At 65.0% G+C, this 113,716-nt stretch carries 104 protein-coding genes and 1 other RNA gene (2 of these 105 only partly in view); 36 read left to right on the plus strand and 69 right to left on the minus strand.

Annotated features, from left to right (window positions below):
• On the minus strand, window positions 1–325 hold the beginning of the coding sequence (locus tag HAP40_RS33095; protein WP_166813363.1) for a TetR/AcrR family transcriptional regulator. Its footprint begins 356 nt before the window's first position; only the first 325 of its 681 coding nucleotides appear in the window; it begins with the start codon at window positions 323–325; its stop codon lies beyond the left edge, outside the window.
• Between the two features lie 272 nt (window positions 326–597).
• Here HAP40_RS33095 and HAP40_RS33100 point away from each other — a divergent pair, with 272 nt between their 5' ends.
• The gene (locus HAP40_RS33100) at window positions 598–1,584 is read left to right on the plus strand and encodes a phosphatase PAP2 family protein (protein ID WP_166813361.1); all 987 of its coding nucleotides are present in this window, start codon (window positions 598–600) and stop codon (window positions 1,582–1,584) included.
• 106 nt (window positions 1,585–1,690) lie between these two features.
• Here the strand turns inward: HAP40_RS33100 and HAP40_RS33105 are convergent, their stop codons facing one another.
• Window positions 1,691–1,855 (minus strand): Flp family type IVb pilin, encoded by a 165-nt coding sequence (locus HAP40_RS33105; RefSeq protein WP_166813359.1) that lies wholly within the window; start codon window positions 1,853–1,855, stop codon window positions 1,691–1,693.
• Between the two features lie 409 nt (window positions 1,856–2,264).
• Here HAP40_RS33105 and HAP40_RS33110 point away from each other — a divergent pair, with 409 nt between their 5' ends.
• Window positions 2,265–3,755, plus strand: a complete 1,491-nt coding sequence (locus HAP40_RS33110) for a hypothetical protein (RefSeq protein ID WP_166813357.1) — start codon at window positions 2,265–2,267, stop codon at window positions 3,753–3,755.
• Between the two features lie 53 nt (window positions 3,756–3,808).
• Here the strand turns inward: HAP40_RS33110 and HAP40_RS33115 are convergent, their stop codons facing one another.
• Both HAP40_RS33115 and HAP40_RS33120 read right to left on the minus strand, forming a co-directional pair.
• The gene (locus HAP40_RS33115; RefSeq protein ID WP_208024915.1) at window positions 3,809–4,762 is read right to left on the minus strand and encodes an ABC transporter substrate-binding protein; all 954 of its coding nucleotides are present in this window, start codon (window positions 4,760–4,762) and stop codon (window positions 3,809–3,811) included.
• A 130-nt stretch (window positions 4,763–4,892) separates the two neighbouring features.
• The gene (locus HAP40_RS33120) at window positions 4,893–6,647 is read right to left on the minus strand and encodes a cache domain-containing protein (protein WP_166813355.1); all 1,755 of its coding nucleotides are present in this window, start codon (window positions 6,645–6,647) and stop codon (window positions 4,893–4,895) included.
• A 286-nt stretch (window positions 6,648–6,933) separates the two neighbouring features.
• On the opposite strand from HAP40_RS33120, the gene HAP40_RS33125 reads away from it, so the two are divergent.
• Window positions 6,934–7,791, plus strand: a complete 858-nt coding sequence (locus HAP40_RS33125) for an alpha/beta fold hydrolase (RefSeq protein WP_166813353.1) — start codon at window positions 6,934–6,936, stop codon at window positions 7,789–7,791.
• 362 nt (window positions 7,792–8,153) lie between these two features.
• Here the strand turns inward: HAP40_RS33125 and ftsH are convergent, their stop codons facing one another.
• The 10 genes from ftsH to tolQ all read right to left on the minus strand — a co-directional run bounded on the left by ftsH (window position 8,154) and on the right by tolQ (window position 20,588).
• Window positions 8,154–10,079, minus strand: a complete 1,926-nt coding sequence (gene ftsH / locus HAP40_RS33130; RefSeq protein WP_008546307.1) for an ATP-dependent zinc metalloprotease FtsH — start codon at window positions 10,077–10,079, stop codon at window positions 8,154–8,156.
• A 265-nt stretch (window positions 10,080–10,344) separates the two neighbouring features.
• On the minus strand, window positions 10,345–11,403 hold the full coding sequence (gene tilS / locus HAP40_RS33135; protein ID WP_166813351.1) for a tRNA lysidine(34) synthetase TilS: 1,059 nt from the start codon (window positions 11,401–11,403) through the stop codon (window positions 10,345–10,347).
• An 82-nt stretch (window positions 11,404–11,485) separates the two neighbouring features.
• The gene (gene ybgF, locus HAP40_RS33140; protein WP_166813349.1) at window positions 11,486–12,565 is read right to left on the minus strand and encodes a tol-pal system protein YbgF; all 1,080 of its coding nucleotides are present in this window, start codon (window positions 12,563–12,565) and stop codon (window positions 11,486–11,488) included.
• A gap of 187 nt (window positions 12,566–12,752) precedes the next feature.
• A complete protein-coding gene (gene pal, locus HAP40_RS33145) occupies window positions 12,753–13,241 on the minus strand; it encodes a peptidoglycan-associated lipoprotein Pal (protein WP_035704649.1) in 489 nt (162 codons plus the stop codon).
• A 271-nt stretch (window positions 13,242–13,512) separates the two neighbouring features.
• The gene (locus HAP40_RS33150; RefSeq protein ID WP_166813347.1) at window positions 13,513–14,253 is read right to left on the minus strand and encodes an N-acyl amino acid synthase FeeM domain-containing protein; all 741 of its coding nucleotides are present in this window, start codon (window positions 14,251–14,253) and stop codon (window positions 13,513–13,515) included.
• Between the two features lie 199 nt (window positions 14,254–14,452).
• On the minus strand, window positions 14,453–16,783 hold the full coding sequence (locus HAP40_RS33155) for a putative bifunctional diguanylate cyclase/phosphodiesterase (protein ID WP_166813345.1): 2,331 nt from the start codon (window positions 16,781–16,783) through the stop codon (window positions 14,453–14,455).
• A 236-nt stretch (window positions 16,784–17,019) separates the two neighbouring features.
• Window positions 17,020–18,369: a Tol-Pal system beta propeller repeat protein TolB gene (tolB, locus tag HAP40_RS33160; protein WP_166819244.1), complete on the minus strand. Its 1,350-nt coding sequence runs from the start codon at window positions 18,367–18,369 to the stop codon at window positions 17,020–17,022.
• Between the two features lie 41 nt (window positions 18,370–18,410).
• Window positions 18,411–19,370 carry a protein TolA gene (locus tag HAP40_RS33165; RefSeq protein ID WP_166813343.1) on the minus strand — a complete coding sequence of 320 codons (960 nt, stop codon included), beginning with the start codon at window positions 19,368–19,370 and terminating at the stop codon, window positions 18,411–18,413.
• Between the two features lie 5 nt (window positions 19,371–19,375).
• The gene (gene tolR, locus HAP40_RS33170) at window positions 19,376–19,828 is read right to left on the minus strand and encodes a protein TolR (RefSeq protein ID WP_166813341.1); all 453 of its coding nucleotides are present in this window, start codon (window positions 19,826–19,828) and stop codon (window positions 19,376–19,378) included.
• Window positions 19,829–19,871: 43 nt separating this feature from the next.
• Window positions 19,872–20,588 (minus strand): protein TolQ, encoded by a 717-nt coding sequence (gene tolQ, locus HAP40_RS33175; RefSeq protein ID WP_028180156.1) that lies wholly within the window; start codon window positions 20,586–20,588, stop codon window positions 19,872–19,874.
• A gap of 592 nt (window positions 20,589–21,180) precedes the next feature.
• On the opposite strand from tolQ, the gene HAP40_RS33180 reads away from it, so the two are divergent.
• Window positions 21,181–21,468: a hypothetical protein gene (locus HAP40_RS33180; protein ID WP_166813339.1), complete on the plus strand. Its 288-nt coding sequence runs from the start codon at window positions 21,181–21,183 to the stop codon at window positions 21,466–21,468.
• A gap of 16 nt (window positions 21,469–21,484) precedes the next feature.
• Here HAP40_RS33180 and HAP40_RS33185 read toward each other — a convergent pair whose 3' ends face one another.
• The gene (locus HAP40_RS33185) at window positions 21,485–22,195 is read right to left on the minus strand and encodes an SDR family NAD(P)-dependent oxidoreductase (protein WP_166813337.1); all 711 of its coding nucleotides are present in this window, start codon (window positions 22,193–22,195) and stop codon (window positions 21,485–21,487) included.
• 29 nt (window positions 22,196–22,224) lie between these two features.
• Window positions 22,225–22,992: a serine O-acetyltransferase gene (locus tag HAP40_RS33190; protein WP_166813335.1), complete on the minus strand. Its 768-nt coding sequence runs from the start codon at window positions 22,990–22,992 to the stop codon at window positions 22,225–22,227.
• A 280-nt stretch (window positions 22,993–23,272) separates the two neighbouring features.
• Here HAP40_RS33190 and HAP40_RS33195 point away from each other — a divergent pair, with 280 nt between their 5' ends.
• Window positions 23,273–24,439, plus strand: a complete 1,167-nt coding sequence (locus HAP40_RS33195) for an acyl-CoA desaturase (RefSeq protein ID WP_166813333.1) — start codon at window positions 23,273–23,275, stop codon at window positions 24,437–24,439.
• A gap of 119 nt (window positions 24,440–24,558) precedes the next feature.
• On the opposite strand, the gene HAP40_RS33200 is transcribed toward HAP40_RS33195, so the two are convergent.
• From HAP40_RS33200 to HAP40_RS33215, 4 genes are all read right to left on the minus strand, one after another.
• Window positions 24,559–25,050 (minus strand): DUF2852 domain-containing protein, encoded by a 492-nt coding sequence (locus tag HAP40_RS33200; RefSeq protein WP_145632732.1) that lies wholly within the window; start codon window positions 25,048–25,050, stop codon window positions 24,559–24,561.
• A 121-nt stretch (window positions 25,051–25,171) separates the two neighbouring features.
• Window positions 25,172–25,921 carry a TetR/AcrR family transcriptional regulator gene (locus HAP40_RS33205; protein WP_166813331.1) on the minus strand — a complete coding sequence of 250 codons (750 nt, stop codon included), beginning with the start codon at window positions 25,919–25,921 and terminating at the stop codon, window positions 25,172–25,174.
• A gap of 128 nt (window positions 25,922–26,049) precedes the next feature.
• A complete protein-coding gene (locus tag HAP40_RS33210) occupies window positions 26,050–26,415 on the minus strand; it encodes a YciI family protein (RefSeq protein WP_166813329.1) in 366 nt (121 codons plus the stop codon).
• A 58-nt stretch (window positions 26,416–26,473) separates the two neighbouring features.
• Window positions 26,474–26,878, minus strand: a complete 405-nt coding sequence (locus tag HAP40_RS33215; protein ID WP_166813327.1) for a YciI family protein — start codon at window positions 26,876–26,878, stop codon at window positions 26,474–26,476.
• 400 nt (window positions 26,879–27,278) lie between these two features.
• On the opposite strand from HAP40_RS33215, the gene HAP40_RS33220 reads away from it, so the two are divergent.
• The 4 genes from HAP40_RS33220 to HAP40_RS33235 all read left to right on the plus strand — a co-directional run bounded on the left by HAP40_RS33220 (window position 27,279) and on the right by HAP40_RS33235 (window position 31,142).
• A complete protein-coding gene (locus HAP40_RS33220) occupies window positions 27,279–28,943 on the plus strand; it encodes a methyl-accepting chemotaxis protein (RefSeq protein ID WP_166813325.1) in 1,665 nt (554 codons plus the stop codon).
• Between the two features lie 352 nt (window positions 28,944–29,295).
• Window positions 29,296–29,736 carry a DUF2846 domain-containing protein gene (locus tag HAP40_RS33225; protein ID WP_166813323.1) on the plus strand — a complete coding sequence of 147 codons (441 nt, stop codon included), beginning with the start codon at window positions 29,296–29,298 and terminating at the stop codon, window positions 29,734–29,736.
• 58 nt (window positions 29,737–29,794) lie between these two features.
• The gene (locus tag HAP40_RS33230) at window positions 29,795–30,583 is read left to right on the plus strand and encodes an SDR family NAD(P)-dependent oxidoreductase (protein ID WP_166813321.1); all 789 of its coding nucleotides are present in this window, start codon (window positions 29,795–29,797) and stop codon (window positions 30,581–30,583) included.
• A 121-nt stretch (window positions 30,584–30,704) separates the two neighbouring features.
• Complete coding sequence (locus HAP40_RS33235; protein ID WP_166813319.1) at window positions 30,705–31,142, plus strand: hypothetical protein; 438 nt, start codon at window positions 30,705–30,707, stop codon at window positions 31,140–31,142.
• Window positions 31,143–31,305: 163 nt separating this feature from the next.
• Here HAP40_RS33235 and HAP40_RS33240 read toward each other — a convergent pair whose 3' ends face one another.
• Window positions 31,306–31,530 (minus strand): hypothetical protein, encoded by a 225-nt coding sequence (locus HAP40_RS33240; protein WP_166810873.1) that lies wholly within the window; start codon window positions 31,528–31,530, stop codon window positions 31,306–31,308.
• Between the two features lie 155 nt (window positions 31,531–31,685).
• On the opposite strand from HAP40_RS33240, the gene HAP40_RS33245 reads away from it, so the two are divergent.
• Window positions 31,686–32,051 (plus strand): hypothetical protein, encoded by a 366-nt coding sequence (locus tag HAP40_RS33245; RefSeq protein ID WP_166813317.1) that lies wholly within the window; start codon window positions 31,686–31,688, stop codon window positions 32,049–32,051.
• A 128-nt stretch (window positions 32,052–32,179) separates the two neighbouring features.
• On the opposite strand, the gene HAP40_RS33250 is transcribed toward HAP40_RS33245, so the two are convergent.
• From HAP40_RS33250 to HAP40_RS33265, 4 genes are all read right to left on the minus strand, one after another.
• A complete protein-coding gene (locus HAP40_RS33250; RefSeq protein ID WP_166813315.1) occupies window positions 32,180–32,593 on the minus strand; it encodes a VOC family protein in 414 nt (137 codons plus the stop codon).
• Between the two features lie 30 nt (window positions 32,594–32,623).
• The gene (locus HAP40_RS33255) at window positions 32,624–33,163 is read right to left on the minus strand and encodes an SRPBCC family protein (protein ID WP_166813313.1); all 540 of its coding nucleotides are present in this window, start codon (window positions 33,161–33,163) and stop codon (window positions 32,624–32,626) included.
• A 185-nt stretch (window positions 33,164–33,348) separates the two neighbouring features.
• Window positions 33,349–34,632: an RNA polymerase sigma factor gene (locus tag HAP40_RS33260; protein ID WP_166813311.1), complete on the minus strand. Its 1,284-nt coding sequence runs from the start codon at window positions 34,630–34,632 to the stop codon at window positions 33,349–33,351.
• Window positions 34,629–34,997: a YciI family protein gene (locus tag HAP40_RS33265; protein ID WP_166813309.1), complete on the minus strand. Its 369-nt coding sequence runs from the start codon at window positions 34,995–34,997 to the stop codon at window positions 34,629–34,631. The genes HAP40_RS33260 and HAP40_RS33265 overlap by 4 nt, the downstream gene beginning before the upstream one ends.
• A 140-nt stretch (window positions 34,998–35,137) precedes the next feature.
• On the opposite strand from HAP40_RS33265, the gene HAP40_RS33270 reads away from it, so the two are divergent.
• A complete protein-coding gene (locus HAP40_RS33270) occupies window positions 35,138–36,103 on the plus strand; it encodes a 2-hydroxyacid dehydrogenase (protein WP_166813307.1) in 966 nt (321 codons plus the stop codon).
• A 206-nt stretch (window positions 36,104–36,309) separates the two neighbouring features.
• On the opposite strand, the gene HAP40_RS33275 is transcribed toward HAP40_RS33270, so the two are convergent.
• Window positions 36,310–36,954 (minus strand): TetR/AcrR family transcriptional regulator, encoded by a 645-nt coding sequence (locus HAP40_RS33275; RefSeq protein ID WP_166813305.1) that lies wholly within the window; start codon window positions 36,952–36,954, stop codon window positions 36,310–36,312.
• Between the two features lie 116 nt (window positions 36,955–37,070).
• On the opposite strand from HAP40_RS33275, the gene HAP40_RS33280 reads away from it, so the two are divergent.
• A complete protein-coding gene (locus tag HAP40_RS33280; RefSeq protein WP_166813303.1) occupies window positions 37,071–37,715 on the plus strand; it encodes a glutathione binding-like protein in 645 nt (214 codons plus the stop codon).
• A 109-nt stretch (window positions 37,716–37,824) separates the two neighbouring features.
• Here the strand turns inward: HAP40_RS33280 and HAP40_RS33285 are convergent, their stop codons facing one another.
• From HAP40_RS33285 to HAP40_RS33340, 12 genes are all read right to left on the minus strand, one after another.
• A complete protein-coding gene (locus tag HAP40_RS33285; protein ID WP_166813301.1) occupies window positions 37,825–38,592 on the minus strand; it encodes a substrate-binding periplasmic protein in 768 nt (255 codons plus the stop codon).
• Window positions 38,593–38,629: 37 nt separating this feature from the next.
• On the minus strand, window positions 38,630–38,995 hold the full coding sequence (locus HAP40_RS33290; RefSeq protein WP_166813299.1) for a c-type cytochrome: 366 nt from the start codon (window positions 38,993–38,995) through the stop codon (window positions 38,630–38,632).
• A 72-nt stretch (window positions 38,996–39,067) separates the two neighbouring features.
• Entirely contained in the window at window positions 39,068–40,786 is a 1,719-nt protein-coding gene (locus HAP40_RS33295; RefSeq protein WP_166813297.1) for a pyrroloquinoline quinone-dependent dehydrogenase, read from the minus strand.
• A gap of 427 nt (window positions 40,787–41,213) precedes the next feature.
• Window positions 41,214–42,518, minus strand: coding sequence for a TRAP transporter large permease (locus HAP40_RS33300; protein WP_166813295.1), 1,305 nt, complete (start codon window positions 42,516–42,518; stop codon window positions 41,214–41,216).
• Window positions 42,519–42,549: 31 nt separating this feature from the next.
• A complete protein-coding gene (locus HAP40_RS33305) occupies window positions 42,550–43,143 on the minus strand; it encodes a TRAP transporter small permease subunit (protein WP_166813294.1) in 594 nt (197 codons plus the stop codon).
• Window positions 43,144–43,153: 10 nt separating this feature from the next.
• Complete coding sequence (locus HAP40_RS33310; RefSeq protein ID WP_166813292.1) at window positions 43,154–44,155, minus strand: TRAP transporter substrate-binding protein; 1,002 nt, start codon at window positions 44,153–44,155, stop codon at window positions 43,154–43,156.
• A gap of 40 nt (window positions 44,156–44,195) precedes the next feature.
• Window positions 44,196–45,854, minus strand: a complete 1,659-nt coding sequence (locus tag HAP40_RS33315; protein ID WP_166813290.1) for a hydantoinase B/oxoprolinase family protein — start codon at window positions 45,852–45,854, stop codon at window positions 44,196–44,198.
• Between the two features lie 2 nt (window positions 45,855–45,856).
• Complete coding sequence (locus HAP40_RS33320; RefSeq protein ID WP_166813288.1) at window positions 45,857–47,941, minus strand: hydantoinase/oxoprolinase family protein; 2,085 nt, start codon at window positions 47,939–47,941, stop codon at window positions 45,857–45,859.
• 141 nt (window positions 47,942–48,082) lie between these two features.
• On the minus strand, window positions 48,083–48,904 hold the full coding sequence (locus tag HAP40_RS33325; RefSeq protein ID WP_166813286.1) for an NAD-dependent protein deacetylase: 822 nt from the start codon (window positions 48,902–48,904) through the stop codon (window positions 48,083–48,085).
• A 94-nt stretch (window positions 48,905–48,998) separates the two neighbouring features.
• Window positions 48,999–50,798 (minus strand): cation:proton antiporter, encoded by a 1,800-nt coding sequence (locus HAP40_RS33330; protein ID WP_166813284.1) that lies wholly within the window; start codon window positions 50,796–50,798, stop codon window positions 48,999–49,001.
• Between the two features lie 120 nt (window positions 50,799–50,918).
• Window positions 50,919–51,755 (minus strand): SDR family oxidoreductase, encoded by an 837-nt coding sequence (locus HAP40_RS33335; RefSeq protein WP_166813282.1) that lies wholly within the window; start codon window positions 51,753–51,755, stop codon window positions 50,919–50,921.
• A gap of 73 nt (window positions 51,756–51,828) precedes the next feature.
• Entirely contained in the window at window positions 51,829–53,148 is a 1,320-nt protein-coding gene (locus tag HAP40_RS33340) for a solute carrier family 23 protein (protein WP_166813280.1), read from the minus strand.
• A 142-nt stretch (window positions 53,149–53,290) separates the two neighbouring features.
• Between HAP40_RS33340 and HAP40_RS33345 the strand changes: the two genes are divergently transcribed.
• Window positions 53,291–54,619, plus strand: a complete 1,329-nt coding sequence (locus tag HAP40_RS33345) for a dicarboxylate/amino acid:cation symporter (RefSeq protein WP_166813278.1) — start codon at window positions 53,291–53,293, stop codon at window positions 54,617–54,619.
• Window positions 54,620–54,790: 171 nt separating this feature from the next.
• Here HAP40_RS33345 and HAP40_RS33350 read toward each other — a convergent pair whose 3' ends face one another.
• The 10 genes from HAP40_RS33350 to HAP40_RS33395 all read right to left on the minus strand — a co-directional run bounded on the left by HAP40_RS33350 (window position 54,791) and on the right by HAP40_RS33395 (window position 64,775).
• On the minus strand, window positions 54,791–56,404 hold the full coding sequence (locus tag HAP40_RS33350) for an ABC-F family ATP-binding cassette domain-containing protein (protein WP_166813276.1): 1,614 nt from the start codon (window positions 56,402–56,404) through the stop codon (window positions 54,791–54,793).
• 168 nt (window positions 56,405–56,572) lie between these two features.
• Window positions 56,573–56,920, minus strand: coding sequence for a RidA family protein (locus HAP40_RS33355; protein ID WP_027545617.1), 348 nt, complete (start codon window positions 56,918–56,920; stop codon window positions 56,573–56,575).
• Window positions 56,921–56,935: 15 nt separating this feature from the next.
• Window positions 56,936–58,057: an NAD(P)/FAD-dependent oxidoreductase gene (locus HAP40_RS33360; RefSeq protein WP_166813274.1), complete on the minus strand. Its 1,122-nt coding sequence runs from the start codon at window positions 58,055–58,057 to the stop codon at window positions 56,936–56,938.
• Window positions 58,054–59,472, minus strand: coding sequence for an NAD(P)/FAD-dependent oxidoreductase (locus HAP40_RS33365; RefSeq protein ID WP_166813272.1), 1,419 nt, complete (start codon window positions 59,470–59,472; stop codon window positions 58,054–58,056). The genes HAP40_RS33360 and HAP40_RS33365 overlap by 4 nt, the downstream gene beginning before the upstream one ends.
• Window positions 59,469–59,765 carry a (2Fe-2S)-binding protein gene (locus HAP40_RS33370; RefSeq protein WP_166813270.1) on the minus strand — a complete coding sequence of 99 codons (297 nt, stop codon included), beginning with the start codon at window positions 59,763–59,765 and terminating at the stop codon, window positions 59,469–59,471. Before HAP40_RS33370 ends, HAP40_RS33365 begins: the two co-directional genes overlap by 4 nt.
• A gap of 27 nt (window positions 59,766–59,792) precedes the next feature.
• Entirely contained in the window at window positions 59,793–60,989 is a 1,197-nt protein-coding gene (locus tag HAP40_RS33375; protein WP_246741226.1) for an NAD(P)/FAD-dependent oxidoreductase, read from the minus strand.
• An 8-nt stretch (window positions 60,990–60,997) separates the two neighbouring features.
• Window positions 60,998–61,804, minus strand: coding sequence for an ABC transporter permease (locus HAP40_RS33380; RefSeq protein ID WP_166813268.1), 807 nt, complete (start codon window positions 61,802–61,804; stop codon window positions 60,998–61,000).
• Complete coding sequence (locus HAP40_RS33385; protein ID WP_166813267.1) at window positions 61,801–62,676, minus strand: ABC transporter permease; 876 nt, start codon at window positions 62,674–62,676, stop codon at window positions 61,801–61,803. Before HAP40_RS33385 ends, HAP40_RS33380 begins: the two co-directional genes overlap by 4 nt.
• Window positions 62,673–63,713 carry an ABC transporter ATP-binding protein gene (locus HAP40_RS33390; RefSeq protein WP_166813265.1) on the minus strand — a complete coding sequence of 347 codons (1,041 nt, stop codon included), beginning with the start codon at window positions 63,711–63,713 and terminating at the stop codon, window positions 62,673–62,675. The genes HAP40_RS33385 and HAP40_RS33390 overlap by 4 nt, the downstream gene beginning before the upstream one ends.
• A 27-nt stretch (window positions 63,714–63,740) precedes the next feature.
• Complete coding sequence (locus HAP40_RS33395) at window positions 63,741–64,775, minus strand: ABC transporter substrate-binding protein (protein ID WP_166813263.1); 1,035 nt, start codon at window positions 64,773–64,775, stop codon at window positions 63,741–63,743.
• 272 nt (window positions 64,776–65,047) lie between these two features.
• On the opposite strand from HAP40_RS33395, the gene HAP40_RS33400 reads away from it, so the two are divergent.
• Together HAP40_RS33400 and HAP40_RS33405 are read left to right on the plus strand one after the other, a co-directional pair.
• Window positions 65,048–65,974, plus strand: coding sequence for a LysR substrate-binding domain-containing protein (locus tag HAP40_RS33400; RefSeq protein WP_166813261.1), 927 nt, complete (start codon window positions 65,048–65,050; stop codon window positions 65,972–65,974).
• 52 nt (window positions 65,975–66,026) lie between these two features.
• Window positions 66,027–66,740 carry a type 1 glutamine amidotransferase gene (locus HAP40_RS33405; protein WP_166813259.1) on the plus strand — a complete coding sequence of 238 codons (714 nt, stop codon included), beginning with the start codon at window positions 66,027–66,029 and terminating at the stop codon, window positions 66,738–66,740.
• 187 nt (window positions 66,741–66,927) lie between these two features.
• Here HAP40_RS33405 and HAP40_RS33410 read toward each other — a convergent pair whose 3' ends face one another.
• From HAP40_RS33410 to HAP40_RS33445, 8 genes are all read right to left on the minus strand, one after another.
• Window positions 66,928–67,395, minus strand: coding sequence for a DUF1348 family protein (locus HAP40_RS33410; RefSeq protein ID WP_166813257.1), 468 nt, complete (start codon window positions 67,393–67,395; stop codon window positions 66,928–66,930).
• 94 nt (window positions 67,396–67,489) lie between these two features.
• Window positions 67,490–67,939, minus strand: a complete 450-nt coding sequence (gene ybgC, locus HAP40_RS33415; RefSeq protein WP_166813255.1) for a tol-pal system-associated acyl-CoA thioesterase — start codon at window positions 67,937–67,939, stop codon at window positions 67,490–67,492.
• Between the two features lie 68 nt (window positions 67,940–68,007).
• On the minus strand, window positions 68,008–68,928 hold the full coding sequence (locus HAP40_RS33420; protein ID WP_166813253.1) for a metallophosphoesterase: 921 nt from the start codon (window positions 68,926–68,928) through the stop codon (window positions 68,008–68,010).
• Window positions 68,929–69,034: 106 nt separating this feature from the next.
• Window positions 69,035–69,904, minus strand: a complete 870-nt coding sequence (locus HAP40_RS33425) for a DUF6869 domain-containing protein (protein ID WP_166813251.1) — start codon at window positions 69,902–69,904, stop codon at window positions 69,035–69,037.
• Between the two features lie 97 nt (window positions 69,905–70,001).
• Window positions 70,002–71,036 (minus strand): Holliday junction branch migration DNA helicase RuvB, encoded by a 1,035-nt coding sequence (gene ruvB, locus HAP40_RS33430; protein WP_208024914.1) that lies wholly within the window; start codon window positions 71,034–71,036, stop codon window positions 70,002–70,004.
• 20 nt (window positions 71,037–71,056) lie between these two features.
• A complete protein-coding gene (gene ruvA, locus HAP40_RS33435) occupies window positions 71,057–71,674 on the minus strand; it encodes a Holliday junction branch migration protein RuvA (RefSeq protein WP_028182470.1) in 618 nt (205 codons plus the stop codon).
• Window positions 71,671–72,198: a crossover junction endodeoxyribonuclease RuvC gene (gene ruvC, locus HAP40_RS33440; RefSeq protein ID WP_166813247.1), complete on the minus strand. Its 528-nt coding sequence runs from the start codon at window positions 72,196–72,198 to the stop codon at window positions 71,671–71,673. Before ruvC ends, ruvA begins: the two co-directional genes overlap by 4 nt.
• A gap of 192 nt (window positions 72,199–72,390) precedes the next feature.
• Window positions 72,391–73,137 carry a YebC/PmpR family DNA-binding transcriptional regulator gene (locus tag HAP40_RS33445; protein ID WP_166813245.1) on the minus strand — a complete coding sequence of 249 codons (747 nt, stop codon included), beginning with the start codon at window positions 73,135–73,137 and terminating at the stop codon, window positions 72,391–72,393.
• A 224-nt stretch (window positions 73,138–73,361) separates the two neighbouring features.
• On the opposite strand from HAP40_RS33445, the gene HAP40_RS33450 reads away from it, so the two are divergent.
• The 5 genes from HAP40_RS33450 to HAP40_RS33470 all read left to right on the plus strand — a co-directional run bounded on the left by HAP40_RS33450 (window position 73,362) and on the right by HAP40_RS33470 (window position 81,372).
• Window positions 73,362–75,107 carry a methyl-accepting chemotaxis protein gene (locus HAP40_RS33450; RefSeq protein WP_166813244.1) on the plus strand — a complete coding sequence of 582 codons (1,746 nt, stop codon included), beginning with the start codon at window positions 73,362–73,364 and terminating at the stop codon, window positions 75,105–75,107.
• A 181-nt stretch (window positions 75,108–75,288) separates the two neighbouring features.
• Window positions 75,289–76,713 (plus strand): methyl-accepting chemotaxis protein, encoded by a 1,425-nt coding sequence (locus HAP40_RS33455; protein WP_166813242.1) that lies wholly within the window; start codon window positions 75,289–75,291, stop codon window positions 76,711–76,713.
• 677 nt (window positions 76,714–77,390) lie between these two features.
• A complete protein-coding gene (locus tag HAP40_RS33460) occupies window positions 77,391–77,855 on the plus strand; it encodes a (2Fe-2S)-binding protein (protein ID WP_208024858.1) in 465 nt (154 codons plus the stop codon).
• A gap of 8 nt (window positions 77,856–77,863) precedes the next feature.
• Window positions 77,864–80,032, plus strand: coding sequence for a xanthine dehydrogenase family protein molybdopterin-binding subunit (locus tag HAP40_RS33465; protein ID WP_166813238.1), 2,169 nt, complete (start codon window positions 77,864–77,866; stop codon window positions 80,030–80,032).
• Window positions 80,029–81,372 carry a c-type cytochrome gene (locus tag HAP40_RS33470; protein WP_166813236.1) on the plus strand — a complete coding sequence of 448 codons (1,344 nt, stop codon included), beginning with the start codon at window positions 80,029–80,031 and terminating at the stop codon, window positions 81,370–81,372. Before HAP40_RS33465 ends, HAP40_RS33470 begins: the two co-directional genes overlap by 4 nt.
• Window positions 81,373–81,644: 272 nt before the next feature.
• Here HAP40_RS33470 and HAP40_RS33475 read toward each other — a convergent pair whose 3' ends face one another.
• Window positions 81,645–82,742 carry a cyclase family protein gene (locus HAP40_RS33475; RefSeq protein WP_166813234.1) on the minus strand — a complete coding sequence of 366 codons (1,098 nt, stop codon included), beginning with the start codon at window positions 82,740–82,742 and terminating at the stop codon, window positions 81,645–81,647.
• A 114-nt stretch (window positions 82,743–82,856) separates the two neighbouring features.
• Between HAP40_RS33475 and HAP40_RS33480 the strand changes: the two genes are divergently transcribed.
• Window positions 82,857–83,924 (plus strand): CobW family GTP-binding protein, encoded by a 1,068-nt coding sequence (locus tag HAP40_RS33480; RefSeq protein WP_166813232.1) that lies wholly within the window; start codon window positions 82,857–82,859, stop codon window positions 83,922–83,924.
• A 7-nt stretch (window positions 83,925–83,931) separates the two neighbouring features.
• Here HAP40_RS33480 and HAP40_RS33485 read toward each other — a convergent pair whose 3' ends face one another.
• From HAP40_RS33485 to HAP40_RS33505, 5 genes are all read right to left on the minus strand, one after another.
• Window positions 83,932–84,756 (minus strand): TIGR00282 family metallophosphoesterase, encoded by an 825-nt coding sequence (locus tag HAP40_RS33485; RefSeq protein WP_166813230.1) that lies wholly within the window; start codon window positions 84,754–84,756, stop codon window positions 83,932–83,934.
• A complete protein-coding gene (locus HAP40_RS33490) occupies window positions 84,734–85,330 on the minus strand; it encodes a 5-formyltetrahydrofolate cyclo-ligase (protein WP_166813228.1) in 597 nt (198 codons plus the stop codon). The genes HAP40_RS33485 and HAP40_RS33490 overlap by 23 nt, the downstream gene beginning before the upstream one ends.
• Before the next feature lie 173 nt (window positions 85,331–85,503).
• A non-coding RNA gene (gene ssrS, locus HAP40_RS33495) (6S RNA) lies at window positions 85,504–85,664 on the minus strand.
• 209 nt (window positions 85,665–85,873) lie between these two features.
• Window positions 85,874–86,257 (minus strand): cell division protein ZapA, encoded by a 384-nt coding sequence (locus tag HAP40_RS33500; protein WP_060737138.1) that lies wholly within the window; start codon window positions 86,255–86,257, stop codon window positions 85,874–85,876.
• Window positions 86,254–86,574, minus strand: a complete 321-nt coding sequence (locus HAP40_RS33505; RefSeq protein ID WP_014439722.1) for a DUF4164 domain-containing protein — start codon at window positions 86,572–86,574, stop codon at window positions 86,254–86,256. The genes HAP40_RS33500 and HAP40_RS33505 overlap by 4 nt, the downstream gene beginning before the upstream one ends.
• 371 nt (window positions 86,575–86,945) lie before the next feature.
• Between HAP40_RS33505 and tkt the strand changes: the two genes are divergently transcribed.
• The 8 genes from tkt (at window position 86,946) to HAP40_RS33545 (ending at window position 96,497) form a co-directional block, all read left to right on the plus strand.
• Window positions 86,946–88,931 (plus strand): transketolase, encoded by a 1,986-nt coding sequence (gene tkt / locus HAP40_RS33510; protein WP_166813226.1) that lies wholly within the window; start codon window positions 86,946–86,948, stop codon window positions 88,929–88,931.
• 148 nt (window positions 88,932–89,079) lie between these two features.
• A complete protein-coding gene (gene gap, locus HAP40_RS33515; RefSeq protein WP_166813224.1) occupies window positions 89,080–90,087 on the plus strand; it encodes a type I glyceraldehyde-3-phosphate dehydrogenase in 1,008 nt (335 codons plus the stop codon).
• A gap of 146 nt (window positions 90,088–90,233) precedes the next feature.
• Window positions 90,234–91,430 carry a phosphoglycerate kinase gene (locus HAP40_RS33520; protein ID WP_166813222.1) on the plus strand — a complete coding sequence of 399 codons (1,197 nt, stop codon included), beginning with the start codon at window positions 90,234–90,236 and terminating at the stop codon, window positions 91,428–91,430.
• Window positions 91,431–91,487: 57 nt separating this feature from the next.
• A complete protein-coding gene (gene fba / locus HAP40_RS33525) occupies window positions 91,488–92,555 on the plus strand; it encodes a class II fructose-bisphosphate aldolase (RefSeq protein ID WP_027561126.1) in 1,068 nt (355 codons plus the stop codon).
• Between the two features lie 243 nt (window positions 92,556–92,798).
• A complete protein-coding gene (locus HAP40_RS33530) occupies window positions 92,799–93,824 on the plus strand; it encodes a class I fructose-bisphosphate aldolase (RefSeq protein ID WP_166813220.1) in 1,026 nt (341 codons plus the stop codon).
• Window positions 93,825–93,827: 3 nt separating this feature from the next.
• Window positions 93,828–94,532, plus strand: coding sequence for a thiamine phosphate synthase (locus HAP40_RS33535; protein WP_166813218.1), 705 nt, complete (start codon window positions 93,828–93,830; stop codon window positions 94,530–94,532).
• Window positions 94,533–94,540: 8 nt separating this feature from the next.
• Window positions 94,541–95,614 carry a tetratricopeptide repeat protein gene (locus tag HAP40_RS33540; RefSeq protein ID WP_166813216.1) on the plus strand — a complete coding sequence of 358 codons (1,074 nt, stop codon included), beginning with the start codon at window positions 94,541–94,543 and terminating at the stop codon, window positions 95,612–95,614.
• Window positions 95,615–95,711: 97 nt separating this feature from the next.
• Window positions 95,712–96,497: an inositol monophosphatase family protein gene (locus tag HAP40_RS33545; protein ID WP_166813214.1), complete on the plus strand. Its 786-nt coding sequence runs from the start codon at window positions 95,712–95,714 to the stop codon at window positions 96,495–96,497.
• Between the two features lie 74 nt (window positions 96,498–96,571).
• On the opposite strand, the gene HAP40_RS33550 is transcribed toward HAP40_RS33545, so the two are convergent.
• From HAP40_RS33550 to HAP40_RS33560, 3 genes are all read right to left on the minus strand, one after another.
• Window positions 96,572–99,733: a multidrug efflux RND transporter permease subunit gene (locus HAP40_RS33550; protein WP_166813212.1), complete on the minus strand. Its 3,162-nt coding sequence runs from the start codon at window positions 99,731–99,733 to the stop codon at window positions 96,572–96,574.
• A gap of 160 nt (window positions 99,734–99,893) precedes the next feature.
• Window positions 99,894–101,090, minus strand: a complete 1,197-nt coding sequence (locus HAP40_RS33555) for an efflux RND transporter periplasmic adaptor subunit (RefSeq protein ID WP_208024913.1) — start codon at window positions 101,088–101,090, stop codon at window positions 99,894–99,896.
• Window positions 101,091–101,322: 232 nt separating this feature from the next.
• Window positions 101,323–102,351: an SAM-dependent methyltransferase gene (locus HAP40_RS33560; RefSeq protein ID WP_166813208.1), complete on the minus strand. Its 1,029-nt coding sequence runs from the start codon at window positions 102,349–102,351 to the stop codon at window positions 101,323–101,325.
• 167 nt (window positions 102,352–102,518) lie between these two features.
• Here HAP40_RS33560 and HAP40_RS33565 point away from each other — a divergent pair, with 167 nt between their 5' ends.
• The 3 genes from HAP40_RS33565 to HAP40_RS33575 all read left to right on the plus strand — a co-directional run bounded on the left by HAP40_RS33565 (window position 102,519) and on the right by HAP40_RS33575 (window position 105,155).
• A complete protein-coding gene (locus tag HAP40_RS33565; protein WP_166813206.1) occupies window positions 102,519–103,535 on the plus strand; it encodes a flagellar motor protein MotA in 1,017 nt (338 codons plus the stop codon).
• Between the two features lie 145 nt (window positions 103,536–103,680).
• Window positions 103,681–104,709: a peptidoglycan -binding protein gene (locus HAP40_RS33570; RefSeq protein WP_166813204.1), complete on the plus strand. Its 1,029-nt coding sequence runs from the start codon at window positions 103,681–103,683 to the stop codon at window positions 104,707–104,709.
• Complete coding sequence (locus HAP40_RS33575; RefSeq protein ID WP_166813202.1) at window positions 104,709–105,155, plus strand: GNAT family N-acetyltransferase; 447 nt, start codon at window positions 104,709–104,711, stop codon at window positions 105,153–105,155. Before HAP40_RS33570 ends, HAP40_RS33575 begins: the two co-directional genes overlap by 1 nt.
• Window positions 105,156–105,363: 208 nt before the next feature.
• Here HAP40_RS33575 and HAP40_RS33580 read toward each other — a convergent pair whose 3' ends face one another.
• Window positions 105,364–107,214 (minus strand): ABC transporter ATP-binding protein/permease, encoded by a 1,851-nt coding sequence (locus HAP40_RS33580; protein WP_166813200.1) that lies wholly within the window; start codon window positions 107,212–107,214, stop codon window positions 105,364–105,366.
• Between the two features lie 188 nt (window positions 107,215–107,402).
• Between HAP40_RS33580 and rpmE the strand changes: the two genes are divergently transcribed.
• Window positions 107,403–107,630: a 50S ribosomal protein L31 gene (gene rpmE / locus HAP40_RS33585; protein ID WP_166813198.1), complete on the plus strand. Its 228-nt coding sequence runs from the start codon at window positions 107,403–107,405 to the stop codon at window positions 107,628–107,630.
• 165 nt (window positions 107,631–107,795) lie between these two features.
• On the opposite strand, the gene HAP40_RS33590 is transcribed toward rpmE, so the two are convergent.
• Together HAP40_RS33590 and HAP40_RS33595 are read right to left on the minus strand one after the other, a co-directional pair.
• A complete protein-coding gene (locus HAP40_RS33590) occupies window positions 107,796–108,305 on the minus strand; it encodes a DUF1465 family protein (protein WP_166813196.1) in 510 nt (169 codons plus the stop codon).
• Window positions 108,306–108,828: 523 nt separating this feature from the next.
• Window positions 108,829–109,020, minus strand: coding sequence for a DUF1192 domain-containing protein (locus HAP40_RS33595; protein ID WP_166813194.1), 192 nt, complete (start codon window positions 109,018–109,020; stop codon window positions 108,829–108,831).
• A gap of 114 nt (window positions 109,021–109,134) precedes the next feature.
• Here HAP40_RS33595 and HAP40_RS33600 point away from each other — a divergent pair, with 114 nt between their 5' ends.
• The 3 genes from HAP40_RS33600 to HAP40_RS33610 all read left to right on the plus strand — a co-directional run bounded on the left by HAP40_RS33600 (window position 109,135) and on the right by HAP40_RS33610 (window position 113,641).
• On the plus strand, window positions 109,135–110,133 hold the full coding sequence (locus tag HAP40_RS33600; RefSeq protein WP_166813192.1) for an NAD(P)H-quinone oxidoreductase: 999 nt from the start codon (window positions 109,135–109,137) through the stop codon (window positions 110,131–110,133).
• A gap of 151 nt (window positions 110,134–110,284) precedes the next feature.
• The gene (locus HAP40_RS33605) at window positions 110,285–113,161 is read left to right on the plus strand and encodes an EAL domain-containing protein (protein ID WP_166813190.1); all 2,877 of its coding nucleotides are present in this window, start codon (window positions 110,285–110,287) and stop codon (window positions 113,159–113,161) included.
• Window positions 113,162–113,383: 222 nt separating this feature from the next.
• Entirely contained in the window at window positions 113,384–113,641 is a 258-nt protein-coding gene (locus HAP40_RS33610) for a hypothetical protein (protein WP_166813188.1), read from the plus strand.
• Between the two features lie 67 nt (window positions 113,642–113,708).
• Here the strand turns inward: HAP40_RS33610 and HAP40_RS33615 are convergent, their stop codons facing one another.
• On the minus strand, window positions 113,709–113,716 hold the end of the coding sequence (locus HAP40_RS33615; protein WP_166813186.1) for a hypothetical protein. Its footprint extends 241 nt past the window's final position; 8 of the gene's 249 nt are visible here — the last part of the coding sequence; the start codon falls outside the window, past its right edge — the gene reads right to left on this strand; it ends in the stop codon at window positions 113,709–113,711.

Genomic DNA, 113,716 nt, shown 5'->3' on the forward strand with positions numbered 1-113,716 from the left:
GTCTGCGCTGCGACAGTGTATGCACCGCGACCGTGGTGACGGCGGCCGCCAGCGCCGAGGACGGCCCCGGCGCGGCATCGGCCGCCCGCCGGATCGCCGCGAGCTCGTCGCGGGAGACCTCTGCAATGAGCTCGGAAATCAGCTCGGCCTTGGACGGAAAATAACGGTAGACCGTGCCGGCCGCGACGTTCGCGCGGACCGCGACCGGCGCAATCTGCACCGCCGCCATCCCGCCTTCCGCCGCAGCCTCCCGCGCCGCCGCCAAGATCGCACTGCGCCGGGCCGCAAGGCGCTTCACCACTTGATGCGTCCGCCGATAAACCATGGCGCGCTTCCTGTCCCACACGCCAGCCGCACGCCCTGCGGCCAAACGCTTCGTCACGTCGAATGATGCAAATCGCCCCGCAAGGACTGAACAACTATTCAGGGTGGATGACAAGATGGAAATGACTGAAGCGTCACGCGATTCCGTAAAACCATAGGGGACGCCTAAAAGCACCTCGCAGAGGTTGTAATTTTGATAACTACACTTCTTACCACGATCTTAAAGCGGGGTCCGTAACCGTACCGCGGTAATGCAATCCCGGTCGTTGTAACATGATCGACGCGGACTCCCGGAACGCCTGGCGGCTCTTCCATCTGAACTGGTTTCCGATCGGCGGGATGGCTGCCCTATTGGCACTCGGCCTCCTTTTTACCGGACTTGGACTCGAGCCGGTCGCCTACGGGGTGACATTGGCAATTGCGGCGTTACTCCTCGCTGTTGCCTATCGCCATCTGATCATCAACGGCGACCTTGCTGACCCGAAGCTGCTGTTTTCGCTCGGCACGATCGGACAAATCATTCTCACCTGCGCCATCGTCGGGCCGCTGAGCTACGTCGCCGGCAAGCTGAACTGGCCGCTTCAGGACCAGACGCTGCTTACGATCGACCGCGCGATTGGCCTCGATCCCGAACCGATCGCACATTACGTCAACGACCATCCGTGGCTCGCGCACAGTCTTGCGCGCAGCTACGGACTGATCAAGCTACCGCTGCTCGGCATTCCCATCGTGCTGGCGCTGACAGCGCGCTATGTGCGGCTGCAATTGTTCATGCTCGCGATGAGCGTCGCGCTTGCGGTCACCATCGCCATCTCCGCCATCGTGCCGGCGATCGGCACCTATTACGGGCTGCAACTGCCGGCCGCGCATTTTCCTGAAATCAACACCGCGGTATATGCCGGGCAACTGCGCGACATCCTGGCGCTTCGCGATGGCAGCCTGCACGAGCTACGGCTGTTCTTTCTCTCGGGCATCGTCTCGTTTCCGAGCTTTCACGCCGCATCCGCCGTGCTCTACGTATGGGCATTGTGGCCGGTGCGCTGGATCGCTGGCATCGCGGCCCTACTCAACGCGCTAATGATCGCAGCAACGCCGGCGATCGGCGCGCACTACGTCATCGACATCGTTGCCGGCATTGCGGTCGCCGTCGCATCGATTTGGGTGACGAAAATATGTCTGGAATGGCGCGGGCGGAGTTCGCATCCCGACGCGAAGACATCGCCTGCCTGGCAGCGCGGTCTCGAGATGGAGGCGCGATGACCCGGCCGGCATCTGCCGGATCAGGCGATGGCCGCTCCAGACCCCGCCCCAAAAGAAAAGAGCCCCGTCAGGGACGGGGCTCTCGAAACTCTGAAGTCGTCAAGACTTACTTCAGGCTGGTCGAGATCGAGCCGAACTTGGTGTTCAGCGAGCTGCCGAGGTTGTTGACGACGGTGATGATCGCGAGCGCGATGCCGGCGGCGATCAGGCCGTATTCGATGGCGGTGGCGCCGGATTCGTCTTTCACGAAACGCGAAACGAGGTTCTTCATAGACTGCTCCAAAGAGTAAAGGGCTACAAACTGGCCTGGTCTTTTCGGCTTCCCAGCGCCGCCCGACCATGCGGCCGAACGTAGAGACAAAGAATTGCGCCGCAGTTAATTCGACTGCGTAAACACGAAGCGGATTGCACGTATTGGCCGATGGTAAACCGAAATTGAAAACAATCGGTTAAATCGCAAATATCCGCGACAATGATGCGGCGCGCGATTTACCCGAAGTTATGATCGCCCGTGCTCCAATGCCGCCCGCTCGACTGAAGCGCGATGAGATGATGAGTTCGTCGCACTTCAGGTCGTTTGTTCGAGCATGATCGTCTCGGAAAAACCGCACCACGCTTTGCGCTCACGCGGCCCTCCGGATCGTGCTCGACCGGCAAGAACAACAGGACGACGAGGCGGCATGTCCCTTTCCTTTGCCAACAGCATTGCGGTGCAGAGCCGCGCGCGGTCCCTGGTGCCGCTGTGCGTCGGGGCCGGCGCCTATCTCTTCTTCCTCTTTGTCGGCGACACGCTGCTTCAGGACTCCGACTCGTTCTGGCAGATCAAGATCGGGCAATGGATCCTCGATCACGGCGCCATGCCGCAGACGGATTTCTATTCCTTCACGCGGACGGGCGCGCCCTGGATTTCGACCTCGTGGCTGTCGCAGGTGATGTTCGCATTCTCCTACGCGCAATGGGGCTGGGCCGGGCCGGTGATCCTCACCGCGCTCGGCGTCGCACTGTCGGCCGCAATCTTCGTCTATCTGCTCGATGCGCAGATCGAGGTGCCGCGCGCGGTGCTGTTTGCGATGCTGGCGCTGCTGTTGTCGCTGCATCACGTGCTGTCGCGTCCGCATATCCTGGCACTGCCCGTCATGGTGGCGTGGATCGGCCTGCTGATGGCGGCTGCCGATCGCAGGAGCGCGCCGTCCTGGACCTGGCTGCCGCTGATGGCGCTGTGGGCCAATCTGCACGGCGGCTTCGTGCTGGGCCTTGCGCTGATCGGTCCGATCTCGCTCGAGGCGGTCGAGCACGCCGAGAAGGGAAAACGGCTCCAACTGTTCCTGCGCTGGGTGCTGTTCGGCGTCGGCGCGCTGATCGCGAGCTGCTGCACGCCTTACGGCTGGAAGACGCTGATGGGCGCGACCAACATCCTCAGCCTCGGCGAGCTGCTGTCGCTGATCTTCGAATGGATGCCGGCGAACTTCGCCACCTTCACCTCGTTCGAAGGCGCACTGCTCGGCCTGATCGCACTCGGTTACTATCGCGGCCTCGTGCTCTCGGCCCCCAGGATCTTCCTGATCCTGTTCCTGACCTGGAGCGCGCTGACCCATGTCAGGAGCATCGAGGCGTTTGCCTTCCTGGTGCCGCTGGTGCTGGCAAAGCCGCTCGGCGAGATGTTCGGCCGCCCGCCGGTTGACGCCGCTGACGGCGACCGTTGGCCGGCCCGCTACATCACCGCACTCGGCGCGCTGATGATCGTGGCCGCGAGCTGGACGTCGACCTCGCTCTATATGGGGCACCACCGTTTCACCTTTACGATGACGCAGACGCCGGTGGCGGCAGTCGACCTGCTCGAGAAGCTCAAGGTGCAGCGCATCTTCAACGCCTATCAGTTCGGCGGCTATCTGATCGCGCGCGACATTCCCGTCTTCGTCGACGGCCGCGCCGAGCTCTACGGCGAGAAGTTCGTGATGGACTTCTTCAAGGCGACCGAGGGCAAGAAGCCCGAGCTGCTGCCGCGCCTGCTGGATGAGCACAAGATCGACGCGACGCTATTGGTCGCCGATGCGCCAGGTCCGCAGATCCTCGACCAGCTCAAGGGCTGGAAGCGGATCTATGCGGACGACATCGCGGTGATCCATGTGCGGGAGAATGCGCAAGGAGCGGCGACGACGGCCTCGAAGTGAGGCGCAGCCTCAGGCGTACCTCTCGGACGACGCCCCCCGTTCGGAAGCGTCGTTTACTCGATCACCTCATCTGCGCCGGCAACGAATGCAGAGGAGAACGCAAGACCCAGCAGTCTTGCTGCCTTCACGTTGATGACGAGCTCTACCTTCGTCACGAGCTGGACTGGAAGGTCGGAAGGCTTCTCACCCGACAGGATCCGTCCGGCATAGACCCCCGCGCGCCGGTGCGACTGCATGAAATCTCCGCCATAGCTCATCAAACCTCCAGCCACGGGAAAGTCCCGGGTCTGTGTGATTGCGGGCACGCGATACTTTACCGCGAGAGCGGCCAACCGCGAGCTGCGAAAGGCAAAATAGGGGTCGGAGGTAAATACGAGTCCACCTGCTCCGTCCTTGGCCAGGGCAGCGAACACAGCTTCGAACTCATCTTCCTTGCTTGCGCCCAAAACTTCCAGGCGAACACCCAGAGTGTCAGCGGCAGCGTGAAGCTTCTGCAATTGTGACTGTGCGGTCGGACTTGTCGGGTTGGTGACGACCATCAGCTTCGTCGCCGTGGGCATCAGGTCGCGCATGAATTCAAGCCGCTTTGGCGAAACGTCGACACTCAAGCTCGAAACCCCCGTGATGTTCCCGCCCGGCCGCGACAGGCTATCGACCACGTGCAGCTGGACGGGGTCGCCGCCCATCTCGAAAACGATCGGCTTGGTCGTACTCGCAGCTTTCGCGGCAAGCGCCACGGGCGCGCCGCCGGGAGCGACAAGCACATCCACATTGCGGGCGGCCAGTTCGCCAGCCAAGGCAGGCAATCGAGAGTATTGTCCGCTAGCCCATTGAAAGTCGATCTTGACGTTGCGGCCCTCGACGAAACCGGCCTCCCCTAGTCCCTGGTGGAAAGCCTGAAGTCGACTGGCAAAGAGCTCGGGCGACTCCGGACAAAGATAGCCAATGACCGGCACAGAGGGCTTCTGCGCATGGGATTTGGTCGTCCCCGCCGCGACGCCTGCCATCAAAAGCAGGACATCACGCCGCTTGATGCGGCTTCGTAGCGTTCCTGCTCGAGAGTTGGTGCACTTCATGGCTACCCGCTGCCGTCAGCCGATTGGCCGAGCATAGCCCCGAACGCTCAAACAGTCCTGCTCATCCGGCGGACGACCGGCCTCTCCCAGAGAGAGAGTCGAAGGATATCCCGAAGACCGGAATGGCTTCGTCATATCCCTTGATTTCGCGGTGCCCGAGATCCGCAACGGGCCGCCTGCCTTTGACGCCGGCGGCGACTTTGGCGTCGATCAGGATTTCCTTGTCTGCGGCAGATGCGCACAGCCGGGCCGCGAGATTTACGACGCTGCCAATGGCGGTGTAGTCGAGCCGATCCTTGTAGCCGATCCGGCCGACAGTCGCAGGCCCGCTGGCAAGGCCGATTCCGAAGCCAACGTGGTAGCCATGCAATCGCCAGCCGGCGATCAGGGCTTGCACATTCCTCTGCATGTCGACGGCGAGATCGATGGCTCTCAACGCAGGCTCTTCGATTGGGACAGGTGCGTTCACCAGGACCATCAGCCCATCTCCGGAGAAGTTGATCAGCGTTGCTTCGAATTTCGCGATGACCCCGCCCAGACTTTCATAGTACTCCGACAGCACCCTCATCACCTCCTCAGGCGCAGCTCCCGCCGAAAACGCCGTGAAACCTCTCAGATCGCAGAAGACAACGACGACTTCCGTACGGCGGCCGTCCAGCACACTGTCGTCGCCGGCTCGATCGACGAGATCGGCGACCTGAGGGGCAAGGAACCGCCTGAGCCTGGCTATGCGCTCCTGATGCTGCTGCGCCAGCTCCAACTCGGAAGCCATTCTGTTGAAACTGTTCGCAAGGCGCTGAAACTCGTCCCCGGTGTGTATCGAGATGCGGTGGTCGAGCGCCCCGGCACCAATCCTCTCCGTGCCCTCCTCGAGCAATTTGATTGGCTCCGTCATGCGGTCCGCCAGGGCATAGGCCAGAGCCCCTGCGAGCAGGCTGCTTATTGCGAGCAGCATGACGGTCCGCCACAGGGCGGCATAGATCGGCGCATAGGCTTCGGATAACGGCTGCTCGACCACGACTGTCCAATCGGTGCCCTGTATGGGAGCCGCGCTCGCAGCTACATAATGTCCTTGCGCATCCCGGCTGGTTGCGAACCCCCGTCCCGGCCCGATTGCGTCCCGCACGGCCCGAAAGCGCTTGGAGGTCGCTTCCTCCGCTCCGCGCAGAACGAGGCTGATGTCGGGATGGGCGATAAGGCGGCCCGATCGGTCCAGGATGAAGGCGTAGCCGGTCTTTCCAAACTTGATCGCCGAGATAACGTCCCAAATCAGCTTGAGGTTGACTTCGGCCACGACGACGCCGACAGCCGGCCGGTTGCCGACGATCGCAATCGTCAGGTACGGTTCGGAGCCTCGATTGTAGCTGACGTCGCTGAACCAGATCTGAGCTGCCCGGGCACCGACAAAAGCAGGATCGGCTGACCGGTCCGCGCGGCTCTCAACTCGATTGAGGCCGATCCGCGAGATGTAGAGACGCTCCAGACCATTGCCATCGAGGAGCGTGAGACTGGCGATGGCAGGCGCCTGTCGAAGGAGGCGCAACGCGTCGGTTCGCCGGCGCTCGTCGGGCTCCTCGGTCCACGGAAGCTGGACCAGCCAGCCCAGCTGAGTTGTGATGCCTTGGATGAATTCGTGTATTTCGGCGGCCGCGGATGCCGACTGGAGACCAAGCCACTGGTCAAGCCGTGCGCGCTGATCGCGATAGCCGAACCAGCCTTCGATGACGCCGTTGAAAGCCAGCGGGGTTGCGACAGCCACGAAAAGCGCGAGCAAATATTTATGAAAGAGGCTGCGAAACCGATCTTGAGGAATCATGATCCGGTCTCCTGTACAATCACAACAGATACTATGGCTTAGAATAACATGTCACTCCGCCCTCCAGCTCAAGATCCGGACGCGCCCTGCTCGCGATCTCCGGCGGGGCGATGACGCAGCAGACCCAGCGCGCGTCCGCTTGAACCCGGACGTTGCGCGGTGACATAGACCGCCTCTGTCCGCCTAAGGATCACGCGGCTTCACATCTCGGTGGTGGACCATGTTGCGACGTGAGGCACCCGCCAGCGATGCGGTAATATCCGATGGTCGAACAGGAAGGCGTCTCATGCGGCTCCGCAATCTGGTCATCGCACTTCTCGTCATGGTCTCGATTGGGGCGGCGCATGCGGCCCCGCAATGGCTGAGCCTGCCGCCGACACCGACCTTGCCCAAGGCGGCCCAGAGCGGCCTCGCACCCATCAACGGGGTCAAGATCTGGTACGCAATGTTCGGCCGCGGGCAGCCGGTGCTATTGCTGCATGGCGGCCTCGCCAACGCCAATTATTGGGGCCATCAGGTCCGCGCGCTGCAACGGCACTATCAGGTCATCGTCATGGAGAGCCGCGGCCATGGACGCAGCAAACGTAACCAGGAGCCCTTTGGCTACGATCTGATGGCGTCGGACGTGGTTGGTCTGCTCGACCATCTCAAGATCAGGAAGGCAGCGATCGTGGGCTGGAGCGACGGTGCGATCATCGGCCTCGACATCGCCATGAAGCACCCGGAGCGGGTGAGCAGGCTGTTCGCCTTCGCGGCCAATTCGGATCCGTCAGGCGTTGCGGACATCGCGACGAGCGACGTCTTCAATGCCTACATCGCCAGGGCCGGCGAGGAATACAAGCGGCTCTCGCCGACCCCGACCGAATACAAGAGCTTCGTCGCCGACATCACCAAGATGTGGGAGAGCCAGCCGAAATGGACGGCGTCCGACCTCGCGACGATCAAGGTCCCGACCTGGATCGTGGACGGCGATCATGACGAGGCGATCAAGCGCGAGAATACCGAGTTCATGGCGGCGAACATTCCGGGCGCTGGCCTGCTGATTCAGCCCGAGGTCAGTCACTTCTCGTTCCTGCAGGATCCGGAGCAGTTTAATGATGATGTGCTGCATTTTCTTGGGCGTGCTGAAGCAGCGGCGAAGTGAGATGTCGTAGGGTGGGCAAAGCGCAAGCGTGCCCACCATTTCGATCGCGCATGTCGAGAGATGGTAGGCACGGCGCTTGCGCGCCTTTGCCCACCCTACGAAACTGCCGTCGGCTCGCGCAATGACGAGACTGCGGCTATCACCGTGCGTCTCTCGTGTCCCGGACGCGCTGCAGCGTACAACGCTGCTGCGCAGAGCCGGGATCCAGAAAGCTGCAACGAAGGATGCGGAGACATGGGCCCCGGCTCTGCAGCGCACCGCCGAAGAGGCGCTGCGCCGCGTCCGGGGCACGAAACCTGAACTGACCGACAAAAAACGCGGCGTTGCCGCCGCGTTTTGCAATTTGGCCTGGCGCCTAGAGCTTACGCCTGGGGCTGCGGCTCGAGGCCGGGATCCGCATCGGGCCGCGGGCGCGGCGACTTGCCGGCCGGAGGCACGGCGGAGGCGCGCGGGGTGGTCGGCTCGAGCACGGACTCGCGGTTCGGCTTCTTGCCCTTCAGGAGGTCGACGATCTCGTCGCCGGTCAGCGTCTCGAACTCGAGCAGGCCCTTGGCCAGCGCCTCGAGGTCGGCGTGCTTCTCGGTGAGGATGCGGGTCGCCTCCTTGTAGCCTTCCTCGACCAGGCGCTTGATCTCGGAGTCGATCTTCTGGACGGTGGCTTCGGACGCGTTCTGCGTGCGCGACACCGACATGCCCAGGAACACCTCGTCCTGGTTCTCGCCATAGGAGACGGTGCCGAGCTCTTCCGACAGGCCCCAGCGCGTCACCATCATGCGGGCAAGGCGCGTGGCCTGCTCGATGTCGGAGGCGGCACCCGAGGTCACCTTCTCGCGGCCGAAGATCAGCTCCTCGGCGACGCGGCCGCCCATCATGATGGCGAGGCGCGAAGTCATCTGCTCTAGCGACATCGACAGCTTGTCGCGCTCCGGCAGCTGCATGACCATGCCGAGCGCACGGCCGCGCGGGATGATGGTCGCCTTGTGGATCGGATCGGTCGCAGGCACGTTGAGGCCGACGATGGCGTGGCCGCCCTCGTGATAGGCCGTCAGCAGCTTCTCTTCCTCGGTCATGACGAGCGACTTGCGCTCGGCGCCCATCATCACCTTGTCCTTGGCTTCCTCGAACTCGGCCTGGGTCACCATCCGCTTGTTGCGGCGGGCGGCGGTCAGGGCAGCCTCGTTGACGAGATTCATCAGGTCGGCGCCGGAGAAGCCCGGGGTGCCGCGCGCGATGGTCTTGAGGTTGATATCCGGCGCCAGCGGCACCTTGCGGACGTGGACCTTGAGGATCTGCTCGCGGCCGACGACGTCGGGGTTGGGCACCACGACCTGACGGTCAAAGCGGCCCGGACGCAGGAGCGCGGGATCGAGCACGTCGGGACGGTTGGTCGCGGCGATCAGGATCACACCCTCGTTGGCCTCGAAGCCGTCCATCTCGACCAGCAACTGGTTCAGCGTCTGCTCGCGCTCGTCATTGCCGCCGCCGAGACCGGCGCCGCGGTGACGACCGACCGCGTCGATTTCGTCGATGAAGATGATGCAGGGCGCGTTCTTCTTGGCCTGCTCGAACATGTCGCGGACGCGGCTCGCGCCGACGCCGACGAACATTTCGACGAAGTCGGAGCCCGAAATGGTGAAGAAGGGCACGTTGGCTTCACCCGCGACCGCACGCGCGATCAGGGTCTTACCGGTGCCGGGCGGGCCGACCAGCAGCACGCCGCGCGGAATGCGGCCGCCAAGGCGCTGGAACTTGCCGGGGTCGCGGAGGAATTCGACGATCTCCTGGAGGTCCTGCTTGGCCTCGTCGACGCCGGCGACGTCCTCGAAGGTGACGCGGCCATGCGCTTCGGTCAGCATCTTGGCGCGCGACTTGCCGAAGCCCATCGCCTTGCCGGCGCCGCCCTGCATCTGCCGCGACAGGAAGATCCAGACGCCGATCAGCGCGATGAAGGGCAGCCAGGAGACCAGGAGCGAGACGAACCACGGCACGTTGTCGCCGGGGGGCTTCGCGGTGATCTGGACCTTGCTGTCATAGAGGCGCTTCACCAGCGTCGGGTCGTTCGGCGCATAGGTCTGGAAGCTCGAGCCGTTGGTGAAGGTGCCGTGGATGTCCGGCCCCTGGATCACGACGTCGCGCACATTGCCGCGGTCAACCTCGCTCAAAAGCTGGGAGAAGGCGATGTCCTGCGAGGACGCGCGCTGACCTGGATTCTGGAAGAGCGTGAACAACGCCAATAGCAGCAAGACAATGATGACCCAGAGGGCGAAATTGCGCAGATTGGCGTTCATCGATCTTCCTTCGTGGCCGCGCGGATCGCGGCCTGAGTCCTTGGGCAGTAGGAGGAAATCCCCAAGGAATCCTCTCGGTTAGACGCATACAATCTAGGTGCCGCCCCGGTCGCTGCCAAGGGAACGAGATGGGACTATTTATCCCATCTTAGCGCGATTCCCGCTGAAATAATGGCGCCCGAGCCGGGGTTTTTCCTGCCTGGTTAAGGTGGCCTGATGGCACGAGCGCGAATTGGCCGGTGTCATGATCCGACCTCACGCAGCATTATGAACCCTTGCGCCGCCGGGCCGGCGCCGGCGCGATCTCGATACGCCCGCCGGCCAAGCTGATCAAGGCTCCCGCCAGGGTCTGCTTCAGGACAGGCCGGCCATTTGCGGCAGCACGGGGGCTCGCAGCGATCGCCCGGTCGAGCGCGGACATCAGGGTTTCGACCTTGCCGAGTTCCGCCGGGCCCTCATGCCCCAGCGCGTCGATGGCCCGCAGCAGGAGCCGCAGCCGGACCTCGTCCGGCAGGACGGCAAAGGCCGAGGCCTCGAAGCTTCGAATGCCAGCCTGCGGCGCAACGTCGCGATTCCGCAAACGCAGGAACCGCTCGGCGCCGTCCGCCAGCACCTCGACCGCCGCATTGGCGCGCGCCAGCCGTGCCGCGAGCCGCACGAGCGTGCGGGCATCGCCGCCCTCGGCCGCGAGAAGCGGCAGCAGCGCGCGCAGCCGCGGGCGGGTGAAGGAGGTGTCGCGATTGGTGGGGTCGTCGGCAAAGCCGACCTTCGCCCGCTTCAAAGTCGCGATCAGTTGCGCCTTGGGGACATCGAGCAGCGGCCGCGCCAGCACGATGCCCTCACGCTCGCTGACTTCTGCCATCGCCGACAGCCCGGCAAGTCCGCTGCCCCTGAGCATCCGCATCAGCAGGGTTTCGGCCTGGTCGTCACGGGTGTGGGCGGTCAGCACGTGGCTGGCGCCCACGGCCCGCGCGGCTTCGGCGAGCAGGCGGTAGCGCGCCTTGCGCGCAGCGGCCGGCAGTCCCGTCTTCGGCTTTGGACCGCGCCAGCGCAGGGTCCGGTGCGGCAGTCCGAGCGCGGTCGCCAGACGCTTGACCTCGCGCGCCTCACGGGCCGCTTCCGGGCGCAGGCCGTGATCGACGGTGACGACGGTGAGTTGCGGGCCGCGCGCGAGGCCGCGCCGCCAGCGCGCCGCAAGCCACATCAGCGCCACCGAGTCCGGCCCGCCGGAGACGGCGAGCAGCAGCGCCGGCGCGGCTTTCAGGCCCGCGAAGAGTCGCCTTGCCTCGCGCACCGAGATCGGAGAATTGTCGTCGTCTGACATGACGCGGCCCAGCATCGTCGGCGGATGGTCCGCGATGTTTAGCGCAGCACCATCCGCATTGTCAGGGCCCGGACGCCGGGCGTCAGCACTTCACCCGCTTCTGCTCGCGATCGACCGCGGCTTTGACCCCGGCGGAGGCGCGCGGATATTTGCGGCCGACCTCGCCGAAGGCGGCGCAGGCGGCCTCCTTCTCCTTCAGGGCGGCGAGCGACTGGCCAAGCCGCAACAGGGCATCCGGCGCCTTGGCCGATTTCTCGTATTTGGTGGTGACGGCGAGGAAGGCTTCCGCGGAATCGCGGTATTGCTGGCGCTGGAAGTAGCTCTCGCCGAGCCAGTATTGCGCGTCGCCGAGCAGCGGATCGCTCGGATATTTCTGCGCGAAATTCTTCATGGTCTGCTCGGCGAGCGCATAGTCCTTGCGCTGCATGTAGCCGATGCCGAGGTCGAACTCGTCGCGTGGCGTCGCCGAGGGCGGCAGCGTGGTCAGGCCCGCACCGCCCGATTGCGCGGGATAGCCGGACTGGCCCGGCGGATAGCCGGGCTGCGCAGCCGGCGGAGCGGCCTGCTGCTGATAGCGGGGGCTGGTGTTGGCGAGATCGAGCGGCTCACCGGCGCCGCGGCCGCCGGGTGCCCCGCTGGGCGCTCCCGCCGGCATCGGCTGCTGGCCCCCGCCAAGCGCGCGCGGCGCGCCGGGGGCGCTCGGGTTCTGGCTCGGATCGAAGGCATCGCCGCGGCGGCGCGTGCCGGGTACGCCCGGCGCCGGCTGCTCCTGAACGATCGGCGCGGGCGCGGCGATCTGCGGCTGCTCGTAATTCGGCTGCACGGCCTGCTGCTGCGGCGGCTGCTGGCGATAGCCCGGCGCGACCTGACTGGGTGCGATCTGGGCTGGCGGCATCGCCGAGACGTTCGGCGCCTGTCCGGGCGCGGCCTGCGCGCCGCCTTCGAGCGCCCGCAGGCGTTCCTCGAGCTGGCGATTGCGATATTGCAGCTCTTCGTTCTGGCCGGTGAGCTGGCGCAGCTGGTTCTCCAGCCGCTCGATCCGCATCTCGGGATCGGCATCGTCCGACTGCGCAAAGATCGATTGCGCAAGCGCGGGCGAGCACAAAGAGAGCAGCGCGGCGGTCGCCACGGTGCCGGTAAAGATCTTAAATCTGGATGACATCTTGCCCTGACGACAACAGCGAAATGGCCTGCGACGGAACATTCGACGCGCCACAGATTGAAGTGCAGTACGCCAAAAATGTGACTGGTACCAAGGGGTTTCTATCACAGAATGCTGAAACGAAACCGGCGCCCCAGGGGGCGCCGGCATAATCGGTTTCTGAAGATGAACGGCGCCTGACTGACGGTCAGGAGCTGGCGTTCAGGACGGTGACGGCGCGCCGGTTCTGCGACCAGCAGGAGATGTCGTTACAGACGGCGACCGGCCGCTCCTTGCCGTAGGAGATCGTGCGCATGCGGTTCGGGTCGATGCCGCGCGAGGCGAGGAACGAACGCACCGACTGGGCTCTCCGGGCGCCGAGCGCGATGTTGTACTCGCGGGTGCCGCGCTCGTCGGCATGACCTTCGATGGTGAAGCTGTAGCGCGGATAGGTCTGGAGCCACTGCGCCTGCTTCTCGAGGGTCACGATCGCCTGCGGGGTCAGATCGGTCTGGTCGCTTTCGAAGAACACGCGGTCGCCGACATTGACCACGAAGTCCTGCTGGCTACCCGGCGTCGCCGCGTTGGCCATCGCATCCGTCGCAGCATTCTTGTTGGCGCAGGCGCCCATCGACAGCGCGACGGCAAGCACCGCGACCAGCTTCAATCCCTGGAGGATACGCATAGGATGTTTCATTCCGGAGCCTCCACGCTCGCGTTAGTCCACTGCTGTCCGGTCTACAGGGGGTTGGTTAAGCGAACGTTCCGTCAACCTTGACGGAACCTTGCCTCAGCCGCTCAAATGCCCCCAACCAGCGAAAAGCAACCGTCATGGTTAATGGTTTGTAAATGTGGCGCAAGGGTGAAGGCAAGCCGCGCCAAGTGGCAGAAGTGCCGTTTTTTGCTGGAGTTCTAGGCGGAAGGCTGATGCGGGGCGCCGGAGGCGGCCCGCGACGCTGCGTTGGGAGTCAGGCGTGAATGGCGTCCGCCACGAGCACCGGCCGCTGTGCGACGGAGCGTTGCGGCACCTGGCGCTGCCCGCCGCGGCCGAACAGCATCCGCCGCTCGAAGGCCGTCGACCGCATGATCGGATAACGCTCGAACACTTTCTTGCGGAAGGTCGGGAAGTCCGCCGCCATCAGCCCGAAAGGCTTGGTGAGGCCGGGAACCAGACGGGGCTCGGCAATGGTCTGGTGCAGGAACACCCGGCGATAAAAGGCCTGATGCTCGGCGCGCACGATCGCAAGGCCGAGATCGGCATTGAAATGCTCGCAAGCCATGTAGGCGAGGCGCGTCGTCAGATAGGGCAATTCCGGAACGCGCTTGACCTGGTCGGGATCGGCGACGAAGCGGGTCGGATCGATCATGACCTCGCCGCGGTCGAGCCGCGGCAGCACGATCTCGGGAAAGACGTCGGCCGAGGTGGACTCGCGCCATTCCGAGGTCAGCACGCTGATGCGCACGGAGCTGCAGAGCTCGCCGTTGAGATAGACGCCGAAGGTCCACGCGTTCGGCAGTTCGTCGTAGCGGTCGGTGACCCGTGCGTCCGCCGAGTCCTTGACGGCGCCTTCACGCAGATAGGCGCGGTAGCGGAGATTGTAGATCTCCTCCTTCTCGTCTGCCGTCTCTGCGAGATGGTAGTCGACGTCGGTGAGGAGTTCGGCCCCTCGTCCAACAGCCGATATGACCGCTTTGGCCGAGGACTGCATTCCGACTCCCTTACCCGCACCACTCACTGAAAAACGCACGCAGGCCGGGAGCTTTCTCCAGAACAACTTCAACGCGCGTGATGATTTATTAACAGCTTCTTAATATCGATGCAAAGCAATCGAACGGTTAGGGTTAACCCCCCGTAGCACTACGGTACCCAGCAACAGGCTGAAACGACAGGAATTTTGCGAAGCGGATTCAGGCGATGGAGCGCGAGCCGACCAGCTGGAGCGGGCTCTCGCCGCGGCGCCCATGCGAGGCGTTGAGGAGCTGGCGCATCCGCACCGCGGGCACCGGACGGCTGAACAGGTAGCCCTGCCCCTCGGACACGGTGCCGTCGGCGCTGATCAGCTCGAGCTGCTCGTTGGTCTCGATGCCCTCGACCACGACGGCCATGCCGAGATCGGCGGACAGCCGCGCCACGCCGCGCAACAGCGTCAGCGGCCGGTCGGTGTCGATGCCTTCGAGGAAGGAGCGGTCGATCTTCACCTTCTGCATCGGGAAATTGTGCAGGTAGCTGAGGCTGGAATAGCCGGTGCCGAAATCGTCGAGCGAGATGCGCACGCCGAGCGCATGCAGTTGCGACAGGATGTCGTGGGTGAGCTGGGTGTTGCGCAGCAGCGAGGATTCGGTGATCTCGATCTCCAGGCGGTGTGCCGGCAGCCCCGAGACCTCGAGCGCGTAACGGATCTCGCTCAGCACGTCGCGCTGGTGGAATTGCTGCGGCGAGAAGTTGACCGCGACGCTGACGCCCTCCGGCCACTTCATGCATTCCATGCAGGCGCGGCGCAGGATCCAGCGGCCGAGATCGACGATCAGGCCCATGTCCTCGGCGACCGGGATGATGTCGACCGGCGAGACGGTGCCGCGCACCGGATGATTCCAGCGCAGCAGCGCCTCGCAGGTGGTGATCTTGCCGGACTTCAGATTGACCAGCGGCTGGTAGAACAGCTCGAACTCCTCGTTGGCGAGCGCCTTGCGCAGGTCGAGCTCGAGGATGCGGCGGGCCTCGACGGTTGCCGCCATCTCGTCGCGGAAGAAGCAGAAGGTGCCGCGGCCGTCGGCCTTGGCGCGGTACAGCGCCATATCGGCGTTCTTGAGCAGCGTGTCGGCGCTGGTGCCGTCCGGCGAGGTCAGCGCGATGCCGACGCTGGCACCGATCTCGACCAGATGGTTGTCGATGCGGTAGCGCTCGCTCAGCCGCTCGACGATGCGGCGGGCCAGCGCCGCCGCATCCTCGGGCGACGCGAGGTTCTGCTGGAACACGACGAACTCGTCGCCGCCGAAGCGGGCGACGAAATCCTCGGGCCGCAGCATCTCGCGCAAGCGGTTGGCGACCGCGCACAGGAGCCGGTCGCCGCAGGGATGGCCGAGCGTGTCGTTGACCTGCTTGAACTGGTCGAGGTCGACGAACAGCAGCGCAGAGAGCCGTTCGGAATGGCTCGATTGCGCCAGCAGCCGCTCGATCTCGTCGCGGAAGCTGACGCGATTGGGCAGTGCCGTGAGCTCGTCATAGCGGGCGAGATGGCTGATCCGGGCTTCGGCGTTGGTGCGCTCGGTGATGTCTTCCAGCAGCAGCACCGTGCCGCCGCCGGTCATCGGCTGGAACGTCCAGGACAGCGTGCGGCCCCGCGTCTGATCCGGATCGGCGGTGACGATCTCGCGGATCCGCGCCTTCTCGATCTCGGACAGGATCTGATCGCCGCTCGCCGCCGAGATCGATCCGGCGGCGACGCAGGCCGACGCGATGTCTGCGGCGGTGGCGCCGCGCTTGACCAGGTCGTCGGGCAGCGCCATCAGCTCGCTGAAGCGGTGGTTCATCACGGCAAGGCGCCCGTCTGCACGAAACATGCACAGGCCGTGCGGCATGTTGTTGAGCGCGGTATCGAACTGGCTTGCCAGCGCGGATTCGCGGAAGCTCGAGGTCAGCGCCTTGACGAAGATCGCGTGCAGGCTGAGGTTGATGTTCTTCAGCGCGATGAAGAACAGCACGAGAATGATCGCGAGGCCGATATAGTAGAAGCCGCCATGCAGCAGCAAGGCGAGCGACATCGGACCGCAGGCGAGCGCGACGTGCCACTGGATCACGCGCGGCTGGCCGTAATTGCGGGCGGCGCCGCCGGCGGTGTAGCCGACCGTGACCGAGACGCAGAGCATGTTCGCGACCGCGTCGTCGTTGTTGAAGATGACGACGAAGCACCACAGGCCGATGACCGCGGCATAGAGCAGCGCGCCGGCCCAGTAGCGCGGCTCCAGATGCTTGGCCTGCTCGAAGCTCAGGCCCGGCATGCGGTTCTCGTAGGGCCGCATCTGAAACGCACGCGCGGTGCCGATGGCAATGATCAGAAACGCGATCGGCCACAGCAACACGTCGCCGGTCTTGAGCGCAGTCATGACCGCGGCCACGGCCGCGGAGGCCGAGCCCAGGAAGATCGCCCAGAAATTCTGAACCATAGAGTTGATGAGAGCGGCGTAGAGTATCGGCTCCAGCTCGTCTCGATCGCTCTGCTTCTGGTCGGCCAGCTGCATTTGGCTAATTACGCGTCCTGTTTAGCGCGTACTCTTACCCAAGCCAGATGAAGCCTTTCTGAGGGAACATCGTTAAAGTCGAGTTGTTTTTCGGCAATAGCGAACCTGTTTCTGCTGATATTTCAAGCAACTAGGCAAGCCTTGCCGGGCTCAAGGTGAAGGAAAGCTTGCTTTCCTCGCCGAACCCGAAAAAATCGCGCGCTTTTTCGATAACAGCGCGCGTCTGACGGCGTGATTTATTGACCCGCGGTCGAGGACAATAACGGCGACCATGCCGGGTCGGAGGCAAAGCCCGGCGTCGGCACCTTGAGCTCGTTGCGGCCGGAGATGTCGACGCTGTACAGCGAGGGCCCGCCATTGCCGCCGGGATCGCGGAAGAACATCAGCACACGGCCGTTCGGCGAGAAGGTCGGACCTTCATTGTGGAAGCCGGAGGTGAGCAGCCGCTCGCCGGAGCCGTCCGGCTTCATGACGCCGATCGCGAACTGTCCGCCGCCCTGCCTGGTGAAGGCGATGTAATCGCCCTTCGGCGACCACACCGGCGTCGAATAGCTGGCGTTGGTGTCGTCCTTGGAGAAGGAGATCCGCTGCGCCTGCCCGCCGCCTGCGGCCATCACGTAGATCTGCGACCTGCCACCACGATCGGATTCGAAGCAGATGCGGGTGCCGTCCGGCGAATAAGACGGAGACGTGTCGATCGCAGGCGTGTCGGTGAGGCGCGTGGTCGAGCGCGAGCGCAGATCCATCACGAACAGGTTGGAGTTGCCGCCCTGCTGCAGGCTCATGATGACCCGCTGGCCGTCGGGCGAGAAGCGCGGCGCGAAGGTCATGCCCGGGAAGTTGCCGACGATCTCGCGCTGGCCGGTCTCGATGTTGAACAGATAGACCTTCGGGTCGCCCTGGCCGAACTCCATGTAGGTGATCTCTTGCGAATTCGGCGAGAAGCGCGGCGTCAGCACGAGATCCGAGCCACGGGTGAGGTAGCGCACGTTGGCGCCGTCTTGGTCCATCATCGCGAGCCGCTTGACGCGGCGCTCCTTCGGCCCGCTCTCGTCCACGAACACCACGCGGCTGTCGAAATAACCCTTCTCGCCGGTCATCCGCTCATAGATCTGGTCGGAGATGATGTGGGCGATGCGCCGCCAATATTCCGGCGAGGTGAAATATTGCTGGCCGGCGAGCTGCTGGCCGCTGATCACGTCCCACAGGCGGAATTCGGCCTTGAGCCGTCCGTCCGGCTGCCGCGTCATGCGGCCGGTGACCAGGGCCTGCGCGTTGATCGTCTTCCAGTTCTGGAATTGCGGCGCGACGTCGATGTTGCTGATGCGCTCGATGAAGGCGGCCTGGTCGATCGGGGCGAACAGGCCCGACCGCTTCAGATTGTTGGTGATGACTTGGGTGACGCCGTTGCCGACGTCGCCGTCGGACGGCGAGCCCGGCACGAAACCGGTGATCGCGATCGGGATCGGCTGGAATGCCGTGGGATCGATACGGAGGCGGCCGTCCTGCCCTTGAGCGAAGGCGCGTCCGCCCCCGAGCATCGCGAGCGTCGATCCGGTCAGGGTCATGAAGCGGCGGCGGTTCATCGATCGAGCGTTATTCATTGCAAAATTCTTTGGTTCGGATGTCACAACATATCTTTCAGGCCGAAAGTCATCGGAATGAGCTTCCAGCTCTCGTACTGCTGCTTCGGCATGAACGAGTAGGCCTGACACTGCACGATGGCGCGCTTCGCGCTCTCCGCCACCGCCTGGGCGATCGACCGTGACGGTCCCCTCACCGCGACCACGATGGGTTCGGAAGCGAGCGAGCCATCGATCTTCATGGAGATGTCGATGTCAGCCTCGTATTGATCAGCATCCTGCCCGTTATAGGTGGGCGTGAAGCAATGCTTTATTTTCTCAACGAACGCACCGCGCCAGGTCGCAACGTTATTGGAGGCCGTGCCCGTCGCCGCCCCCAGCGAAGCCGACGCATTCAGCGCCGAGCCGGTCTGTTCGTGCCGGGTCGCGGCGCGCTTGTCGAGGTCGCGCTGGATCTGCGCGGGGTCGAAGGTGCGCTCCTTCGGCTTCGGCTGCTGCTGCGGCTGCACCGCCGCGACCTTCTGCTCCACGGGCTTCGGCGGCGGCTTCTTGGTGTCCAGCTTCTTCTGCAGCTCGGCGATCGGATCTTCCTTGGCCGGATCAGGCTTCTTTTCCTGCGGCTTCGGCTCTTCCTTCGGCTTGGCCTCGGCGACCGGCTTCGGCGGCTCAGGCTTCTTCTCGACCGGCTTCTCGACAGGTTTTGGCGGCGGCTCCGGCGTCGAGTTGGTCTTGATCAGCTCTTTCTTCTCGGTGACCTTGCCGACGGCGTCTTCCTCGGGCTTGGCTTCCGCGATCTTCTCGACCTTGGGCTTCGGCTCTTCCTTCTTGCCGGTCTTCTGCCCCGCCATCATCTTGGCGAGCTGATCGGTGGAGATGATGTCGACCGGAAGCGACTCCTCCGGCGCGATGTAGGCCCTGCTGCTAAAGGTGACGAGGCCCCATCCCAGCACGAGGATGTGGAGGGTAATCGACGCAACGAGTGTCTTGTCGACCTTCACCTTCACTGGCTTTAAGACCCCTGATCCGCTTCCGTGACGAGGGCGAGCTTCTTGAATCCGGCGCCGGACAGCAGGCCCATCACCTTGGCCACCGTGCCGTAATCCGCCTTCTTGTCGGCGCGCAGATAGATGCGCTCCTCGAGCCCGCCGCGTGCGTCCGTGATCGCCTTCAGCTTCGGCACCAGATCGTTCAGCGCCACCTCGGCGTCATTGATGAAGACCTTGCCCTTGATGTCGACCGACATCTGCAGCGGCTTCTGGTCGTTGTTTTCGAGGCTCTTGGCCTGGGTCTGCGGTAGGTCGAGCGGCACGCCGACGGTCAACATCGGCGCCGACACCATGAAGATGATGAGCAGCACCAGCATCACGTCGACCATCGGCGTGACGTTGATCTCGGCCACGACGGGCTTGCGCCGGCCGCGACGCCCGCCGCCTCCGGATGAACTTGCGACGTTCATGCCCATGGTCTGGTGCCCAAATTGCCCTTCACATTATACATGCCGTCCCTCAGCCCCGCTCGTCGATCTGACGGGACAGGATGGCTGAAAATTCATCGGCGAAGCCTTCGAGCCGCTGGGCCTGCCGGTTCACCTCGGAGGTGAACTTATTGTAGAAAATAGTGGCAGGAATGGCGGCGATAAGGCCGACGGCGGTCGCAAACAGCGCTTCCGCGATACCGGGCGCCACCACCGCCAGAGACGTATTTTTCGACGCCGCGATCGACTGGAAGCTCGACATAATGCCCCAGACGGTGCCGAACAGGCCGACGAAGGGGCCGGCGGAGCCGACGGTCGCGAGCACCAGGAGCCGGCGTTCCAGCCGCTCGACCTCGCGCGCGATCGACACGTTCATCACCTTGTCGATGCGCATCTGCAAGCCCGCGACCGAGCGGGCATGGCTCTCGAACGAACGCTTCCACTCGCGCATGGCCGCGACGAAGCAGGCAGCCATGGAATGCGTCGGCTTGGCCGAGAGCGTGCGATAGAGTTCCTCAATCGACTCGCCGGACCAGAAGGCCTGCTCGAACCGGTCCATCGAGCGGCGCGTGCGCGCGTAGAGAAAGATCTTGTCGATGGCGATCGCCCAGACCCAGACCGAGCAGGACAAAAGCCCCAGCATCACCGCTTTCACGATCCAGTGAGCCTGCCAGAACAGCGCAATCAGCGACACGTCGGCGGAGGCAGCAACCGGAAGGGCTGACTGAGCCACGTCGGCCGGATTCATAAGCAGTATCCTCTCAAGGCGATCGTTACCTAATGTCCTTCGGCCAACAAATTGGGCCGGTGGTCCCCAACAGCCGCGCTAGAATCCGCGCGGCCGGCAAGCCTGCTCAAAGCCTTGTCTTTCTGGGGTGCAGGGCTCGTCCAAAGCCGGCCGCCTGCATTCCCTGCCAAGATGTCAAAACTAAGGGCCTTGACCCCAGTTTTGACCTTCGGGCTCCGGGCACGCCTGTCCACACTTACCAGAGCCCGCCGATGGTTAATGCGGGGTTACCAGGGAGGAAATTGGCTGCGAGAAAGATAGACAGCACAGGCGGTTGGACGGGGAACGAGACCCTTGGGCGCCTTATAGGGATGGCTCCGCGCCTTTCCGATCCGCCGGCTCCTCGAACTGGTTCCACAAGTCATCCTGGCTCGTGGAGCCGGGACGAGCCTGGCGGAACCGAGGCCCTCGCTGTGCCATGTGCGACGTCGCTTCGCGCGAGCGGTGGCACAGCTCTATTGTTTTTGCCGGCAAACCGCCTGAGAGTGTCGGATAGGCCGCTCATCAACCGATAGTAGCGCCGAATGAGCTGCCCGTCATAGGGGAGGTCTTCATGGAACAGATTCTGATCAACCTCGTCGCAGGTGCGCTTGGTGGTGTTGGCGCTGGCAAGTCTTCGCCCACATTTGACCTCGGAATGGCCGGCAACATCATTTCCGGTCTGGTCGGCGGCGGAGTACTCGGCCAGGTCGTTACGTTGTTGCTTCCGTCCGTCGCGGCCGCCGCGCAATCGGGAAATCTGAGCATCGGCGGTGTCGTGTCACAGCTTATCGCCGGAGGCGCCGGCGGAGCGATCCTCACCGCTATCATTGGCGCCATCAAGAACAAGGCTGCCGCCTGATCCTTCGGGCCACGCCCTACCACTTCTCCTTCGAGGTCCGCACATCGAGCTCGAACGACCAGGCGCGTTCGGGCTGGCGGTAGAGAAAGGTGAAGGCGTCGACAATGCCTTCGATGTCGATCAGGCTGTCCTCGCGGCCGGCGGCATTAGGAAAGCGCGAGAAGATCTTGTCGCCGGCAATGGCACCGTCGACCACGACATGGCCGACATGAATGCCGTCGCCCGCATATTCCTTGGCCATGGCCTGCGCCAGCGTGCGCAGGCCCGCCTTTGCCGAGTTGAAGGCACCATAACCGGAGCGGCCGCGCAGCGAAGCGCTGGCTCCTGTGAAGAGTAGCGTGCCTGTCTTCTTCGGCACCATGCGGCGGACCGCCTCGCGGCCAAACAGAAACCCGCCGAAGCACGCGACGCGCCAGGCTTTTTCGAAATAGTCGGCATCCATCTCGATGATCCTGCCGGGCGTGTTGTTGCCGGCGTTGTAGATGGCGAGGTCGAGATTGTCGCCAGCGGCATCGAACAGAGCGACGATGTCGTGCTCGCTGGTCGCGTCCGCGACGATGGGCACAGCTTGACCGCCCGCCTTCGCGATGTCGTCCGAAACGGCCTGCAGCGCGGGCAGCGTCCGGCCCGCGACAAGCACCTTGAGTCCATCGGCAGCAAAACGCTTGCAGAGTCGGGCGCCAAGCCCGCGGTCCGGTCCGACGCCGATCACGATTGCCGTCTTCATTTGCAGGTCTCCTGGAGATCGATGTGGGCTCAGGCCGCCGAAGCGGGTTTGGGGCAATTGGTGAGCCGCGCGGGATTGCCGATTGCGGTGCAGCCGGCGGGCACATCGCCGGTCACGACCGTGCCGGCGCCGATCTTGGCGAAATCACCGACGCTGATGTCGCCGAAAATGGTCGCGCCGGAGCCGATGAACACGCCGCGGCCCACGCGTGGAGAGCGCGCCGGCAATTGGCTGCTCCGGCCGATGCTGACGTTTTGAAGGATGGTGACCTCGTCGCCGATGACGACATTGGCACCGATGACGATGCCGGTGGCGTGGTCGAGATACACCGACGATCCAAGGCTTGCGGCGGGATGAATGCTGACCTGCAGGACGTTCGACGCCTCGTTCTGCAACAGCAGCGCCGCGTCGCGCTGGTCATGATGCCAGAGCCAGTGCGAGACGCGCCAGGCCTGGAGCGCGACGTAGCCCTTGAAATGCAGCAGCGGCGGCAACAGGCCGGCGACGGCGGGATCGCGGAGCACGACGGCCCGCAAATCGCGGCCGGCCGCTTCGACCAGATCCGGCTGGCCGCGAAAGGCGTCGCGGGAGAACGCCGTGAAGCGCTCGCGTTCGGCCGCGCTGCCGCCCAGCCGTCGTCCGATCAGGTCGGCCAACGCGGCGGTAAAATCGTCATGGGCAAGAACGGCACCGGCAAGTGCCTTGCCGAACACCGGATCGGCCGCCGCGGCGCGCTGCGCCTCGCCCCGAATCTCCTGCCAGAGCGTCTCGCTCGCCATGAACGCTGCCTCCGCCATCATTGCCGCCTGCGGTGTTTTGACGCTTCCTTGTCGCTGAAAGGATATAGGTTGCGCGCAGCCCGCGTGCCAAGCACGCCAACGGCACGCACAGCCGCCCGAGCCTCATGCTCCCCGTGGGGCTACGAGCTTGCATGCCAGGCCGCCGCGACCATATAGTCCGCCGGTTCTCGGCCGAAGCCCGCGGTGGTCCGCCATCCGCGGGTTTTTCGTACCCGGCGGTCGCCCGCGGCCGAAGCGAACTTTTCGAGTCCACGTCATCCAAGGTCACGCTGAAAATATGTCGCCCAACGCCCCCGCCGACGACCACCACGACGACATCATGTATCCTTCCGCTATCCCGTTCCTGCTGGTCCATCTCGGCTGCATTGCGGCGATCTGGACAGGCGTCACCTGGCAGGCCGTCGCGATCTGCGGGTCACTGTATGTCGTACGCATGTTTGCGATCGGCGCCGGCTACCATCGCTATTTCTCGCATAGGGCTTTTGCCACCAGCCGGGTGTTCCAGTTCATCCTGGCCTGCCTTGCGCAAAGCACCGCGCAGAAGAGCGTATTGTGGTGGGCGGCCAAGCATCGGCACCATCATCTGCATTCCGACACCGAAAAGGACGTGCATTCGCCGCGTCAGCGCGGCTTCCTGTACAGCCATCTCGGCTGGATCTTCTACCGGCAGCACGATGCGACCGACCTCGTGAAAGTCGGCGATCTCGCCGCCTATCCGGAGCTGATGTGGCTGCATCGGCTGGAGCTGCTGCCGGCCTTCGTTCTTGCAGGACTCTGCTTCCTGGTCGCGGGATGGTCCGGTCTGGTGGTCGGCTTCCTGTGGAGCACGGTGCTGGTCTATCACGCGACCTTCTGCATCAATTCGCTCGCCCATGTGCATGGACGCAAGCGCTACGTGACGGGCGACGATTCCCGCAACAACTGGCTGCTCGCGTTGTTCACGATGGGTGAAGGCTGGCACAACAATCACCATGCCTATCAGAGCAGCGTGCGGCAGGGCTTTCGCTGGTGGGAAGTCGACGTCACCTATTACGTCTTGACCGTCTTGTCGTGGATCGGCGTCGTCTGGAACATGAAGGCACCGCCCGAACAGGTCCTGCGCAACGAGCAGCCGCTCGGCGCGCGGGTGATCAATCGGGCGGCCCGCGAGCTTGCCGGACGGTTCGATGCGCAGACCCTGGCGCATGCGATCGCATCAGCGCGGAGGCGGGCCGACCTCGCCCAGTTGCAGCTGCCGTCGCTGCACGACATCCTCAATCGCGCGCATGAAGGTGTCGACGCGCTGACGCATCTGCATCTGCCGAGGATTCCGACCCGCGAGGAGTTTCTCGCGGAAGCCAAGGCGATGTTCGCGCGAACGCGATCGCTCAACGAGATCGTCGACCACGCCTACGACCACTTTCTGGCGTCGGTTCGCGCACAGCTCGCGTCGACGACGACCTGAACGTCGCGGCTCCCCGCCTCGCTGCCCCCAAAACAAACCGCCCGCCTGCGGGTTGCGCAGGCGGGCGGCTCGGGGCCATCAGGACTTTGGGGGCATGTGCCTGAAGGCTTTGAGAGGTGTCAGCCCTGCTGCTGGTCGGTCGGCGGCGGGGTCGGACGGGTCTTGTGCTGCGCCATGAACTGGTCGAACTCTTCCTTGTCCTTGGCGTGACGCAAACGGTCGAGGAAGTTCTTGAACTCGACCTGCTCCTCCTCGAGCCGGCGCAGCGTCTCGGAGCGATATTCGTCGAAGGCGCGGTTGCCCGAGGACGGCGGGCCGAAGCCGAAGCCGAAGCCGCGGCGCTCCATGCGGTCGCGCATGCGATCCATCTTGTACTGCATCCGCTCCATCTTGTTCTGCCAGCGATCCTGATGGCTCCAGCACGACATTCTTCTGCTCCCGAGTGTGAAAAAGAGAAGGGCAAGTCCGATCGGCCACCAGATGATGAAGCCGAGAATGGTCACGGCGATCCAGCCGGGATGCCAGGGCGTATCGAGCATGCGAGGACGCTCGTACTGTTGGTATTGATCCGAGGGGCCGCGCCATCGATTGACATCAGCGGTGTAGGCCATTTCCCATCTCCATCACGGCACCAAGGCCGTTGTGAATGTAAATAACATTTACATAGCTAGACGATCCCGCGATTTTGTCAAGCCGGCTGCAAGACACGCCCGCGTGATTGTTAGCGTAATTTTATTTCGGCTTGCCCCAAGGGCCGCCCGGAGAGCCGCCAGGCGCGCCAGAACCGGAGGACGCCTCCGGTGGCACGGGCGGCGGCTCGGCGCTCTTGCCTGCAGGCCGACGGTCGGTCGGGAAACCGAGGCCGCGCAGATAGATCAGCACCTCGGCCTCCAACAGCTCGTCCGGCGACATCGGCAGTTTTCGTCGCGCGGCATCGCCGCGGGAAAATAGCGAGGCCACGCCATGCGCCATCGACCAGATGTGCAAGGCCATCATCATCGCCGGCGGCCGCGGCGTGCCCGGCGGCGTCAGGGCCGCGAGCCGCTCGGCTGCGGCGCGAATGATGTTGAACGCCCTTTCGCTGGCGGCCTGAAGCGCGGGATTGGCATCCACCGGCACGCCCGATTCGAACATTGCGTTGTAGAAAGCCGGCTCCTCGCGGGCAAAGGCGAGATAGGCCTTGCCGACACGTTCGAAGGCGGTGACCGTATCGGGGCGTCCGTCATTCCAGGCCGCGGCCAGGCGCGCCTCGAACTGCTCGAAACCGCGCTGGGCGATCGAGGACAGCAGCTCCTCGCGGTCGCGGAAATGCCGATAAGGCGCTGCCGCGCTGACGCCGGCCATGCGCGCGGCATCGGCAAAGGTGAAGCCCGCCGCGCCCTTCTCGGCGATCAGGCCGAGGGCGGCCTGCAACAGGGCCTCTTTCAGATTGCCGTGGTGATAGCCGCGCTCGGCGCGGCCCTGCTCCTTGCGCCAGCTCATGTGAACGACCTTTACATGAGCCGGACGTGAAGGTCACTAGCGGCGATGGAGCGTGGTGAACCCGTACTTCCACGGGTACCGGGCCGATGCGCGCCCGCATCGAGACCGGAAAACGCTTTGGCCCGCGGCTAGAGCTGCGGAATGGGCAGCACGGGCATGACCTCGATCGCCTCGCCCGGAAAGATTGCAAAATGCGGGTGGTTCTCGAACAGTTTTGCGGCTTCCTCCTGCGAGGCGGCACGCACCACGGTGAAGCCGGTCAGCGCATTGCTGATCTCGGTGATGCCGCTCGCGTCGATCCTGCGGGTCTTGCCGAGCGGGCCGCCCATCTCGACGATCACGGCCTGGTGCCTCTCGACCCAGCCGTGCCAGGCGGCCATGCCCTCCTGTTCCCTTGCTTTCCGTTCGGCCTCGGGCAGCGCGCGCCAGGCCGCCATTTTCGGACCTGTCACGCTGCCGAGATAGACGGCGAGGAATTTGTGCTCGGTGCTCATCGGTGTTCTCCCTGTTGGTTGATTGACGACAGCCGCGATCTCATCGTGGCCGTCGTGGCTACTTCTTCAGGCCCTCGAATCCGGCTGCGGCCTTCTGCACGTCAGGTGGAAAGTCGCTCATCTCGTGCACCTGCCGGATCTCGATGATTTCGTTCGGCGAGGCCGGACACTTCTTCGCCCAGGCGATCGCCTCGGCGCGCGAGGCCACCTCGATCATCCAGTAACCGCCCAGCACTTCCTTGGCCTCGGCGAAGGGCCCGTCCGTGACGATGGGATCACCGGTCGCAAACGAGACCCGCGCGCCCATCGAGGGCGGATGCAGGCCTTCGAGCGTGATCAGCACGCCAGCATCCTTCAGCGCCTCGTTGTAGCGCATCATCGCGGCAACGCGTTCGGGATCGAGTTGCACGTCGGGCGGTGCACTCTCGTAGCCGAGCGGGATCATCAGCATCATGAATCGCATGGGTCGTGTCCTGGGTTTGGATCGTTCCGGGATGTGCGGCAGGCGGCGGGCCGGCGCTCACCTCCAAGACGAACGAGCTGTTACGGTGCCGACAAGCGGGTCGAAATTATTTGGTGCCCACCCGACCGGGCCGCGATTGCCAGGCGCCGCGGCAACGAGAGCCGAAAAAATAGTGCATACGCGCTCCCGTACAATTACGGCCGCGCTATGAACTACGCCGTGCATATAGGGCCAAAACCCTCATTGGTTGAGGTAGATGCGCAGCGCACGTGCCGCCACCGAAGCGGCTGCAGCGCTTCAAGAATTTACCGTTTGCTCAAGAAGGTCAGGCAAATTTTGTCTTTGGAAGGACCGTACGACAAATCCTTCACATCATTCACCGGGCTATTGCGGGGCATACGTGTTCAATTTTCAAAGCAAGAAAGTCAGGCACGCCGTCGCGGAGGTCGAGGCACTCGACCGGTCGCAGGCCGTGATCGAATTCGGCCTCGATGGCACCATCCTGGATGCCAATGACAACCTGCTGAAGATGAGCGGCTACACGCGGGCCGAGATCAAGGGCAAGCATCACAGCATCTTCGTCAGCCCGGCCGAGCGCGAGAGCGCCCGCTACCGCGATTTCTGGGCCAGCCTGAACCGCGGCGAATTCCAGACCACGCAATACAAGCGTTTCGGCAAGGGCGGGAAGGAAGTCTGGGTCCACGCCTCCTACGCGCCGCTGCGCGACGAGAAGGGCAAGGTGGTCAGCTTCATCAAATTCGCCACCGACATCACGGCGTACAAGATCAAGACCATGGAGGATTCCGGCAAGATCGCCGCGATCAACCGCGCGCAAGCGGTGATCGAGTTCAACATGGATGGCACCATCGTCACCGCGAACGAGAACTTCCTGAACGCGATGGGTTACTCGCTCGACGAGGTCAAGGGCAAGCACCACAGCATGTTCGTGACGCCGGAGGACCGCGCGGGCGCGGCCTATGCCGCGTTCTGGGCCAAGCTGAACCGCGGCGAGTTCGAGGCGGCCGAATACAAGCGGCTCGGCAAGGGCGGCAAGGAAATCTGGATTCTGGCGACCTACAACCCGATCCTCGACGAGACGGGCAGGCCGTTCAAGGTGGTGAAATTCGCGACCGACGTCACCGCGCAGAAGATGAAGGCGGCCGACAATGACGGACAGCTCGCCGCCATCCAGAAGTCACAGGCGGTGATCGAGTTCAACATGGACGGCACGATCCGCACCGCCAACGAGAATTTCCTCCAGGCGATGGGTTATTCACTGGCGGAGATCAAAGGCCAGCACCACTCCATGTTCGTCGAACCGAACGAGAAGAATTCGGCGAGCTATCGTCAATTTTGGGAGACCCTCAACCGCGGCGAATACCAGGCCGCCGAATACAAGCGGGTCGCCAAGGGCGGGCGGGAGATCTGGATCCAGGCCTCCTACAATCCGATCTTCGATCTCAACGGCAGACCCTACAAGGTAGTGAAATATGCCACCGACATCACCGCGCAGGCGATCGGCCGCAAAAAGGCCGACAATGCGCGCGGGCTGATCGAGGCGGTCGCAGCCGGCAGCGAACAGATGAGCGCCTCGATCCGCGAGATTTCCGAGACCATGGCGAAGTCGCGCGAGACCTCCAAGGTCGCGACGACGAGAGCCGAATCGGCCGACAACCAGGCGCAGAAGCTGGCCGCCGCTGCGCAAGCCATGAGCGGCATCGTCGAGATGATTTCGGGTATCACCAGCCAGATCAACCTGCTCGCACTCAACGCCACGATCGAATCGGCGCGCGCGGGCGAAGCCGGTCGCGGCTTTGCGGTGGTCGCCTCCGAGGTGAAGAGCCTCGCGAACCAGGCCAAGCAGGCGACCGACACGATCACCTCCGAGATCGACGCGCTCAACGTCATCTCGGGCGACGTCGCCAGCTCGCTCACCGCGATCAAGGCCGCGATCGCCGGCGTCAACGAGTTCATCGCCTCCACCGCCGCCGCCGTCGAGGAACAGAGTATCGTGACGTCGGACATGTCGGCCAACATGCAACGCGCGTCAGCGGAGCTATCGTAGAATCCCGCTCTCTCCCCCGTCCTCCTGATGCGCTCGCACTGCAAAGCAGTGTGAGCCTCTAGGAATGAATCGGCCCCGGAAGCAGCCAGCCGTCGCCCTTCGAGGGCCGCTGAAGAAGCGGCCGTCTCCGTGACAACGGCTTCGCCGCTGCGCGGGGGCGACGGTGATAGAGCACGAAGCTCTACCCGCATCGCGTCATGGAATCCGTGCCCGATCGACCATTCATCATTGCTGTGCCTAGCGATCGAAAGCGGTTGCACAATCAATGCGTGTATGGCCTATAGAGCCTTGGGGACGAGGAAGCAGCGAGGCAATTGCTCGCCGTTTGCTGTCGATTTTGGGGTGGGGAACTATGAGAACGAAGATCGGGGCGTTGCCCCTTTTGCTTGTTGGATTTTTATTGGCAAATTGCGCGAGCCCACGTGGCCTCGATGAACCGCCCTTGCAGCTACCGCCATTGAAACCGGGTTACGGCCGCGTCTACTTCACCCGGCCGGGCGAATTTGCGGGGTCGGCTGTTCAGCCCGAGATCCGGATGAACAATGAAGTCGTCGGCAGGTCTGTGCCTGGCGGGTTCTCTTTTGTCGACCGCCCCCCGGGGAAATACGCCGTGACAACCGCAACCGAGGTGGAAAATGCGGTGACGTTCCAGTTGGCTGCGGGCGAGACGAAATACATCAAGACAGCCGTGACGCCCGGCATCCTTGTCGGCCACGTTACGCCGACGCTCGAATTCCCCGAGCAGGGACAATCCGACATAGGCCGCCTCAGATACGTCGGCACCAAATTCTGATCCCTTGCGCGGGACCGACTAAGCTGTCATGCCGCAGTCCCGAGCAAAGGACCGCGTCATGACCTCCTCTCCCGCCAAAGTCGCCCTCGTCACCGGCGCCGCCCGCGGAATCGGGCTTGCGACCGCGAAGAAGTTTCTCGCCGAGGGCTGGCGCGTGGCGTTGCTCGACATCGAGGGCGATCTGCTCGGCCGCGCGGTCGCCGAGATCGGCCGGAGCGAGGCGACGCTGGCGCTGACCTGCGACGTTTCGGATGCGACCGCGGTCGGCGCTGCGATGACGACGCTCGAGCGGCGGTTCGGCCGGCTAGATGCGCTCGTCAACAATGCCGGCATCGCGGTGTTCGCGCCGCTGATGGAGACGTCCGAGGCCGACTGGCGCCGCGTGCTCGAGGTCAATCTCACCGGCCCGTTCCTCTGCACCAAGGCGGCGGTGCCCTTGATGCGCGACGGCAATGGCGGCGCCATCGTCAACATCACCTCGATCTCGGCGGTGCGCGCCTCGACGCTGCGCTCGGCCTACGGGACCAGCAAGGCGGGCCTCGCGCACCTCACCAAGCAACTCGCAGTCGAACTCGCCTCCCTCAACATCCGTGTCAACGCGGTCGCGCCGGGGCCTGTCGACACAGCGATGGCGAAACAGGTGCACACCAAGGAGATCCGCGCCGACTATCACGACGCCATCCCGCTCAACCGTTACGGTCTGGAAGAGGAACTCGCGGAGGCGATCTACTTCCTGTGCTCGCCCAATGCGAGCTACATTACCGGCCAAATTTTGGCCGTTGATGGCGGCTTCGATGCCGCGGGTATCGGTTTGCCGACACTGCGCGGCCAGCGGCGCAACGGCTAGGCACGGAATTGCGGGCAAGGGCGCGCAAGCACCGTGCCCACCACTTCTCCAAATTTGCGGTGCCAATGGTGGGCACGCTACGGTTTGCCCACCCCGCGGAATCCAGCTTCTGGAGTGTTCCATGCAACGTGCTGCTTTCGTCAAAGCCCTGATGCTTGCAGCCACGCTGCTCGCCTCTGCGCCCGCCGCCGCTGAAATCCGCATCATCCAGTCCCCGGGTGGACAGGTCGGGCCGTTCCTCGATCTGTTCGAGAAGGTGCGTGAGAGCGGCGAGCGCGTGGTGATCGACGGTCCCTGCCTGTCCGCCTGCACGCTGGTCCTGAGCATCGTGCCGGGTGATCGCATCTGCGTCACCAAACGCGCGGTGCTCGGCTTCCATGCCGCGCGCTCGGTCGACCGGCGCGGGCGCTTCTATGCCGAGCCGGAAGCATCTGTCGCCGTGCTTGCCGCCTATCCCGGCCCGGTTCGCGACTGGATCAGCCGCCGTGGCGGCCTGTCCTCGCGATTACTTCTGCTGAAGGGACGCGATCTCGCCGCGATCTATCCACGCTGCCGCTGACGAACTTGGCAGCCGCGACGAATGGGACCTGCACGAGTGTGACGTGAGTGAGCTCTGTGAACCGCGTCACACAAAAACTGGCTGTTCCGAGGCCATACGGGGGGTTCCCTGTGCTCGCACGCATCGTGCGCACCGGGGCTATTCGCCAACGCGTTGGCTGCTTTCAATAAAGAGTCTGAATCACCGGCACCAGCTTCATGCTGGCGCAGATGAGCATCCCCCAAAGAGCAAAATTGATCTGTAGCGCCGCCGCCATCGGTCGCTCCCCTTCCAAGTGACGTCCATCCCAGTTTGTAGCTTTTATGACTTCACCAATAGCGATTCTGACGTGCAGATCACAGCCCAATATTGCGTCAATTGTTGTGCGATGCAGTTCGCAGTGTTTCACGAAGCGGCCTCACTGCTCCCGCAATGTGATGCGAATCGCGAGTTCATTGCTCAGCCATGCTGGCCAACAGGTTTGCCTTAAGTTCCATTTGACCGCGCGATGCAAGCTTTCCCACGCGGGATCTTGCCCATCGCGCATCGAACTTTGGGTCCGGCATGGTACGATACGGCTTCATCTTGCTCACTTTCTGCACAACGCTGCTTGGATGTGCAGTCGCACCGGCGCAGGAGCGTCGTCCGATCGCATGGGATGGCCTCGGCCAGGATCCCAACAAAGGCGCCAACCGCGCTCATGTCGCGAAACGGCGCGCACCGACGGACCCTGCCCCCGCGGAGAGTGATCCCAATCAGGAGCGGGAACGCATGCTCGGCACCTTGCGGCCCTATTCCGAGGCGTGGTGGGCGGTCCATGACGAGATCGAAGCGGAGAACGACAGGCAGCTCGGCACCAAGCTCGTGATCTGCCCAAGCTGCGTGCAATCGCCGCCGGCGGGCGAGGAAGTGACCGGATCAGTCCGGTAAGAACAACGGCCGATTCAAGCGCCACGGAACGACTCCGCGCTCCGTGACGACTTTGATGCGTCCCCCTCTCCCGCGGCGTTGAGAGAGGGGAATCGCAACTCAACAAGACGCGCGCGCGGGTGCGCCCGTCACATTCCTTCGGCCGGGCAGTTCACCATCCAGGGAATGCCGAACTTGTCGACGCACATGCCGAAGCCCTTGGCCCAGAACGTCTTGCTGAAGGGCATGTTGACGGTACCGCCATCGGCGAGCGCGTTGAACTTGCGCTCGCCATCCGCGGGGTCCTTGACCGTGAGCGAGATCGCGAAGCCCTGCGGCTTCTGAAAATGCTCGGCCGGCGAGTCCGAGGCCATCAATACGCTGCCGTCGGGCAGCGACATCCGCGCATGCATGATCATCTTCTCGCGGCCGGGTGTAGCCGGCACGTCCGGCGGTGCGTCCGATGAACGCATCATCGCCTCGATCTTGCCACCAAGGACCTTGGCGTAATAGTTGAAGGCGGCTTCGCAATTGTCCTGATAGAATAGATAGGGATTGAGCATCGTTTCTCTCCTCTTCGTTGGTCGTGAGGCTCATTGCTTCTCGGTGAGCTTTTTCAGGCTGGCGAGGCCGGACTCAAAATCCTTGCCGATCATACTGTCCATGTTGATGAACACCTGCATCACCTTGGACAGGAACGGGGCCGGACCATACATGGCCCATGTGACCAGTGTGGCATCGCCTTGCGGCACAAAGGTGAACTCGGCGGTGTTGTGGCCCTCGAACGGCCGCTCGAAATCGAGCTTGATGCGGAGCTTCGAGGGTCCGCTCGCCTCCAGGATCTCCATGTGGCCGGCACCGACATTGCTGTTGCCGTCCCACGCATAGGTCGCGCCCTTGCCGTCGGCGGTTCCGCCAAAGGTCCGCTTCATGGCGGGGTCGCGATTTTCATAGGGCGACCAGGCAGTCCAGCGGCGGAAATCGGCGACCACCGGATAGATCGCATCGGCCGGCGCTTTCACGGCGAGACTGCGCTCGACGCGGAACGTGTCGGGTTTCGTCAGGGCGAAGACGAGGAGGCCCGCGATTCCGGCCGCGAGCAGCATGGCGATGACGGCAATGGCTTTCAACATGGATGACTCCCTGGATACGGAGTTAAGACGAAGGAGGATGGCTGGGGCCGACAATGGATGGAATGCTTTTTTTGATCGTCATTCCGGATGGGCCGAAGGACCAGACCTCAGGTGCGCAATTGCGCACCGGGGAATCTTGAGATTCCGGGTTCGATGCTTCGCATCGCCCCGGAATGACGGGGCCCCTACTTCGCCTTCGCGCTTTCCTTCTTCGGCTGGCTGTCCCGGATCAGGCGATCGAGATGCATGCGGATGTGAGCGGCTTCGGCCGAGGTGTTGGCAAGCGCGATGGCGCGGTCGAAGGCGATGCGGGCATCGTCGTTGCGACCGAGCTGCATCAGGAAGGCGCCGCGCACGCCATAGAAATGAAAGTAGTTGGCAAGCTTCGGCGCCAGCGGCTCGATGAGGTCGAGCGCGGCCTGCGGCCCGCGCACCTTGGAGACCGCAACCGCACGGTTGAGCGTCACCACCGGCGAGGGCTGCACGATTTCGAGCGCGCCGTAGAGCAGGTCGATCTGCGTCCAGTCGGTCTCCTCCGGCGTCGCTGCGCGCGCATGCAGCGCGGCGATCGCGGCCTGGATCTGATAGGGTCCGCTGCGGCGATGGCGCATCGCCTTGTCGATCAGGGCGAGGCCTTCCGCGATCATGGTGCCGTTCCACAGCGAACGGTCCTGGTCGTCGAGCAGGATCAGCGACCCGTCCGCGGCAAAGCGCGCGGCGCTGCGCGCATGTTGCAGGAGGATCAGCGCCGTGAGGCCCATGATCTCCGGTTCGCTCTGGAACAGGCGCAGCAGCAGCCGCGCCAGCCGGATCGCCTCTTCACATAGCGGCTTCCTGATCTCGGCGGTGTCGCCGCTCGCCGAATAGCCCTCGTTGAAGATCAGGTAGATCATCGCCGCGACACCGGCGAGCCGCTCGGAGCGCTCGACGGCACCGGGCGCTTCGAACGGCACGCCAGCGTCGGCGACCTTCGCCTTGGCGCGCGTGATGCGCTGCTCCATCGCCGCTTCAGAAACCAGGAAGGCGCGCGCGATCTGCTTCACGGTGAGGCCCGAGACGATGCGCAGCGCCAGCGCGATTTGCTGCGTCGCCGGCAGCTGGGGATGGCAGCAGATGAACATCAGCCGCAAGATGTCGTCGCGGTAGTGCGAGCCGTCCAGCCGCTCGGCGAGCGCGCCTTCGGCATCGTCGAGGTCGGAGATCGCCTGGTCGTCTTCGGGCAGGGGCTGCTGCTTGCGGGCGCGGCGCACCTCGTCGATCGCGACGTTGCGGCCGACCATGATCAGCCAGGCCGCGGGATCGCGCGGCGGCCCGTTCTGCGGCCAGGTCTTCAGGGCGCGGAGGCAGGCGTTCTGAAAGGCTTCCTCGGCCGTATCGAGATCGCGGAAATAGCGCAGCAGTGCGCCGACAGCCTGGGGGCGCGCTGAGGTCAGCGCAGTCTCGATCCAGGCGGTGTCAGCTTCGCTCACGTCAGATTCCCTCCGGGCCTGAACACGCCGACGGGACGCACCTCATAGGCGCCGCCGGGATTGGCCGCACCGAGATCGCGCGCGACGTCGAGGGCATCATCGAGGTTCTTGCAGTCGACGATGTAGAAGCCGAGCAGCTGCTCCTTGGTCTCCGCATAGGGCCCGTCGAGCACCAACGGCGGGTCTTCCTTGCGCAGCGTCGCCGCCGCCGTGGTCGGCAGCAGCCGCGCTACGGGCCCGAGCCGGCCTTGGCTGGCGAGCTTCTCCTGCACCACGGTGAGCTTCTTCATCACGGCCTCGTCCTGCTCCTTGCTCCAGGAGCCGACGAAGTCCTCATCGTGATAGCAAAGGATGGCATAAAGCATAGGCGACACTTTCCTCGTCTGTTCTAAAGACGCGCCAATATGCCCCGCCCCGACAGGGCTGCGGAAAAAATTTGCAAGAAAAATCCGTTGGATCGTGCCAAGGAGAGCCTACTCAAGCGGAACCTGACGAGGCACTTCGAATGACCATGGGCACACTGGCCGTCCTGATCAACAGCACGCAGCAGAACTGGTCGCCGGAGCGCTGGAAAGCCCGGTTCGACGCGGTCTGCGGCGGCCGCCGCGTGGTGCTGCAGCCGTATGGCGGGCTCGACCCGGCCGAGGTGCACTATGCCGCGGTATGGAAGCCCGTGCCGGGCGATCTCGGCGCGTTTCCAAATCTGCGGGCGATCTTCAATCTGGGCGCCGGCGTGGACGCGTTGATGGCGGACAAGAGCCTGCCCGACGTGCCTCTGGTGCGCGTCGCCGTGCCCGACCTGACCAACCGCATGACCGAATATGTCGTGCTGCACGTGCTGATGCACCACCGCCAGGAGCTTTATCTGCGGGACTCGCAACGTGCCAAACGCTGGGAGCCGAAATATCAGTGGCCTGCGAGCGCGATCACCGTCGGCATCATGGGATTGGGGACGCTAGGCACTGACGCGGCGGACGTGTTGCGGCGGCTCGGCTTCCGCGTCACCGGCTGGAGCCGCAGCCCGCGGACGATCGAGGGCGTCGAATGTTTCCATGGTGCCGCGCAGATCGAGGCATTCCTGCGCGCGACCGACATCCTGGTGTGCCTGCTGCCGCTGACGCCTGATACGCATGGAATCCTCAACCGCGACGTCTTCACAAAGCTCAACCGCAACAGCCCGCTCGGCGCGCCCGTGCTGATCAACGCCGGCCGCGGCGGCTTGCAGAACGAAGCCGACATCCTGGCCTGCCTCGATGACGGCACGCTGGGTGCCGCCTCGCTCGACGTCTTCGTGCAGGAGCCGCAGCCGCGAGACAGCCGGTTTTGGACCCACCCCAGGGTGGTGCTGACCCCGCACAATGCCGCCGACACCGACGCGGACGCGATCTCGGCCTATGTCGCCGAGCAGATCGCGCGCTTCGAAGCGGGCGGCGTGCTGGAGAACGTGGTGGATCGGACGCGGGGGTATTAGAGTTCGCCGATACACCCACGCTCGCGTCGTCCTGGCGAAAGCCAGGACCCATGACCCCAAGAAGAAGTTGCTGCGCGACATTCTAACCCCGAGCTTTCGCCAAACCGTATTCGGTGGCTATGGGTCCTGGCTTCGCCAGGACGACGTCGGGAAATTTGCTCGCGCGACATACTCAGCGTCGTCCCGGCGCACGCCAGGACGACAGGTCAGCGTTTGCCTCCCACCATCACGTCGATCGCACCGTTGACGATCGCTTCCAGCTCCTTGCGCGAGACGCGCGCACGCGAGCGTATGGCGATGGAATGCACCGTCGAGGATGCGATCTGCGCCAGCACGACCGGATCGGCGGTTTCCGGCAACTCGCCGTTTTCCTTGGCGCGGCGGAAGCAGCTCGTGAAGGCCTTGTCGAGTTCGGTGAGGCCGTCGAGCACCATGGCGCGGATGTCGGGATCGCTCACCGCCTCGGACGCCGCGGTCACCACCGTGAAGCAGCCGCGCGGGCCGGTCTCGCCGGACAGATAGATGTTCAGCGCGGAGGCAAAGATGCGCTCCAGACGCTGGCGCACGGGCATCTCCTGGCGAAAGATCTCGACCATCGCTGCGCGCGCTTCCTCGCGGTAGCGCTGGTAGCTCTTGATGTAGAGCTCGCGCTTGTCGCCGAAGGCGCCATAGAGGCTCGGCCGATTCATGCCGGTGGCCTCGCTGAGATCGTCGAGCGAGGTCGATGCAAAGCCCTGTTTGCGAAACAGGTCGAGCGCCTTGCCGAGTGCAATGTCGGGCTCGTAGGCGCGCGGGCGGCCGCGTCGCTTGGGTTCATTGGCAGCAGCTGGCGGCTTCGATTTTTGTACCATTTCGCAAAATAATCCTTGACCGCCTTCATATTATGCAAGATGGTACAAAAATCAATCTGGCCAGGTTGAGCGACACTCCGAAAGTCACATCGAGGAATTGCCCAAGGAGGCTACAGATGGATCTCTATTTCTCGCCGCTCGCCTGTTCGATGGCGACCCGCGTCGCGCTGTATGAAGCCGGCGCCGAGGCGAATTATCTCGAAGTCGATCCGCCGACCAAGAAGGTGCTGAACGACGGCTCCGACTTCCGCACCGTGAACCCGATTGGCCTGGTGCCGACGCTACGCACCGACGAGGGCGTGTTGCTGACCGAGAACGCGGCGATCCTGCAATATGTCGCGGATCGTTTTCCGCAATCCGGCCTCGGCGCCACCGCCGGCATCGAGCGCACGCGGCTGCATCAATGGCTCTGCTTCATCGGCACCGAGCTGCACAAAGCCCTGTTCATTCCCGTGCTCGACCGCAAGGCGCCGCAGGAGGCCAAGGCCTATGCTCTGGAGAAGAACCTGTCGCGGCTCGACTATCTCGACAATCATCTCGAGGGACGTGACTTCCTGCTCGACCATTTCAGCGTTGCCGACGCCTATCTGGTCACGGTCATCAACTGGACCATGGCGACGCCGCCGATCGAGCTTGCGAAATGGCCGAACCTGAAGGCGTATTACGAGCGCCTGCGTCAGCGGCCGTCGATCGCGAAGGCCATCGCGGAGGAGTTCGAGCTGTACAAGGCCGAGCAGGCGCGGAAGAAAGCGGCGGCTTAGCGGCATTCGCATTAGCTTGCCGTCCCAGCCAGCGCGGCCGGGACGGCGGGCGACTGCGGAGAGCCCGTGACCAACCTCCCAGAACTCTCGAGCGGATGCTGACCCGTAGCTATCTCGGCGCTTGCAGTACGACACCGTAGCGGCCGTAGATCCGATCGATCGAGCCGTCCTTTCGCAACCGTTCAAGAGCGCCATCGATGGCTTCTCGCAACGCATCATCGGGACGGACCATGCCGACGGCGACGTTCCAGTTGAGATTGGCCACGCTCTCGTCGCGATCCAGGATGCGAAGCGGCTTGTCCGGATGCGTCAGATTGAAATAGCTCGCCGCTGTGGGCGTCACCGCAGCAGCATCGATCTCATGGTTTGACAGGGCGTCGAGGCTGTCGCTCTCGAAGCCGAAGGTCGACGTAGGCACGTGCCGTTGGCCGATGATCATCGCCGCGACGGATCCGACTTGCACCCCCACCTTGGTACGCTCGTTGAGGTCCCGGAACGAGGTCAGCGTGCTGGATGGCGGCACGGCGAGTGCGACGCCCGTGCGATAATATGGCTTTGAGATCCTCAGGCGGGTTTCGCCCTGCGCCTCGCGGTCGGCGATGGCATCGAGAAGAATGTCACAGCCGGCGCTCCGCATCTGGTATTGGGTGATGATCCAGTCGAGCCGCAGCGAGACACCGAGCTCGCGTGCCAGCGCATGTCCAAATTCAACCTGAAAGCCGGGAGGATCGGCGGTCTTGCTCGCAAAAGGAAGCGAGTTCGGATGGGCGCATAACCCGAGCGCGCCGGACGAACGGATCGCATCCAGGGTTCGCGCCTGCGCCGGACTCACCAGCCCGATGACGACGCCGACAATAAGCGGGAGAACCGTCTTCATTCCGCATCCTCGCATCGACAGGAACTGGTCTTGGTGATCAACCCTCGCGCGGCTTCAAGGCGCGGATATATTTGACGATCAGATCGATCTGCGCGTCGTTGAAGGCCCCGCCGAATGCCGGCATCGCGCCGGACTTGCCGATCTTGATCCGGCTATGCAGAAAGTCGTCATCGCGCGGCGAATTCATCAGCTGCGGTCCCTTGCCGGCGGCCCGGCCGCCATCGGAGTGACAGAAGCCGCAAGTTCCCGCAAACAACTGCTCGACGTCGAATGTCCCGTTCTCGGGTGAAGGAGTAGGAGACTGCGCTTGAACGGGTGCGGCAGAGAGCAACGACGCGCTCACCATTGCCGATCTCAGCGCGGTGAGCTTCTTCAAATGCTGTTTCAAGGTATCCAGCTCCATGTCATGAAGCGCGCCCGCAACGTCATCGCACGGGGAGCAGGCTTGCGCCTGCCCCCTGCAATTTGCGATGATCTATTTCAGGCTGAAGACGATAAGCGCGCCGTCGTCACGCGGCATGCTCTTGTAGACGCCGCCGAAGTTGGGCGCATACTCGTCGGCCAGCATCCCGCCGAAGCCTGCGGCCACGGCAATGTACTGTTTGCCGTTGACGGAATAGCTGACGATGCCGCCCTGATGTCCGGTGCCGTTGTTGTGATTCCACAGCTCGGTGCCGGTCTCCGCATCGTAGGCATGGAGGATGCCGCGGGAGTCGGGCACGAACACGAGATTGCCCGCGGTCGACAGCACGCTCCCAAGCGGCGGCTCGGGATAGCGAACCTCCCACTTCTTGGCCCCGGTGATGGGGTCGCGCGCGTCGAGATGTCCATAAATCTCGCCGCCCGGAGGTGGCGCCATCTTGAACTCAGCGCCGATGTTGAGCTGGACCTGGGGCGCAGTGACCGGCGTCGTCTTCTGAATGTCGAGCGTCATGCACCATTCCTGGCCGATCTTGTAGTAGAGACCCGTCTTTGGATTGTAGGATCCGGCGTTCCAGCTGATGCCGCCCCCAATGAATGGACACAGCGGCGGCTCGGTGACCTTCCCCGCGGTGAAGTCACGACGGCCGATCAGGGCGCCCGTCTTGGGGTCGATATCCTTGACGAAATTGATGTTCTCAACCAGGCGCCAGACGTTCTTCACGCCAAGATTGCGGTCGTAGACGAAGACGAAGCCGCCCTTGTTCGGATGAACCACGTATTTCTGGCCGTCGCGCTCGAGCATCACGAACTCGCCGACGGAGCTGTCGAAGTCCCAGGCGTCGTGCGGCAGCTCCTGATGATAGGATTTCAGCTTGCCGGTATCGATGTCGAGCGCGATCACGGAGCTCGTATAGAGATTGTCGCCGGGACGCGCACCTTGCGTCTTGTAATCGGCGCCCGACCAATCGTAGAGCGGCGCCGGATTCGCGGTGCCCCACAGGATGGTGTTGGTCTCGGAGTCGTAAGTGCCCGGCATCCAGCCGCCGCCCCCACCCGTGCGCCAGGATTCGTTGCCCCACGTCTTCATGGCCTCGTCGGTGCCTGCAACCGTCAGGAATTCCCACTTCTTCTTTCCAGTTGTGGCATCCACGGCGAAGATCGGGCCGCGGCCCGGCCATTCACCGCCTTGCGCTCCGATGATCACCGTGCCCTTTGCGTAAAGCGGCGCACCGGTGAAACCGACCGTGAGCTTCTGCGAGTCGATCAGCCTGGTTTCCCAGTGGACCTTCCCCGACTTCATATCCAGGCCAAGAAGCCTGCCATCCATGGTGCCGACAAAGACCTTGCCCTCGCCGATCGCCACGCCGCGATTGTAGGGAGAATGGGTCTGGCGGGCGATCAGCGCCTCATCCAGCTCCGGAAAATGCGACCAGATCACCTCGCCCGTCGTGCCGTTGAGCGCGAAGACCCGGCTGTACGAACCCGAGTAGTAGAGCACGCCATCAGCCACCAGCGGCATGGATTGCAGGCCACGGGTAGAGCGTCCGGGAATATGCATCCAGGCAACGCTCAAATCTTTGATGTTGCCCGCATTGATCTGCGCGAGCGGGCTGTAGTGATAGGACTTGTAAGAGCCGTGATAAGTCAGCCAATCGTTCTGACCGGCATTCTCGATCCTCGCAGTATCCACGGTTTGGGCCAACGCCGACGAAACGATCAGTGTTGCGCCAGCAACAAGGGGTAAACCAGAATTAGACCAACGCCTTTTCATCCGTTCCTCCCGCTTTTTTAGTTTGTTGAACTTGCGTCTTACCAACGCCGCCGCGAAGGATGTGAATAGCTCGCTATATGTCGGTTCCTCTCCATTGCATGCGAGCTGCCAACAGGTCTCGCCCTCTCTCGGCGAACATCGCCAAGGGAGTTACATGACCGGACTGGTTGCTGTTGCGCTTCCGCTCGCTTTCAAAAAGTACGCCGGATGACGGGAAGCGAAAAGATGAAATGCGCGCCCGGCGCGAATTTGACGCGCAGCGCGAGCCAAGAAGGTCAGATGCACTTACCGTTCATCGCCTCGGATGCCGCGGAGGCGCTTCCGCGCCTCGCCAGACGATGGCGGCTGCACTAGCGGGCGCAACATCCTGCCGTCATCAAGGCATCGACCGTTCGAGACGCAGCCAACCATGCTCGCCAGTGACCGGTTACCCGTACAGCACGCGCGGCAGCACCGTGACGATGCCGGGCCAGAGCGTCAGCAGCAGCACGAAGCCGATCATGATCACCAGATAAGGCAACGTCACGCGCGCGATGTAGCCGAGACCGTCTTCGGTGAGCCCCTGGATCACGAACAGGTTGAAGCCGACAGGCGGGGTGATCTGCGCCATCTCGACGGCGAGCACCAGGAAAACACCGAACCAGATCTCGTCGAAACCGGCGCCCTTCACGATCGGCAACACGATCGGCAATGTCATCACGATCATCGAGAAGCCGTCGAGGAAGCACCCGAGAACGAGATAGAAGAGCACCAGCACCACGATCAGCATGAAGGGCGACAGTCCAAGGCCCTTGACGAAGGCCGCGACCGCCTGCGGGATGCCGAGGAAGGCGGCGGCGTTGCCGAGGATCGAGGCGCCGAGCACGATCAGCGCGATCATCGAGCAGGTGACGACCGAGCCGATCAACACGTCGCGCATCACCTGCTGCGACATCGATCCCTGCGCCCAGGCGACCAGCGCGGCGCCGAGCACGCCGACGGCGGCCGCCTCCGACGGCGTCGCGAGCCCGCCATACATCGAGCCGAGCACGCAAGCGATCAGGAACAGCGCCGGCGCGAGATCCTTCAACGCGGCGAAGCGCTCGCCCCACGGCACCTGCGAGAGCTTTGCTTCCGCCTCCGGCACCATCATCGGGTTGAGCGTCGTGTGCAGCATCACCCAGGCCATAAAGGTGCCGGCCAGCAACAGGCCGGGCAGCAAGCCGGCGGTGAACAGCTTGAGGATCGAGACGTCGCCCAGCACGCCGTAAATGATCATGATGTTGGACGGCGGGATCAAGAAGCCGAGCGTACCGGCGCCGGCGAGCGAGCCGATCGCAATGTCCCGTGAATAGCCGCGGCGCAGGAGCTCGTTGAGCGACATGCGCCCGATCACCTGCGTGGTCGCCGCCGACGAGCCGGAGATCGCCGCAAAGATGGTGCAGCCGATCACGTTCACATGCAGCAGGCGTCCGGGCAAAAGCCCCGCCCATGGTGCAAGCCCCTGAAACAGCGAGCGCGACAGGCGGGTGCGGAACAGCAGCTCACCCATCAGGATGAACAGCGGCAACGCCAGCAGCTCCTGCGTGGTCAGGATATTCCAGGCATATTGCGGCAGCAGCTTGTCGAGCGGGATCGAGCGGAACATCGCGAGCAGCAGCGTCGCGGTGAGCGCCAGCGTCAGGCCGATCCAGACGCCGCAAGCCAAAAGCGCGAACAGGATCGCGAACAGGGCGACAACTTCGATGGTCATGCGATCCAGTATCCGAAGGCGGGCAAAGCGATCATTCGACGGGCGAGGCCTTCATGCGGTGATCCTCGAGCGGAAGGCCGAGCACAGCCTGGATCGCGCGCGCCAGGAACTGAAGCGTGAGCAGCAACATGCCGAAGGTGACGACGGCCTCTGGAAACCACAGCGGCGTATCGCTGGAGGTCGAGACCTGGCCGCGCACGTAAGCGCCAAAGGCGAACTTCGCCATCGCCGAGGTCAGGAACGCCATGAAGGCGAAACCGGCCGCGGCCGACAGGATCTCGAGCGCGCGCTGCACCGACGCGGGCGCGTTCTTGAGCAGCAGCACGACACGGATGTGGCCGCCGACCCGCAGGGTCATGGCGGCGCCGAAAGTGAAGGACGCCGCCATCAGATAGGACGAGTATTCCCAGGCGATCGAGATCGACGGCGGGAAGAACGACAGGAAGTTCGAGAGGAAGCGCGTTGCGACCTCGCACAGCATCAACAGCGTCAGCATCAGAAGACAGCCACCGCCGATCCAGCCGTCGAGCCGGCCGAGACGGTCGATGCCGTCGAGCAGGATGCGCAGCGGCACCGGCGCCGCTGCGTTGAGACTCCTGGAAGCTTCGGGCGAGACGCTCACCACGGCGTCCCCCTCAGCCGCGCTTCATTTCGGCCAGATAGGCCCGCACCGGCTTGTCGGCCGCCGGCACGCGCTTGAGGAACGCGTCGAGCTGCGGCGCGGTCTTGCCGCGGATGTCCTTCATCATGGCCTCCGAGACCGGCACCACCTCCATGCCGCCTTCCTTGAGACGGTTGAGGCTGTCGACGTCGGCCTTCAGCGAATTCGCCCAGAACGCCGGCTCCATCTTCGCCGCGGCATCGGCGACCTGCTTCTGTTGATCGCCGGCGAGAGCCTTCCAGGAATCCAGATTGACGGTGAGCATCTGCGACGACCAGACGTGGTTGGTCGGGTAGACGTATTTCAGGAACTCCCAGAATTTTCCGTCGACACCGGAGACGGACGAGGTGGACACCCCCGAGACCGCACCCGAGGCCAGCGCCGGTATGGTCTCGCCCCAGGGGATCATCACCGGAGCCATGCCGACCACAGCCAGCATGTCGACGGCGTTCTTGTCGGGCACGCGGATCTTGATGTTCTTGAGGCCCTCGACGTCGGCGACCTTGACCTTGAGGTGCAGATACTGCGTCGGCCACGGCACGATGTAGAGGATCTTCTGGTTGTTGCGCGCGGCGACCTTCTCGTATTCGGGCCGCACATATTTGTGCAGCACCTTGAGCTCGTCCATCGAGCCGCACAGGAAGGGAATGCTCTCGACGCCCATGAAGGGCTCGTCGCCGACCTGCTGGATGTTGAGAACGTCGGCGAGCGGCACGAGACCATCGCGCACGGCGCGCAGATGCTCGGGGCCCTTGAAGCCGAGCTGGCCGCCGGGCTTCACGGTGATGCTGACCGTGCCGCCGGTCTGCTTCTTCACCTCCTCGGCAAAGGCAAAAGCGTTCTGGGTGTGGAAGTTGCCGTCCGGCCAGACCGTGGACATGTCCCAGTTCACGCTCGCCGCCTGGGCGCGGGTGGAGACGTGGCCGGCCGCAAGCAGCGTCGCTGCGCCCGCGGTGAAGTTTCGTCGCGTGATCATTGCACCCCCTCCGTTTGCTATTGCACGAGACGCCGGCGCGTCACCGAGCGTACCCGTAAACTGCAGCCGCATTGTCCGAAGACACGAAGCCGCTCTCGACGTCGTCCTTGACTGCCGCGCGCTCGCGCGTCGCGGGATCGCCGATGCCGGCGCCGCCGGGGGTCAGCACCACCAGCCGGTCGTCCGGCGGCACCTGCTGAAAGCCTTTTCCGCGCAGCTTCTTGCCGGATTTGAGCCCGACATAGCCGGCCTCGCCGTTACGGCCGCCGTCGCGCCCGCGCGGCGGATGATCGATGCGGTCGAACGCGGCCAGAATGTCGAACGACGCATCGACGCCGCTGCCGACCTCGATGATCTGACCGAGCCCGCCGCGGGTGCGCCCTGCCCCGCCGGAATCCGGGCGCAGCTCCTTGCGCCAGAAGATCAAGGGCGTCTGCGTCTCCGCGATCTCGACCGGCGTGCCGCGCACGCCGCTGGGATAGGCGGTTGCCGACAGCCCATCCTTGCCGAAGCGCGCGCCGGTGCCGCCATTGGAGGTCACCGCCATCGAGAACCCGTAATTGCCGCCGGCGCCGCTTCGCGTCTGCCCGCGAACGTTGAGATTCCACAGGCACGATGTGCCCTCGGCCGGCACACGCTCGGGAATGATCTGGCGCAGGCAGCCGAACACGACGTCGGGCAGCATCTGGCCGATGATATGGCGCGAGGCGACCGGCGCCGGCTTCGGCGCATTGAGGATCGCGCCCGCCGGCGCCGACACCGTGAGCGGCGAAAGCGAGCCGGCATTGTTCGGGATCTGCGAGGCGACGACGCAGCCGAGGCCGAACACGGTATAGGCCGTGGTGTAGGACAGGGGCACGTTGATGCCGAACCTGGAGGCGGCCGAGGTGCCGTCGAAATCGACGTGGATGCCTTCATCCGAGATCGTCAAGGTCGCGGCAAGCGTCACCGGCGCGTCGTAGCCGTCGACGGCCATGGTGTTGCGCCAGCTCCCCTTCGGCAGCTTCGCGATCTCGGCGAGCACGGCCTCGCGCGAGCGGTCGCAGATGTAGTCGCCGAGCTCATCGAGCGTGTCGATGCCGAACTCGGTCATCATCTCGACCAGGCGCTCGCAGCCGACGTCGTTGCAGCCGGCGAGCGAATAGGTGTCGCCCTCGGTGTCGATCGGCAGCCGCGTGTTGGTGCGGATCATCGCCATCAGCGTCTCGTTGACGACGCCCTGGTCGATCAGCTTCAGCATGGGAATGTAGAGGCCCTCCATGAATACGTCGGTGGCATCGGGCCCGAAGCCGATGCCGCCAATGTCCATGAGATGGCTGGTGCAGGAGAACAGCGCGACCGGCTTGCCGTCCTTGAAGCAGGGCGTGGTGACGACGAAATCGTTGAGATGGCCGGTGCCCATCCAGGGATCGTTGGTGATGTAGGCATCGCCCTCCTTCATCGTCTCGATCGGAAAATGGGCGATGAAATGCTTGACCGATTCCGCCATCGAGTTGACGTGGCCGGGCGTGCCGGTTACCGCCTGCGCCAGCATGCGGCCCTTGAGGTCGAACACGCCGGCGGAGAGATCGCCGCATTCGCGCACGATCGGGCTGAAGGCGGTGCGGAGCAGCACCTGTGCCTGCTCCTCGACCACGGCGATCAGCCGGTGCCACATGATCTGGAGGTCGATCAGGCTCGCGCCGCTTGCCTTGCTCATGATCAGGCCGCCTTTCGTTCCATGACGATGCTGCCGGCACCGTCGATATGCGCGTCAAAACTGGTGGACACGAAGGTCGAAGTCTCGTCCTCCGCGATCACGGCGGGGCCCGCGATGGTCGCGCCCGGCGCCATGTCCTCGCGGCGATAGAGCGGGATCTCGATCACCTCGCCTGCCCGGCCGTCGAAGAATTTGCGGCTGCCGATGGCTTTTGCCGCCGGCTTGCGCGCGACGGCTGCGACGGCGGACGGATTGCGTGCCTCGGTGGTCGCGAGCACTGACCAGCTCAGCACCTCGATCGCCGCACCCGGGATCGGCCGCTCGAACATCGCCGAATAATCCGCTTCGAACTTCTGGCGCAGGCCGGCGAGATCGGCCGTCGTCAGCCGCCGGTTCGGCAGCTCGACCGAGATCTCGTGACCCTGGCCGACATAGCGCATGAAGGCGGCGCGGCGCTCGCGCACCGGCGCGCCGGCCGCACCAGGCTCGACCAGCGCCCGAGCTTCGCCCGCCATCTCCTGCAGGAGATCGGAGACCGCCTCGGTGTCGAAATCATCGAGGCGGACATGACGGCTGCGCACCAGTTCGTAGGCGATGGGCGCGGCAAGAAAGCCGACGGCCGAGCCGACACCGGCATTGGACGGCACGATCACGCGGGAGACGCCGATCTTCTCGGCGACGCGGGCCGCATGCAGCGGCGCAGCGCCGCCGAAGGCGATCAGCGTGTGCTGGCCGACCACGGCACCGCGCTCGACCGCATGCACGCGCGCCGCGCTCGCCATGTTCTCGCAGACGACCTCATGCACGGCATAGGCCGCGGTTTCCGCCGACAGGCCGAGCGGCTCACCGACGTCGCGCAGCAGCGCCTGTCTTGAAAGCTCCGGATCGAGCTTGATGGTGCCGGCCGCAAAGGCGTCGGGGTCGATCATGCCGAGCGCAACATCCGCGTCGGTGACGGCCGGACGCTGGCCGCCGCGGCCGTAGCAGGCCGGCCCCGGCTCGGACGAGGCGCTCTCCGGACCCACGGTGACGCGCTTCATCGCGTCGACATGCGCGATCGAGCCGCCGCCGGCGCCGATCTCGACCATCTCGATCACGGGGATGCGTACCGGCAGGCCGGAGCCCTTGAGGAAGCGCGCGGCGCGATCGACCTCGAATACGCGCGAGGTCTCGGGCTGGTACTTCTCGATCAGGCAGATCTTCGCGGTGGTGCCGCCCATGTCGAAGGACAGCACCTTGCTCTCGCCAAGACGTGCCGCGATCTGCGCTGCGAAAATCGCGCCGCCGGCCGGACCGGATTCGACGAGACGCACCGGAAAACGCCGCGCCGTCTCGATCGAGGTGACGCCGCCGCCGGAGGTGACGAGATAGATCGCCCCCCGGAACTGCTCGACCTGCAAGGCGTCCGCCATGCGGGCGAGATAACCATCGATCAGGGGTTGCACATAGGCGTTCGCGACCGCTGTGGAGGTGCGCTCATATTCGCGGATCTCCGGACATACTGCCGAGGACACGGTCACGGAGATGCCGGGCATCTCCTCACTGATGATTGCCGCGGTGCGCCGCTCGTGCTCCGGATTGGCATAGGAATGCAGGAAGGCGATCGCGACGCTCTCGACGCCTCGCCCACGCAATTTTGGCGCGAGTGCGCGCACCGCCGCTTCGTCCAGCGGGAGCCGAACGGCGCCGTGGGCGTCGATACGCTCGGGCACGGTGAAGCGGAGACTGCGCGGCGCCAGCGGCTTCGGCTTGTCGATGCTGAGATCATATTGGTCGTAGCGGCTCTCGGTGCCGATATCGAGCACGTCGCGGAAGCCATCCGTCGCGATCAGCGCTGTCTTCGCACCGCGGCGCTCGATGATGGCATTGGTGGCGAGCGTGGTGCCGTGAATGAAGACGTCGATGTCGCTGATATGGGCACGTGCGTCGGCGAGGATGAGGCGCATGCCGTCCAGCACGGCCTGCTCGGGCCGCTGCGGCGTCGTCAGCACCTTGCGTGTCTTGCGATCCTGTCCCACGTCCAGCACGATGTCGGTGAACGTGCCACCGATATCGACGGCAAGCCGCACCTCGGCTCCCTCAAGCATTCCAAATTCTCCGCGCTGATCGTCAAGACTGAGGCCGAAAGCGCAGCAATTTCCATGCCATGGACGACGAGGACAACGCCGCGCCCGGCTATTCTGCTTGGCACCTATGCATTAGGCAAGACGTGTTCGCAGGAGGCGCGATCAGAGCAGGAATGCGAGCGCCGCCTCGCAGCGCTCCTCGACCTTCAACGTCAGGAGATCGTCGGCGCGGGTGCGGCCGAGGTTGACCGCCGCAATCGGAATGTTGCGCTGCGCGGCAGCCTGCACGAAGCGAAATCCGGAATAGACCATCAGCGAGGAGCCGACGACGAGCATGGCATCGGCCTGTGCCAGATGATCCCGCGCAGTGGCCACGATGTCGCGGGGAACGTTCTCGCCGAAGAACACGACGTCGGGTTTGAGGATGCCGCCGCAGGCCTCGCAGGCCGGCACCTGGAAGGACGAAAAATCCTCGTGCTCCAGATCCGCGTCGCCGTCAGGTGCATCGGCGGCGTCGAGCGTCAGCCATGCTGCATTCGCGCGGCCAAGCGCGTGCTGGAACTCATCGCGCGGCGTCTTCGCCCCGCAACCCATGCAGCGGACCAGGTCGAGCCGTCCGTGCAGATCGATCACCTGCCGGTGGCCGGCGGACTGATGCAGGCGGTCGACATTCTGGGTCAGCAGCATCCCGCACCGGCCGTTCGCCTCGAGCCGTGCCAATGCATGATGCGCATCGTTCGGCCGCGCCTGGCCGAACCGCCGCCAGCCGATCAGGCTGCGCGCCCAATAGCGCCGGCGCGTGTGCTCGTCCGACATGAAGGCCTGGAAGTTGACGGGCTGGGTCCGCTTCCAGTTGCCGTGGCTGTCGCGATAATCGGGAATGCCCGAATTGGTGCTGCAGCCGGCGCCGGTCAGCACGAACAGACGTTCGTGCCGGCTGATGAAATCCTGCAGCGGAAGGTTTGCCAGCGGAGCCTGTGTCATGGCGCATGATGTAGTTCGCACGGACCGGTTTTGCCAGATCATGGCAGCTCGCGGCGCGTGGCAGCCCGCGGCGTGTGGCAGCCCGGCTGGGCGGTCATCGCGGGGACCGGCGCCCTGTCAGGTCGAATGGACGAGGCTTCTCCTGTCCTGCCTTGCGGGCGGCTTGCTGCAGCGTCAGCCGGAATTCGTCCCGCTTCTCGTGCACCGAGGCGATCGCATGCCCGACCGCAACGCCCAGGCCGACCAGTGCGGCTTCGGAAAGCTGCAGGCTTGCCTCGATGGTTTCCGGCACCGCATCGGTTGCGCCGATCGCATAGAGGTGGCGGGCATGATCGGCGTCCCGCGCGCGTGACACGATCAGCACGTCCGGCCGCGCCGCGCGGATCCGCTCGACGACAGCATCGATCGCCGGTCGCGACTGAATGGTGATGATCACACCAGTCGTCTGCATCAGGCCGCAGGCTTCCAGGAAGCCCGGTTCTGTCGCATCACCAAAATAGACCTTGTGACCGTCGCGGCGGTCGCGCGCCACGGCGACGGCCTCGTGATCGACCGCGATGTAGTTCAGGCCATGGCTGGTCAAGAGCGAACAGACGACTTTTCCGACGCGGCCGTAGCCGACCACGATGGCCTGCGCCCGGTCGCCGGGCGGCCGAACCGCGAGTTCGGGATCGAGAGCGCGTTCGCCACGCAACTTCGCGGCCAATCGTCGTCCGAGCATACCCAGAAGCGGCGTCAATGCCATCGTCACGGCGGTGACGGCGACCGCAAAGCTCGAAGCGCGCGGCTCGATCAAGCCGAGCGCCGCCGCCATTCCGATGCTCACGAAGGCGAATTCGCCGACCGGCCCCAGCAGGAAGCCGACTTCGATCGCCGACGGCCATGAGAGCCTGAAGAGGCGGCCCAGGATGATGAGCACGATCGCCTTGCCGGCGAGAATGCCGATAACCGCGGCCAGCAGCCAACCGGGCTCGCGCATGAACACGCGGAAGTCGATGGCCATGCCGACGGTGAAGAAGAAGATCCCTAGGAGCAGGCCCTTGAACGGCTCGACGGTGGCCTCGATGGCCTTGCCATACTCGGTTTCCGCCAGCATCAGTCCTGCAACGAATGCTCCAAGCGCCATCGACAGCCCGGCCTGGTGCGCGGCCAGGCCTGCGCCGACGATGACGAACAAGGTCGCGGCGACGAACAACTCGGTCGAATGGGTGCCCGCGACCAACTGGAATAGCGGACGCATCAGCAGTCGTCCGACCAGAATGAGGAAAGCGACCACCAGCGCCGCCTTCAAGATCGCACTGGAGATGTGCGCCACAACGGAGCCGCCGTCGCCTGCGCCGAGCACCGAGACGAAGACGAGTATGGGAACGACGACAAGGTCCTGGGCCAGCAGCACCGAGAAGCTGGCGCGCCCGGAAGTGGTCGCAAGCCGCCTTTCGGCGGACAGAAGCTCGAGCACGATCGCCGTCGAGGACAGCGCCAGACTCGCGCCCAGGATGACGGCGGTATCGGAGTTCTGCCCGGCGAGAAGCGCTACGGCAAAAATCATGGCTGATGTCACCAGGACCTGCAGGCCGCCAAGCCCGAACACCAGGCGTCGCATTGTGACAAGCCGCCTGAACGACAGCTCGAGCCCGATCAGGAAGAGCAGGAATACGATACCGAGATTGGCGATACCCTCGACGTTCTGCGCATCCGCTACCGTGAACCAGTACAGGAATGGCAGTTCCTGAACGAGCGAGCCGAGCCCGAGCGGACCGAGAATGGCGCCGGCGCCGAGATAGCCCAGCACGGGATTGATGCCCCAATGGCGGACAATCGGCAGCACGACGCTGGCGGTGCCGAGGACTACCAGCGCGTCACTATAGGCATTGATGTTGATCGTTGTGGTCACGAGCCCTTCACGTGTCGGCACTCGCCAATAGCGGCAGCGTCGTCCACGGTCGATAGCACACGGCGCCGCAGACCCCCAACCGGTCCTGACACACTATCCCGTGCGAAGCACGCGTGACGTTCAGCTTGCCCAATTCTCTCGAAACTCGGGAAACAGCGTCAGGCCCCCGCAAGCGTAGATAGTCTGCCCGGTGATGTAGCTCGCCTCGTCCGAGGCGAGGAAGGCGAACACGGCGGCGATCTCTTCCGGCGTGCCGACGCGCCCCATGGGAATGTGGGAGGTCACGACGCCGCGCTTCTCCGGGTCGCCGGTCCAGGCCGCATTGATCGGCGTGTCGATCGCACCCGGGCCGACCGCATTGACGCGGATGCCTTGGCCGGCGAATTCCAGCGCCAGCGTGCGCGTCAGATTGGCCATGCCGCCCTTGCTGATCGAGTAAGCGAGATAGCCGGGCTTCGGGATGATCTGGTGCACGCTGGAGCAATTGATGATGCTGCCGCCTCCGCCCCGCGCGACGAAATGCGCGAGCGCCTTCTGCGCGCACAGCACGGCGCCGTTGAGATTGACGTCGATGATGCGGCGATAGGTTTCGACATCGAGCGCATCGCTCGGCGATTCCCGCTGGAAGCCGGCATTGTTGACGAGACAGTCGAGGCGCTTCCAGCGCGAAAGGACCGTCTCGAACATCGCCGCGATGTCCTGCTCGCTGCCGACATCGGCCTTGACGATGATGTGATCGGCCTCGCCGTGTCCGCGGTCGGCGGACGCCGTCCGCGCGAGCGCGAGCGTCTCCTCGGCCCCTCCGGGACTACCGAAATAATTGATGGCGACGGTCGCCCCTTCCTGGGCCAGCCGGATGGCGACGGCGCGGCCGATGCCCTGGGAGGCGCCGGTCACCAGCGCGTACTGGCCGGCGAGACGCGAGGCAAAGGAGCTTGAGCGATCGGTGTGGGGCATGAGTGATCTCCAGGGATGCCTGATCATCGGCGGAACCGGCGCTTTGTTCCATCCCTCGATGCATTGCTGCGATTCATTGGGCGTTGCGGGCGCGCGTCAGGGTTAGGATCTGGTACAGGATGATGGCGCCGAAGGTTGCTGTGCCGATCCCGCCGATCGTGAATGCACCGAATTTGAGCGTGAGATCGCCGGCGCCTGCGGTGAGCGCCACCGCGACGGTGATCAGGTTCGCGGGATCTGCAAAGTCGACCTTGTTCTCGACCCAGATCCGGCCGGCCATCGCCGCAATCAACCCGAACAGCACGATCGAGAGGCCGCCGATGACGGGCCCCGGGATCGACAGGATCAGCGCGCCGAATTTCGGCGAGAAGCCGAGCAGGATCGACACAATGGCCGCGAAGGCGAACAACAAGGTGGAATAGACCTTCGTCGCCGCCATGACGCCGATGTTCTCGGCATAGGTCGTGACGCCGGTGCCGCCGCCGCATGCCGCCACGATGGTCGCGAGGCTGTCCGCGAACAGGGCGCGGCCGAGATAGCGATCGAGGCTCCGGCCCGTCATCGCGCCGACGGCCTTGATGTGACCGAGGTTCTCGGCGACGAGGATGACCGCGACGGGCGCAATCAGGAAGATTGCATCGGCCTGGAACGTCGGCGTGGTGAAGCTGGGCATCCCGAACCACGACGCCGCCGAGAGTTGCGCGAAATCGATCGGCTTGCCGAAGCCGAGGCCGTTCGCGAACAGCAAGTACAAGAGATATCCGCCGATTGCGCCGACAATGATCGGCAGCCGGCGCCACAGACCCGGCGCGGCAACGGCAACCACGCCGATGATCAGAACGGTCGCGAGCCCGATCCAGGTGTCGAAAGTCCCGGCGCTCACCGCCTTGACCGCCACGGGTGCCAGGTTGAGGCCGATCGCGGCGACCACGGCGCCGGTGACGGCGGGCGGTAGCAGCCTTTCGACCCAGCCGACCCCCGACCACATCACGACCAGCGAAATCAGGCCGTAAAGCACGCCGGCTCCGACAATGCCGCCGAGCGCCACCGACAAGTTGGGATTCGGTCCCTGCCCCGCATAGCCGGTGGCGGCAATGACGACGGCGATGAATGCGAAGCTCGAGCCGAGATAGCTCGGCACGCGCCCCGCGACGATCACGAAAAAGATCAGCGTGCCGACGCCGGAGAACAGGACCGCAACATTGGGATCGAACCCCATCAGCAGCGGCGCGATGATCGTCGAGCCCGACATGGCGACGCAATGCTGGAGACCCGAGACGACGGTCTGGCCCCAGGGCAGCCGCTCCTCCGGCATGATCACGCCCGAGGTCTTGAGCTTCCAGCGTGGAAAATAGCCTCGCGTTTGCTCGTCGGAGCTTCTTGCAGTCCCCATGTTCCCCCCAGTTGCGGTGCAGCCGATCGATGTTCGTGCGATCCGACAAAAATGTGATTGTCACTTCTGCGGCGGCCATCACATGGTGCAGGTCAAGCAGGAGCCAAATCCTGCAAGATCAATGCGTTCCGGGGCACACTCTATGACACAAGTCGCGATCCAGCCAGCCGCCCTCCGCCGGCGCCAGCCCTGGTACAAGATCCTCTACATCCAGGTCCTGATCGCGATCGCGCTCGGCGTGCTCATCGGCCACCTCTATCCCGATCTCGGCAAGGCCCTGAAGCCGCTCGGCGATGGTTTCATCGCGTTGATCAAGATGATGATCGCGCCGGTGATCTTCTGCACCGTGGTGCACGGCATCTCCTCGATGGGCGACCTCAAGCGCGTCGGCCGGGTCGGCCTGAAGTCGCTGATCTATTTCGAGACGGTCTCGACGGTCGCGCTCGCCATCGGACTTTTGGTCGGCGAGATCCTCCAGCCCGGGCACGGCTTCAACATCGACCCCGCCACGATCGATCCGAAATCGGTGGCGACCTATGTCACCAAGGCCCACGAGGAGGGCATCGTCGCCCATCTGATGGCAATCATCCCCGACAGCTATGTGGGCGCGATTGCGCGTGGCGACCTCCTGCAGGTGCTGCTGGTCTCGATCCTCTCCGGCTTCGCCATCGCCTTCCTCGGCAAGGCCGGCGAGCCCATCGCGGACGCCATCGACAAGGCCGCGAAGGTGTTCTTCGGCATCATCCGCATCATCGTCCGCGTCGCCCCGATCGGCGCGTTCGGCGCGATGGCGTTCACCGTCGGCGCCTACGGTCTCGGCTCGCTGCTCAACCTCGCCGCCCTGATCGGCACGTTCTACCTGACCAGCATGCTGTTCGTACTGATCGTGCTCGGTTCGATCGCCCGGGTCGCCGGCTTCTCGATCCTGCGCTTCATCGCCTACATCAAGGACGAGCTTTTGATCGTGCTCGGCACCTCATCCTCCGAGACGGTGCTGCCGCAGATGATCCAGAAGATGGAGCATCTCGGCGCCTCGCGCTCGGTGGTCGGCCTCGTCATTCCCACCGGCTACAGCTTCAACCTCGACGGCACCAACATCTACATGACGCTGGCGACGCTGTTCTTGGCGCAGGCGACCAACACCCATCTGACCATCTGGCAGGAGCTCGGCATTCTCGGCATCGCCATGATCACCTCGAAGGGCGCTTCGGGCGTCACCGGCGCGGGCTTCATCACGCTCGCCGCGACGCTCTCGATCGTGCCTGACATCCCGATCCAGTCGATTGCGATCCTCGTCGGCATCGACAAATTCATGAGCGAATGCCGTGCACTGACCAATCTGATCGGCAATGGTGTCGCCTGCGTCGTCATCAGCATCTCCGAGGGCGAGCTCGATCGCGACGCGCTGCACGAGACCATGGCCCACCCGCTGGAGATGGGCGAAGCACTGGAACCCGGCGGTCGCGCATAGCTTCGCGCCAGCGCCGACGCGGTAGTTTCCCGGAGTAGAAAATTGGCGCGGCACGCGTCACAACAATCGAGTTGGGATCACGGATTGATACTCATTTTTTCCGCCCGACGCGCTGGGGGCAGGGCGTCGGGCTTTTGAAAATCTCCGCCATATTCAGGCCGCGCGGTGGGATCACATGATCCCGCCGTTGGCGCGCGTCGTTCTGGCAGCGAGATCGAGCCGTCGCGTGATTCCGATCGCCTGCAGGAACGCCTCGTCGTGGCTGACGACGAGCAGCGCGCCGTCATAGGCTCTCAAGCCAGCCTCGACGGCTTCGATGGACTCGATGTCGAGGTGATTGGTCGGCTCATCCAGGATCAGCAGAGAGGGCGGCCTCGTTCCGCCCAGCACGCAGGCAAGCCCCGCACGGAACATTTGCCCGCCGCTCAGGCTGCCGACGACCTGCAGGGCTGCATCGGCGCGAAACATGAACCGGGCCAGCGCGGCATGGCACGCATTGGCGCCCGCCTCCGCATTGAGGCGGCCGAAGTTCTCCAGGATGGAGCGCGTCGGATCGAGCAGGCTGACCTTCTGGTCGAACAGCGCGAAATCGGGCCTGACCCGCACCGTACCCGCGACGGGGCGCAACTCGCCGGCAATGAGCCTCAGCAGCGTCGTCTTGCCCGAGCCGTTGGGCCCGACCAGCGCGACACGCTCCGGCCCGACCATTGTGAACGACAGATCACGCAAGACCGGCTGCTCCGGGCGATAGCCAGCGCTGACGCCGTCGAGCCAAAGCACCTCCCTGCCGGCCGGCAGGCCAGTCACGGGCAGTTTCACCGAAAGCGGCTGAAGAACCTCGATGCGGCGGCGTGCCGTGTCGACGGCGTCGAGCGCGTCCGCACGCCGCCGCTCGGAAACTTGCGCATTCTTGCCGCCGGTATCCTCGCTGCGGTCCTTGCGCGCGCCGGCAAGGATACGCGGCATGTCGCCCTTCGCCCGTTTCTTTTTTCCGCCGCTGTCCTTGCGCTCTTTCCGCTCGGCGGCGTCCTGGGCCTTGCCATCGATCTCGGACAGGCGCCGCTCGGCATGCGCGAGAGAGTGCCTGACGGCCGCGAGCTCGACGGTTTTTTGCTCGCGATAACGGCTCCAATTACCGCCGTATCGTGTTGCGCCCAGCGACGTCAGCTCGACGATCGCATCCATCGTCTCGAGCAAATTCCGGTCGTGGCTGACGACGATCGCGCCGCTGCGCCAGCCGGCGAGGAGATCGGTCACTGCCTCGCGTCCGTCCCGGTCGAGATTGTTGGTGGGCTCGTCGAGCAGCAGAAAGTCGGGCTCGGCAAAGACCAAAGCGGCAAGGCGAACGCGCGTGATCTGGCCGCCCGATAGTTGCGAGAGCTGCGTATCGGGAGAAGGATCGAAGCCGAGGCCCGCCAGGGCGGCCTGAAGCCGCGCTTCGAGCGTCCAGTCGATCGTGGCGATGTCGTCGGCCGAGGCGTCGCCCCGCTCCGCACGGCGCATCAGCTCCAGCGCCGGCCGCACGCGGAACAGATCGGCCACCGTGCCATCAGCTGGCGGTTGAACGTCCTGGCGCAGCAGGCCGATGGTCCCGTTGATCAGAACACGACCGGACTGGGGAACATGCTCGCCCAACATCGACGCTAGCAGCGTCGTCTTGCCGACGCCGTTACGGCCGACGAGACCGGTGCGCTCGGCCGCGAATGTCAGATCGATGCTGGAAAGAACAGACCGGCCGTCAAGCGTGGACAGCGAGAGGTTCGACAGGATGATTGAAGCAGGCATGGAATTCCCCGTGAGCAAGGCGGATGGGCGTTGCGGTCGGGGTGAAATCCATGGCGGCGAAGTTCCTGATTGAGAGCCCCCTAACTAGTCCCGCGGAAGCGCAAGATCAAGCCGCAGTCGAAGGGACGACAGCACGAGAAACGCGCTGAGGTCCCTATCGCTCTGCGATCAGCCCTTGAGCGCGGTGACCACCACCTCGATCAGCGCGCTGCCGCCGAGATCGGCGACGCCGACAGTGGCGCGGGTCGGCAGATTGTCGCCGAAGAACTCGGTCCAGGCCGCGTCCATCTCCTTCTTCTTGGAGAGGTCCGTGACGAAGATCGAGGCGCTGACGACGCGGCTCTTGTCGGTTCCGGCTTCCTTCAGATAGCCGGCGATCTTGCCGAGGATGTTGCGGGTCTGGTCGCCCATCGAGACCGAAGTGTCGTCGGCGATGGTGCCGCCGAGGAAGACGAACCCATTGGCCTCGACGGCGCGGTGCATGATGGGCGTGCGGATGCTGCGGGTGATGCTCATGATGTCCTCTTGTTGTCAGAGCGTGGAAGGATGGAAGCGCTCGATGCCGAGATCGCCGACGCGAGTCTGGGTGCCACCGTTGACGATCAGCTCCGCCATCACGGCGCCGGCGCCGGGGCCGAGTTGGAAACCGTGCAGCGAGAAGCCGAACTGGTGATAGAGACCCCTATGACGGCTGCTCGGCCCGAACACGGGAATGTCGTCCTTCATCTTCGCCTCGATGCCGGCCCAGGCCCGCACGATGGTGGCGCTACGCATCACCGGAAACAGCTCGAACACGGTCTGCGCACTGGTCGCAAGGCTCTTCCAGTCGAGCACCGTCTCGTTGCGGTCCTGATAGGGCGTTGCCAGATGGCCGCCGCCGATCAGCACGGTGCCATTGGAGAATTGCTTGAAGGACAATTTCCGCCCGCGCAGGATCACGACGGGATCGATGAAGTGCGGCACGCGCGAGGTGATCATCAGCATCGGCGCGACCGTCTCGACCGGAACCGGCTCGCCGAGCGCAGCCGCGATCTTCCCGGCCCACGCGCCGGCTGCATTGACGAGCACGGGCGCGGCATAGGTGTCAGGGCCGACGTCGACATGCCAGAGGCCGTCGCTGTGGCGGATGTTGCCGGCCGCGACGCCCTCGCGCACGGTCGCATCGAGCTGCTCGGCCTTGCGACGAAACGCCGTTGTCGTCTGCGCCGGATTGGCCGCGCCGTCGCGGCGCGAGACCACGCCGCCGGGACAGGTCTCGGCGACCGCCGGGACGAGCCGACGCAATTCAGCCGTGTCGATCAGCTCTTCATGGGTGAAACCAAGCGCGTTGAGCTCGGCGACGCGCGCCCGGCAGACGGCCAGCTCCTCTTCGTTCTCCGCGACCAGCACCTGGCCGTAGCTCTCGAAGCTGCAATCGTCGTCGAGCAGATCCGAGATCTTCTCCCAGATTCCCATCGAGCGGATCGACAGCGGAATCTCGGGAATGTGCCGCGCGAGCTGGCGCACGCCGCCGGCATTGACGCCGGAAGCGTGGCGGCCGGCATAGTCCTTCTCGATCAGCACCGGCTTCATCCCGGCCAAGCACAGATGGAGCGCGGTGGAGCATCCGTGGATGCCGCCGCCGACGACGATCGCATCCACGTTCTCGGTCATCCGCGCACCACCGCCTTGACGTCGGCCTCGCTCTTGGGAACGGCGGCGAGCTCGGCGAGCGTGATCGGCTTCACAGGCGCGCGCAGCCGGTAATAGCCGATCTCCTGCGGCGTCTTTCCCCGCGCCTGCGCCATCAGCTCGGTGACGGTGAGTCCGCAGAGCCGGCCCTGGCACGGACCCATGCCGGTACGGCGATAGGCCTTGAGCTGGTTCGGCCCCGTCGCGCCGATCGCGACCGCATCGAGAATATCCTTTGCCGTCACCTCCTCGCAGCGACAGACGATCGTATCGCCCGAGGGAACGCGGAACTGCGGCGACGGGCGGAACAGCGTATCGAGGAAGACACGGCCGCGCTCGGCCCTCGCAAGGTCAGCGCGCAACGTCGCCATCGTGGGCACCTTCGCCGCAGCCGCCGGCGCCAGCGCCTCCACTGCCGCGCGTGCAGCGATCCGGCCGCGGACCACGGCCGCATTGGCACCGCCGATGCCAGCACCATCGCCGGCGATCGCGATGCCGGCGACCGACGAACCGCCGCTCGCGTCCAGCACCGGCGACCAACACAATTGCAGATCATCCCAGCGGTGCTCGACGCCGGCCGCCATCGCCAGATTGACGTTGGGGACGACGCCTTGATGCAGCAGCAACAGGTCGGCAGGAATGGTCTCGCGCTTGCCGCCGGCGACGTAGCTCACGCTCGCAAGCTGACCGTCGCCGGATGCGGCGAGCTCCGTCACGCCGGAGACGAGTTGCACCTTCGCCTTCACCTCGCGCATCATCGACAGGCCCTTGGTGAAATAGGGCGAAGTCAGGAAGGCGAAGGCGTGCGGCAGCGCGGCGAAATAATTGCCGCGCTCGGTGGTGTCGAGGATGCGGTCGATGCGACCGCCGAGACGCAAAATCTGTGCGGCAAGCAGCCAGAGCAGCGGCCCCTGCCCCGCGATCACGGTGCGGCCATCGGGCACGAGCGCCGACGATTTCAACATCGTCTGCGCCGCGCCGGCCGTCATCACGCCGGGCAGCGTCCAGCCCGGAATAGGAAACGGCCGCTCCAGCGCCCCGGTCGCGAGGATTACGCGCTGCGCCTTGACGAAGGCGGACGCGCCGCCGATCGACACGGCAATCTCGAGATTGCGGTCAAGGCTCCAGACCGTGGCGCGGTGGATGACTTCCGCATTGCTGGCGCGCAGCGACTTCACTAGATCGGCGCCGACCCAATAATCCGCGCCGAGCTGGCTGCGCTCCGTGACCGGCGTGGACGAGATGGCGCGAAACACCTGGCCGCCGGGGCCGACATTCTCGTCGAGCAGCAGCGTCGAGAGATCTGCTTCGGCGGATGTCGCGGCAGCCGCGAGGCCGGCGGGACCGGCGCCGATCACCACGACGTCATAGGCGTCGCGCCTGGGAGCCACAATCATCTTCCGATCTCCCGCTTGCCCTTCTGGATCTCGACCTGCATGCCCTCGGCGACGGGCACGAGGCAACCCTGCCGGTTGCCGACACCGTCGATGGTGACGAGGCAGTCGAAGCACACGCCCATCATGCAATAGGGCAGACGCGGCGCACCGCTCACCGCGGTGGACCTGCGCACATCAAGGCTCGATGCCAACAGCGCCGCGGAGACCGTGTCGCCCTGCCGTGCCGCGACGGCAACGCCGTCGACGAAGATCTGCACCTGAGCACGCTTGTCCTGTTCGGATCGTCTAAACATGGATGCCTCTTGGCTCCTTCGATATCTCTAATAGCCGCTGTTGTTGGCCGCGCCCGCGCCGCCAAAACGGCTCGCCGAGAACGCGCCGACCAGCTCGGGCTCGAGTGCGCCCTGCGCCACCATGCGCGCGATCTCGAAGGCGTGGTTGGAGGCGAGCGTCACGCCGGAATGACAGCAGGCAACGAAGGCGCCGGGATGCGTCTCCGACTGGTCATAGATTGGAAATCCGTCCTGCGGCATGACGCGAATGCCGGCCCAGCTCCTGACCACGTTGAGCCGCGACAGATGCGGGAACATGCGCTGGGCGCGATCGGTCATCACGGCGCTGATCGAATGCTTCAGCGCGCGGTCGTCGAGCTCGTCCTCCTTGCTGTCGCCGATCATCACCGTGCCCTCGTCGGTCTGGCGGATCGTGGTCAAGGGATGCGGCAGGAACGGCATGGTGCGCTCGGTCACCACGATCTGTCCGCGCGTCGGCCCCATCGGAGCAACGAGCCCAACCATCGGCGCCAGCGTCTGGTTGGCATTGCCGGCGGCGAGCACGACCTTGGCGGCGCGCAGCTCGCCCTGCGGCGTGGTCAGGCGGAACTCGCCGCCGCTCTTGCTGATCGCCGAGACCGGACGCTCCGGAAAATAGTCGATGCCGAACGCCCTGAAGCCGGTGTGAAACGCACGGAACGTGCGCAGCGAATTGACGTGGCCGTCGAGCGGGCAGTAGCTGCCGCCGGAGACCTCGGGCCCGATCAGCGGCAGCGCCTTCTTCACTTCGGAGGCGGGCAGCATCTCCATCTTGTAGTCGGCAGCGCCGACCTGGTTGTGCATGCGCTTGACCAGCTCGGTGCGCTGGCCGAATTCGTCCTCGCCGAGCGTGAGGTGGAAGCCACCGTTCTGCTGAAGCGAGACGTCGAGACCGGTCTGCTGCTTCAGCTCGTCCGCGAGCCGCCCCCAGGCCTGCGACGCCTGCACGGTCCAGACCGTATAGGCGGGCATGCCGAGACCCTTGCTCTGGACCCAGACCAGCGCAAAATTCGCGCGCGAGGCGCGCTTGGTGATGTCGCCCTCGTCGAGCACGGCGACGCGCTTGCCGAGCCGGCCGAGGCCCCAGGCAATGGCGGAGCCGAGCAGTCCGCCGCCGACGACGGCGACGTCGTATTCAGACTTCTGCTTAGACGCGCTTTCTTCACGCGAACCGGCGTCCACTTCGCTCGGAAACGCTTTAGACATGGGTTCTCCTATCGTCCCGTATCGCCCTTGCCGGCGAGCACACGGTCGAGCCCGTAGAAGCGGTCGAGCACAATGAGGGCGGTCATGGTAACAGCGATCACGCAGGCCGAGACCGACGTCACCAGCGGATCGATGTTGTCCTGGATGTAAAGGAACATGCGTACCGGTAGCGTCTCGGTGCCGGGTGCCGCGAGGAAGACGGTCATGGTGAGATCGTCGAAGGACTGGATGAAGGCGAGCGCCCAGCCGCTGATGACGCCGGGCAGGATCAAAGGCAGGGTCACGCGGCGAAACAGCGTCCAGCCATTGGCGCCGAGCGACACCGCCGCCATCTCGACCGTGCGGTCCATGCCGGTCGCGGCCGCCAGCGTCAGCCGCAGCGCGAACGGAAACACGATAATGACATGCGCGACGATCAGCGCCGCGAAGCTGCCGCCCATCCCGGCGGAGGTGAAGAAGCGCAGGAAGGCGATGCCGAGCACGACATGCGGGATCATCAGCGGCGACAGGAACAGCGCCGCCAACGCCTCGCGGCCGCGGAAGCGGTAGCGCGCGATCGCGAGCGCCGCCGGCACCGCGAACAACAGCGCCACCAGGGACGACAGCGCGCCAAGGCCAAGGCTGACCCAGAAGGCGTGAATGAATTCGGGGTAGTTCGCGATGGTCCTGAACCAGCGCAGCGAAAAGCCGTTGGTCGGCAGCGACAGGAAGCCCTCGGGGGTAAACGCGACGAGGCAGACCACGAGGATCGGCGCCACCATGACGATGACGAAGACGGTGTGGAAGATCAGCGCCAGCGGGCCGTTCCGTCTCATCGGAACACCTCCGCATAGCGGCGCTCGATCAGCGCGTTGCTGCCGACGACGATCAGCACCAGCGCGGCCAGCAGCAGCGTTGCGACCGCCGCACCGAGCGGCCAGTTCAGCGTGTTGAGGAATTCGTCATAGGCAAGCGTCGCCGCAACCTTGAGCCGGCGGCCGCCGATGATCGCCGGCGTGGCGAAGGCACTGGCCGAAAGCGAGAATACGATGATCGCGCCCGACAGCACGCCCGGCATGATCTGCGGCATGATGATGCGGCGGATGATGGTCACAGGGCTCGCGCCGAGCGACATCGCGGCATTCTCGATCTGCGGATCGAGCCGTTGCAGCGCCGCCCACACCGACAACACCATGAACGGCATCATCACATGCGCAAGCGCGATCACCATGCCGGTTTCAGTGAACATGAAGGGAATGGGAGAACCGATCACTCCGAGCGACATCAGGAGCTTGTTGACGAGACCGTTGTTGCCGCCGAACAGCAGCGCCCAGCCCAGCGTGCGCGCCACCACGGAGATCAGCAGCGGCCCGAGGATGATCAGCAGGAAGAAGCTCTTCCAGCGGCCGCTCATGCGGTTGAGGATGTAGGCTTCGGGCGCGCCGAGCAAAGCCGTGAGCAGCGTGGTCAGGATTGCGATGCGAAACGTCCGCCAGAACATCTCCGCGTAATAGGGATCGGTCGCGATCTCGTGCCAGTTCTTGAGGATGAAGACCGGCTCGATGCCCTTGTACTGGCCCCAATCGTGGAACGAGAGCATCACGGTCATTGCGAGCGGGATCAGCAGCACGCCGACGAACAACATCAAGGCAGGCGCCGTCAGCGCCCATGGTGCACGCGCGCTGCGTTCCTCGGCGGCCGCGCTCATGCGCCGGCCCTCGCGCGCACGCTCATGTCCTCCGGCCGCCAGGCGAGGCGAACCGCGTCGCCTTCGGCCGGCTGCGTCGTGCCATCGTTCTGCCGGATCACGATCGCCGGACCGCATTCGCTGTCGCACTGGAACAGCCAGTGATTGCCCTGGAAGATGCGGGTGACGATTTTTGCGCCGAGGCCGGCATCGCCGAAGCCGACGCGCTCGGGGCGGATGCTGACCGTGACCGGACCGCTGAGGCCGGCCGGCGCCGGCGCGCTCCAGGAGCCTGCCATCAACTTCGCCGGCGCCACAGCCCGATCAATCGTCGCGGCAAAATCGTTGGTCTTGCCGAGGAACTGCGAGACGAAGGCCGAGGCCGGCTTCTCGTAAGTCTCCTGCGGCGTGCCGATCTGCTCGATCTTGCCCTGGCTCATCACCACGATGCGGTCGGACAGCGACATCGCCTCGTTCTGGTCGTGGGTGACAAGGATCGTGGTGGTGCCGATGGTGCGCTGGATCTGACGCAGCTCGATCTGCATCTCCTCGCGCAGCTTTGCGTCGAGATTGGAGAGCGGCTCGTCGAGCAGGAGCACGCTCGGCTTGATCACCAGCGCGCGGGCGAGCGCCACGCGCTGCTGCTGGCCGCCGGACATCCTTCGGGGATGGCGGTCCTCGTAACCGGCAAGGCCCACCATCGCGAGCGCAGCACGGACGCGCTCGGCTCGCTCGGCGCGCGCCACGTTGCGCATCTCCAGACCGAAGGCGACGTTCTCCGCCGCGGTCATGTGCGGAAACAGCGCGTAGCTCTGGAACACGATGCCGAGCCCGCGCTTGGCCGGGTGAATCGCGGTCAAGTCCTTGCCCTCCAGGCGGATCGCGCCGCGCGTCGGATCAAGGAAGCCCGCGATCATCTGCAACGTCGTGGTCTTGCCGCAGCCGGACGGGCCCAGGAAGGAGATGAACTCCCCCTTCCCCACCGACAGACTGAAGTCGTCGACCACAGTCTGCGGGCCGAACTGTTTTGCGACCCGATCGAGCTCGAGATAGGCCATGCACTGTCTCCGATACGGACGATCAGATCAACGCTCGACCTCGCGATTCCAGCGCTTGGTCCACTCCTCGCGCTTCTCGTTGATGACGGTCCAGTCCGGATTATAGAGCTTTGCCGCGCGCTCGCCGATCGGCGCCATCTTGCCGAGCTCGGGCGGGACCACCAGCGATTTCAGCACCGGGCCGTAGCCGTAGTCCTTGAGCATCACCAGCTGGATTTTTGGATCGAGCAGCGTCTTGACGAAGCTCACGGCCAACGGCGAAGCGTTGGGCTTGTTGATCGGACAGGCCGTCGTCAGCAGCGTTGCCGCGCCTTCCTTCGGATAGACAAAGTCGACGGGGAAGCCGGTGTTGGCGAAGCTCTGCACGCGGCCGGTGCCCCACACCGCGATCACGGCCTGACCGGACTGGAACAGCTCGGTCATCTTGCCCGGCGACGGCTCGTAGGCGAGCACGTTCGGATTGACCTGCTCCTTGAAGATCTTGAAGCCGGAATCGACGTTGGTCTCACCGCCGCCGTTCATCTTCGACAGCATCACCAGCGCCTCTAAGCCGTAGGTGTTGTTGATCGGCGGGATCACGAGCTGCTTGGCGTATTTCGTGTCCTTCAGATCGTTCCACGAGGTCGGCGGCGCCCAGCCTTTCTCCTTGAACACCTTGGTGTTGTACATCAGGCCGGTCGCGACGATGCCGATCGCGACTGCGCGATCGTCCTTGAAGCGCGCGGTGTCGTAGAGATCGGCCGGCAATCCGTCGAGCTTGCCGCAGAAGCCGAGCTGGATCGCCTGGTACATCGGGCCGTCGTCGACGATGGCGACGTCGATCTGCTGATTGCCCTTCTGCGCCTGGAGCTTGGCGAGCGTGTCGGTGGAGTTGCCGGCGACATACTCGACCTTGACGCCGTTCCCCTTCTCGAAGGCCGGGATCACCTCGTCACGGATCGTCTTCTCGAACGAGCCGCCATAGCCGGCGACATAGAGCGTCTTCTGCTGGGCCGAGGCGGCCGACGGGACGGCGATGAGGGCTGCGATGCTGACCGCGGCCAGAAGGCGGAAAGTCTTCATGTGGACCGATCTCCATACCGGAATGAGGTGACGTGCCGACAAGTCTCCGGCCGAAGCGCCTTCCGCATTTCCTTCCGCGCAAATCCCTTCCCGATCAGGGCTCCGGCCCCTGCTCGGCGGGTTTTGGCGCGATCTGGAGGTTTGAATCCCTCCAATCTGCCGAAAAAGCGGGCTGACTCCAGCTCTGATGAAAAAGATCGCAGACGCAGACTTCCATCGTACAATGAATAATGGCACCCTCTGCATACTGAAATGTTATGAACGGAATTGGGATGGCGCGGATCAATTCGCGGCAGGTCGAGGCCTTCCGCGCGACGATGCTGACCGGCAGCGTCACCGAGGCGGCAAAGCTGATGGTGGTGACGCAGCCTGCGGTCAGCCGGCTGCTGCGCGACTTCCAGGCCCTTCTGAAAATGGAGCTGTTCGAGCGCCGCGGCACCGGTCTCGTGCCGACCGCTGCCGCGATGGCGCTCTACACCGAGGTTGAGCGCTCCTTCGTCGGTCTCGAACGCATCACCGCGGCCGCCGAGGAAATCCGCGGCCGCCGCACCGGCTCGCTGCGCATCGCCGCGCTGCCGGCGTTGGCGAACGGCTATCTGCCGCGGCTCGCCGGACACTTCCTGAAGGAACGCCCCAACCTCAACCTCGCCTTCTTCGGCGTGATCTCGCCGATCGTGGTCGACTGGGTGCTGAACAATCAATGCGACATCGGCTTTGCCGAGGTCCCGATCGCGCATTCCGGCCTGCCCAGCCTGCGGCTTCCGGCGCTCGCCCGCGTCGCGGTGCTGCCGACCGGACATCATCTGGCGGAAAAGGAAGTGCTGGAGCCGCGTGATTTCGAGGGCGAGACGTTCATCTCGCTGTCGGCGGGATCGTCGAGCCGGCACCTCGTCGACCAGGTCTTCCATCGCAGCGACGTCCGCCGTGTGCTCCGCGTCGAGACCACGCTGTCGGAGATCATGTGCGGGATGGTGTCATCGGGACTCGGGGTGTCGATCTGCGATCCCTTCACTGCGCAGGAATTCGCCACGCGCGGCGTCGTCGTCCGCCGCTTCCTGCCGCGCATCGACTTCGAGTTCTCCGCCGTCTTTCCGGCGCAGCGCAGTCCCTCGCCGGTGGCGCTGGATCTGGTCGAGACCATGCGCAAGGCGCTCACAAAACTTGAGGACGAGTCCGCACAGGATTTTGCGCCCGGTTGACTTGGACGCTTTGCGGGTCTCGCTATATCCTCTCGGTATCCGCAGGTAGCACATGGCACGCATCACCATCATCGAGACCGGGCTCGTTCCTCAAAAGCATCGCGAGCGCCACGGCTCGTTTCCGGACATGTTCGAGCGCATGGTCCGCGCCGAGGATCCCGCGGCCACGGTGGATGTCATCAGCATCCCGAATGGCGATGAACTGCCCGATCCACGCAAGCTCGACGCCGTGCTGATTACCGGCGCGGCGGCCGGCGTCTATGACGGCCTCGACTGGATCGCGCCGCTGGAAGATTTCGTGCGCAGGGCTTACGCCAACAAGACGCCGATGGTCGGCATCTGCTTCGGCCATCAGCTGATCGCACAGGCGCTCGGCGGCACCGTGCGCAAGTCGGACAAGGGCTGGGGCATCGGCCGGCACGTCTATCGGGTGCTGCCGGAGAACGGCGTGGTCGACGGCGAGACGGTCGCCATTGCCTGCTCGCATCAGGACCAGGTGATCGAGCCACCCAACGACGCCCTCACGATCCTCTCGTCCGACTTCACCCCGCATGCCGGCCTGCTCTACGCCAACGGCACCACGCTGACCGTACAGCCGCATCCGGAGTTCGACGTCGAATTCGCGCAAGTCTGCTGCGATCTGCGCGACGGCAAGGCGCCCGATGACGTCGTCGCCACAGCGCGGCAATCACTGGCGGAGCCGATGGACAGCGCGAAGCTCGGCGGCGCGATCACGAGGTTCTTGGCGAGGCGCGCGAGCTCCTGAACTCGCCTCTTCCCTTCTCCCCCTGTGGGAGAAGGTGGCGCGAAGCGCCGGATGAGGGGTCTCGCTCCACAAGCGAGATGTTCACGAGCGGAGAGATACCCCTCACCCGCCTCGCCGCTCCGCAGCGAGCCACCCTCTCCCGCAAGGGGAGAGGGTGCAGCGTGCTCGCCGCACGATCTCGCGAACCTCAGAACGGGTCGGTCCCCAGTCCTGGCACATCGGCCGGCCGCGGTCCGGGCGCGGACCAGTGAAAGCGGCGATCCTTCTCCGCGATCATGATGTCGTTGATCGACGCTTCGCGCCGCCGCATCAGGCCGTGCTCGTCGAACTCCCACTGCTCGTTGCCGTAGGAACGATACCACTGGCCTTTGCCGTCGTGCCATTCGTACTGGAAGCGCACCGCGATGCGGTTGCCGTCGAACGCCCAGAGGTCCTTGATCAGACGGTAATCGTGCTCCTTCTCCCATTTGCGGGTGAGGAAGGCGACGATGGCCTCACGGCCCTGAAACACTTCCGAGCGATTGCGCCAGCGGCTGTCCTCGGTATAGGCCAGCGACACCTTCACCGGATCGCGCGAATTCCAGGCATCCTCGGCCAGGCGCGCCTTTTGCGCGGCAGTTTCTCTCGTGAAGGGTGGAAGCGGCGGGCGCGACATGGGGGGCCTCATCGATGGATTGAGGCCGCAATCTATCGCTGCATCTGACGGAGTCGATAGGCCATGACAGATCAGGCGATCACTTATCGGGCGATCACGAAATCAGATCGGCCTTCATCAAGGCGCGGATCGATTTCGGGATCGGCTGGGCGCGGCCGCCACTGATGAAGGCGACGCGGACCTCGGCCTTCACCAGCACATCCTCGCCACGCCGCACCTCCTGCGCCAGCATGATCGAGGCGCCCTTCACCGCGATCGGCCAGGTCACGACGTCGAGCACGTCGTCCATCCGCGCCGGCTTGAGGAAATCCAGATGCATCGAGCGCACCACGAAAGCGAAGCCGGCGCCTTCGGTCTCGACCTGATCGAACAGCGCCTGCTGCTCGGCGCCCATCAGCCTGAGATGATTGGTCCGGCCGCGCTCCATGTAGCGCAGGTAGTTGGCGTGATAGACGATCCCCGAGAAATCCGTATCCTCGTAATAGACGCGGACCTGCATGTGGTGGCGGCCGTCGCGGATGTCGCCGTCGAGATGGGCAGTCACGTCGCGAGCCTCTTCGCTTGTCGATCACCGGCCCGTTTTGCGCAAAAACGGCCGGGCGCGCAAGCGTGTTAGGACACAACCGGTGAGGTTCGCCCCAGCGTCACCTCGACGATCTCCGGCGGCACGCCGAAGCGGAGCGGCATGATGCTGCAGCCGAGGCCGCCGGAGATGATGACGTCGCATTTCAGCCTGATATGACCATAAGCGAGCCGGATGCCGTGCTGCGGCGGAACCGCCGGCGACCAGCCGAGCAGGCGGACCTGGCCGCCATGGGTGTGGCCGGACAATTGCAGCGCGACGCGCGCGGGCACGCGCGGCGCGATGTTGGGTTCATGGGCGAGCAGGATGATCGGCGCATCGTCCGTAACCTTGGCGAGCGTCGCGCTGAGATCGTCGGCGCCGAAGCGCACCATGGCGCGAAACCGGCGCGCCGGCAGGAAGGCGAGCTGATCACCGAGGCCGGCGAGCCAGAACGGGCGGCCGTCCTTGGTGAGACGCACCGCGTCGTTCTCGTAGACGGGAATGCCGGCCGCTTCCAGCGCACGATGCGCGACGGTCGGCCCCTGCCCGGCCCGCTGCACCGTCCTGTCGTCCCAATAATCGTGGTTGCCCATGACGGCATGGACGCCGAGCGGCGCCTTGAGGCCGGCCAGCACCCTGGCCCATTCGCTCGAGGGGATGATGCGCGTGACGTGGTGCAGGCCGGCGACGTAGTCGCCGAGCAGCACGATGAGGTCGGCGTTGAGCGCATTGGTGCGGTCGACGATGGCCTCGATCCGCTCCAGCGGCATCCAGGGATCGCAGGCATGGACGTCGGCGATGACCGCGATCTTGAGCGGAAGATCGGCCGGCCACTGCCGCGGCGTCGGATGATAGCGGGTGACGCGAAGCCGCAGCACCGGCTCGACGGCAACGCCATAGGCGGCAGTGGAGATGCCGAGAGCGGACAGGCCGCCGATGGAGCGGATGAGACGACGCCGTGTGATCATGGAGCACGTTTTTCCGATACAGCCTCTCGATGCGGTCCGATTGAAGCGGAATTGGGGTGCGTCCGTGCAGGCCGTCTGCATCCTCGTGCAGAGGCCTGCACAAACATCACCAGCGGCTTTCGCCGATCAGCGCATCCAGCCGCGCCTTCAATTCGTCGGGTGCCCGGTAATACCAGACACCGCCGAGCAGGTCGCGGAAACGTTCGTTGACACGCGCCTCGCGCTCGATGCGCTCGATCGTTGCGGCGTTGATCACGTCTTCGAGGGGCCCGGCGGCCAGCAGCGACAGCAGCACGGGATTGGCCTCGATCTTCAGGATTTCCAGGACCAGGTCGATCAACCCGTCGGGATCCTCCTCGCGCAAGTCGCGCTCGAAATCCATGATCGCAAACAGATTGTCGTCCTGGTCGCGATCGGACTTGGAATATTGCTCGATCCAGGCGCGGGCGAGCGCTGCGGTCGACATGCTGGCGCAATCGAGCGGCTCGCGCGGCGTGCGCTGGGCCAGATGGTCGGTCTGCCAGGCGTCGCAGTCGGCAAGCCCTGCCATGCGCGACAACAAAGGATCGTCGGGCGCGACATGCACGCCCCCGAGCAACCAGCGCAGCCGATCATGGTGCACCGCCTCATGCTCGATGCGCGCGATTACCGCCTCGCCATGCGCATGGAGCAGCGACAGCAGGAACTTGTCGTTGAGCTGCATCACCGTCGGCTTGTCGGCCTCGACCTCGAGCACCTCCAGCACGAGATCGAGCGCCTGTTGCGGCCGGCGGTGCGGCAGACGATCGAAATAGAGTTTTAGGGCCCAGACGCTGCCGGCCTGGTCGCGCCGGCTGACGCGCTGAAGCGCGCACCACATCGACGCCAGCTCGCTGATCGGCATCGGATCCAGGAACGCTTCGGTCTCGTCAGGCGTGCGCAGCTGCGGCGCGGCCGCGATGACCTCGAGCGGCCCAGTGTCGTCCGTCAGACCCATTCTTCCAACTCCGATCCGTATGCGTGCGCGGCGACGCCGTTCGCCGCGCTTCGGATTAGTGATGGGATTGAAGCGGTGGGTTCACCAGTTGCGGCAGTCAGTCGTCCTCGGACTGATCCGTGCCGAACAAGCCGAACTGGGCCGGGTCGCGATTGGGCTCGGCGAGCCCGAGATGGCGGAAGGCGTGCGACGTCAGCAGGCGGCCGCGCGGGGTGCGCTGGAGATAGCCGCACTGGATTAGATAGGGCTCGATGATGTCCTCGATCGCATCGCGCGGTTCCGACAGGGCTGCGGCCATGGTCTCGACGCCGACCGGGCCGCCGCCATAGTTCATCGCGATGGTCGTGAGATAGCGGCGGTCCATGGCGTCGAGTCCCGCGGCATCGACCTCGAGCGCGCTCAGCGCGTGATCGGCGATGTTGCGGTCGATCTTGTCGGCATCGGCCGCCGAGGCGAAATCGCGCACGCGGCGGAGCAGACGGCCCGCGATGCGCGGCGTGCCGCGGGCCCGGCGCGCGATCTCGTTGGCGCCATCAGCGCTCATGCCGACATTGAGCACGCGCGCCCCGCGGCTGACGATGCTCTCGAGCTCCTCGATCGTGTAGAAATTCAGCCGCACCGGAATACCGAAGCGGTCGCGCAAGGGATTGGTGAGCAGGCCCGCGCGCGTAGTGGCGCCGACGAGCGTGAATTTCGACAGCTCGATCTTCACCGAGCGCGCCGCCGGCCCCTCGCCGATGATGAGGTCGAGCTGAAAGTCCTCCATCGCGGGATAGAGCACTTCTTCCACCGCCGGGCTGAGGCGATGGATTTCGTCGATGAAGAGCACGTCGCGCTCTTCGAGATTGGTGAGGAGGGCGGCGAGATCGCCGGCCTTGGCGATGACGGGACCCGAGGTGGCGCGGAAGCCGACGCCGAGCTCCTTCGCCACAATCTGCGCCAGCGTGGTCTTGCCGAGACCGGGCGGCCCGACGAACAGCACGTGGTCCAGCGCCTCGCCGCGCTTGCGCGCCGCCTCGATGAAGATCGAGAGGTTCTTGCGCGCCTGCGCCTGGCCGACGAAATCGGACAGCGATTGCGGCCGCAGCGCGGTGTCGCCGACATCATCGCTGCGGCGCTCGGGCGAGACCATGCGGTTGGCCTTGGGGTCGCTCACTTCGCGAGCTCCTTCAGGCCAAGCCGAATCAGCTGGGCCGTTTCGGCATTCTCACCCGCACTGCGGGAGGCCGATGCAATCGCCGCGGCCGCCTGCGGCTGGCCATAGCCGAGATTGACCAGCGCGGAGATCGCGTCCGCCACGGGTCGCGGCGCGCGCTGGTCGTCGACTGCACCGGCGAGATGCACCACGGCCGGATCGACATTGGCAAAGGCCGGCGCCTTGTCCTTCAACTCGGTGACGATGCGCTCGGCGACCTTGGGGCCGACGCCGGGTGTGCGCGCCACCGCGGCCTTGTCGCGCAGCGCGATGGCATTGGCGAGATCGGCCGGCGACAGCGTGCCGAGCACGGCGAGCGCGACCTTGGCGCCGACGCCCTGCACGGTCTGGAGCAGGCGAAACCATTCGCGCTCCTGATCGGTGCGGAAGCCGAACAGCTTGATCTGGTCCTCGCGGACATAGGTCTCGATCGACAGCACGGCGGCTTCGCCCGGCGAGGGCAGATGCTGCAAGGTGCGCGAGGAGCAATGCACCTGATAGCCGACGCCGCCGACGTCGAGGATGACGAAATCCTCGCCGTAGGAATCGATCAGGCCCTTGAGCTTGCCGATCATATCCCCACCACCTTCAGCCTGAGCGCGGTGCTCTGGCGGTGATGGGCGTGGGTGATGGCGATGGCGAGCGCGTCGGCGGCGTCCGCGGTCGGCGGCTCGGCTTTCGGCAGCAATATCTTCAGCATCATCGCGATCTGGTGCTTGTCGGCATGACCGGCGCCAACCACGGTCTTCTTGACCTGGTTGGGCGCATATTCAGCGACGCTGATGCCGAACATAGCCGGCGCCAGCATGGCGACGCCGCGGGCCTGGCCCAGCTTCAGCGTCGCAACCCCGTCCTTGTTGATGAAGGTCTGCTCGACCGCGGCTTCCATCGGCTTGTGATCCGACAGCACGGCCGCGAGCCCTTCATGGATGCCGAGCAGCCGGCTCGACAGCGGCAGATCATCCGGCGGTTCCACCGAACCGCAGGCAACGTAGATCAGGCGATTGCCGTCGGCCTCGATCACGCCCCAGCCGGTGCGGCGCAGGCCGGGGTCGATGCCGATGATGCGAACGGGTTGGCGAATCGGGGGTGCGGTCATGGGCCAGTGATAGCTGCTGGCCCATGATAGCGAAACAGAAACAGAACAGAAGTCCCCGGGGAAAGGTGCTCTCGTGCCCCGGGCGCAGCGCGGCACGCAGTGCGGCGCTGCTGAACCGGGGGCCATGTTGCCCCTGGTACGCGAGGAGCGATGGGTCCGGCTCTGCGCCGCGTCCGGGACACGAGAAACGACTCAGCCGCCCATCTTCGCGACCAGAGCGTCCGATATCTCGAAATTGGCGTAGACCTGCTGCACGTCGTCGTGCTCGTTGAGCAGGTCCATCAGCTTCAGGAGCTTCTCGCCGGTCTCGTCATCGACCGCGACCGTGTTCTGCGGCTTCCAGATCAGCGCCGCCTTGCGCGGCTCGCCGAACTTGGCTTCCAGCGCCTTGGCAACGTCGCGATAGCCTTCGGTGGAGGCGTAGATCTCGTGGCCGCCCTCACCGGACACGACATCGTCGGCGCCGGCCTCGATCGCCGCATCCAGCACCGCGTCGTCGGAGGCGACGCTGCGGTCGTATTCGATGATGCCGGTGCGGTCGAACATGAAGGAGACCGAGCCGGTCTCGCCCAGATTGCCGCCGGACTTGGTGAAGAAGGAGCGGATGTCGGAAGCGGCGCGGTTGCGGTTGTCGGTCAGCGCCTCGACGATGACGGCGACGCCACCGGGGCCGTAGCCCTCGTAGCGGATTTCGTCATAGTTCTCGCCGTCGCTGCCGAGCGCCTTCTTGATGGCGCGCTCGATATTGTCCTTCGGCATGTTCTCCTGGCGCGCGGCGATCACGGCGGCGCGCAGGCGCGGGTTCATGGCGGGGTCGGGGGTGCCGAGCTTGGCCGCGACGGTGATTTCCCGCGCCAGCTTGCCGAACAGCTTCGACTTCTGCGCATCCTGCCGCCCCTTGCGGTGCATGATGTTCTTGAATTGGGAATGTCCGGCCATGCGTGGTCTCTTGAATGGTCTTTGGAAGCGTTCGCCGATGGGGTGGGAAGCGCGGCCTTATAGGCCGCCAACCCACCGGAATCAAAGGGCTCTCGTTGCCTTAAGGTAGCACCGTAGAGGTAGCCGCCGTAATGACCCGTGCCTAGAGGTCGGGCATCGTTAACCCTGATTTCATTCCGGTCTGCGAAAATAGCGTCCGCCCGTTCCCCGACAAGAGAGACGTGATGGCGTTCGGACTATTTCGGAAGCGCCTGCCGGATATGACGCCTGCGGCAGCCCCCCAGGCTGCGCTGCCGGTGGCCAATTCCGAGCCCGCCCCGGCCGCCGAAGGCGATTCCGCCAGGGAAATCCTGGAATTGCTGGAACTCGAGCTCGGAGCGATGATTCGCCAGCTCGAGCGCGCCGCCAATTCCGTGGCCGGCGGCGCCGAGGCGACCGCCACCACGCTGGCCGCGATTCGCGACCGCACCGACGCCCTGACCGGCCGGACCAATGCCGCGCAATCGACCGCATCCACCTTCGCCCAAGCCGCCGACAAATTCACCCAGTCCGCCCACGGAATCGGAGCGCAGGTCCGCGAAGCCGGCAAGCTGGCCGACGAGGCCAGCGCCGCCGCCCAGGAAGCGCGCGCCAATGTCGACCGCCTGCGCGAATCCTCCGCCGCGATCGGCAATGTCGTCAACCTGATCGCCCAGATCGCGCGGCAGACGACGCTGCTCGCGCTCAACTCGACCATCGAGGCCGCGCGGGCCGGCGCCGCAGGCAAGGGCTTTGCGGTCGTCGCGACCGAGGTCAAGGCCCTCGCAGTGCAGACGCAAGGCGCGACGGAAGAGATCACCAGGAAGATCGACGCGCTCCAGCGCGACGCCGCCGGCTCCGCGGATGCGGTGCATCGCATCTCGCAGGCGATCGAAGCGATCCGACCGGTGTTCGAGACCGTCAACGGCGCCGTCGCCGAGCAAAACGTCACCACCAGCGAAGTTTCCGGCAATGCCGCGAGCGCCTCGGAGTTCATCGTCTCGGTCGGCGAGAGCGCCGCCGAGATCGACGCCGCGACCAAGGCGGCCGAGACCCATGGCGAGAACGTTGCCAGTGCCGGCAAGGCCGTCACCACCTTCGCGCAGAAGCTGAAATCGCGCTGCGCCGTGCTGCTCCGCCAGAGTGAGCACGACGACCGGCGCAAGACCGAGCGCCTGCCCTGCCATCTCAAGCTCGAAACCGCGCGCGGCGTGCTGCCGGTCTATGAAATCTCCATGGACGGCGTGCTGATTGGCGGTGCCGATGCCGGCCGGCTCGCATCACAATCAATGATCGAAGGCACGCTCGAAGCGGTCGGCGCCTGCCGCCTGCGCGTGGTCGAGCAATCCAAGGCCGGGGCCCGCGCGCAATTCGTCAGCCCCGACGCCGAGCTCCGCGAGAAGATCGAAGACAGGCTCTGGTCGATCCATGAGGAGAACACGGAGTTCGTGACCCGTGCCATGGAAGCGGGCAACGCGCTGACCAGGATATTCGAACAGGCGGTCGCGCGCCGCGAGATCGGGATCGACGACCTCTTCGATGTCGACTACGTGGAGATTGCCGGGACCAATCCGCAGCAATACCGCACGAGATATCTGGACTGGGCCGACCGCGCGCTGCCGCCCTTCCAGGAGGCGTTTTTGGCAAAGGACCAGCGCATGGCATTCTGCGCCATGGTCGACCGCAACGGCTTCCTGCCGGTGCACAACAAGATCTATTCGCATCCGCAGCGGCCGGGCGATGCCGCCTGGAACACGGCCAACAGCCGCAACCGGCGGATATTCAACGATCCGGCGGGGTTGGCGGCCGCGCGCAACCTGCGCTCGTACCTCGTCCAGAGCTATGCGCGGGACATGGGCAACGGAAACACCGTGAGGATGCGGGAGATCGACGTCCCGATCCGCGTGCAGGGCCGGCACTGGGGCGGATTCCGCACCGCTTACAAGCTCTAGGGCGCGATCCGGCAAGTCGTGCAGCGTCTCTCGGCAAGTCCAAATCAAAGAAACAAGGCGAACTGCTCCCTCGTGCACGCTCAGGCAAGACCGCGGCGACGAATCATCCCTTAGAGTCGGGATTGGAATGGGAATGCCGCGGTGGGCCGGCGAACGGCTCTGACTGGAGGATTCATCGAACATGTCCGTCGCACAACTTGCCGTCATGGACACCGGCTCCAACCGGACGCTGGCCGAACGGCTGATCGACCAGCTCGCCGATCGCATCGGCGGCCTCGGCGTGGAACTCGCCGATATCGCCGGCAATGTCCAGGAAGTCGCAAGCCGCGTCGCGAACCAGTCGGAACGGTTCCACCATCTTCAGAAGACGGCCGAGACGATGGTCACGGCCAATCACGACATCGCCAATGCATCGCAGGCAGTGCAAACGACCGCGTCCGCCGCTGTCGGCGAAATCGCGCAGTCGCGCAGCGCGGTCGACACCGCGGTGAGCCACATCTCCGAGCTCGTCGCCGCCGTGGAACGCATCGAGGCGCGCCTGAGCGCGGTCGGCTCGGCGCTGGCGCAGGTGGCCAAGGTGTCCGGCTCGATCGAGGCGATCGCCAAACAGACCAATTTGCTGGCGCTGAACGCGACGATCGAGGCGGCGCGGGCCGGCAATGCCGGCCGCGGCTTCGCGGTGGTCGCCAGCGAAGTAAAGAACCTCGCGGAAGCCACCCGCCAGGCAACGCATCAGATCTCCGACACCGTGCGCGATCTCGACGGCCAGATCGAAGGCCTGATCGGCGAGAGCAGCGACGCCTCGCAGCGCGCCAAGACCGCGGGCGAAGGCGCCCAGCAGATCTCGGGCATCATCTCGCGGGTCCAGCAGGGTTTCGCGTCGGTCGAGGCGGAGATCGACAGCGTCACGCGCGCGGCGACCTCCAATCTCGGACATTGCGACACCGTCATCAACGAGCTCAACGAGCTTGCCAAGGGCGTCGACCTGTCCTCGCGCGATCTCAAGAGCGCCGATCAGCGCGTGACGAAGCTGCTCGACACCTCCGAAGGCCTGATCGCGCTGATCGCCGACAGCGGCGTGGAGACGTCGGACGCGCCGCTGATCCGCGTCGTCGTCGAGACCGCCAAGCGGATCTCGGCGGAGTTCGAAGCCGCCATCGATCGCGGCGACGTCACGCTCGACCAGCTCATGGACGAGACATACCGCGACATTCCCGGCACCGATCCAAAGCAATATCTCACCAACTACGTCGATTTCACCGACCGCGTGCTGCCCGCGATTCAGGACCCGATCCAGAAATCCGATCCCCGCATCGTGTTCTGCGTCGCCTGGGCCAAGGGCGGCTACCTGCCGACGCACAACCCCAATTATCGCCTGCCGCAGGGCAAGGACCCGGTCTGGAACAACGCCAATTGCCGCAACCGCCGCCTGTTCACCGATCGCGCGGTGAAGAAGGTCGCGGCCAACACCAAGCCGTTCCTGCTGCAGACCTACCGCCGCGACATGGGCGGCGGGCAGTTCGTGCTGATGAAGGATCTGTCTTCGCCGATCATGGTCCGCGGCAGGCACTGGGGCGCCTTCCGGATGGGCTTTCGCCAGAGCTGACGGCCCTCCGGCATCCCTGAAACAAAAAGTGCGAAAACAACCCCATGCACAGTAGCCGGGGCATGCGGAATCAATGACCTGGGCGCATGCATGATCAAGCGCCGACGCGCGATGCAGTCAGCCCGGGCCGCGGATGACCTCTCCCGGCAAGAGAGGTGATCCGGGTGCCAGGCGCGGATCGCCGCGTTCTACGGTTGACCCGTCGGGCAAAACAGGGGCATATTGCCAATATTCCGAAATCGCGGCGCTGCCCTTCCGACCTCCCCAGGCCGGACAATAGGCCGTGCCATCGACGGACGCCTTGGCTCTTGCGTCGCAGAGCCGGCGCAGCGCCTTTGCGACCGATCCCTGCGGCGCGCGACCGCCGCCGATTTTTTTCTAATCGCACGCATTTCGTCATCGCACGGCTTTGCCGATTCACACGATCATCTGCGGATGTCGAGGGCGCGCGCGATGAAAAAACGTCAAAAAATGACGCTTATCATATCAATTAGCCCGGAATCGCTGCAGCGATCGCCGCACAAATTCGTGAACGTCATGGCCTGACGCGTTGGCAGCGCAAATATGCATCGCCCGATTTATCGACGCTTCATCGTTTCGCATCGGTATGATTATTGTCGCGCGCGAATTCGCCGACTAGATCGCCGCAAGCGATCCGGCGAGCAGAGGGGATGCATATGGCGACTGTTCTCACCATCAACGGCGAAACCAAATCGTTCGACGCGCCACCCGACATGCCGCTGCTGTGGGTGCTGCGCGACATCCTCGGCATGACCGGCACCAAGTTCGGCTGCGGCATCGCGCAATGCGGCGCGTGCACGGTGCATGTCGACGGCAAGGCGGTGCGCTCCTGCGTGCTGCCGGTGAGCGCGGTCGCGAATCGCACTGTGACCACCATCGAGCATGTCGGCAGCACGCCGGCCGGCGCAAAGGTGCAAAAGGCCTGGCTGGAGGCCGAAGTGATCCAGTGCGGCTATTGCCAGTCCGGGCAGATCATGTCGGCCGCAGCGCTGCTGGCCGCAACGCCGCACCCTGACGATGCCGACATCGACGCTGCGATGGCCGGCAACATCTGCCGCTGCGGCACCTATGTGCGAATCCGTGAGGCCATCAAGCAGGCCGCCAACGGCCGTCAGTCGTGAGGCCTGCCATGAACGCACATCACAGCGTCTCCCGCCGCACGCTTCTGACCGGCGGCCTCGCCACCGGCTTCGTGCTGGCCTTCCACCTGCCGCTGCGCGCCGCCGTCAACGAGCCGGTGCAGCCGCGCGACATCACCGAGGGCAAGTTCGCGCCCAATGCCTTCATCCGCATCGACGAGGCCGGCCGCACCGTCCTGATCATGCCGCAGGTCGAGATGGGCCAGGGCACCTACACCTCGATCTCCGCCGTGCTCGCCGAAGAGCTGGATGCCGACTGGAGCAAGGTCGAGGTTGAGCATGCGCCGCCGAACGACAAGCTCTATGGCAATCCCACCTTCGGCCTGCAGGTCACCGGCAACTCCAACTCGATCCGCGCCTGGTGGACGCCGCTGCGCCAGGCCGGCGCCACCGCGCGCACCATGCTGGTGCAGGCCGCAGCAAGCCAATGGGGCGTCGAGCCCGCAAGCTGCACGGCGTCGAAGGGCGAGGTCGCGCATGCCGCCAGCGGCCGCAAGCTCACTTACGGCGCACTGGCGCTGGCCGCGCAAGGCCAGACGCCGCCGAAGGACGTCGCCGTCAAGGATCCCAAGGATTTCGTCCTCATCGGCCAGTCCCTGAAGCGGCTCGACACACCCGACAAGGTCAACGGCAAGGCCGTCTACGGCATCGACGCGATCCTGCCCGACATGAAGTTCGCCACCGTCGCCGCCTGCCCCGTGTTCGGCGGCAAGGTCGGCAAGGTCGACGACAGCGCCGCGGTGAAGCTGCCGGGCGTGCGCAAGGTCGTCGTGCTCGAAGACATGGTCGCGGTGATCGGCGACCACATGTGGGCGGCGAAGAAAGGCCTCGAAGCGCTCAAGATCGAGTGGAACGAGGGACCGAACGCTGCGATCACCACCAAGGACATCTGGGAAGACCTGCGCAAGGCCAGCCAGAAGGACGGCGCGGTCGCGAAGTCCGACGGCGACATTGCGAAGGCGCTTGCGAGCGGCGACAGGTTCGAGGCGGCCTATGAGCTGCCGTTCCTGGCGCACGCCTCGATGGAGCCGATCAACGCCACCGTTCACGTGAAGCCGGATTCCTGCGAGATCTGGACCGGGACGCAGATCATGACGCGCGTGCAGTCGGAGGCGGCGAAGGCGGCGGGGCTTCCGATCGACAAGGTCATCGTCAACAACCATCTGCTCGGCGGCGGTTTCGGCCGCAAGCTCGAGCCCGACATGGTCGTGGCGGCGGTGAAGATCGCCAAGACGGTCGACTATCCCGTCAAGGTGGTGTGGACGCGCGAGGAGGACATCCAGCACGACGTCTATCGCCCGGTCTATCGCGACCAGATCACGGCGTCGCTGGTCGACGGCAAGGTCGCGGGCTGGAAGTACAAGGTCGCGGGCTCCGCGGTGCTGGCGCGCTGGCTGCCGCCGGCGTTCCAGAAGGGCATCGACATCGATGCGGTCGACGCTGCGGTCGATGCGCCCTACGACTTCGCCAATTTCCACGTCGAATATGTCCGCGCCGAGCCGCTGTCGGTGCCGACGGGCTTCTGGCGCGGCGTCGGCCCGAACAACAACGTGTTCGCGGTCGAATGCGCGATGGACGAGCTTGCGCGCAAGGCCGGCAAGGATCCGGTCGACTTCCGGCGCTCCATGCTCACGAAAAATCCGCGCATGCTCGCGGTGCTGAACCAGGTCGCGGAGAAATCCGGCTGGAGCCAACCGCTGCCACCGCGCGTCGGCCGCGGCGTCTGCGTGCAGCCGTCATTCGCAAGCTTCATCGCAACCGTGGTCGAGGCCGAGATCGACGATGTCGGCGAGATCGCGCTCCGCCGCATCACGTCCGTGGTCGACACCGGCATCGCGGTCAATCCCGACACCGTCAAGGCGCAGATCGAGGGCGGGCTGATCTTCGGCCTCACGGCCGCGCTCTATGGCGAGATCACGATCGACAAGGGCCGCGTGCAGCAGTCGAACTTCCACGACTACCGCATGATGCGCATCAACGAGACGCCAAAGATCGAGGTGATCGTGGTGAGGAGCGGCGAGGCGCCCGGCGGCATCGGCGAAGCCGGCGTCAATGCCGGACCGCCGGCGCTGCGCAACGCGATCTATGCCGCAACCGGCGTGGCGTTGCGACGCCTGCCGATCGATCGAAGACTGCTGGCTGTGGGGAAGAAGGCATGAGCGGCAAGATGCGTATTCTCGCGAGCCTCATCGTGATCGCGGTCGTTGCGATCGGGGCCGGCGTCTTCGTCATCCGCGGGCCCGGCCCGCTCGACTTCGCCGGCGGTACCAAGGTGGCGCTGGCCGACTATCGCGCCGGCAAGCCGACCGGCGCCCCGGCGAAGCTGGAGAAGGCGAGCCTGGTCGAACGCGGCGAGTACCTCGCCAAGGCCGCCGACTGCATGGTCTGCCACACCAAGCCCGGCGAGAAGGAATATTCCGGCGGGCTCGGCTTCAAGCTGCCGTTCGGCACGCTCTATTCGACCAACATCACGCCGGACAAGGACACCGGCATCGGCAATTACAGCGACCGGGATTTCCTGAACGCGGTCCAGCACGGCAAGCGTCGCGACGGTGCGCGGCTGTATCCGGCGATGCCGTACACGTCCTACACCTTCATGACCGATGAAGACGTGCTGGCGGTGAAGGCCTATCTGTTCAGCCTGCCGGCGGTGCGCGCGAAGCCTCCGGACAACACGCTGTCGTTCCCGTTCAACCAGCGCTGGGCAATGATGTTCTGGTCGGCCGTGTTCAATCCGGACACGCGCTTTGCGCCTGACACGTCGAAGAGCCCGGAGTGGAACAGAGGCGCGTATCTCGCGGAGGCGCTCGCGCATTGCGGCGAGTGCCACACGCCGCGCAATCTCGGCTTTGCGCTGGACAATCGCAGGAAGTTCGCCGGCGCGATCACGGCGGGCTGGCGCGCCTTCAACATCTCCTCGGACAAGGCGACGGGCCTTGGCAATTGGCGCGACGAGGACCTGATCTCGTACCTGTCGCTCGGCCATGCGCCGGGCCATGGCTCGGCCTCGGGCCCGATGGGCGAAGCCGTCGACAACAGCTTTAGCCATTTCGCCCCCGAGGACATCCGCGCCATCGTCGCCTATCTGCGCAGCGTGCCGCCGCAGCCTTCGCCCGATTTGCCGGCCACCACGGCCCCCGTGGCGCCGGCCTCGCACCGCGACGGCATCACGGCCGATGCCCGCGGCAAGCAGGTCTTCGTCAGCGCCTGCGCCAGCTGTCACGGCTGGAGCGGCGACAGCCCGGTCTCGCCGATGGCGACGCTGACCGGCACCTGGGCCGTCAACGACCCCGCCGCCACCAACGTCGCGCAGATCGTGATCTCCGGCACCAAGCGCCACACGCCGGACGGCGCGCTGTCGATGCCGGCGTTCGGCAACGCCTACACCGACGACGAGATCGCGGCGGTGGCGAACTACGTGACGGCGCGGTTCGGCACCAAAGGCTCGAAGCTGACGGCAAAGGACGTGGCGGAACTGCGGGAGCAGACGGCGGAGTAGGTCTCCGCAGCGTTGTTGACGGCGAGAGATCGACGCGTGATCGCGCATCAATCCCCGCTGTCGTCCCGGACAAGCGAAGCGCAGATCCGGGACCCATACGCCGCAGCAATAGTTTTGCGAAGACTCGGGGTGACCGGCGTCGCGTAGTAACTATTCCCTGGGGTTATGGGTCCCGGCCTTCGCCGGGACGACACCGAGGGGGTGGCGCCGCTTTCGCGCCCAACCAAAACATCGGCGCGAGCGCTTCGTTCGCGCGCGCCGATGCACTCTGATCATGTAATCGCGATCGGGCAGCCATTGCTTCCCGTAGCCCCCTTGATCGGGGACGGGGTGAAGGAATAGACGAACTGGTACTTCTTGTCGGCGATCAGCTCGTCGAAGATCAGGTTCTCGTGGTTGTGGATGCCGTGCTTGGTCTGCAGCTCGGCATGGACCACGAAGGCGAGAGTCTTGTCGGGATTGGGCACCACCTCGACCGCCCAGTTGTCCGCGCCGGTGAGCGCGAGATCCTTCTCGATGATCCATTTCGCCGCGTCGAGGCCGATGCCCGGCTCGCCGCTGTTGAAACGATCATTGTTCTTCATCCAGAGCGAGCCCCAGCCGGTGTGGAACATGATCGCGTCGCCAGGCTTGATGTCGCTCTCGGGGATGTTCTGCTTTGCCAGCGCCGCCTTGATGTCGGCCGAGGTGATCTCCTGGCCGGCGTCCATCATGCCACCCTTGAGAGCGACCATGTCGATCAGATGGGCGCGCGTGAACAGCGGCTTGAGCTTCTCGACGCCAAGCTTCTTGAGCCCGTAGGCGTCGCTGATCTCGGCGGCTGTGAAGCCATTGTAGAACCGCATCTCGCTCTTGTCGCCGTCCTTGCCCATCTGGATGCCGATATGGCCAAGACCGTCGAACTGCGTGCCGGTCTGGGCGATCTCGGTGGCGAGAAATTCGTCGTGATACACGAGCTTGTTGTCGCCGAACGGGCCGCCGGTCGGGCCGCCGGGGATGCGCAGTGCGAATACACGCGCCCCGAACAGCGGCATGCCCTGCTCATAGACGCGCCCGATCTTGTAGATCTTGCCGTCCTTGATCCATTTCGCCGCGTCGAGGACCTTCGCCGGATTGATGTGGTTGGATGCGCCGGCCTCGTCATCCTTGCCCCATTTCGAGGGCCACCATGGCTTGTCGACATTCTTGGGCATCGAGGTGGAAGTCTGCGCCTGGGCTTGGGTGATCGGCGCCAGCGAAAACTTGCCATGCATCGAGCCCGCGAGCGCCGCGCCGGCGACGCCGGCGATGCCCGCGGTGCGGAGCAAGGTCCGGCGGTCGGTCGTGGCGCCGCTGCCGTCTTGATCTACGTTATTGATCTCACTAGACATTGCACCCTCCCAGGTTGTGGTCCGGAAAAAATCCGGGACTCTAAAATTGTTTCCGTCACCCTCCTCCTCCGCTAGGTTGTTGTCCAGCGACGACCGTTGGTGCGAGAGCTTCCGATGAGCCTGTTTGAAAGCGACAAATCCGCGCAGCGACTTCCGGTCTCGCTGATCACCGGCTTTCTCGGCAGCGGCAAGACGACATTGCTCAATCGCCTGCTGCGCCACGACGGCATGAAGGACAGCGCCGTTATCATCAACGAGTACGGAGAGGTCAGTCTCGATCATCTCCTGGTCGAGCGCGTCGATGGCGAGGTCGCCGTGCTCGCCAGCGGATGCATCTGCTGCACTATCCGCAGCGATCTCGAGGAGACGCTACGAAGCCTATTGGTGAAGCGAGACCGCGGCGAGATTCCGCCGTTCCGCCGTATCCTGGTCGAGACCACCGGTCTCGCCGACCCCGCGCCGATCGTGCAGCTCTTGCTCAACAATCCTCTCGTTTCGCATTTCCTGCGGCTCGACACGGTCGTCACCACGGTCGATGCGGTCAACGCGCCGCATCAGCTCGACCGGCAATACGAGGCGGTGAAACAGGTGGCATTGGCCGACCGGCTGTTGATCACCAAAAGCGATCTGGTCGAGGACATCGCGGCACTGGAGCTGCGCCTGCGGCGGCTCAATCCAGGCGCCAGGATCGAGAGCGTCAGTCACGGCGAGATCGATCCCGCGCAACTATTCGGCGCCGGGCTGATCGATCCCGAGCTGAAAAGGATAGACGTTGAGCGCTGGCTCAACGAGCGGGCCTTCGCGGAACCACATGCGGACGCCGGTCATTCGCATCACGATCATCACGCACACCATGACCATGGCCATCATGATCACGATGCGTCGATCGCCAGCTTCATGCTGGCGTTCGACGAGCCGCTCGACTGGATGGCCGTGACGCACTGGCTTGCGCATCTGCGCAATGCGCGCGGAGAGGACCTGCTGCGGGTGAAGGGAATTCTCAATCTCCGTGGTGAGCCGACGCCGATCGTGATCCACGGCGTGCACCACGTCTTCCATCCGCCGGTCGCGCTTGGCAGCTGGCCCGACAGCGATCGCCGCTCGCGCATCGTGTTCATCACACGCGGCATCGCGCGTGCGGAGGTCCTCGAGCTCTGGCAAGCGGTCCGCGCGGCCGCCTAGCTTTACGTCAACTCAACCAGAACTTCGGCGTTGCCGGCTCCAGCCGGCCGCCGACGCGCACCGGTGCGATGCGGAGCGCAAGGCCCGTCGTGTCGTCCGTCTCCACGGCGACGGCGCTCAGCGTCGCGGTGCCGGCGGCCGGCTCGAACCGCGCCGACGGAATTCCCGAGGTGAACCTCCGCAGCGGCTCTTCCTTCTGCATGCCGATGATGGAATCGTAATCGCCGGTCATGCCGGCATCCGTCATGTAGGCGGTGCCGCCCGACAGGATCTGGTGGTCGGCGGTCGGCACATGCGTATGCGTGCCGACGACGAGGCTGGCGCGGCCGTCGCAGAAGAAGCCGATGCCCTGCTTCTCGCTGGTCGCCTCGCAATGGAAATCGACGACGACGGCATCGGCGGCGACGCCGAGCGGACAGGCGCCGAGCTCACGCTCCAGCGCCGCGAAAGGATCGTCGAACGGGGTCATGAAGACGCGGCCCAGCGCGTTGACGACGAGGGCATGCTTGCCGTTCTTGGTCTCGACCAGCGCGGCGCCGCGGCCGGGCGTGCCGCGCGGATAGTTCGCCGGACGCACCAGGCGCTCGGCACGCTCGATGAACACCAACGCCTCGCGCTGGTCCCAGGAATGATTGCCGAGCGTCACCGCATCGGCGCCGGCGTCCAGGAATTCCTGGTAGATCGCTTCCGTGATGCCGAAGCCGCCGGCGGAATTCTCGCCGTTGACGACGACCAGATCGAGCGACCAGTCCTTGACCATGCCGGGCAGATGGTCGGCAATGGCGGTGCGTCCCGCACGCCCGACGACGTCACCCACGAAGAGAATGCGCAACTTCAGAACTCCGGAAATCGAATACGTCCGATTCCGTTAGCACATAATCCAGCGCGACGTCGTGCGATAGTGCCGGAACCGCATCGATCTCCTGCGCCGCAAAAGCAAGGCCGATGCCGACGATTTGCTTGGTCTTGCGCAAATGCGCGAAGGTGAAATCGTAATGCCCCGCACCATAGCCGATGCGATGGCCGAGGCGGTCGAAGGCGGCGAGCGGCGTCAGCATGATGTCGGGAATGACTTCGGCGGCCGCCGGAGACGGCTCGGGAATGCCGAGCGGGCCGAGCATCAGGCGATCGTTCGGATGAAACAGACGGAAGATCAGCGACTGGCCGCGCGCCGTGACACAAGGCAGCGCCAGCCTCGCGCCTTCCTCGGCGAGCTTCTTCAGGAGCGGCATCGGATCGATCTCGCTGCGGATCGGCGAATAGCCGGAGACGATGCTGCCGGGCAGCAGCTTGAACGGCAGCCCGCGCTTGGCGAGCTTCGCAGCGGCGGTGGTGCGCTTCTTCTCGCTCAGCGCGTCGCGCTTGGCGAGGGCCTTGGCGCGGAGTTCGGCTTTGGAGTTGGACATGCGCTTTGGTCCCCCACGTCATCACCCGCGAAGGCGGGTGATCCAGTATTCCAGAGGCGGTGGTGATTCACACAAAAGCCGCGGCCTACTGGATGCCCCGGTCGAGCCGGGGCATGACACCTACTGAAATAGCCGCAGTCGTTTCGACAGGCACGAACCAAAAACGAAAACAGTGCGAAGCCGCGTACGCCGTTGAAGCACTCGATCCCGGAGTTCCCTACGAAAGTAGGTGGGCACCATATGTCCGGGCCCACGGGCCCGGCCAGGGACAGTTCCCTAAAGGATCGATAAGGCCCCGGGGATATATGGCTCCTGACGCACGTCGCAGCCTCGCTCGCGCAATGTAACAACGATACTGACGAATCGCCAGCCCGGCGAAGAGTTGCTACTCACCTGTCCCGCTTGCGGGAGAAGGCGGCGCGAAGCGCCGGGTGAGGGCTCTCTCCTCTAGGGGGATTGTCCCGTTGCGGAGACACCCTCTCCCCAGCCCTCCCCCGCAAGCGGGGGAGGGAGCGCACTGGCCGCGTGGCCGCACAGCGCGCCTCAGCCGATCGCGATCCCGTTGCCGACGGTGCGGTTCAGGACCTGGGTCGATTTCTCGATGCGTTCGGCGGCGGCGTTCAGCGCGTTGACCACGGCGGTCTGCGTCATCCGGGCGCGCTCGACGGCGGCGTTGCGGAAATCCCGCAATTCGGTCAGCTCCTGCTCCAGGGTACGGACACGGTTGCTGGTGTCGACCAATTCGTCGCAGACGGTCAGCGCCGCCATCACCGTGAGGCGCGCATCGCCGATCTCGCCGAATTTTCCGCGCAGCGACTGGATGCGCGTCTCCAGGGTTTCGGCGAGCTTGAGCAGCCGCACCTCCTGGCCCTCCTCGCAGGCCATCCGGTATTGCCGGCCGTTGATGGTGACGTTGATGTGGCTCATCCGTCCTCTCCGGTATCGAGCACCGAGCGTATCGTGACGATTGCGGAATCCAGCCGGTCGGAGATCTCGCGATTGGTGCGCTCGAGCTTGCGCGCCTTCACCAGCGCGCCGTCCAACTCGTCGGCAAGCCGCGAGCGATCCGCGCCGAGCGCCTGAATCCGTGCCGCGAGCTCGTTCTCGTCGCGATCGGCATCGCGCCGCCGCTCCACCGCGCTTTCAAGCGCGTCGAGCGCCGCCGTGAGCCTGCGGGTCGCAATCTCGATCTCGACGGCGGATGACTCCGTCATGGCAGAGCTGTTGGACACGCGATCGTTCATGCAGTCAGCGGCGGAACCTTTGGCCTTTGCCCAGTGGCCTCATTCCTGGGGCTTGCCGTCCGGCAAAAGACTCGGTTCGGCAAGCGGTTAGAAGCAGAAATTTACGTGGCAAGCTAGCCGAGCGCAACGCCGCTGCGAAACTATGCACCGATCAATCGGCAGCAGGCCGTCTCGGAGCCTCAATTCCTGCGGGGTGCGGTCCCGGCGAAAACGATCTCCACACAGGCAACTTTTACGGTCAAACCGGCGTTTGATTGCCTTGGACTCCCGGAACCGAGGTGCTATCCCAGCCCCGACCTTCAGTGGCCGCCAGGCTCCTCCCGCGCGGGCGTGCATCGCCTCAAGCGCCTCATTTCAGACGGATTTCAGACATGACGCAGGTCGACCACACCCGTATGGCCAACGCGATCCGCGGCCTTTCGATGGACGCCGTCGAGAAGGCCAAGTCGGGCCATCCCGGCCTGCCGATGGGCGCCGCCGACATCGCCACGGTGCTGTTCACGCAATTCCTGAAATTCGATGCCGCCGCGCCCGCCTGGCCGGATCGCGACCGCTTCGTGCTCTCGGCCGGCCACGGCTCGATGCTGCTCTACTCGCTGCTGTACCTGACCGGCAATTCCGAAATGACGCTGGATCAGATCAAGCAGTTCCGCCAGGTCGACTCGCTCACCCCCGGCCACCCCGAGAATTTCCGCACCAAGGGCATCGAGACCACCACCGGCCCGCTCGGCCAGGGCATCTCGACTGCGGTCGGCATGGCGCTCGCCGAGAAGATGCTGGCCGCCGAATTCGGCAAGAAGATCGTCGACCACCACACCTATGTGCTCGCCTCCGACGGCGACCTGATGGAGGGCGTGTCGCAGGAAGCGATCGCGATGGCCGGGCACTGGAAGCTCAACAAGCTGATCGTGCTCTACGACGACAACGGCATCTCGATCGACGGCCCGACCTCGCTCGCCGATTCCGTCGACCAGGTGAAGCGCTTCAAGTCCGCGGGCTGGGCCGCCGAGAAGATCGACGGCCAGGACCAGGCTGCGATCGCCGACGCCATCACGCGCGCGAAGAAATCGAACAAGCCGACGCTGATCGCCTGCCGCACCACCATCGGCTTCGGCGCGCCGCACAAGGCCGGCACCTCGAAGGTGCATGGCGAGGCGCTCGGCGCCGAGGAGCTCAAGGCCGCCAAGGAAAATCTGGGCATCTCGCTCGAGCCGTTCGCGGTCGCCGAGGACGTGCTGAAGGCGTGGCGTGAAGCAGGCAGCCGCGGCGCATCGGCGCGGCAGGAATGGGAAGGACGGCTCGGTGAACTCGGCAGCCGCAAGCGCGCCGAGTTCGAGCGCCGCCTGCGCCATGAGCGTCCGGCCTCGCTGGCAAAGGCGCTGCGGGCGCACAAGAAGGAGCTGCTGGAGAAGCCGCTGACGGCGGCGACCCGCAAATCATCGGAAGCGGCGATCGAGGCGATTGCGGCCGCGATGCCGATGGAGTTCCTGGCCGGCTCCGCCGACCTCACCGGCTCCAACAACAACAAGGCGAAGTCGGCGACCGCGTTCTCGGCCAAGACGCCGAAGGGCCGCTTCATCCATTACGGCATCCGCGAGCACGGCATGGCCGCCGCGATGAACGGCATTTTCCTGCACGGCGGCTTCGCGCCGAACGGCGCGACCTTCCTGGTGTTCACCGACTACGCACGTCCGGCGATGCGCCTCGCCGCCCTGATGGGCGCCGGCGTCGTCTACGTGATGACGCACGACTCCATCGGCCTCGGCGAAGACGGCCCGACCCATCAGCCGGTCGAGCATCTCTCAGCGCTTCGCGCCATTCCCAACATGCGCGTGTTCCGTCCCTGCGATTCCATCGAGGTCGCGGAGTGCTGGGAGCTCGCACTCAACCGCATCGACGGCCCGACCGTGCTGGCGCTGACGCGCCAGAACCTGCCGCAGCTGCGCACCAATGCACCCAACGACAATCCGTGCGCGGCCGGTGCCTATGAACTGGTCGCTGCCCAAGGTGACGCCAAGGCAACGCTGTTCGCCTCCGGCTCCGAGGTCGAGATCGCGGTCGCTGCCCAGAAGCAGCTCGCGGAACGCGGCATCGCGTCGCGCGTTGTCTCCGTTCCCTCGCTCGAGCTGTTGTTAGCGCAACCAGAGGCAAAACGCGCCGCCATCATCGGCAACGCGCCGGTGAAAATTGCGATCGAGGCCGCCGTGCGCTGGGGCTGGGATGCCGTGATCGGCCAGGATGGCGAATTCATCGGCATGCATTCGTTCGGCGAAAGCGGTCCTGCCAAGGAGCTCTACAAGCATTTCGGCATCACTGCCGAGGCCGCGGTTAACGCCGTGCTGAAGCGCGTTTCCTGAGAGTTGAGCTTGCCGCAAAAAAGGACTACGTAATCTCTCATATGATCAAGCACCGCCCGGCCGAACCGGGCGCCCGCCCCTAAAAAACCCTCGCAGGCGCGCAACGCGCGTTGTGCGGGATGACAACGGTCATTGAAGGAGACGAAACATGGCAGTCCGCGTCGGAATTAACGGTTTTGGCCGCATCGGCCGCAACGTCCTGCGGGCGATCGCCGAGTCAGGCCGCAAGGACATCGAGGTCGTCGGCATCAACGATCTCGGTCCGGTCGAGACCAATGCCCATCTGCTTCGTTTCGACAGCGTCCATGGCCGCTTCCCCGGCACTGTCACCGTCGACGGCGACTCCATCAGCCTCGGCGCCAACAAGATCAAGGTGACCGCCGAGCGCGATCCCTCGAAGCTGCCGTGGAAGGACCTCGGCGTCGACGTCGCGCTGGAGTGCACCGGCATCTTCACCTCGAAGGACAAGGCCTCCGCGCATCTGACCGCCGGCGCCAAGCGCGTGCTGGTCTCCGCGCCCGCCGACGGCGCTGATGCCACCATCGTCTACGGCGTCAACCACGACACGCTGACCAAGGATCATCTGGTCATCTCCAACGGCTCCTGCACCACCAACTGCCTCGCGCCGGTCGCCAAGGTGCTGAACGATCTCGTCGGCATCGAGACCGGCTTCATGACCACGATCCACGCCTATACCGGCGACCAGCCGACGCTGGACACGCTGCACAAGGATCTCTACCGCGGCCGTGCGGCGGCGATGTCGATGATCCCGACCTCGACCGGTGCTGCGAAAGCGATCGGCCTCGTGCTCCCCGAGCTGAAGGGCAAGCTCGACGGCGTCGCGATCCGCGTGCCGACGCCGAACGTCTCGGTCGTCGACCTCAAGATCGTCGCCAAGCGCGCCACCGATGCCAAGGAGATCAACGCGGCGATGAAGCGCGCCTCCGAGCAGCAGCTCAAGGGCATCCTCGGCTACACCAGTGCGCCGAACGTCTCGATCGACTTCAACCACGACCCGCACTCCTCGACGTTCCACGAGGACCAGACCAAAGTGCAGAACGGCACGCTGGTGCGCGTGATGTCCTGGTACGACAACGAGTGGGGCTTCTCGAACCGCATGGCGGACACCGCCATCGCGATCGCGAAGAAGATCTAACTCCGCTCTCGTGTCCCGGACGCGGAGCAGCGTGAAACGCTGCTCCGCAGAGCCGGGACCCATTCACGGGATTCGCTGCAACGTGGGTCCCGGTTCTGCACAGCGGCGCTCCGCGCCGCAATGCGCCCGGGACAAGGAAGCGTCCGATGACCAACAAATTCCGTACCCTCGACGACGTCGACGTGAAGGGCAAACGCGTGCTGCTGCGCGTCGACCTCAACGTGCCCATGGAGAACGGGCGCGTCACCGACACGACGCGACTCGATCGCGTAGCGCCGACCATCACGGAGATCGCCGGCAAAGGCGGCAAGGTCATCCTGCTTGCGCATTTCGGCCGGCCGAAGGGACGCGATGCCAAGGACTCGCTCAAGCCGGTCGCAGAAGCGTTGTCGAAGGTCGTGAAGGCGCCCGTCGCCTTCGCCGACGATTGCATCGGCGAGCCCGCGGCACAGGCCGTCGCCGGCCTGAAGGACGGCGACATCCTTTGCCTGGAGAACACCCGCTTCCACAAGGAAGAGGAAAAGAACGATCCCGCCTTCGTCGCGGAGCTGGCAAAGCTCGGCGATATCTGGGTCAATGACGCATTCTCGGCCGCGCACCGCGCCCACGCCTCGACCGAAGGCCTCGGCCACAAGCTGCCGGCCTATGCCGGGCGCACCATGCAGGCCGAGCTCGATGCGCTGGAGAAGGCGCTGGGCTCGCCGACCAAGCCCGTCATCGCGATCATCGGCGGCGCAAAAGTCTCGACCAAGATCGACCTGCTCGAAAACCTCGTGAGCAAGGTCGACGCGCTCGTGATCGGCGGCGGCATGGCCAACACCTTCCTGCACGCCCAGGGCGTCAGCGTCGGCAAGTCGCTGGCCGAGAAGGATCTCGCCGCCACCGCGCTGCGCATCATGGAGAAGGCTGAAGCCGCCAATTGCGCGATCATCCTGCCCGTGGATGCCACCGTCGCCTATCATTTCGCGGCGAACGCGCCCTCGCACGCCTATGGGCTCGACGCGATTCCCGCGGACGGCATGATCCTCGACGTCGGCCCGCAATCGATCGCACGCGTCCATGCCGCGATCGACGACGCCGCAACGCTGGTCTGGAACGGACCGCTCGGCGCATTCGAGATGCAGCCGTTCGACCGCGGCACGGTCGCGGCCGCCAGGCACGCCGCCGAGCGCACCAAGGCGAAGAAGCTGATCTCGATCGCCGGCGGCGGCGACACCGTCGCCGCGCTCAACCAGGCCGGCGTCGCCGGCAGTTTCACCTACGTCTCGACCGCCGGTGGCGCGTTCCTTGAATGGATGGAAGGCAAGCCCCTGCCCGGCGTCGAGGTGCTGCGCGTCAAGTAAGGTCCAATCGGCAGACATTGAGCGGCCTTGGAAGGCCCAAACGGGAGAAAAAGACAGATGGCTCGGATCACGTTACGTCAATTGCTCGACCACGCGGCGGAGAACGATTACGGCGTACCGGCCTTCAACATCAACAATATGGAGCAGGCGCTGGCGATCATGGACGCGGCCAACCAGGTCGACGCGCCGGTCATCATCCAGGCCTCGCGCGGCGCGCGCTCCTACGCCAACGACGTCATGCTCAAGCACATGATGGACGCGGTGACGGAGATCTATCCGCACATTCCGGTCTGTGTGCATCTCGACCACGGCAACGAGCCGGCGACCTGCATGACCGCGATTCAGGCCGGCTTCACCTCGGTGATGATGGACGGCTCGCTCAAGGCCGACGGCAAGACCCCCGGCGACTGGGGCTACAATGTCGGCGTCACCAAGACCGTGACCGACATGGCCCATCTCGGCGGCATCTCGGTGGAGGGTGAGCTCGGGGTGCTCGGCTCGCTCGAAACCGGCATGGGCGACAAGGAGGACGGCCACGGCGCCGAAGGCAAGCTCAGCCACGACCAGCTCCTGACCAATCCGGACGAAGCCGTGAAGTTCGTCCAGGAGACCAGGGTCGACGCGCTCGCGATCGCGATGGGGACGTCGCACGGCGCCTACAAGTTCACCCGCAAGCCGGACGGCGACATCCTCGCCATGAACGTGATCGAGGAGATCCACCGCAAGCTGCCGAACACGCACCTGGTCATGCACGGCTCCTCCTCGGTGCCGCAGGACCTCCAGGACATCATCAACGCCTATGGCGGCAAGATGAAGCCGACCTGGGGCGTGCCGGTGGCCGAGATCCAGCGCGGCATCAAGAACGGCGTGCGCAAGATCAACATCGACACCGATAACCGCATGGCGATGACCGGCCAGATCCGCAAGGTGCTCAAGGACAATCCGGAAGAGTTCGATCCGCGCAAATATTTGAAGCCGGCGATGGAGGCGATGACCAAGCTGTGCAAGCAGCGCCTCCAGGAGTTCAACACCGCCGGCCAGGCCTCCAAGATCAAGAAGGTCCTGACCACCGCCGAAATGGCCAAGCGCTATGCCAAGGGCGAGCTCGACCCCAAGGTGGCGTAAGGCACTCTCTCCGCCATTCCGGGGCGCCGCAAAAAGCGGCGAGCTGGGATGCGCAATTGCGCATCCGAGAATCCCTGGTGCCACCATCTACGCGGATTAATGGATTCCGGGCTCGCGCCAAGGGGCGCGCCCCGGAATGACCCGCCTCCCCCCTTTACCCTGCGACGAACGTTAACTCGGCAATTGCCCGAGAACGGTCTATTTTCACGGGCAAGGGCAGAATCGTTTTGGGAGGACATCTCGATGAATCTGACTGAGCTCAACAGGATCGCAACGGCCATGGTCGCGCCCGGCAAGGGGATCCTTGCCGCCGACGAATCCTCCGGCACCATCAAGAAGCGCTTCGACGCGATCGGCGTGGAATCGACGGAAGGCAACCGCCGCGACTATCGCGAGATGCTGTTCCGCTCCACGGAGGCCATGAGCCAGTACATCTCCGGCGTGATCCTCTACGACGAGACGATCTGGCAGGATGCAGCCGACGGCACGCCGCTGGTGAGCCTGATCGAACAAAGCGGCGCCATTCCCGGCATCAAGGTCGACGAGGGCACGCAAGCCCTGCCGATGTGCCCGGGCGAGCTCGTCACCGCCGGGCTCGACAAGCTCGCCGAGCGACTGAAGAAATATTACGAGCGTGGTGCGCGCTTTGCCAAATGGCGCGCGGTGATCGACATCGGCAGCGGCATTCCTTCCATGACGGCGATCAGCGTCAACGCCCATGCGCTGGCGCGCTATGCCGCGCTGTGCCAGGCCGCACAGATCGTGCCGATCGTCGAGCCGGAAGTGCTGATGGATGGTGATCACGACATCGATCGCTGCTATGAGGTCACGCAGCGCGTGCTCAACAAGACGTTTCAGGAGCTGCGCGTGCAGCGCGTCGCGCTCGAAGGCATGGTGCTGAAGCCGAACATGGCGATCTCGGGCAAGAAGTGCACGAAGCAGGCCTCCGTGGAGGACGTCGCGGAGAAGACAATTCGGCTGCTGAAGGCCTGCGTGCCGGCGGCGGTGCCCGGCATCGCCTTCCTCTCCGGCGGCCAGTCGGACGAAGAGGCGACCGCCCATCTCAACGCCATGCACAAGCTCGGCCCACTGCCCTGGGGCCTGACCTTCTCCTACGGCCGCGCGCTGCAGGCCGCGCCGCAGAAGGCCTGGTCCGGCAAGGCCGAGAACGTCGCAGCCGGACAGCGCGCCTTCAGCCATCGCGCCCGGATGAACGGTCTTGCCTCCAAGGGCGAATGGCAAAGCAGCCTGGAAAAGAAGGCGGCCTAGATCTTGTCGAACAAACCGCCTCCGCCGCGTCCGGCGCCGCGTCTCTATCTCGCGACGCCTGTCGTCGATGATCCCGCGTCGCTCGTCGCCGAGCTGCCGGCGCTGCTCGCCTCCGCCGATGTCGCCGCCGTGCTGCTGCGCCTGAAAGAGACGGACCAGCGCACGATGATCTCGCGCATCAAGGCCCTGGCGCCGGCGGTGCAGAAGGCGGGAGCCGCGCTGCTGATCGACGGCCATGCCGAGCTGGTGGCGCGCGGCGGCGCCGATGGCGCGCACCTCACCGGCCTTGCCGCGCTGGAGGAGGCGGCGCCCTCGCTCAAGCCCGACCGCATCGCCGGCGTCGGCGGCCTTGCCACGCGTCATGATTCCATGAGCGCGGGCGAGATGGGCGCCGACTACGTGCTGTTCGGCGAGCCCGACGAAAAGGGCCAACGCCCCTCGCCGCAGGCGATCGCCGAGCGGCTGGACTGGTGGGCCGAGCTGTTCGAGCCGCCCTGCGTCGGCTTTGCCGTTTCGCTGGAGGAAGCTCACGACTTCGCGGCCAGCGGCGCCGATTTCGTGCTGGTCGGCGCGTTCGTCTGGACCGATCCGCGCGGGCCCAAGGCCGCGCTGATCGAGGCCGATGCTGCCATCAAGAAGGCCCATGCGACGGCGACCGCGAGCCAAGATCCTGCGCGCCAAAATCCTGCGAGCCAGGAGCACGGCTAGCGCCCGACATGAAGCTCCCGCGCATCACCATCCTGGCCACGCTGCTGCTGACGACGCCCGCGGTGGCGCAGCTCCAGATCGCCCCGCCGGCCACAACGCCGAGCGCGCCCGCCGAGAAGCAGAAGGCCAAACCGCCCGCGCCTGCCAAGAAGAAGGAGGCGGCGCCGGCGCCGAAGGCTTCGCCATCTCCCAAGCCGTCGCCCTCCCCCAAGCCCGCGACCGTGATCCCTGCGCCTCCGGCCGACAATCCCAATGTCGATCTGGTGTACGGTGCCTATCAGCGCGGCCAGTACAAGACGGCGTTCGAGCTCGCCAACGCCCGCGCACAGGCCGGCGATCCCAAGGCGATGACCATGCTCGGCGAGCTCTATTCCAACGCCATGGGCATCCGCCGCGACTACGGCAAGGCGGCCGAATGGTACAAGCGCGCTGCGGATGCCGGCGACCGCGAGGCGATGTTCGCACTCGCCATGCTGCGCATCTCCGGCCGCGGCGGCTCGGTCGACAAGGGCGAGGCGGTCAAGCTGATGGCCTCCGCCGCCAAGCTCGGCGAGCCCAAGGCAGCCTATAACCTCGCTCTGCTCTATCTCGACGGCCAGACCCTGCCTCAGGACGTCAAGCGTTCCGCCGAGCTGTTGCGCCAGGCCGCCGATGCCGGCCTGCCCGAGGCGCAATATGCGCTCGCGACCTTCTACAAGGAGGGCACCGGCGTTCCAAAGGATCCCGAACGATCGGTGCGACTGCTCCAGGCGGCCTCCTTGGCCGACAATGTCGATGCCGAGGTCGAATATGCCATCGCCCTGTTCAACGGCACCGGCACGCCGAAGAACCACCCGGCGGCGGTCGCGCTGCTCCGCAAGGCATCCCGCCAGGGCAGTGCGATCGCGCAGAACCGGCTGGCGTGGGTATTGATCAACGGCATGGGCACGGCGGTGGACAAGGTCGAGGGCTTCAAATGGCACCTGGTGGCCAAGACCGCCGGCAAGGGCGACCCGGAGCTCGACAAACAATTGTCCGATCTGCCGGCCGAGGACCGGGCCAAGGCGGAGGCTGCAGCCAAGAAATGGCTCGGGACCAAATGACTTGACCCAATGACTTGACGCAAGCGCCCCCGCAGGGCACCCCATCCCCCAGACAGCCGCGATTTCGCGCCATTCCCCCCATCAAGACCGAAAGCCCATGCTGTATTCCGCCACTATCAACGTCATGGTAAAGGCCGCGCGCCGCGCCGGCCGCAGCCTCAAGCGCGATCTCGGCGAGGTCGAGCATCTCCAGGTCTCGCTGAAGGGCCCGGCAAATTTCGTCTCGCTCGCGGACAAGCGCGCCGAGGAGATCCTGTACCAGGACCTCGCCAAGGCCCGGCCCGGCTACGGCTTCATCGGCGAGGAAGGCGGCACCCGCGAAGGCACCGACAAGAGCCATACCTGGATCGTCGATCCGCTCGACGGCACCACCAACTTCCTGCACGGCATCCCGCAATTCGCGATCTCGATCGGCCTCGTCCGCGAGGGCACGGTGATCGCCGGCGTGATCTACAACCCCGCCAATGACGAGCTCTACATCGCCGAGCGCGGCAAGGGCGCCTTCCTCAACGACCAGCGCCTGCGCGTGGCCGGCCGCCGCCAGCTCAATGAATGCGTGGTGGCCTGCGGCCTGCCCCATATCGGCCGCGGCGACCACGAGGAATTCCGCCGCGAGATGACCGCGATCCAGGATCGCGTCGCAGGGCTCCGCCGCTTCGGCGCCGCCTCCCTCGACCTCGCCTTCGTCGCCGCCGGCCGCCTCGACGGTTATTGGGAGCGCGATCTGCAGTCCTGGGACATCGCGGCGGGTATGCTGATGGTGCGCGAGGCGGGCGGGACGGTGACCGACATCGCGACGCCGGGCGACGCGCTGGTCACCGGGCACGTCGTGTGCGGCAACGAGTTCGTACACGGGGAACTGGTGAAGATCTTGCGGAAGTAGGCAGCGCCGAAAGCCGCTTGCTCTCCCTTGCCATTCCGGGGCGCGCCTCCTGGCGCGAGCCCGGAATCACACGCTCAGTGACCCGTGTGTGCCCGCGCCGGCGGTCCATACCGCTTGCCTTGCTTCGCTTCCGCCGGCTCGCGGTCCCCGCCCAGCACGCGCTGTACCGAGACGAAGAACACCGGCACCATCAGCAGCGCCAGGATCACCACCGCGATCATGCCGCCCATCACGATGCTGCCGAGCGCCTGCTGGCTGGCGCCGCCGGCACCGTGGGCGATGGCCATCGGCAGCACGCCGCAGATGAAGGCAAGGCCCGTCATCAGGATCGGTCGGAAGCGCAGGCGGCAGGCCTCGATGGTGGCTTCCACCAGCGGCTTGCCTTCTTTCCGCAGATCCTTCGCGAACTCGATGATCAGAATCGCGTCCTTTGCCGCGAGGCCGATGATGGTGATCAGGCCGACGGTGAAATAGACGTCGTTGGGCAGATTCCGCAGCGTCGCGGCGGCGACCGCGCCGACGATACCCAGCGGCACGGTGAGCAGCACCGCGAGCGGAATGGTCCAGCTTTCATAGAGTGCGGCGAGACACAGGAACACCACGAACACCGACAGCGCCAGCAGGAACGGCGCCTGCGAGCCCGAGAGCTTCTCCTGCAGCGACTGCCCGGTCCATTCATAGCCGAAGCCGCGCGGCAACCGGTCGGCGAGACGCTCCATCTCCGCGATCGCATCGCCCGAGGTGAAGCCGGGCCTGGCCTCGCCGGAGATGCGCACCGCCGGATAATAGTTGAAGCCGGCGATCTGCGTCGGCCCGCGCGCCCATTCGATGGTGGCAAAGGACGAGAACGGGACCAGCTGGCCGCGGCTGTTCTTGACGTTGTAGTTGAGGATGTCCTCCGTCCGCATGCGGTCGCGGGCGTCGGCCTGCACCACGACGCGCTGCATGCGGCCGCGGTTCGGGAAGTCGTTGATGTAGTTCGAGCCGAGATTGGTCGAGATCGTGTTGTTGATGTCCTCGAAGGTGACGCCGAAGGCGCCGGCCTTCTCGCGGTCGATCATCAGGTTGACCACGCCTGCCTCGGGCAGGCCTTCGATATAGACCTTCTGGAGCACGGGGCTCGCATTGGCCTCAGCGATCAGCTGGTCGGCGGCGCGCATCAACTGCTGATAGCCCTTCTGGCCGCGGTCCTGGAGGCGGAACGAGAAGCCGGACGAGTTGCCGAGATTGTCGATCGGCGGCGGCTGCAGCGCTGAGATCTTGGCATCGCGGATCGACGAGCCCAGGTCGCGATTGACGTCGTTGACGATCGCGGCGGCGGAGTCCTTCGGCCCGCGCTCCGACCAGTCCTTCAAGGTAATGAACGCCTGCGCGGTGTTCATGCCCTGGCCGGAGAAGCTGAAGCCGGTGAGGAAGGTGACGTTGTCGACCCCCGGCCGCTGCGCCAGGTATTTCTCCACCTTCTCGATCACGGCCTCGGTGCGGGCATAGGACGAATCCGACGGCGTCTGCACGTCGGTGGTGATGAAGCCCTGGTCGTCGACGGGCAGGAAGCCGCCGGGCAGATTGACGAAGGCCCAGGACAGGCCGACCAGCAGTGCGGCATAGACCAGCATCAGGCGGCCGGTGCGGTTCAGCGAGAAGCCGACGGTGCGCGCATAGCGTTCCTTGGCGCCTTCGAGCATGCGGTTGAACCAGCCGAACACGCCCTTCTTCGCGTGACCGTGACCGGCCTCGACGGGCTTGAGCAGGGTCGCGCACAGCGCCGGCGTCAGCGACAGCGCGAGGAAGGCGGAGAAGCCGATCGCGGCGACCATGGTGACGGAGAACTGGCGGTAGATGATGCCGACCGAGCCCGGGAAAAACGCCATCGGCACGAACACCGCCATCAGCACCAAGGTGATGCCGATGATGGCGCCGGTGATCTGCGACATGGCTTTGCGCGTCGCTTCCTTCGGCGGCAGGCCTTCCTCGGCCATGATGCGCTCGACGTTCTCGACCACGACGATGGCGTCGTCGACGAGGATGCCGACCGCGAGCACCATGCCGAACATCGAGAGCATGTTGATGGAATAGCCGGCGAGCAGCAGCGTGGAGCAGGCGCCGAGCAGCGCCACCGGCACCACGATGGTCGGAATGATGGTGTAGCGGATGTTCTGGAGGAACACGAACATCACGACGAACACCAGCACCACGGCCTCGACCAAGGTCGTCAGCACCTTCTTGATCGAGGCCTCGACCACGGGCGTGATGTTGTAGGGGATCTCGTAGGTGATGTTGGCCGGGAAGAAGCGCGACAGCTCCTTCATCTTCGCCTCGACCGCGCTCGCGGTCGCCAGCGCATTGCCGGTCGGCGACATCAGCACCGAAAGGCCGGCGGTCGGCTTGCCGTCGAGCCGCGTGTTGAACTGGTAGCTGAGGCCGCCGACCTCGACGCGCGCGACGTCGCGCAGACGCACGGTCGAACCGTCGGCATTGGCGCGCAGGATGATGGCGCCGAACTCGTCCGGGGACGAGAGCTGGCCCTTGACCAGCACTAGCGCCGATGTGCGCTGGCTCGAGGTCGACGGCTCGGCGCCGATGCTGCCGGAGGCAACCTGCGCGTTCTGTGCGGTGATCGCCTTGTTGACGTCGTCGGCGGTCAGCCCGTAACCGACGAGCTTGGCCGGATCGACCCAGACGCGCAAGCTGCGCTCGGTCGAATAGAGCGTGGCACGGCCGACGCCGGGAATGCGGCGGATCTCGCCCAGCACGTTGCGGATCATGAAGTCGCCGAGTCCGACCTCATCGAGGCTGCCGTCGGTCGAGTTCAGCGTGATGATCTGAAGCACCGCGCTGGAGGCTTCCTCGATCAGGATACCCTGCTGCATCACCGCGCGCGGTAGACGCGCCTCGACGCGCTTGATGCGGTTCTGCACCTCGACCGAGGCGGCGCTGGTGTCGGTTCCCGGCTGGAAATTCGCGATGATCTCGACCTGGCCGAGCGAGTCGCTGGTCGATTCGAAGTTGAGAATGTTGGCGGCGCCGTTGAGCTCCTCCTCGATCAGCCGCGTGACGCTGTTGTAGAGGTTTTCCGGCGAGGCGCCGGGATAGCTGGTCGAGACCGAGATCGAGGGCGGCGCGATGATCGGATATTGGGCGATCGGCAGCAGCGGCACCGCAATCGCGCCGATCAGACAGATGAACAGCGCGACCACCCAGGCAAAGATCGGCCTGTCGATGAAGAAACTCGGCATTTGCCGCTCTACCCTCGTTGTTTCACTGGTTCCTCATGACGAGGCGCGGAACGCGCGTCTCGAACCATGAAGTGCCCGGCTGTCGCCCGCGGTCAACCTGAAAGATGCCTGCTTGCCGCGGGCATCTCAGAACGAGGATGACACCTGCAATGCGGTCCCGTTAGCGCGTAAGCTGCTGGGCGGCGTGGCGGTTATCCGCGGTCGCGTCCGCTTCCGACCAGGATCGCGGCTTGACCTTGTCGCCGGCCGCGAACTTCTGGAAGCCTTCGACCACGACCTTGTCACCGGCCTTCAGCCCTTCCGTGACGAACCAGAGTCCGTCCTGCACCGAGCCGGTGCGTACCGCCTGCACGGCGATGTGGTTGTCGTCCTTGACGACGAAGACCTCGCTGCCGCCGCCGCCATTGCGCTGGACCGCCTGCTGCGGCACCGCGATCGCGTCGGAATCGAGACCCTGATCGATACGGACACGGACATACATGCCGGGCAGGAGCTCGCGCTTGGGATTGGGGAACTCGCCGCGCAGCGTCACCTGGCCGGTATGGGCATCGACCTTGGCATCGGAGAACAACAGCTTGCCGTCGAGCGCGTAGGTGGTGTTGTCGTCGAGCACGAGGCGGACCTTGGCGGCATCGGACGCAATTCGCTCGAGATCGCCGGTTTCGAAGGCGCGGCGGAGCTGGTTGAGCTCGGTCACCGACTGGGTGAAGTCGGCATAGATCGGATCGAGCTGCTGGATGCTGGCGAGATTGGTCTCGTTCTGCACCACGAGCGCGCCCTCGCTGACGAGGGCCGCACCGACGACGCCGTCGATCGGCGCGCGCACGGTGGCGTAGTCGAGATTGAGCTTGGCACGCGCGAGCTCGGCCTTGCGTCCCTCGACGTCGGCATGGGCTTGCAGCTCGGCCGCGATCGCCTTCTCGTTCTCGGCTTCCGGCGCGGCGCGATCCTTGGTGAGCGCAGCGACGCGGCGCGCCTGCTGGTGCGCCTGCATCGCAGCGGCCTCGGCCTTGGCGAGCGCCGCCTCGTTGGCCATCACCTCGACCTCGAACGGGCGCGGATCGATGCGGTAGAGCGGATCGCCTGCCTTCACCTCGCTGCCCTGGCGGAACAGGCGCTCGACCACGATGCCGGAGACGCGCGGCCGCACGTCCGAGACACGCGTGGGTGCGATGCGGCCCGGCAGCTCACGCACCACGGCGCGCGGCTGAGGCTTCACGATCACGATGCTGACGTCAGGATCCGACGGCGGAGCGGTGGATATTGCAGAGCTGGACTCGTCGCAGCCCGCCAGCAGCGGCGCCAAGGCCGCGAGCATCATTGCAACGCATGCCGATCGCGCACGAAGTCCTGACATGAAGTTTAGTGCCCCGATATTGTTGAAACTGATCATGCTCACGCGGGGCCCGTTCTGGGTCCTTTACACGCGGGCTGATACCGCCAAAATAGAATGCATCTGCTGCGATGCAACGCATGGAGCGGGCGGCTCATTGTCACACAGCCTATACTCTTGAAATAAGAAGGCTTTTGCGGACTCACCTGATTGTGAATCGAGGTCCACCGGCGCGTGCTGCGGCGGAACATCGCAATCAGTCGGCGGCCTTCATCCGGTAATGGCTGACTCCCCATTCGGTTCCATCGGCGTAGCCGAACAAGCCCGATGTCGCGAGAAGGAACCAGCGCCAGCGTCGCATCCAAAGGGCGGTCTCCTCGCCATAGACCCTGCGCAAGGAGGCCTCGATGGCGTCGCGATGCGCGTCGAAGTTCGCAAGCCAGTCGTTCGCGGTGTGCTGGTAATGCGTGCCGCTCCAGCACCATTCCTTCTCGATGGCGAAGATGTCGTCGAATTGCCTGACGAGATGATGGCTCGGCATCAATCCGCCCGTGAAGACGTGCTGCGCGATCCAATCCTCGCGGTTGGCCCGCTCGAACAGATGCGAGCCGGAGCGATGGGAGACCACATGCATGAACAGGCGCCCCTCGGGTGCGAGCCAGGCGCGCAGGCGCGTCATCAGCTTGCGCCAGTTCATGATGTGCTCGAACGTCTCGACCGAGACGATGCGGTCGAACCGGCCCTCGGGCGCGAACACGTTCATGTCGGCGGTGACGATGCGCAGGTTGAGGAGCCCGCGCTGCCGCGCTTCCTCCTCGACATAGACGCGCTGTGCCTGCGAGGCCGCCACCGCCGTCACCTTCGCGTGGGGAAACTGCCGGGCCATCCACAGCGACAGCGAGCCCCAGCCGCAGCCGAGCTCTAGGATGGTCTGCCCGTCGGCGAGGCCGGCATGCTCGACGGTCTGGCGCAGCGCCTCCTCCTCTGCCTCCTGCAAGGTGGTCGCATCGGTCTTGTAGAAGCAGCACGAATATCTGCGGTTGGGGCCGAGCATCTGCGCGAAGAAGGACGCGGGCACCTCGTCGTGCCGGCTACCGCCGGCATCCGCGCTCTCGGCGATCGGCCGCAACATCATCCGCCCGGCGAAGGCGGCATCGTCGGCTGCCCCCAGCGTGGAGAGCCGCGTCGCCGTGCGCGAGCACAGGCGCTGGATCGCGGCGCGAATCACCACGTCCGGTAACGGCACACGTTCGGCAGTCCCGATGATCGCGGTAACGACGCTCATGCGGCCCCCGAATGGCGAGCTTTTGCAAACACCCGCCTATCAAAGCGCGGCTTCCGGTCCGGGTTCCCCAGGCTGTCCCCGAAATCGGCGCATCCGGCGCTTTTTTTGGGCTGGCGCTGTGCCATAGTGCGGCCCGCAAGCAAGCTTCGTAACGGATGATACCGGCCATGCCGTCTGGCACTTCCCGCTCCACCATGGATATCGAGTACACCAAACTGTCCTCGCCCAGCGTCTTCCTGGTGCGGATGCTGGTCTTCCTGGTGCTCTGCGCGCTGGTGGGCGTGGTGCTCTACAAGCAGATCATCCAGGCCTTCTTCGCCAATCCCGGGCTGAACGCCCTGATCGGGGCGGTGCTGTTCATCGGCATCGTGCTGGCCTTCCGCCAGGTCATCCGGCTCTATCCCGAAGTGTCCTGGGTCAACAATTTCCGCATCGCCGATCCCGGCCTGGCGCCGGCCCGGCACCCGAAGCTGCTGGCGCCGATGGCCGCGATCCTCGGCGGCGAGCGCTCGGGGCGGATGACCATCACCCAGACCACCATGCGGCACCTGCTCGATTCGATCGCGACCCGCCTGGATGAAGCCCGCGACATCTCCCGCTACATGACCGGCCTCCTGGTCTTCCTCGGCCTGCTCGGCACCTTCTGGGGCCTGATCGAGACGGTCGGCTCGGTCGGCAAGGTGATCGACGGGCTCAAGGTCGGGGGCGATTCCGGCGCGCTGTTCGACACGCTGAAGGAGGGCCTCGCCGCCCCGCTCGGCGGCATGGGCATCTCCTTCTCCAGCTCGCTGTTCGGCCTTGCCGGCTCGCTGATCCTCGGCTTCCTCGACCTGCAATCGAGCCAGGCCCAGAACCGCTTCTACACCGACCTGGAAGACTGGCTCGCCACCACCGTGCGCGAATATGGCAGCGGCGAGGTGGCGGTCGCGCCCGCCGGCGGGGGCGTCGCCGGCGGCGAGCTGCAGGCCGCGGTCGAGCGGCTGCGCTCCGTGTTCGAGGAAGGCAGCGCCGGCCGCGGGACCACCGCGGCGATGGCGAGCCTTGCCGAAGCCATCCAGGCGCTGGTCTCGCACATGCGCACCGAGCAGCAGATGATTCGCGAATGGGCCGACGGCCAGGGCGAGCAGAACCGCGAGATCCGGCGCCTCCTGGAGCGGATCGCGCGCCAGCCGGAGAAGAGCTGAGACGGCATCGTTTCCCGGTTGCGACACGGCATGAAATGATGCGTCGCTGAGCCGGGGCCTAGAGAACGGGGAATGCGTCCCGGCTCTGCGCGGCAGCGTTTCACGCAGCAGCGCGTCCGGGACACGAGAGTGGAGAACAACCGACATGGCTCTTGCCCGCGCCCGCCGCAGCGAAGGGGGGCTCAACTACTGGCCCGGCTTCGTCGACGCGCTGTCGACGCTGGTGCTGTCGATCGTGTTCCTGCTGTCGGTGTTCCTGGTGGTGCAGTTCTTCCTGTCGCAGGAGGTCACCGGCAAGGACAAGGCGCTGGAGCAACTCAACGCCAAGATCGCGCAGCTCAACGAGCTGTTGTCTCTGGAGAAGCTCGGCAAGCTCACGCTCGACGACCAGGTCTCGCAATTGAAGGCGGGCCTTGCCTCGGCTGAAACCGAGCGCAACCGCATCAAGGGGCTCTATGACGGCCTCGCCGCCGCCGGCAACGACGCGCAGGGCAAGACCTCCGAACTCGGCAAGGCGCTGGATTCGGAGAAGGCGGTCTCGGCGCGGGCGCTGGCGCAGATCGAGGTGCTGAACCAGCAGATCAGCGCTTTGCGCCGGCAATTGGCGGCGCTGGAGGAGGCGCTCGACGCCTCCGAGAAGCGCGACAAGGAATCGCAGAACCGGATCGCCGATCTCGGCTCCCGCCTCAACGTCGCATTGGCGCAGCGCGTGCAGGAATTGTCGCGCTACCGCTCGGAGTTCTTCGGCCGGCTGCGCGCCATCCTCGGCAACCGCCCCGATATCCGCATCGTCGGCGACCGCTTCGTGTTCCAGTCCGAAGTGTTCTTCGACACCGGACAGGCGGCCCTGCTGCCCGAGGGCCGCGCCGAGCTCGATACCCTGGCGGCCGCGCTGATCGAGCTCGACAAGAAGATCCCGAGCGAGATCCCCTGGGTGCTGCGCGTCGACGGCCACACCGATGTGCGCCCCGTCAGCGGCCCGAACTTCAAGTCGAACTGGGACCTGTCCGCGGCGCGCTCGATCTCGGTGGTGCAGTATCTGGTCTCGCTCGGCGTGCCCGCCCAGCGCCTCGTTGCCGCCGGCTTCGGCGAATTCCAGCCGCTCGACACTGGCAACACCGAGGAGGCCTACAAGCGCAACCGCCGCATCGAGCTGAAGCTGACGGAGCGGTAGTGAGCGCCCTCACCCTGCGCCCCTATTGCGCCGAGGACGAAGCCGCCGCGATCGAGCTGTGGCATCGCAGCTGGCAGCAGGCCTATCCGCAGATCGACTTCGCGGCCCGGCTCGCATGGTGGCGCGAGCGCTGGTGCAAGGATCTGGTGCCGAAGGCGTCCATCGTCGTCGCCGAACTGGATGGCGCCCTCACCGGCTTCGTCACCATCGACGGCGACGGCTATCTCGACCAGCTCGTGGTCGATCCCGCCCATTGGGGCTCGGATGCCGCAAGGCTGTTGGTGGACGAGGCCAAGCGGCTGTCGCCATCGGGCGTCACGCTGCTGGTCAACAAGGACAATGCCCGCGCCATCCGCTTTTACGAGCGCAACGGCTTTGCCCATGCCGGCAACGACGTCAACCCGACCTCGGGCCGGCCGGTGCTGAAGATGGAATGGCGGGCGTAGGGGCTGAGGTACGCTAATCTATCCCTGCCATCGTCCCGGCGAAGGCCGGGACCCATACCGCGTGATCTATCGATAGGCGCAGGTGGCCGTACCGCGGGAAGACTCTTCACAACCAGTCTTCTCACAACCAGTCTTCGCCAAACTTCTTCCTGTGGTTATGGGTCCCGGCCTTCGCCGGGACGACACCGTGGGTGAGGCCGCGTCAGCCTCACGCCCCCTCGAACTGCAGCCTCGCCAGCCGTGCGTAGAGGCCGTTCGCAGCGACGAGCTCGGCATGCGTGCCCTGCTCGACGATCCTGCCCTGGTCCATCACCAGGATGCGGTCGCAGGACAAAACGGTGGCGAGGCGGTGGGCGATCACCAGCGTGGTGCGATGGCGCATCAGCTCCTCCAGCGCGGTCTGCACCAGCGTCTCGCTTTCGGCATCGAGCGCGGAGGTGGCTTCATCGAGCAGCAGCAGCGGCGCATCGCGCAGGATGGCGCGGGCGATGGCGATGCGCTGGCGCTGGCCACCCGAGAGCGTCACGCCGCGCTCGCCGAGCGCGGTCTCGAAGCCTTCGGGCAAGCGGCGGATGAACTCGGCGGCATGCGCGAGCTCGGCGGCGCGCTCGACCTCGGTATCGGTCGCATCGGGCCGGCCGAAGCGGATGTTCTCGCGGGCGGATGCCGCAAACACCACCGATTCCTGCGGCACCAGCGCGATGCGCGCGCGGACATCGTGCGGGTCGGCGGACCTGACCGGCACGCCGTCGAGCGCGATGGTCCCGCTGCGCGGATCGTAGAAGCGCAGCAGCAAATGGAAGATCGTGCTCTTGCCGGCGCCGGACGGGCCGACGATCGCAACCTTCTCGCCGGGGCGCACGGAAAACGAGACGGCATCGAGCACGTTGACGTCGCGCCGCGCTGGATAGGCGAAGCTGACCCGATCGAAGCCGACTTCGCCGCGCGCCGGCACCGGCAGCGCGCGCGGCGACGCGGGCGCGGTGATCTCGGACTCCACGTGCAGGATTTCGAACAGGCGCTCCGCCGCGCCTGAAGCCGCCGACACCTCGCCCCAGACCTCGCTGAGCTGGCCGAGGCCTGCCGCGGCGAACACCGCATAGAGCACGAACTGGCCGAGCCGGCCCGGCGTGATCGCACCGGTAAGCACGTCGTGCGAGCCGATCCAGAGGATCGCGACCACGCTGGCGAACACGATGAAGATGATGATGGCGGTGAGCACGGCGCGGGCCTGGGTCGAGGTGCGCGCGGCTTCATAGGCCTGCTCGACATTGCCGCCGAAGCGCTTTTCGGCGAACTGCTCGCTGGTATAGGCCTGCACGGTGCGGATGGCGCCGACCAGCTCGCCCGCATAGGCGGAAGCGTCGGCGAGCGTATCCTGCGCATTGCGCGACAGCCGCCGCACCCAGCGGCCGAACGCGACCAGCGGCAGCACGATCAGGGGAATGGCCAGCAGCACGAAGCCCGACAATTTCGGGCTCGTGATCACCATCATCGCGGCGGCGCCGAGGAACATCATCAGATTGCGCAGCGCGATCGACACCGAGGCGCCGACGGCGGATTTGAGCTGGGTGGTGTCGGCGGTGAGGCGCGAGATCAGTTCGCCGCTGCGCGCCGAATCGAAAAAGGCAGGCGAGAGCGACAGCAGGTGAGCGAAGACGTCGCGCCGGAGGTCGGCGACGATGCGCTCGCCGATCGTCATCACGAGGTAGTAGCGCGCAGCGCTCGCCAACGCGAGCACGGCGACCACCGCGAGCATGACCGAAAAGTAGCTGTTGATCAGCTCGATGCCCTCGGGCGTCAGGCCGAAATCGATCATCCGGCGCACCGCGACCGGCACCAGCAGCGTGGTCAGCGCGGCGACCGTCAGCGCGACGAAGGCGAGCGCGGCACGGCCGCGGTAGCGGCTCACATAGGGCGCGAGCGCGAGCAGCGGCCGCAGCTTGGCGCGGCCCTTGGCGGGCTGCTCGATCAACTCGGCTTCGATCGACGCCGTGTCCGCGGACTTCATTTCGGACCGATCGACATATTGGTCATCAAGCCGTTCCACTGCGCTCATGAGATCCGACCCATTGCATCCGTTTTCTCCCAATAGGCCGGGGCAAGAGGAGTGGCAAATCCGTTATGTCCCTTAGGGGCAAGCCCCTCCAGGATGGCTTGTTTTGTGGGGTTTCGTGAGGTATAGAGCCGCCCAAATCCGTCATTCGCTAGCCACCCAAGAAGGCGCCGGGGCGCCGAGGAATTGCCATGAAAGCCGAAATTCACCCGAACTATCATACGATTACCGTCGTCATGACCGATGGAACCGAATACCAGACCCGTTCCACCTGGGGCAAGGAAGGCGACAAGCTGAACCTCGACATCGACCCGAAGTCGCATCCGGCCTGGACCGGCGGCAACGCCCAGATCATGGACCGCGGCGGCCGCGTTTCGCGCTTCCAGAAGAAGTTTTCGGGCTTTCTCAAAAAGGATTGATCCGGCCGCAAGGCGGAAATGAAAACGCCCCCGGAAAGCCGGGGGCGTTTTTGTTTTATGGGCTCTCGTCATTGCGAGGAGCACTTGCGACGAAGCAATCCAGACTGCCTGTGCGGAGACCTTCTGGATTGCTTCGCTTCGCTCGCAATGACGGGAGGATCGACCTTAGCGCTCGAACGCCGCTTTCAGCGCGTTGAGGTGCGGCACCAGCGGGTTGCCGATCGCGACGTGCTCGGCCGGCGGGGTGTGGATGGTGGTGTCGAGACGGCGCACGCGGGTCTGCAGGCTCATCGAACGATGGATCAGATCCTGGAGCTGCGAAGGCAGCTTCTCGATGGTGTCGGCGGGGCCCGGATCGGCGGCGGTGAGCTTGACCTTGGTCTTCTCGCGGTTGGCCTGGCTCAGCGTCATCTCGCCTTCCTTCACCGCGCGGTGCAGCAGCAGCCACGAGGCGAGCTGCATCAGGCGCGTGGTGAGACGCATGCTCTCGGTTGCATAGGTGAGGCTGACGGCGCGGTCGAGCGCCTTGGCCTCGGTGCGGCCGGCCCCGTCGAGATAGGAGGCGGTCTCTTCGACGAGATCCATGCCCTCACGGAACAGGACGCCGAACGCCGCAGAATTGGTGAACCGCTCGCTGAGCTGAACGAGAGCGCCTTCGACCTGCAAACGTTCCATGGTTAACGCCCCTTACGCAACTGTTTAACTGTCCGGCTTGGCGCCGGCTTATGATGAACAAATCATTGCGCGGGCGAGACGCGGAGTCCAGTGACAAGCGCGGATATGGTTTCCACGGGTCATTCCTCGGAATGCAACCAGCGATCAGACCCGAGCAGCGGGCGTGAGGCAAAAAAGCAAAAAAAGAGCCGCCGGAGACCGGCGGCTTTGAAAGTTGATAACAGGGAGGCGTCAAACAGAGTGGACAGGAGCCACTCGGTGTCCAAACGAGGACAGGTCCAGTCATAAACCCGAAAGCTTAATCGACCGTAAACGAGCTAATTTTTTGAGAGTTCGTTAGCCATGTCGGCCAGTGGCCGAGCGCGGGGCGGAACAAAACGCCTCGTCGCCCCGGCGAAGGCCGGGGCCCATAACCACGGGATGGAGTTATCGCGCGAGTTTGTAACCCCGCGTCATCGCCAAATGACTTGCACGGAGTATGGGTCCGGCCTTCGCCGGGACGACAGCCGACGTGTGGCGACTACTAAGTCTTGAAAAAGCTGTTCGCCGCATCGCGCGAGGCGCGCTTCCTGGTAGCGGCTTCTTCCAGTCGTTCGATCTCGGTCTTGAGCAGCAGGACGCGCTCGGCCAGTTCCTCCACCGACAACAGTGAGAGATCCTGTCCAATCTCATGGCTGATCTTCTTGCGCGGGCGGTCGTCGTCTTCCGTCGGCATTCTCGGTCCTCCTGCGTTCGTGTAGCCCAAACGAGCTTGGGCGGTTGCCAGCGTGAAGCGCGCTGGCTAAGCAATGGCCTCGTTTCCTCCCGCACCTTTGCTCAAGGACACATCATGGACAAGCTGCCCGCGCAAATGACCGTGGTCGCCATCTCCACGCCTGGCGGACCGGAGGTGCTGGTGCCGGAACAACGCCCCGTGCCGCAGCCCGGACCGGACGAGATCGTGGTCAAGGTCGAGGCCGCGGGCGTCAACCGGCCCGACGTCGCGCAGCGCTCCGGCGCCTATCCGCCGCCGCCCGGCGCCAGCGACCTGCCGGGCCTCGAGATCGCCGGCGAGGTGGTGGCGGTCGGCAGCAATGCCAAGCGGCACAAGATCGGCGACAAGGTGATGTCGCTCGTCGCCGGCGGCGGCTACGCGCAGTATTGCATCGCGCAGGACGCCCAAGCCATGAGCGTGCCGCCGTCGCTGTCGATCAAGGAAGCCGGCGCGTTGCCGGAAACCCTGATGACGGTGTGGCACAACGTGTTCGAGCGCGGCGGGCTGAAGGCCGGCGAGACGCTGCTGATCCATGGCGGCTCCTCCGGCATCGGCACCATGGCGATCCAGCTTGCCAAGGCATTCGGCGCGAAGGTGTTCGTCACCGTGGGATCGCAGGACAAGATCGACGCCTGCCTCAAATTGGGCGCCGACCGCGCCATCAACTACAAGACCGAAGACTTCGTCGCCGTGGTCAAGGAAGAGACCAACAAGGTCGGCGTCAACCTGATCCTCGACATGGTCGCCGGCGACTATGTCGACCGCAACTATGACGCCGCCGCAGTCGACGGCCGCATCGTGCAGATCGCAACGCTCAATGGCCCCAAGATCACCGTCAACATCGCCAAGGTGATGGTGAAGCGTCTCACCCATACCGGCTCGACACTGCGCCCCCGTAGTAATGCGGACAAGGCGGCGATGGTGGCCGCGATCGAGGCGAAAGTGATGCCGCTTTTGCGAGAAGGCCGCGTCAAGCCGCTGATGGACAGCGCTTTCCCGCTGGAAAAGGCGGCCGACGCGCACCGGCGCATGGAAACGAGCGCACATATTGGCAAAATTGTGTTGGAGGTGTAGGCCGCCGGCCTACAGGATAAGGCGGAAACCCTTTGATTTTCCTCGCTTTCGTGGCATCTATCGCGGCGCACCGAACGACTTCTGTCCGGTCTGAAATCGCCTTTTGAATCGCCTTGCACTCGAAGTTTGCGTCGAACGCGGAGAACTGACCTTGCGTCTGCTCAGGTGCCTCGCGCCCATCGCGCTGGGCCTCATGATGCTCGTTGCCGCGTCCCCCGCGCGCGCGCTCGACGCTGTCAGCGTTCGCAGTGACGCGCCCGCGATCGACCTCACCGGTGTGCTTGAGCATCAGCGCAGCGACGCCGACCGTATCCAGGTCTCCACCGCGCCCGGCACTGACGGCATCGTTCGCCGCATCGAGGTGCGTGCCCGCGAGGGCGGCCAGAACTGGGTGGTGTTCGCGCTCGCCAACAACACCGACGACCAGCTCGACCGCCTGATCGTCGCGCCGCATTATCGCATCGTCTCGTCGGGCCTGCTCTGGCCCGACCTCGGCCTGTCGCGCATCGCGACCATCACGCCGTCGATCGGCGACCGTCCGGAGCGCCAGGAGAGCGCGACGGCTGACGTGTTCCGCATCACGCTCGATCCCGGCGCCGTCGTCACCTTCGTCGCGGAGCTGCGCACCGACAAGCTGCCGCAGCTCTATCTATGGGAGCCGGAAGCCTACAAGGACAAGGTCAACTCGTTCACGCTGTATCAGGGCATCGTGATCGGCATCTCCGGCCTGCTTGCACTGGTGCTGACCATCCTGTTCGTGGTGAAGGGCAGCATCATGTTCCCGGCCGCGGCGGCGCTGGCCTGGGCGGTGCTGGTCTATATCGGCGTCGATTTCGGCTTCTGGGGCAAGGTGCTCGACATGTCGAACAACGCCGAGCGCATCTGGCGCGCGGCGGGCGAGGCGATCCTGGCGGCGACGCTGCTGGTGTTCCTGTTCGCCTATCTCAATCTCAGTCGATGGCATGTGCGCTATTCGCACATCACGGTGCTCTGGCTGCTCTTCCTCGGGGCCCTGGTTGCGCTGGCGCTGTTCGATCCGGCCGTCGCCTCCGGCATCGCGCGCATGTCGCTGGTCATGATCGCCTTCGCCGGCTTTGCGCTGATCGTCTATCTCTCGACCCACGGCTTCGACCGCGCGGTGCTGTTGATCCCGACCTGGTTCCTCCTCGTGGTCTGGGTGGTCGCGGCCGGCATGACGGTCGCGGGCTCCGTCACCAACGACATCGTCGGCCCGGCCCTGCTCGGCGGCCTCGTGCTGATCGTGATGCTGATCGGCTTCACGGTGATGCAGCACGCCTTTGCCGGCGGCAGTGCCAGCACCGGCGTCGTCTCCGACATCGAACGCCGCGCGCTGGCGCTGGCGGGTTCCGGCGACCTGATCTGGGACTGGGACGTGTCCGCCGACAAGGTCTTCACCAGCCCGGAGACCGAGGCCCTGCTCGGCCTCAAGCGCGGCGCCCTGGAAGGCCCGGCCGCCTCCTGGCTCGAGGTGCTGCATCCGCTCGACCAGGACCGCTTCCGCGCCGCGCTCGACAGCGTGCTCGACCAGCGCCGCGGCCGCCTGGTGCAGGATTTCCGCCTGCGCACGCCGGACGGTCACTTCATGTGGTTCGCGCTGAAGGCGCGCCCGGTGGTCGGCTCCGACGGCGAGGTCTCGCGCGTGGTCGGCACGCTCACTGATGTCACCGAGTTGCGCAACGCCGAAGAGCGCCTGCTGCACGATTCCGTGCATGACAACCTCACCGGCCTGCCCAACCGGAAACTGTTCATGGATCGGCTGGGTGCGGTCGCCCATTTCGCCAAGAGCATGCCGACGCTGCGGCCGACGCTGATGGTGATCGACCTCGACCGCTTCAAGCAGGTCAACGATTCCGTCGGCATCGCGGTCGGCGATTCCATCCTGCTGACGCTGGCTCGCCGCCTCACCCGCATCCTGAAGCCGCAGGACACGCTGGCGCGGCTCGCCGGCGACCAGTTCGGCCTGATCCTGCTTTCGGAGCAGGATCCCGCCCGCATCACCGCCTTCGCCGAGACCATCCGCAAGACCATCCGCGCGCCGATCGCCTTCAACGACCGCGAGATCTTCCTGACGGCCTCGATCGGCCTCGCGCTGTCCGATCCGCAGACCCAGCTCACGGACGAGATCATCAAGGACGCCGAGCTTGCGATGTATCACTCCAAGCGCATCGGCGGCGACCGCATCGACGTCTACAAGCCGGCGATGCGGGCGCGGAAGACCGATCGCCTGACGCTGGAGAGCGAACTGCGCCGCGCCATCGAGCGGCAGGAGATCACGATCCTGTACCAGCCGATCGTGCGGCTCGAGGATCGCTCGATCGCCGGCTTCGAGGCCCTGGCGCGCTGGGACCATCCGAAGCTCGGACGCATGGCGCCGTCGGAGTTCATCACCATCGCGGAAGAGACCGGCCTGATCGTCGACCTCGGCATGTTCGTGCTCGACCAGACCGCAAAACAGCTCGCGGTGTGGCAGCGCGCGATGCGCTCGCGCGATCCGATCTTTGCCTCGGTCAACGTCTCGTCACGGCAATTGCTGCGCCACGACCTGATCCACGACATCCGCACGGTGCTGTCGCGATCCTCGGTGGCGCGCGGCACGCTGAAGCTGGAACTGACGGAATCGCTGGTGATGGAGAATCCGGAGCACGCCGCGCAGATGCTGACGCGGATCCGCGAGCTCGGCACCGGACTCTCGCTCGACGATTTCGGCACCGGCCATTCCTCGCTGGCCTATCTGCAGCGCTTCCCGTTCGACACCATCAAGATCGACCAGTCCTTCGTCCGCACCACCAACCGCGGCACACGGCCGGTGATCCTGAAGTCGATCATCGCGCTCGCGCACGATCTCGGCATGGACGTCGTGGCCGAGGGCGCCGAGACCGATTCCGACGCGGTCGAGCTCTACCAGATGGGCTGCGAATACGCGCAAGGCTTCGCTTTCGGCGAGCCGATGGACGCCGACGCGGCAATGCGCCTGCTGACGGAAGTGCGGCTCGAAGCGGCGAGTTAGGGTCTTTCCCCTCCACCTTTTGAGGGTCTGTTCGCGAAGCGAGCGGAGTGCCACACCGGCCGCTGATGCCGGGCTTGATCCAGATCAATAGGCCCTCCTCGACCGCCCCGAAAGATGGCAAGCAGCATTCGATCCGGAACGGCGTCGTCATCGAGGTCACCAGGCTCGCCGATGTCGTTCCCGGAACGAGCGGACCACGCGCGTCTTTCTCGGGAGTCACGGATGACCCGGCACCTGTTCTACGCGATCACCCTCATCGGCACCGGCGTTTTCCTCGCCTCATCGGCCGAAGCAGTGACGGCTTCACGATGCGAGGATCGAGGAGCAAATTGCATCGGCACATGTGCCGACTACACCGGCGGGGCCGGTGACGTTCGGGGACGCCAGAACACATGTGTTCGCGCCTGCGACCGGCAGACCGCCAGTTGCCTGATACGAGCACATGCCGCCGACGATCGCTGGCCGCATAATCGCCAATGAAGGCGGCGGTTCTACGCGTGGCCGACCGCCCCCTTCTCGCGCTTGCGGCGCACCGCGTACAGCTGACCTACCCTG

Origin of the sequence: Bradyrhizobium sp. 1(2017), from assembly GCF_011602485.2 — a bacterium.
Lineage (GTDB): Bacteria > Pseudomonadota > Alphaproteobacteria > Rhizobiales > Xanthobacteraceae > Bradyrhizobium.

Excerpts from the sequence above, each read along its gene's own strand:
- HAP40_RS33100 (WP_166813361.1), top strand. The coding sequence starts at position 598 with ATGATCGACGCGGACTCCCGGAACGCCTGGCGGCTCTTCCATCTGAAC.
- HAP40_RS33105 (WP_166813359.1), bottom strand. The coding sequence starts at position 1,855 with ATGAAGAACCTCGTTTCGCGTTTCGTGAAAGACGAATCCGGCGCCACC.
- HAP40_RS33110 (WP_166813357.1), top strand. The coding sequence starts at position 2,265 with ATGTCCCTTTCCTTTGCCAACAGCATTGCGGTGCAGAGCCGCGCGCGG.
- HAP40_RS33115 (WP_208024915.1), bottom strand. The coding sequence starts at position 4,762 with ATGGCAGGCGTCGCGGCGGGGACGACCAAATCCCATGCGCAGAAGCCC.
- HAP40_RS33120 (WP_166813355.1), bottom strand. The coding sequence starts at position 6,647 with ATGATTCCTCAAGATCGGTTTCGCAGCCTCTTTCATAAATATTTGCTC.
- HAP40_RS33125 (WP_166813353.1), top strand. The coding sequence starts at position 6,934 with ATGCGGCTCCGCAATCTGGTCATCGCACTTCTCGTCATGGTCTCGATT.
- ftsH (WP_008546307.1), bottom strand. The coding sequence starts at position 10,079 with ATGAACGCCAATCTGCGCAATTTCGCCCTCTGGGTCATCATTGTCTTG.
- tilS (WP_166813351.1), bottom strand. The coding sequence starts at position 11,403 with ATGTCAGACGACGACAATTCTCCGATCTCGGTGCGCGAGGCAAGGCGA.
- ybgF (WP_166813349.1), bottom strand. The coding sequence starts at position 12,565 with ATGTCATCCAGATTTAAGATCTTTACCGGCACCGTGGCGACCGCCGCG.
- pal (WP_035704649.1), bottom strand. The coding sequence starts at position 13,241 with ATGAAACATCCTATGCGTATCCTCCAGGGATTGAAGCTGGTCGCGGTG.
- HAP40_RS33150 (WP_166813347.1), bottom strand. The coding sequence starts at position 14,253 with ATGCAGTCCTCGGCCAAAGCGGTCATATCGGCTGTTGGACGAGGGGCC.
- HAP40_RS33155 (WP_166813345.1), bottom strand. The coding sequence starts at position 16,783 with ATGCAGCTGGCCGACCAGAAGCAGAGCGATCGAGACGAGCTGGAGCCG.
- tolB (WP_166819244.1), bottom strand. The coding sequence starts at position 18,369 with ATGAACCGCCGCCGCTTCATGACCCTGACCGGATCGACGCTCGCGATG.
- tolR (WP_166813341.1), bottom strand. The coding sequence starts at position 19,828 with ATGGGCATGAACGTCGCAAGTTCATCCGGAGGCGGCGGGCGTCGCGGC.
- tolQ (WP_028180156.1), bottom strand. The coding sequence starts at position 20,588 with ATGAATCCGGCCGACGTGGCTCAGTCAGCCCTTCCGGTTGCTGCCTCC.
- HAP40_RS33180 (WP_166813339.1), top strand. The coding sequence starts at position 21,181 with ATGGAACAGATTCTGATCAACCTCGTCGCAGGTGCGCTTGGTGGTGTT.
- HAP40_RS33185 (WP_166813337.1), bottom strand. The coding sequence starts at position 22,195 with ATGAAGACGGCAATCGTGATCGGCGTCGGACCGGACCGCGGGCTTGGC.
- HAP40_RS33190 (WP_166813335.1), bottom strand. The coding sequence starts at position 22,992 with ATGGCGGAGGCAGCGTTCATGGCGAGCGAGACGCTCTGGCAGGAGATT.
- HAP40_RS33195 (WP_166813333.1), top strand. The coding sequence starts at position 23,273 with ATGTCGCCCAACGCCCCCGCCGACGACCACCACGACGACATCATGTAT.
- HAP40_RS33200 (WP_145632732.1), bottom strand. The coding sequence starts at position 25,050 with ATGGCCTACACCGCTGATGTCAATCGATGGCGCGGCCCCTCGGATCAA.
- HAP40_RS33205 (WP_166813331.1), bottom strand. The coding sequence starts at position 25,921 with ATGAGCTGGCGCAAGGAGCAGGGCCGCGCCGAGCGCGGCTATCACCAC.
- HAP40_RS33210 (WP_166813329.1), bottom strand. The coding sequence starts at position 26,415 with ATGAGCACCGAGCACAAATTCCTCGCCGTCTATCTCGGCAGCGTGACA.
- HAP40_RS33215 (WP_166813327.1), bottom strand. The coding sequence starts at position 26,878 with ATGCGATTCATGATGCTGATGATCCCGCTCGGCTACGAGAGTGCACCG.
- HAP40_RS33225 (WP_166813323.1), top strand. The coding sequence starts at position 29,296 with ATGAGAACGAAGATCGGGGCGTTGCCCCTTTTGCTTGTTGGATTTTTA.
- HAP40_RS33230 (WP_166813321.1), top strand. The coding sequence starts at position 29,795 with ATGACCTCCTCTCCCGCCAAAGTCGCCCTCGTCACCGGCGCCGCCCGC.
- HAP40_RS33235 (WP_166813319.1), top strand. The coding sequence starts at position 30,705 with ATGCAACGTGCTGCTTTCGTCAAAGCCCTGATGCTTGCAGCCACGCTG.
- HAP40_RS33245 (WP_166813317.1), top strand. The coding sequence starts at position 31,686 with ATGGTACGATACGGCTTCATCTTGCTCACTTTCTGCACAACGCTGCTT.
- HAP40_RS33250 (WP_166813315.1), bottom strand. The coding sequence starts at position 32,593 with ATGCTCAATCCCTATCTATTCTATCAGGACAATTGCGAAGCCGCCTTC.
- HAP40_RS33255 (WP_166813313.1), bottom strand. The coding sequence starts at position 33,163 with ATGTTGAAAGCCATTGCCGTCATCGCCATGCTGCTCGCGGCCGGAATC.
- HAP40_RS33265 (WP_166813309.1), bottom strand. The coding sequence starts at position 34,997 with ATGCTTTATGCCATCCTTTGCTATCACGATGAGGACTTCGTCGGCTCC.
- HAP40_RS33270 (WP_166813307.1), top strand. The coding sequence starts at position 35,138 with ATGACCATGGGCACACTGGCCGTCCTGATCAACAGCACGCAGCAGAAC.
- HAP40_RS33275 (WP_166813305.1), bottom strand. The coding sequence starts at position 36,954 with ATGGTACAAAAATCGAAGCCGCCAGCTGCTGCCAATGAACCCAAGCGA.
- HAP40_RS33280 (WP_166813303.1), top strand. The coding sequence starts at position 37,071 with ATGGATCTCTATTTCTCGCCGCTCGCCTGTTCGATGGCGACCCGCGTC.
- HAP40_RS33285 (WP_166813301.1), bottom strand. The coding sequence starts at position 38,592 with ATGAAGACGGTTCTCCCGCTTATTGTCGGCGTCGTCATCGGGCTGGTG.
- HAP40_RS33290 (WP_166813299.1), bottom strand. The coding sequence starts at position 38,995 with ATGGAGCTGGATACCTTGAAACAGCATTTGAAGAAGCTCACCGCGCTG.
- HAP40_RS33295 (WP_166813297.1), bottom strand. The coding sequence starts at position 40,786 with ATGAAAAGGCGTTGGTCTAATTCTGGTTTACCCCTTGTTGCTGGCGCA.
- HAP40_RS33300 (WP_166813295.1), bottom strand. The coding sequence starts at position 42,518 with ATGACCATCGAAGTTGTCGCCCTGTTCGCGATCCTGTTCGCGCTTTTG.
- HAP40_RS33310 (WP_166813292.1), bottom strand. The coding sequence starts at position 44,155 with ATGATCACGCGACGAAACTTCACCGCGGGCGCAGCGACGCTGCTTGCG.
- HAP40_RS33315 (WP_166813290.1), bottom strand. The coding sequence starts at position 45,854 with ATGAGCAAGGCAAGCGGCGCGAGCCTGATCGACCTCCAGATCATGTGG.
- HAP40_RS33320 (WP_166813288.1), bottom strand. The coding sequence starts at position 47,941 with ATGCTTGAGGGAGCCGAGGTGCGGCTTGCCGTCGATATCGGTGGCACG.
- HAP40_RS33325 (WP_166813286.1), bottom strand. The coding sequence starts at position 48,904 with ATGACACAGGCTCCGCTGGCAAACCTTCCGCTGCAGGATTTCATCAGC.
- HAP40_RS33335 (WP_166813282.1), bottom strand. The coding sequence starts at position 51,755 with ATGCCCCACACCGATCGCTCAAGCTCCTTTGCCTCGCGTCTCGCCGGC.
- HAP40_RS33340 (WP_166813280.1), bottom strand. The coding sequence starts at position 53,148 with ATGGGGACTGCAAGAAGCTCCGACGAGCAAACGCGAGGCTATTTTCCA.
- HAP40_RS33345 (WP_166813278.1), top strand. The coding sequence starts at position 53,291 with ATGACACAAGTCGCGATCCAGCCAGCCGCCCTCCGCCGGCGCCAGCCC.
- HAP40_RS33350 (WP_166813276.1), bottom strand. The coding sequence starts at position 56,404 with ATGCCTGCTTCAATCATCCTGTCGAACCTCTCGCTGTCCACGCTTGAC.
- HAP40_RS33355 (WP_027545617.1), bottom strand. The coding sequence starts at position 56,920 with ATGAGCATCACCCGCAGCATCCGCACGCCCATCATGCACCGCGCCGTC.
- HAP40_RS33360 (WP_166813274.1), bottom strand. The coding sequence starts at position 58,057 with ATGACCGAGAACGTGGATGCGATCGTCGTCGGCGGCGGCATCCACGGA.
- HAP40_RS33365 (WP_166813272.1), bottom strand. The coding sequence starts at position 59,472 with ATGATTGTGGCTCCCAGGCGCGACGCCTATGACGTCGTGGTGATCGGC.
- HAP40_RS33370 (WP_166813270.1), bottom strand. The coding sequence starts at position 59,765 with ATGTTTAGACGATCCGAACAGGACAAGCGTGCTCAGGTGCAGATCTTC.
- HAP40_RS33375 (WP_246741226.1), bottom strand. The coding sequence starts at position 60,989 with ATGTCTAAAGCGTTTCCGAGCGAAGTGGACGCCGGTTCGCGTGAAGAA.
- HAP40_RS33380 (WP_166813268.1), bottom strand. The coding sequence starts at position 61,804 with ATGAGACGGAACGGCCCGCTGGCGCTGATCTTCCACACCGTCTTCGTC.
- HAP40_RS33385 (WP_166813267.1), bottom strand. The coding sequence starts at position 62,676 with ATGAGCGCGGCCGCCGAGGAACGCAGCGCGCGTGCACCATGGGCGCTG.
- HAP40_RS33390 (WP_166813265.1), bottom strand. The coding sequence starts at position 63,713 with ATGGCCTATCTCGAGCTCGATCGGGTCGCAAAACAGTTCGGCCCGCAG.
- HAP40_RS33395 (WP_166813263.1), bottom strand. The coding sequence starts at position 64,775 with ATGAAGACTTTCCGCCTTCTGGCCGCGGTCAGCATCGCAGCCCTCATC.
- HAP40_RS33400 (WP_166813261.1), top strand. The coding sequence starts at position 65,048 with ATGGCGCGGATCAATTCGCGGCAGGTCGAGGCCTTCCGCGCGACGATG.
- HAP40_RS33405 (WP_166813259.1), top strand. The coding sequence starts at position 66,027 with ATGGCACGCATCACCATCATCGAGACCGGGCTCGTTCCTCAAAAGCAT.
- HAP40_RS33410 (WP_166813257.1), bottom strand. The coding sequence starts at position 67,395 with ATGTCGCGCCCGCCGCTTCCACCCTTCACGAGAGAAACTGCCGCGCAA.
- HAP40_RS33420 (WP_166813253.1), bottom strand. The coding sequence starts at position 68,928 with ATGATCACACGGCGTCGTCTCATCCGCTCCATCGGCGGCCTGTCCGCT.
- HAP40_RS33425 (WP_166813251.1), bottom strand. The coding sequence starts at position 69,904 with ATGGGTCTGACGGACGACACTGGGCCGCTCGAGGTCATCGCGGCCGCG.
- ruvB (WP_208024914.1), bottom strand. The coding sequence starts at position 71,036 with ATGGTCTCGCCCGAGCGCCGCAGCGATGATGTCGGCGACACCGCGCTG.
- ruvA (WP_028182470.1), bottom strand. The coding sequence starts at position 71,674 with ATGATCGGCAAGCTCAAGGGCCTGATCGATTCCTACGGCGAGGATTTC.
- ruvC (WP_166813247.1), bottom strand. The coding sequence starts at position 72,198 with ATGACCGCACCCCCGATTCGCCAACCCGTTCGCATCATCGGCATCGAC.
- HAP40_RS33445 (WP_166813245.1), bottom strand. The coding sequence starts at position 73,137 with ATGGCCGGACATTCCCAATTCAAGAACATCATGCACCGCAAGGGGCGG.
- HAP40_RS33450 (WP_166813244.1), top strand. The coding sequence starts at position 73,362 with ATGGCGTTCGGACTATTTCGGAAGCGCCTGCCGGATATGACGCCTGCG.
- HAP40_RS33455 (WP_166813242.1), top strand. The coding sequence starts at position 75,289 with ATGTCCGTCGCACAACTTGCCGTCATGGACACCGGCTCCAACCGGACG.
- HAP40_RS33460 (WP_208024858.1), top strand. The coding sequence starts at position 77,391 with ATGGCGACTGTTCTCACCATCAACGGCGAAACCAAATCGTTCGACGCG.
- HAP40_RS33465 (WP_166813238.1), top strand. The coding sequence starts at position 77,864 with ATGAACGCACATCACAGCGTCTCCCGCCGCACGCTTCTGACCGGCGGC.
- HAP40_RS33470 (WP_166813236.1), top strand. The coding sequence starts at position 80,029 with ATGAGCGGCAAGATGCGTATTCTCGCGAGCCTCATCGTGATCGCGGTC.
- HAP40_RS33475 (WP_166813234.1), bottom strand. The coding sequence starts at position 82,742 with ATGTCTAGTGAGATCAATAACGTAGATCAAGACGGCAGCGGCGCCACG.
- HAP40_RS33480 (WP_166813232.1), top strand. The coding sequence starts at position 82,857 with ATGAGCCTGTTTGAAAGCGACAAATCCGCGCAGCGACTTCCGGTCTCG.
- HAP40_RS33490 (WP_166813228.1), bottom strand. The coding sequence starts at position 85,330 with ATGTCCAACTCCAAAGCCGAACTCCGCGCCAAGGCCCTCGCCAAGCGC.
- HAP40_RS33500 (WP_060737138.1), bottom strand. The coding sequence starts at position 86,257 with ATGAGCCACATCAACGTCACCATCAACGGCCGGCAATACCGGATGGCC.
- HAP40_RS33505 (WP_014439722.1), bottom strand. The coding sequence starts at position 86,574 with ATGAACGATCGCGTGTCCAACAGCTCTGCCATGACGGAGTCATCCGCC.
- tkt (WP_166813226.1), top strand. The coding sequence starts at position 86,946 with ATGACGCAGGTCGACCACACCCGTATGGCCAACGCGATCCGCGGCCTT.
- gap (WP_166813224.1), top strand. The coding sequence starts at position 89,080 with ATGGCAGTCCGCGTCGGAATTAACGGTTTTGGCCGCATCGGCCGCAAC.
- HAP40_RS33520 (WP_166813222.1), top strand. The coding sequence starts at position 90,234 with ATGACCAACAAATTCCGTACCCTCGACGACGTCGACGTGAAGGGCAAA.
- fba (WP_027561126.1), top strand. The coding sequence starts at position 91,488 with ATGGCTCGGATCACGTTACGTCAATTGCTCGACCACGCGGCGGAGAAC.
- HAP40_RS33530 (WP_166813220.1), top strand. The coding sequence starts at position 92,799 with ATGAATCTGACTGAGCTCAACAGGATCGCAACGGCCATGGTCGCGCCC.
- HAP40_RS33540 (WP_166813216.1), top strand. The coding sequence starts at position 94,541 with ATGAAGCTCCCGCGCATCACCATCCTGGCCACGCTGCTGCTGACGACG.
- HAP40_RS33545 (WP_166813214.1), top strand. The coding sequence starts at position 95,712 with ATGCTGTATTCCGCCACTATCAACGTCATGGTAAAGGCCGCGCGCCGC.
- HAP40_RS33550 (WP_166813212.1), bottom strand. The coding sequence starts at position 99,733 with ATGCCGAGTTTCTTCATCGACAGGCCGATCTTTGCCTGGGTGGTCGCG.
- HAP40_RS33555 (WP_208024913.1), bottom strand. The coding sequence starts at position 101,090 with ATGTCAGGACTTCGTGCGCGATCGGCATGCGTTGCAATGATGCTCGCG.
- HAP40_RS33560 (WP_166813208.1), bottom strand. The coding sequence starts at position 102,351 with ATGAGCGTCGTTACCGCGATCATCGGGACTGCCGAACGTGTGCCGTTA.
- HAP40_RS33565 (WP_166813206.1), top strand. The coding sequence starts at position 102,519 with ATGCCGTCTGGCACTTCCCGCTCCACCATGGATATCGAGTACACCAAA.
- HAP40_RS33570 (WP_166813204.1), top strand. The coding sequence starts at position 103,681 with ATGGCTCTTGCCCGCGCCCGCCGCAGCGAAGGGGGGCTCAACTACTGG.
- HAP40_RS33580 (WP_166813200.1), bottom strand. The coding sequence starts at position 107,214 with ATGAGCGCAGTGGAACGGCTTGATGACCAATATGTCGATCGGTCCGAA.
- rpmE (WP_166813198.1), top strand. The coding sequence starts at position 107,403 with ATGAAAGCCGAAATTCACCCGAACTATCATACGATTACCGTCGTCATG.
- HAP40_RS33590 (WP_166813196.1), bottom strand. The coding sequence starts at position 108,305 with ATGGAACGTTTGCAGGTCGAAGGCGCTCTCGTTCAGCTCAGCGAGCGG.
- HAP40_RS33595 (WP_166813194.1), bottom strand. The coding sequence starts at position 109,020 with ATGCCGACGGAAGACGACGACCGCCCGCGCAAGAAGATCAGCCATGAG.
- HAP40_RS33600 (WP_166813192.1), top strand. The coding sequence starts at position 109,135 with ATGGACAAGCTGCCCGCGCAAATGACCGTGGTCGCCATCTCCACGCCT.
- HAP40_RS33610 (WP_166813188.1), top strand. The coding sequence starts at position 113,384 with ATGACCCGGCACCTGTTCTACGCGATCACCCTCATCGGCACCGGCGTT.